Raw genomic sequence first — 92,202 nt, forward strand, 5'->3', positions numbered from 1 at the left:
ACGCGCGCGTTGCAGTTCGGCATGGTGGCGGTGAACCGCACCAAGGTCACCGGCGCGCCAATTCCCTTTGGCGGGGTCAAGCAATCGGGGCTCGGCCGTGAAGGGGCAAGGCGCGGTATGGAGGAGTTTATGGAGATCAAGTATGTCTGCCGCGATTGGGCGTGAGCCGATGAAATATTGAATAGATTTCGGCCCGGAATATTTTTGAAAATTCCGGTGCCCGTGAAAAACGAAAGGAACAAAAAATGCTGCGTAACGACCAACTCGATCAATGGGATCGCGAAAACTTCTTCCACCCTTCGACGCATCTGGCGCAATTCGCGCGAGGCGAGACCCCGAACCGGATCATCACCGGCGGCACCGGCAGCCATATCGAGGACCGCGAGGGCAACAAGCTGCTCGACGCCTTCGCCGGGCTTTATTGTGTCAATGTCGGCTATGGCCGTCAGGACATCGCCGACGCCATCGCCGATCAGGCCAAGGAACTTGCCTATTACCACGCCTATGTGGGCCACGGCACCGAGGCGTCGATCACGCTCGCCAAGATGGTCCTCGACCGCGCACCGGATCACATGTCCAAGGTCTATTTCGGCCTCTCGGGGTCGGACGCCAACGAGACCAACATCAAGCTGATCTGGTATTACAACAACATCCTCGGCCGCCCCGAGAAGAAGAAGATCATCTCGCGCTGGCGCGGCTATCACGGCTCTGGCCTGATGACCGGCTCGCTCACGGGGCTGCATCTCTTCCATCAGAAATTCGACCTGCCGCTGGCGCAGGTGCTCCACACCGAGGCCCCCTATTATTATCGCCGCGACGATGTGAACATGACCGAGGAACAGTTCGTCGCCCATTGCGCGGCAGAGTTGGAAGGGCTGATCGCGCGCGAGGGGGCCGACACCATCGCCGCCTTCATCGGCGAGCCGGTTCTGGGCACCGGGGGCATCGTGCCACCGCCCACCGGGTATTGGGAGGCGATCCAGCCGATTTTGGAGAAGCACGACATCCTGCTGGTTGCCGACGAGGTCGTCACCGGCTTTGGCCGTCTCGGCACGATGTTCGGCTCCGAGCATTACGGGCTCAAGCCCGATCTCATCACCATCGCCAAGGGCCTGACCTCGGCCTATGCGCCGCTTTCGGGCAGCATTGTCAGCGACAAGATGTGGAAGGTGCTGGAGCAGGGCACCGACGAGAATGGGCCGATCGGCCACGGCTGGACCTATTCGGCCCATCCCATCGGGGCAGCGGCGGGGGTAGCCAACCTCAAGCTGCTGGATGAGTTGGACCTGATCGCCAATAACCGCGAGGTGGGCGGCTATCTCAACAAGACCATGACCGAGGCCCTCGGGCATCACCCGAATGTGGGCGAGATCCGCGGCGAGGGGATGCTCTGCGCGGTGGAGTTCGTCAAGGACCGTGACAGCCGCACCTTCTTTGACGCGGCTGACAAGGTGGGGCCGCAGATTTCCGCCGCGCTCGCCGCCGATCACGTCATTGCGCGCGCCATGCCACAGGGTGATATCCTGGGATTCGCCCCGCCCTTCTGTCTGACCAAGGCCGAGGCCGACGAGGTGGTGGAGAAAACTGCAAAAGCGGTGAAAACCATCCTCGGATAAAATACAATCCGCGCGAAAGGGCCGGCAGAGATCACTCTGACGGCCCTTTTTTATGCATGAGATTGAAGGACATTCGACTGAATCTGACGATCCTGCAGTCAATTTGACCTGCGACGCCGGGAATCTTGCAAAAAGGGTCGCTGTTCACTTGCATCACTGGAAATTTGGCGTTTTAGTCTTTGCCGAACGTGGAAAAATTCACGACACATAAACAACAGGGAGCCTGCATTGGCCGAGACCGGACACAACGACGCGTTCGTTGCATTTGAACGCGTGCAGAAGAGTTACGACGGCGAAACGCTTGTCGTAAAAGACCTCAACCTCTCGTTGCCCAAGGGCGAGTTTCTGACCATGCTCGGGCCCTCGGGCTCCGGCAAGACCACCTGCCTGATGATGCTCGCGGGCTTTGAGACTGCGACCCATGGCGAGATCAAGCTCGACGGGGTCAGCATCAACAACATCCCCCCGCACAAACGCGGCATCGGCATGGTGTTTCAGAACTATGCCCTGTTCCCCCACATGACCATTGCCGAGAACCTCAGCTTTCCGCTCGAGGTGCGCAAGATCGGCAAGTCGGACCGCGAGGCCAAGGTCAAGCGCGCGCTGGAGATGGTCGAGATGGGCGCATTCGGCGGACGCCGCCCGGCGCAGCTCTCGGGTGGTCAGCAGCAGCGCGTGGCACTGGCCCGCGCTCTGGTGTTCGAGCCGGAACTGGTGCTGATGGACGAACCGCTCGGCGCGCTCGACAAGCAGCTGCGCGAGAAGATGCAGTTCGAGATCACGCATCTCGCGCATGAGTTGGGGATCACCACAGTCTATGTGACCCACGACCAGACTGAGGCGCTAACCATGTCGGACCGGGTCGCGGTGTTTAACGATGGCAAAATCCAACAGATCGCGCCGCCGGATGAGCTTTATGAAAGCCCGCAGAACAGTTTCGTCGCGCAGTTCATCGGCGAGAACAACACGCTCGAAGGCACCGTCAAGGAAATCAACAATGGGCTTGCGCTTGTACAACTCGACGATGGCGGGCTGATCGACGCCAAGCCGGTGAACGTGGAAAAGCCGGGTGACCGCACGCTGATCTCGATCCGCCCCGAGCGGGTGGAATTCAACCGCGAGCGCCTGAGCCCGGATGCCCATACGCTCAAGGCCGAAGTGGTCGAGTTCATCTACATGGGCGACATCTTCCGCACCCGACTGCGTGTCGCCGGAACCGATGAATTCATCATCAAGACACGCAACGCCCCCGACCAACGCCGCCTGCAACCCGGCGAGCAGATCGAGATCGGCTGGCTGCCCGAGGATTGCCGCGCGCTCGACGCGACATAGATTCGATCACGTCCGCAATGGCACTCACGTCGGCGCGGATTGAAAGAGACCTCGGATGTTTCCACCCGTAACCCGGGGTCCATTCACCAAAAAACGGGAAATGAAATTGGGAGACTATTCATGAGACTCACGAAAACCCTGCTTGCGACAACGGCACTGACCGTTGCAGCAGGCGCGTCCGCCACCGCGCAGGACATGGCTGACAGCATGACGCTCGTTTCCTGGGGCGGAGCCTATCAGGACAGCCAGCAGAAAGCCTATGTCGAGCCCTATCTTGCCGCCAATCCCGGCGTCAGCGTTACCTGGGACGAAAGCTCGGCCGAGGCCGTGGCCAAGCTGCGCGCCATGACCGAGGCCGGCAACGTCACTTGGGATCTGGTCGATGCGGTGGCCTCTGATGCGATGCGCCTGTGTGACGAGGGCCTCGCGATGGAGCTCGATCACGACGAGGTTCTGGCCGCCGCGCCCGATGGCACCGACGCCAGCGACGACTTTGGCGACCTGATCGTCAGCGATTGCTTCGTGCCGCAGATCGTCTATTCGACCACCTTCGGCTATCGCACCGACATGGTGCCCGAAGGCGTCGATGCGCCCGACAGCATCTGTGACGTGTTCGACCTGGAAACCTATCCCGGCAAGCGGTCACTGCAAAAACGTCCGATCGACAACATGGAGTGGGCGCTCTACTGCGACGGTGTCGCCAAGGACGAGCTCTACGACGTCCTGAGCACCGACGAAGGCGTGGATCGCGCGCTCGCCAAGCTGGACACGATCAAGGATCAGGTTGTCTGGTGGTCCGCTGGTGCGGAAACCCCGCAGCTTCTGGCCGATGGCGAGGTCTTCATTGGCTCGACTTATAACGGGCGTCTGTTCTCGGCCATCGCCGAGCAGGATCAGCCGATCGGCATGATGTGGGACCTGCAGTCATTCGATCTCGACGGCTGGATCGTTCCCGCCGGTCTGCCCGAAGATCGTCTGGCCCGCGTCTTGGACTTCTTGAAGTTTGCGACCGACACGCAGCGTCTGGCCGATCAGGCCGCCTACATCTCCTACGGTCCGGCGCGCGACTCGTCCGCACCGCTGGTGGGCAAGCATGCGGAGCTGGGCATCGACATGGCCCCGCATATGCCGACCGATCCGGCCAACGCGACCAACGTCCACATCTACGACTACGAGTGGTGGGCGGATAACCGCGATGATCTGGACGCCAAGTTCCAGGCGTGGCTGGCGCAATAAGCGCGGCGATACGATCCGAAGGGGGCCCGCGCGGCCCCCTTCGACACCTGACCACCGGGCGCAAGACCCAGGGTTCAATAATCAAATTTGTTCGACGGGAATGACATGAGCGATACCACCGACACCGGCCCGGTGCTTGCCGCAGACGGCACACCGCTAAAGCGTAGCCTGAGACGCGCCCTGCGCGCGCAGAAGATACGGGCGCTCGCATTGATCGCGCCATTGCTGATCTTCGTGCTGGTCGCGTTCATCGCACCCATTGCGGACATGCTGTTCCGTTCCGTCGAGAACCAGATCGTCGGCAATACGGTACCCATGACGGTCGAGGAGTTGCGCGACTGGGACGGCGAAGCGGTGCCGGATGAGCAGGTCTTTCGCGCCATGTATTTCGATCTCTTCCTCGCCGCCGAGGCCAAGGAGCACACCAAGCTGGGCAGCCGCCTGAACTATGAGGAAAGCGGCGTGTCGTCGCTCTTTCGAACCACGGGCCGCGACGTGGACGACATGGGCGAGGTCTTTCAGGACGCATTTGAAGAGATCAGCTCCGACTTCGAAGAGGCGCAGGTCTGGTATGACATGATGTCGGGCGGCGATGGGGTCGAGGGTAACGAGCGCCTGCTGTCCAATCAGGTCGGTCGCCTGGAGCAACTCGAAACCGAGACCTATAGCGGCGATGTGGGCTTTGTCCCCGGCTCCGCGATCTCCGATATCCTGCCCAACACCGCGCGGGCCTATTCCGCCTTTGCCGCCTTCACTCATTTCGTCGATGAGGATGTCGTCGCCGAAGAAGAGCCGTGGGAGGCGGTCTATGCCGCGCTTGCGCTCGATCTCGAGGATCCCGGCACCGCGGCGGCATTGGCCAACTACGACGGCCCCGGCGCCGATTTGCTACGGCAGGCCGCAGCAACGGACATGCCAAAGGTCGATATGAAATCGGCCTTCATCGAGTCCAACAAGGACTGGAACCGTATCGAATATTGGAAGGTGATCAAGACCTACTCACCGCCCTACACCACTGGCTATTTCCTCAATGCCGTGGACATGGAAAAGACCGCCGAGGGCATCGCCCTGCGCGACGAGGACGAGCGCATCTATGGCATCCTCTTCAAGCGGACGATGTTCATGTCGATGGTCATCACCTGCAGCTGCATCGCACTGGGCTATCCGGTCGCGTGGATTCTCGCGAACCTGCCCGCCCGCACCGCGAATCTGCTGATGATCCTCGTGCTGTTGCCATTCTGGACCTCGCTTCTGGTTCGTACCAGCGCGTGGAAAATCATGCTGCAACAACAGGGGGTAATCAACGACACGCTGGTCTGGCTGGGCCTCGTCGCGGATGAAAGCCGTCTGGTGATGATCAACAACCAGTTCGGTACCATCGTGGCGATGACGCATATCCTGCTGCCCTTCATGATCCTGCCGATGTATTCGGTGATGCAGACCATCCCGCCCAGCTATCTGCGCGCGGCGAAATCCCTGGGGGCCACCAACTGGACGGCGTTCTGGCGGGTCTATTTCCCGCAATCGGTGCCGGGCATCGGGGCGGGGTCGATCCTCGTATTCATCCTTGCCATCGGTTACTATATCACGCCCGAGATCGTCGGCGGCACCACCGGCACCTTCATCTCGAACCGGATCGCCTATCACATCTCGACCTCGCTCAACTGGGGTCTGGCGGCGGCGCTCGGCTCGATCCTGCTGGCCGTGGTTCTGATCCTCTACTGGGCCTATGACAAGATTGTCGGCATCGACAACGTGAAGCTGGGGGGCTGAGCCATGAGCGCTATGACACTCACACCGATCGAAAAGAAACCGCTCTCCTTCGCTTTGCCGGTAATCGGTGCGGCGGGCGGCTTTGCCGGGCTTTTTGTCGGCACCGCGCATGGCTCGGGCCTTATGGGCATCGTGATCGGCGCGGTGGCGCTGATGGCGCTTGGCTTCGTCGCCTTGCAGATCCTCGGGCTGAACAAGGAAAAGCCTGTCCGCTGGGGCATCATCGTCCTCTTTACCGTTGTCGGTGTCCTGCTGGCGGGCTTGCCGGGCTTTGTGCTCGGGGTCCTGTCTGGGTGGTTCTTTTCTTGGTTCATCTACTGGATCGGCGAGGGGCGGTATCGCGCCAATCTCGCCCCCTACCTGACCGGCGGTCAGGTGCTGTGGCATTATGCCTTTCGCGTGCTCTGCGGCGCGATCTTCATCTTCCTGATCACGCCCATCCTCGTGGTCATGCCGCTCAGCTTCAACGCGCAGAACTTCTTTACCTTCACGCCGGAAATGCTGCGTTTTGATCCGGCGGGCTACAGTCTCAAGCATTACCATGATTTCTTCACCTCCAGCGGCTGGCAGCAGGCGCTGCGCAACTCGCTGGCCATCGCTCCGGTGGCGACGCTTATGTCAGTCAGTTTCGGCACGCTGGCCGCCATCGGCCTCAGTTCCGAGCATGTGCCGTTCCGCCGCGCGATCATGGCGATCCTGATTTCGCCGATGATCGTGCCGCTGATCATCTCGGCGGCGGGGATGTATTTCTTCTATAGCCGGATCGGATTGCAAGGCACCTATTTCGGCGTGGTGCTGGCGCATGCCGCGCTTGGCATCCCCTTTGTGATCATCACCGTGACGGCCACGCTGGTGGGCTTTGACCGTTCGCTCACCCGCGCGGCGGCCAATATGGGCGCTGACCCGGTGACGACGTTCTTCCGGGTGCAGATGCCGCTCATCCTGCCCGGCGTGATCTCGGGCGGCCTCTTCGCCTTCATCACCTCGTTCGACGAGGTTGTGGTGGTGCTCTTCGTCGGCTCGGCCAATCAGCAGACCCTGCCGTGGCGCATGTTCACCGGATTGCGCGAGCAGATTAGTCCGACCATTCTGGCGGTGGCAACAATCCTCGTGGTAATCTCGATCATCCTTCTCGCCACGCTTGAAATGCTGCGCCGCCGGTCCGAGCGTTTGCGCGGGATGAGCCCGGGCTAAGACGCCCTGCGATACACACAGCCAAGGCCCGGCGCATGACGTTGCGTCGGGCTTTTGCGTTCGCGGGCTTTCGGCATAGGCTCTGCCGCAGGAGGATGGGCGCATGCGCTATGATTACATCATCGTCGGCGGCGGCTCTGCCGGCTGCGTTCTGGCGGCACGGCTGAGCGAAGACCCCGCGGTCACGGTTTGCCTGATCGAGGCGGGCGGCTCTGGCCGCGACATCCTGATCCGCGCCCCCGCGCTGATGGCGGCGATGGTGTCCGGGCGGCCCCGCATCAACAACTGGGCGCTCAAGACGGTGCCACAGCCAGGCCTCAATGGGCGGCGCGGCTATCAGCCGCGCGGTCGCGCGCTTGGCGGGTCGAGCGCGATCAACGCCATGCTCTATGTGCGCGGGCATGCGCGCGACTATGACGAATGGGCCGATCTGGGCTGTGACGGCTGGGACTGGGATAGCGTGCTGCCGTGGTTCCGCCGGGCCGAGCGCAACGCCCGCCTGTCGGATGATCTGCACGGGCAGGACGGCCCGTTGCAGGTGACGGACCAGAACGCGCCGCGCGCCGTTTCGCAGGCCTTCATCGACGCGTGCGAAAGCCTGCAAATCCCCCGCAACACCGATTTCAACGGTGCCCGGCAGGAAGGCGCGGGTCTTTTTCAGGTGACGCAGTATTTCGATGGCCCCCACCGGGGCGAACGCTGCTCGGTCGCGGCGGCCTATCTCTTTCCCGCACGCGGGCGCACAAACCTGACCGTGATCCGCAATGCCATGGCCGAGCGTGTGCTCCTCGACGGCAAGCGCGCCACCGGCCTGCGCTATCGCCACAAAGGTCGCGTGCAACAGATGCAGGCCACGCGCGAGGTGATCCTCAGCAGCGGCGCCTTCGGCTCGCCGCATCTGTTGAAACTCTCAGGGATCGGTCCGGCAGAGGAATTGCAGGCCCATGGGATCACGCCCCTCCATGACCTGCCCGGCGTGGGCGAGAACCTTCAGGATCATCTCGATTACACCCTGCTGGAACAGTCGATCAACGATGATGTGATCAGCCTAGACCCAAAGGGGCTGTGGCGGATGGCGCGCGCAGGCCTCGACTGGCGCAAGACAGGGCAGGGCCATTTCACCACCCCCTATGGCGAGGCGGGGGCGTTCCTGCGCTCGAAACCGGGCCTTGACCGGCCCGATCTGCAATTGCATTTCGTGATTGGCGTGGTGGATGATCACATGCGCAAGCTGCATGTCCGGCCCGGCTATTCCTGCCATGTCTGCGTGCTGCGGCCCCATAGCCGGGGGCGCGTCACTCTGCGCTCGGCGCGCGCCGTAGACATGCCGCTGATCGACCCCGCCTTTCTCAGCGATCCGCGCGATCTCGACCTGCTCAAGCGCGGCGCGCGGCGGATGGACGAGATCCTGCGCGCCCCGCCGCTCGATACGTGGCGCAAGCAACGGCTCTATCCGCATGACGGGAGCGCGGCGGCATTGGAGGCTGACATCCGCGCGCGTGCCGACACGATCTATCACCCGGTGGGCACCTGCGCGATGGGACGGGACGCGATGGCGGTGGCCGACCACCAGGGGCGCGTGCACGGTATCGCGGGACTCCGCGTCGTGGATGCCTCGATCATGCCGCGCCTTGTCGGCGGCAACACCAACGCACCCACCGTCATGATCGCCGAAAAAATCGCCGGGGACATGACCGGGCGCAGGCCCGAAGGTCAGGCCCGGTAACGCGCCAGGAACATCTCGACCGTGCCATTGACCACCCGCTCGATATCGGCCTCGCGCACCTCGCCGCACATGCCGCAAAGCGAGCGGGTGAAGAGATCACCCTTGCACAGTTCACTGAACTGGTTGGCGGCCATATCCATGTCCTCGATCCGCAGCACCCCCGCCTCGACATAGGGTGTCAGAACCTTGCTCATGCGTTCGCGCACCAGCGCCGGGCCCGAGGCATAGAATCGCTTGCCCAACTCTGGAAAGCGGTGCGATTCCGACACGCAGATGCGAAACACCTGCTGGCCGAAATCCGACATGAAGAACCGCACGATCCGGTTTGCCGCCTCGTGCAGCACATGCTCGATCGGGGCACCCTTGCCGATCACTTGCAGCGCCTCTTCGGCCTGCCGGTTGCATTCGATCCGGGCCACTTCGGAAAACAGCAGCCGCTTGTCCGGGAAATAGCTGTAGAGCGTCGCCTTCGAGACCTGCGCCTCACGCGCGATCTCGTCGACGCTGGCCCCCTCGAACCCATCCCGCATGAAGATGCGCCGCGCCCCGTCAAGCACTTGATCGAACTTGCGCCCCTTCTTGATCTCCGCCACCGGTGCCGACATTCCACCCCTCCAGACAGGTCCGGACAGTGTAGTCGGGCCGGGCGGAGGTTCGCAAGCAGATCCGCGTTCGCGCTGGATGTGCGGGCCGCCAGACCGGCAGCCCGGCAGGGTTTACTTGGCGATCCCGCCCTGATCCTTGGTGACCGGCTGCGGTGCGGGGTCGGGATAGGTCAATGTCGGGGTGAGCGTGCTGGTGTTCACGCTGAAGGCCAACGCGGGGGCCGCGACAAGCGACAGCGACAGGGCGACGACGGCTAGGGTCTTTTTCATGGTCAACTCCACAATTGAACTAATCTGTTCAGTTTCTATCTAAACAGTTTAGTTCACTTATCAAGATGCAACTAAACACTTCCGTTCACTTTTTTCGCATGGCAAATCCCGGTTGAATATCATCCTCCATGGCGTAAGTTAGAATTATTCTAATTAGAGGCCAAACATGATTCCCGGTTTCTCTTCCCGCCGCCGCTTCAGGGACCTGTCCGAGCAGGAAATCCTCGCCCTCGCGATCTCGTCCGAGGAAGACGACGCGCGCATCTACCGCTCCTATGCCGAGATGCTGCGCGCCGACTATCCCGACAGCGCCGCCATGTTCGACGGCATGGCGCGCGAGGAAGACGGCCACCGCCAACGCCTGATCGAGTTGCACCGCTCTCGCTTTGGTGAGGTAATTCCGCTGATCCGCCGCGAACATGTGGCTGGCTTCTATGCCCGCCGCCCGATCTGGCTGGTGGAAAATCTCGGGATAGAGCGTATCCGCGACGAGGCCGAGGCGATGGAGCGCGACGCCGAAGCCTTCTACCTCAAGGCAGCGCAGCACAGCAGCGACGCCGCCACCCGCAAGCTGTTGGGCGATCTTGCCGCCGCCGAGGCGGGCCACCAGACCCGCGCCGAGGAGTTACAGCACCAGCATCTGGGCGACGACGCCCGCGATGCCGAGGATCGCACCGCCAAACGGCAATTCGTGTTGACATGGGTGCAACCGGGCCTTGCCGGTCTGATGGACGGCTCAGTTTCGACGCTGGCCCCTATCTTTGCCACCGCCTTTGCCACGCAGGACACCTGGACCACCTTTCTCGTCGGTCTGGCAGCCAGCATCGGGGCGGGGATCTCGATGGGCTTCACCGAGGCTGCCAGCGATGACGGAGAGCTTTCGGGCCGCGGTAGCCCGTTCAAGCGGGGGCTCTCCTCGGGCGTGATGACCACCGTGGGCGGGTTGGGCCATGCCCTGCCCTATCTCATCCCCGATTTTTGGACCGCCACGATCATCGCCTTTGTCGTCGTGTTCATAGAGCTTTGGGCGATTGCCTGGATCCAGAACAAGTACATGGAAACCCCGTTCTTTCGCGCCGCGTTCCAGGTCGTTCTCGGGGGGGCACTTGTCTTTGCCGCAGGCGTGTTAATCGGCAACGGCTAGCGGTGGTGTGGCGCCTGCCCTAGCGGCTGTACTTGATGAACGGCGTCAGCGTGCCCACCCGGTCGTAAAGCTGGCGTGCCTGCGCGTTGAAGTCCTGCGTCAGCCAATAGACCGACGGGCAACCATCGACATCCGCGCGCGCATAGACCGCCTCGATCAACGCCCGCCCCACGCCCAGGCCGCGTGCCTCCGGGGCGACAAAGAGATCCTGCAGGTAACAGACCTTCTCGACCCGCCAGTTATGCGGATGATAGATGGTATGCACCAGCCCCACCGCGCCCCCATCCTGCACGGCGATCAACCCGTTCTGATCGGGATGCGCCGCCGATGTCAGCCGGTCGAAGGTGACGTCATAGATGGCATCGGGCAAGGAGGTCTCGTAGAATGCCAGATAGGCCCGCCAGAGCGGGGCCCATGCGGGCTTGTCGCCGGTCTCGATTGGGCGGACGGTCAACGCCATGGTCTCTCTCCTCAGTGATCGACGCGCGCCATCTTGCGCGACCCGGGCTGGCAAGACCAGAGCCGATCCGCACGCCTTCCCGGCATTTTTTCGCCGATCGGGTTGTCACCCTCGCCCCGCTCCCCCACGTTGCTGCAGGCGTCCCGCGCTCGCCGCAGGACATCAGACCACTCAACAGGAGACCGATTTGACCTTCAAGACCAAGCTTGCCACGCTGCTCGGCGCCGCCGCCCTCGCCTTCACAACCCCACTCGCCGCGCAACAGGCGCAATCGACAGATGTGCCGGAAATCGCGGCCGAAGACGTCTCCGACACCCAGGTCGAGGCCTTTGTCGAAGCGATCCTCGCGGTCGAGCAGGTGCGCGACGAATACACCCCGCAGATCGAGGCCGCCGCAGACGAGGCCGCGCAAAAGGACCTCGTGGAAGAGGCGAACGAGGCCGCCTTCTCCGCTGTGGGCGAGGTCGAGAATATGGATATCGACAGCTATATCGCCATTGCCAACGCCGCCGGTGAAGACGAGACGCTCAATCAGCGCATCATCGCCCGCATCACCGAACTGCGCGAAGAGTGACGCGCGCGGTGGCGGCGGATCACTCCGCCGCCACCGCGCGCGGATCGGCCAGCGCCACGATATCCATCATGATGGTGTTGAGCTCGAAATCCTTGGGCGTATAGACCCGCGCCACGCCCATTTCGCGCAACCGGCGGGCATCGTCCTCGGGGATGATACCGCCGACGATCACCGGCACATGGGCAAGCCCCGCGTTGCGCATCCGCTCCATCAGGTCTTCCATCAGCGGGATGTGCGATCCCGACAGGATCGACAGCCCGACCACATGCGCGCCCTCGTCCTGCGCGGCGCTGACGACCTGTTCGGGCGTCAGGCGGATGCCCTCATAGCCGATATCCATCCCGCAATCCCGCGCACGGAAGGCGATCTGCTCGGCCCCGTTGGAATGGCCGTCGAGCCCCGGCTTGCCAACAAGGAATTTCAGGCGCCGCCCGAGGCTGTCGCTCACCGCGTCCACGGCATCGCGGATCTCATCCAGCCCCTCGGTCATGTTCGACGGGCTGCGCGAGACGCCGGTGGGCCCGCGATACTCGCCGTGAATGGCGCGCATCTGCTCGGCCCATTCCCCCGTCGTCACGCCCGCCTTCGCCGCCGCGATGGAGGCGGGCATGATGTTCTCCCCGGCCTCTGCCGCCGCCCGCAAATCCGCAAGCGCCGCCCTGACCGCGCCTGTGTCGCGTGCCTGCCGCCACTCCTCCAGCCGTCCGATCTGCTCGGCCTCGACGGCCGGATCGACCACCATGATCCCGCCATCCTCGGTCTGCAATGGCGAGGGCTCGCCCTCCTGCCACTTGTTCACGCCGACAACCACCGTCTCGTTGCGCTCGATCCGGCCAAGCCGCTCGGCATTGCTGTCCACGAGCCGCGATTTCATGTACTCGATGGCCGAGACCGCGCCGCCCATGCTGTCGAGACCCGCCAATTCATGCCGCGCGCCGTCTTTCAGCGCCTCGACCTTGGCATCCACCGCCAGGTTCCCCTCGAAAAGGTCGTCGAATTCCAGAAGGTCCGTCTCATAGGCCAGGATCTGCTGCATCCGCATCGACCATTGCTGATCCCAGGGGCGCGGCAGGCCGAGCGCCTCGTTCCATGCCGGTAGCTGCACCGCCCGCGCACGTGCCTTTTTTGACAGCGTCACCGCCAGCATCTCGATCAGGATGCGGTAGACGTTGTTCTCGGGTTGCTGTTCGGTCAGGCCAAGCGAGTTGACCTGCACGCCGTAGCGGAAGCGGCGGAACTTGGGGTCCTCGACGCCGTAGCGCTCTTGCAAAATCTCGTCCCACAGATCGACAAAGGCGCGCATCTTGCACATTTCGGTGACGAACCGGATGCCCGCGTTGACAAAGAACGAAATCCGCCCGGCGAGGATCGGGAAATCTTCTTCCGGCACGCGCGGCTGCAACTCGTCCAGCACCGCCACGGCGGTAGCGAGCGCAAAGGCCAGCTCCTGCTCGGGCGTGGCCCCGGCCTCTTGCAGGTGGTAGGAACAGACATTCATCGGGTTCCATTTGGGCACATGCTTGTAGCAGTATTCGGCCACGTCGCCGATCATCTTCAGGCTGGGTTTCGGCGGGCAGATATATGTGCCGCGGGACAGGTATTCCTTGATCAGGTCGTTCTGCACCGTGCCTTGCAGGGCGGTGGTGTCGGCGCCCTGCTCCTCGGCCACGGCAATATAGAGCGACAGCAGCCACGGCGCCGTGGCATTGATCGTCATCGAGGTGTTCATCTGATCAAGCGGAATCTGATCGAAGAGCGCGCGCATGTCGCCCAGATGACAGACCGGCACGCCGACCTTGCCGACCTCGCCCCGCGCCAGCACGTGATCGCTGTCATAGCCCGTTTGCGTCGGCAGATCGAAGGCCACCGACAGCCCGGTCTGCCCGCGCGCGAGGTTCGAGCGGTAAAGCGCGTTCGAGGCCTGCGCCGTCGAATGGCCCGCATAGGTACGGATGAGCCATGGACGATCGGCTTGGCGATCGGACTTACCGAACTGCGTGTCTTTCTGCATCTGCGTCATGTACGAGCCTCGTGAATCAGGTTGCGCAATTTTCTTACGTTAGTCGCAATTTAACGGCAACAAACTGGCGCTGTCAATTCGCTGCATCGCGGCATATGCGCCGGGCTATCCCCTCGTTCATTCACCCCTCACCCTCTGACTTGATCCGAGGGTCTCCTCGCCCAGAGATCCTCGGATCAAGTCAGAGAATGACGAAGAGGGGCCATTTACCGTGCCTGCGTTCCCTGCTTATCTGGCGCAATGACACAAACGGTGGACATGCCCCTCTGGGCGCTACTCTTGTTGATCGCCTTCGCGGGCGTGACATTTGCGTCGCATTTCCTCTTCCCCTCCGTCCGCTGGTTCTTTCGCCGCCGGATGGAGCGCGCCGTTGCTCGGCTCAACGAGCGGCTGGAGAGACCCATCGAGCCGTTCAAGCTGGCGCGCCGCTATGACATGATCCAGCGCCTGATCTATGACCCCGAGATCAGCCGCGCCATCGCCGAGCATGCCCGCAAGGAAGGCATCCCCGAGAACGTGGCGTTCGAGCAGGCCAAAGGCTATGCGCGCGAGATCGTGCCGAGTTTTTCGGCTACAGCCTATTTCGGCATCGCAATCAAGCTTGCCAAATGGCTCAGCCGCGCGCTCTACCGCGTGCGGCTCGGGCATTTCGACAAGACGCTGACCGGCATCGACCGCGACGCGACGGTGGTCTTCGTGATGAACCATCGCTCCAACATGGATTACGTTCTGGTCACGTGGCTCGCCGCCGAACGCTCGGCGCTCTCTTACGCTGTGGGGGAATGGGCGCGGGTGTGGCCGCTCAGCCGACTGATCAAGGCTATGGGGGCCTACTTTATCCGCCGCAAATCGCGCGGCGCGCTCTATCGCCGGGTGCTGGCGCGCTATGTAGGCATGGCCACCGATGGCGGCGTCACTCAGGCGTTGTTCCCCGAGGGCGGGCTGAGCCTGAATGGCGGCTTGCAGGAACCGCGCTTGGGGCTGCTGAAATATCTTGTCGAGGAGCGCGAACCTGACGCGCGCGATGTGGTCTTTGTCCCCGTGGCGCTCAATTACGACCGGGTGTTCGAGGATCGGCTGCTGGTCGCCGCAGATCAGGCGGGCGGGCGGCGCTTTCCGGCACGGATCAGCGTGATCGCGCGGTTCATTCTGCATCAGGGCTGGCTCAAGCTGCGGGGCAAATACCACCGACACGGATATGCCGCCGTCAGTTTTGGCGCGCCGATGTCGCTGCGGGCCTATCAGGCGGATCACCCGGCGGGCGGGGTCGAGGGGCTGGCGCAGGCGCTGATGACGCGGATCGGGGCCGAGGTGCCGGTGCTGCCGGTGCCGCTGGTGGCGCGCGCGCTGTTGCTGGCCAAAGAGCCGCTGAGCCGCGCGGCGCTAGATGCCCGCGTGGCGGAGATGCTGGCGGCGGCACCGCGCGCCCATCTGCACCTGCCGCGCGACGATCTGGAATACGCGATCCGGTTCGGGCTCACGGTGCTGCGCAAGCGGGGGATGATCAGGGAGCATCACGGAGCGTTCGTTGTCAACGAGACCGAGCGCCCACTGCTGACGTATTATGCGTCCTCAATCGCCCATCTTTTTCGCGGGTGCAGCGCGGATTGAGCGATTTTTCTGCACTCGCTCGGTCATAAAATTACAAAAATCGAACCACAGCTATTGCAATATTACTTATTCCTCAGTACCCCAAGGTCAGAGCGCCGCGATTCTGCGCTGCGGCAGAGATCACAGGAGGCTAGCATGGCTTTGGATAACGAAACGGGCATCGCGCCCTATGACGCACCGGAAAAGGACCTTTACGAGGTCGGTGAAATGCCCCCGCTCGGCTATGTGCCCAAGCATATGTATGCCTGGGCGATCCGCCGCGAACGGCATGGCGAGCCGGAAACCTCATTCCAGCAAGAGGTGGTCGATACATGGGAGATCGACAGCCACGAGGTGCTGGTTCTGGTGATGGCGGCGGGCGTCAACTATAACGGCGTCTGGGCTGGTCTCGGGCAGCCGATCAGCCCGTTTGACGGCCACGGCGCGGACTATCACATCGCCGGATCCGACGCGGCGGGCATCGTCTGGAAAGTGGGCGAGAAGGTCAAGCGCTGGAAGGTCGGCGACGAGGTAGTGATCCATTGCAATCAAGACGATGGCGACGACGAAGAGTGCAACGGCGGCGACCCGATGTTCTCGCCCACGCAGCGGATCTGGGGTTACGAGACGCCGGACGGCTCGTTCTCGCAATTCACCCGCGTGCAGGCGCAGCAGTTGATGCCGCGCCCCAAGCACCTGACATGGGAGGAAAGTGCCTGCTACACGCTGACGCTCGCCACCGCCTACCGGATGCTCTTCGGTCACGCGCCGCATGACCTCAAGCCGGGGCAGAACGTGCTCGTGTGGGGTGCCTCGGGTGGCCTCGGCTCCTATGCGATCCAACTTGCCAATACCGCCGGGGCAAATGCCATCGGCGTCATCTCGGACGAGAGCAAGCGGCAGTTCGTTCTGGACCAGGGTGCCAAGGGCGTCATCAATCGCAAGGAGTTCAACTGCTGGGGTCAGCTGCCCAAGGTGAACACGCCGGAATACAATGAATGGCTCAAGGAAGCGCGGAAATTCGGCAAGGCAATCTGGGACATCACCGGCAAGGGCGTCAGCGTCGACATGGTGTTCGAGCATCCCGGCGAGGCGACCTTTCCAGTTTCGTCGCTCGTGTGCAAGAAGGGCGGCATGGTGGTGATCTGTGCGGGCACCAGCGGGTTCAACTGCACCTTCGACGTGCGCTACATGTGGATGCACCAGAAGCGCCTGCAAGGCAGCCACTTCGCCCATCTCAAGCAGGCGGCGGCGGCCAACAAGCTGATGGTCGAGCGGCGGCTCGATCCCTGCATGTCCGAGGTGTTCCCTTGGAACGAGATTCCGCAGGCGCATACCAAGATGCTGAACAACGAACACAAGCCCGGAAATATGGCGGTGCTGGTTCAGGCCCCGCGCACCGGGCTGCGCACGGTCGAGGACGTGATCGAGGCCGGTCGGGGCTAAGCATCCCCACCGCCAATGAAAAGGCCCGCGGGAGGTGTCCACCGCGGGCCTTTTTTGTGGGTCGTTCTGACCTCAGAGCGCGAGATTGGGGATGATCTGCTTTTTGCGGGACATCACGCCGGGCAGCACCACGGCATCGCCCGCCACGCTCGCGCCAAAGCTTTTCTCGGCCAAGGTCTTGACCAGATCGTTCGGCACCAGCAGCGTCGCCTCTTCATTCAGGATATCCACCACGAACAAGAGCACCTGATCGACGCCATCCTCGGCAGCGACGGTGGTCATGCTGTCCATCAGGCTCGTCTTGCGGTCGAGCACAGTGGCGGGGGCGGTCGTCTCAAGCACGCTGACGCGGAATTTCTTGCCGCCGACCGCGTATTCCTTGGAATCCATTCGCAGCAGTTCGGCGTCGGAAAAGGCCGACACGTCGGATTTCGCGGCAAACATCTCGGCGGCATAATCGGGGATTGAAATCCCGAGATCGGCGGCGAGGCGCTCGGCCACGGCGCGGTCATGGTCGGTCGTGGTGGGCGAGCGGAATTCCAGCGTGTCGCTGAGGATGCAGGTCAGTGCCGCGCCCTTGGCCCAGTCGGGCATCTTCGCGGCATCGTCGCCCATCAGGTCGACCATGATCGTCGCGGTGCACGCGAGCGGGCGGATGGTGATGTCGATCGGACCCTTGGTTTCCAGGCCGCCGACCAGCTTGTGATGGTCGATGATCGCCTGCACGTCGGCGCCGTTGATATTGGCGGGCAGTTCAGCCGGGTTGTTGGTGTCCACCACGACGCAAGCCTGACCGTCCTCGACATTCGAGATGATGCGCGGCTTGGGCAGGTCCCATTTGGTCAGCAGGAAGGCGGCTTCGGTGTTCGGCTCGCCCAGCAGGACGGCCTCGGCGTCGCCGCCTTTCAACTCGTTGAGATACCACGCCCAGAGGATGGGCGATCCGGTGGAATCGGTGTCGGGGGATTTGTGGCCGAAAACAAGGGTGGTCATGATGCGTGTCCTTAATGATCGTGAAAGGCTTCGGCGCGCCTTATAGGCGTGCGCGCGAGGTTTGTCACCCATTGATGCTGCACTGCGGCAATCGAGGCGCTCCGCCGTCACCCTCGGATTTGATCCGAGGGTCTCTGGCGGCGGAGATCCACTGGTCAAGCCAGAGGATGACGGGCAGAGAGGCACAGGCGAGTCGATCACAGCAGGTAGGGCGGGTCATGCCACAGGCATGCCTCGGGCATGACCACTGCGCGGCGGTGCCTGCGGCACCTCGATTCCGCGCATTGGTGCCAGATGCGAAAGTCCGCTTCCAGACCAGATCCCGACCTTGGATTACAGCTCGGGCACGGGCGAAATTGAACGCCTTGATCCGATGGTGAGGATTTTCGCGCCCATGGGTGTTGACTCGGCTATGCGCGATCCCTACCTATGCGCCGTTAGCACTGACCCAAGGGGAGTGCTAACGATCCCCGAGTAGGGATCAATAGGGAGTAACTTTGAGCCAAGGAGCCTCAGAGATGGCATTTAAACCGCTGCATGACCGCGTGCTTGTCCGCCGCGTTGAAAGCGAAGAGAAAACCGCCGGGGGCCTGATCATCCCCGAGACCGCCAAGGAAAAGCCCCAGCAGGGCCAGGTGGTTTCCGTCGGTGACGGCGCGCGCAAGGACAATGGCGAGCTGATCGAGATGGCCGTGAAGGCTGGCGACACCATTCTGTTCGGCAAATGGTCCGGGACCGAAGTCACGATCGACGGCGAAGAGCTGCTGATCATGAAAGAAAGCGACATTCTGGGCATCATCGACGCTGATCAGGCCGCCAAGGCCGCCTGAACGCCGCGATTCGTCTGACCCGGAACAACAAGATATCAGGAGTATCCGAACATGGCTGCTAAAGACGTACGATTTGATACCGACGCCCGCAACCGCATGCTGCGCGGCGTCAACACCCTGGCCGACGCGGTCAAGGTAACGCTCGGCCCCAAGGGCCGCAACGTGGTGCTGGAAAAGAGCTTCGGCTCGCCGCGCATCACCAAGGACGGTGTGTCTGTCGCCAAAGAAATCGAGCTGGAAGACAAGTTCGAGAACATGGGCGCGCAGATGGTGAAAGAAGTCGCCAGCCGCACCAATGACGAGGCCGGCGACGGCACCACCACCGCCACCGTGCTGGCCCAGGCCATCGTGAAAGAGGGCGTCAAGGCCGTATCCGCTGGCATGAACCCGATGGATCTCAAGCGCGGCATCGATCTCGCGACCACCAAGGTCGTCGAGCACATCAAGGCTGCGGCTCGCAAGGTCGAAAACTCCGACGAAGTTGCTCAGGTCGGCACGATCTCGGCCAATGGCGAAGTCGAAATCGGCCGTCAGATCGCGGATGCGATGCAGAAGGTCGGCAACGAGGGTGTGATCACCGTCGAAGAGAACAAGGGCCTCGAGACCGAGACCGACGTGGTCGAGGGCATGCAGTTCGACCGCGGCTATCTGAGCCCCTATTTCGTGACCAACTCCGACAAGATGATCGCCGAGCTTGATGACTGCCTCATCCTGCTGCACGAGAAGAAACTCTCGAGCCTCCAGCCGATGGTGCCGCTGCTCGAGCAGGTGATCCAGAGCCAGAAGCCGCTGCTGATCATTGCCGAAGACGTCGAAGGCGAAGCCCTCGCAACTCTCGTGGTGAACAAGCTGCGCGGCGGCCTCAAGATCGCGGCTGTCAAGGCACCGGGCTTTGGCGACCGTCGCAAGGCCATGCTGCAGGATATCGCGATCCTGACCGGTGGTCAGGTGATCTCGGAAGATCTGGGCATGAAGCTTGAATCCGTGACCATGGATATGCTGGGCAGCGCCAAGACCGTCAACATCACCAAGGACGAAACCACCATCGTGGACGGCCATGGCGAGAAGGCGGAAATCGAAGCACGTGTCGCGCAGATCCGTCAGCAGATCGAGGACACCACCTCGGATTACGACCGCGAAAAGCTGCAGGAACGTGTGGCCAAGCTGGCCGGTGGTGTGGCCGTGATCCGCGTTGGCGGCATGACCGAAACCGAGGTGAAAGAGCGCAAGGACCGCGTCGATGACGCGCTGAACGCCACCCGGGCTGCCGTGCAGGAAGGTATCGTCGTCGGCGGCGGTGTCAGCCTCGTGCAGGGTGCCAAGTCGCTCGAAGGTCTGACCGGCGACAACAGCGACCAGAACGCGGGCATCATGATCGTGCGTCGCGCGCTCGAAGCGCCGCTGCGCCAGATCGCCGAGAATGCCGGTGTCGATGGTTCGGTCGTTGCGGGCAAGATCCGCGAGAGCGAAGATCTCAAGTTCGGCTACAACGCGCAGACCGACGAATATGGCGACATGTTCAAGTTCGGCGTGATCGACCCGGCCAAGGTTGTCCGCACCGCGCTCGAGGATGCCTCCTCGATCGCTGGCCTGCTGATCACCACCGAGGCGATGGTGGCTGACAAGCCCCAGAAAGAAGGCGCCGCTAGCGGCGGCGGCATGCCCGACATGGGCGGCATGGGCGGCATGATGTAAATCATCCCCCCGGCCTTTACAGCCAAGGAAAGGGTCGCGCGGTGCGCGGCCCTTTTGCGTTGAAGGTCGTGGTTTTGAGTATTTCTGGAAAGATGAAGAGGTGGCGTCAGCCTTCTTCGGCCAGAAGTGCGCGCAACCCGTGGCGATAATCGGGATGGATCAGGCGTAGGCCCAGATCCTCCTTGATCCGTCGGTTCGAGACACGTTTCGATTCCGCGTAAAAGGAGCGCGCCATCGGGCTCATTTCGGCATCCTCGAAGGGGATCGCTTCGGGCACGGCCACGCCCAGCAATTCGGCAGCATGGGCGATGACGTCCTGCGGCGGGGCCGGGTCGTCATCGCAGATGTTGTAGGCGCTGCCGGGAGACGGCGAGGTGAACGAAGCCTCCAGCGCCTGCGCGATATCGTCGACATGGATGCGGCTGAACACCTGCCCCGACTTTATGATGCGCCGCGCGTTGCCCTGCCGCACCTTTTCAAACGGGCCGCGCCCGGGGCCGTAAATGCCCGCAAGGCGAAAGATATGCAGCGGCAGGCCGGGGATCGCCTGCCATTCGGCCTCGGCCTTGACGCGCAGTTGGCCGCGCTTGGTGGAGGGGGTGAGGGGCGTGTCCTCATTCACCCATCCCCCCTGATGATCGCCATAGACCCCGGTGGTCGAGAGGTATCCGGCCCATGTGAGGTGCTGCGCGATGGCGGCGATCTCCTCGCGCCAGCGCGCCAGAACCGGGTCACCCGCCTCGGACGGGCCTGCGGAACTCAGCAGATGGGTGGCCTCGTGCAGGGCGGCTGTCAGATCGTCCCCATCCCACAGAACCGGGATGACCCCCTCAGCGCGCAAGACCTCTGCCTTGTCGGCATCGCGGGTGGTGCCATAGATGCGCCAGCCCTGCGGCAAGAGCCGCGCAGCGAGGGCGCGGGCGCAATAGCCGTGGCCGAAGGAGAAAAGAACCTTGTTCATGCCCATTACATGGCGCGCGCCATCCGGAATGGCAAGGTTTCGCCGGTGTCGGGTGAAGCCTCTGGTATGGCGCGGCGCGCGCAGGCATTGTTCTCGCAAACCCATACCGGAGCCGCCATGCCCCCTCCCACGCGCCGCCTTGTCCTCGGCCTCCTCCTCGCAGCCCCGCTCGCCGCCTGCGCCACACCGCAGGAGGTCAGCCGCAGCGCCCCCTCCGAGCTGCCGCTTCATCCCAACGAGACACCGGAGCTGCGCCACCTGATCAACCGCTACGCCGATCACTACGAGCTGCCGCGCCGCCTCGTGCACCGGCTTGCGATCCGCGAGAGCTCGCACCGCCCCTGGGCGCGCAACGGGCCGTATTACGGCCTCTTGCAAATCCTGCCACAGACCGCGCACACCATGGGCCATCGCGGCCCGCCCGAGGCGTTGCTGGATGCTGAAACCAACCTGAAATACGGCCTCAAATACCTGCGCGGCGCCTATCTGGTGGCCGACGGTGACCCGGATGAGGCCATCGGCTGGTACGCGCGCGGCTATTACTACGAGGCCAAGCGCAAGGGGCTGCTGGTCGAGACCGGTCTGCGCCCGGCCTGACGCCTCACCAATCCATCACCACCTTGCCGGAATTGCCCGAGATCATCGCGGCAAACCCGGCCTCGAAATCGTCGATCCCGATCCGGTGGGTGATCAGCCCGCGCACATCGAGACCGGACTGCACAAGTGCTATCATCTTGTACCAGGTCTCGAACATCTCGCGGCCGTAGATACCCTTGATATGCAGCATCTTGAAGATCACCGCGTTCCAATCCACCGCGAATTCCGTAGGGGCAATGCCCAAGAGCGCGACCTTCCCGCCATTGTTCATCCGCGCGATCATCTGCTGCATCGCCGCCGAGGCCCCCGACATCTCCAGCCCTACGTCGAACCCCTCGGTCATACCGATCTCGTCCATCACGTCGCGCAACTGCCGATTGCCCACATCGACCACATGCTGCACCCCCATCCGGCGCGCCAGATCGAGCCGGTAAGGGTTGATATCGGTGATCACCACCTTGCGCGCCCCCGCCTTCTGCGCCACCAGCGCGCCCATGATCCCGATCGGTCCGGCACCTGTTACCAGCACATCCTCCCCCACCAGATCGAAACTCAGCGCGGTATGCACCGCATTGCCGAAGGGATCAAAAATCGCCGCGACCTCGTCGGGGATGTCCTCGGGAATAGGCACCACGTTCATTTCGGGAATACAGACATATTCGGCAAAACTTCCGGGCCGGTTCACCCCCACACCCTTGGTATTGCGGCACAGATGCCCCCGCCCCGCGCGGCAGTTGCGGCACGCCCCACAGACGATATGCCCCTCGCCCGAAACGCGCTGCCCGATCTGGTATTTCACCGCCGCAGCCCCGCAATCGACGATCTCGCCGACGAATTCATGCCCAACCACCATCGGCACCGGCACCGTCTTGGCGCTGAATTCATCCCATTTCCAGATATGCACATCGGTGCCGCAAATCGCAGATTTCTTCACCTTGATCAGCACATCCGTCGGCCCCGGCTCGGGCACCGGGACGTATTCCATCCACAGCCCCGGCTCGGGGCGCGCCTTGACCAGCGCCTTCATCTCATTCCGCATTGCCCTGCCTCCACAAATCGGTGCTCAGATATTTCAAACCACTGTCGCAAACCACGAAGGTGACACAGCCACCCCGCTCCGGCCCCCGCAACAGCCCGATCGCCGCCGCCAGATTGGCCCCGGCAGAGTAACCGCCAAAAATTCCCTCGGTCCGGGCCAGCAGCCGCGCATGCTCCGCCGCCTCGGCTCCCGTGATCGTCACATCCCCCGCCAGATCGACCCCGCGCAGGTGCGTGAGGTCCGGCATCGAGTATCCACCGCCCTGTATCGGATGATCCGCCCGATCAGGATGCACCGCGTAACAGCGCACGCCAAGCGGCGCAAAGAACCGCGCCGCGCCGCCGATAGTGCCGCCAGAGCCGACGAAATCGCAGAACGCCGTCACCGTATGGCCCGACTGCTCCCAGATTTCGGGCGCGGTGCCGCGCGCGTGCGCTTCGGGGTTGCCCTCTCGCGCGAACTGATCCGCCCGAAACGCGGCACGGTCCGTCGTGATCCGCCGCGCCGCCTCCTCGACCAGCGCCAGATCCGCCCCCGACACCTCGCCGGGCTTTGCGCCCTCGGCTTGGCGAACCAGCACCACCTCCGCGCCAAGGCCGCGCATCATCCGCGCCCGCTCCTCGGAATTGCCAACGCTCATCACCGCGACAAAGGGATGCCCCAGCACCGCACAGACAATCGCCAGCCCGGTGCCCATGTTGCCCGAGGTCAGTTCGACCACCACCTGCCCGTCGCTCAACTCGCCGCTCGCGCGCGCCGCCTCGATGATCGCCCGCGCCGCACGGTCCTTCTTGGAAAACCCGGGGGTAAGATAATCGAGCTTGGCCAGCAGACAGCCGTCCAGACCCAAAGCGGCACTGATCCGGCGTAACTCGACCAGCGGCGTGTCGCCAATCGCCTCGATCACCGACGGCAGCGGCGTCATGCAATGACCCCCAACTCGCGCCCGACCGACTCAAAAGCATCAATCGCTCGGTCCAGCATGTCGCGGTTCAGCGCGGCACTCATCTGCGTGCGGATCCGGTCCTGTCCCTTCGGCACCACCGGGAAGGAAAACGCCGTCACGTAGACGCCCCGCGCGTTCAGCTTGGCTGCCATCGCCTGCGCCAGTTTCGGGTCGCGCAGCATCACCGGGATGATCGCGTGCTCACCGGGCAGCAACTCAAACCCCAGCGCGCCCATCCGCTCCCGAAAATACGCCGCATTCTCCCACAGTCGCGCCCGCAGCACCGCGCCGTCCTCCAGCATATCAAAGACCTTGAGCGACGCGCCTGCAATCACCGGTGCCAGCGTGTTGGAAAAGAGATAAGGCCGCGAGCGTTGCCTCAACCAGTCCACAACCCGCGCCGAGGCCGCCGTATACCCGCCCGAGGCCCCGCCCAGCGCCTTGCCCAGCGTGCCGGTCAGGATATCCACCCGGTCCATCACCCCGAAATGCTCAGGCGTGCCACGCCCTGTTGCACCCACGAACCCCGTGGCATGGCAATCATCCACCATCACCATGGCGTCATACCGCTCCGCCAGGTCACAGATCTCATCCAGGGGCGCGTAATACCCATCCATCGAGAACACGCCGTCAGTGGCGATCAGTCGATGTCGCGCCCCCGTCGCCTCCTGCAAACACCGCTCCAGATCCGCCATGTCGCGATTGCCGTAGCGATACCGCTGCGCCTTGCATAGCCGCACCCCGTCGATGATGCTCGCATGGTTGAGCGCATCCGAGATAATCGCATCCTCCGGCCCCAATATCGTCTCGAACAAACCGGTATTGGCATCAAACGCGGCAGCATAGAGGATCGCATCCTCTTGCCCCAAAAACCCGGCAATCCGCGCCTCCAGCGCCTTATGCTCTTCCTGCGTGCCGCAGATGAACCGGACGCTCGCCATGCCGAACCCGTAGCGGTCGAGCGCGTCATGCGCCGCCGCGATCACTTGGCGGTCATCCGCCAGCCCAAGGTAATTGTTGGCGCAAAGGTTCACCACCTCAGCCCCACCCGCAAGCCGCACCTCGCCGGATTGCATCGAGGCGATCACCCGCTCAGTCTTGTAAAGCCCGTCCTCCCGCAGCCCATCCAGCCGCCCGGCCATATCCGCATCAAACCGATCCCGTGCCGTCATGATCCCCTCCAATTCACCGTTCCCGAAATCCTCCGGGGCGTGCGCCGCCTCTTTCAGACGGCAATCCGTGGCCGTCCACTTGCCTCTACCACAATCTCCGCTTCCAGAAACACCCGCCGTGCCTCGGCCTGCGCCTCTTTGACGTGGCGCGCGGCGGTGACATGGATATCCACCGCCCCCGCCGCCTCGGCCTCGGCGCGCGCCTCCACGCGCAGTGCCGCCTCCAGCGCCGCCATCGCCGCGTCAGAGGCCGCATAATCCTCCGGCCCACTCTCCAGATGCACACGGTATTTACCCTCGGATGGCGAGGTGACCGTGCCGCCGCGCCGGATCGTCACCCGCCCCACGACAGCACCGATGGCATTGGCAACCCCGGCATGCTCGGGCAGGATCATCCCGCAGCCCAGCCGCTCCCCCACCGCCGGGTAATAGCACGCCGCCGAGGCCCCCAGCCCAACCACCGGCACGCCCAACCCGGCATCAAGCCGCACCAGCCCGTGATGCCGGTCCAGCCCCTTCTGCATCAGCACATGCCCCGCCAAAACCTCGGGCGGCAGACCGAATTCCATGTCATCCTCGGCAAAAGCAGTCTCTAACAAGGCCAAGCTCGTCTGATGCGTCAGCCGGTCCACGATCATCCGCGCCAGCACCTCCGGCCCTTCCGCCAGTCGGTTGCCTGATCCCGTCCGCTTGCGTGCCACCAGGTCCAGCGCCATGCGCGCCGCCTCGCTGTCCCAGCCCGCCTGCCGCCCCAGAACATGGCTTGCATCCGACGGCGTGACCCCCGCCACCTGCACCAGCCCGCGCCGCACCAGCCGCGCCAGCGCCGCATTGTCCATCCGCGAGTGCAGCACCTTACCCACAGGCAGAACATCGTCCCTGATCCGGCCCAAAAGTACCATTTCGCGCTCGCCCAGCCCCCCGGCCTCGATCCCCGGCACCGCTCTCACGAACCGCGCGTCATGCTCGCCGGGCGCGCTCGCGCGCAACTGATCCTCCAGCGCGGTATGCACCGCCGCGCCCGCCTCCATCGCAATCAGGCTCACCGGCACAACCCGGCGCGGGCCCAGGATCACACCGCCCTGCAGCCCGGCATCGCTCACATGCACCTCGCTGTCACCGCCAAGGCCGAAGGTGCGCATCGCCACTGCCTCGACCATGGTGCGCCACGGCCCCACCCGCGCGCCTTGCGGATCAATCGCAGGCCGCCCGTCGGTCAACACCGCCACATCGGTCGTCGTACCGCCGATATCCGACACCAGCGCATGATCCGCCCCGGTCATCCAGCGCGCCCCCACGATGCTCGCCGCAGGACCGCTCAGGATCGTCTCGATCGGCCGTTCGCGCGCCTGATCGGCACTGATCAGGGCCCCGTCGCCGCGCACCACCATCAACGGCGCGGAGATGCCCAGATCGCGCAACTTGCCCTCTGCCCGATCAATCAACCGCGCGATCATCGCGATCAACCGCGCGTTCAAGAGCGCCGTCAGCGCCCGCTTCGGCCCATTGAGCTTGGCCGACAGATGATGCGACAGGCTCACCGGCTTGCCGGTGAGCTCGCGGATCATCTCCGCCGCCTCCAGCTCATGCGCAGGGTTGCGGGTGGCGAACAGCGACGCCACCGCATAGGCAGACGCGCCGGGATCAGTCTCCAACCACGCCAAAAGCGCATCTCGATCCAGTGCTGCAGCCTCGCCCCCGGCATGGTTATGCCCCCCCGCGATCACCAGGGCCGGATCACCGCCCAGCGCTTCGGCCAGCCCATGCGCCTGCAAATCCGCCGCGCGAAACCCGATATAGACCAGCCCGGCGCGCCCGCCCTGCCCCTCGACCAGCGCATTGGTGGCCAGCGTCGTCGACAGTGACGCCAGCCCGATCTCGGCCACATCCAAATCGCTCTCGGCCAGCACCGCCTCCACCGCAGCACCAATCCCCACCGCCAGATCCTGCCGCGTGGTCAGCGCCTTGGCACCAGCCACCACCTCGCGCTCATCCCGGATGAGCACGGCATCCGTATAGGTGCCGCCCGTGTCCACGCCCAGTGCTACTGCCATGCGTCCGCACTCCCGTTCCGCCTTGCCAACGGTGTAGCGGCTTTCGCGCGCTATGCCATCCCGTTTGCGTCACGATCCAGTCGTTTGACCGCCCAACGCGCCGCATCCGCCACCGTCGAATCGGTATCCTCGCAATGCCCGCGCGCCACCGCGCGCAACGACATATCCCCCGAATTGCCAATCGCATAGAGCACGTTGCGCAACAACCGCTCGTGCCCGATCCGCTTGATCGGACTGCCCGAAAACCGCGCCCGAAAACCGGAATCGTCCAGGCTTGCCAACTCCGCCAGCTTTGGCACCACCAGATCCGCGCGCGCGTGATACTTCACCTCCCGCGCCTCCGCCGCGAACTTGTTCCACGGACAGACCGCCAGACAATCGTCACAGCCATAGATCCGATTACCCAACATGGGCCGCAGCGCCTCATCGACCGGCCCTTTATGCTCGATCGTGAGATAGGAAATGCAACGCCGCGCATCCAGTTGATAGGGGGCTGGAAAGGCATCGGTCGGACAAATATCCAGACAGGCCCGGCAAGACCCGCAATGATCCACTTCCGCCGTATCAGTCTCTAAGTCCAGCGTTGTGAACACCGACCCGATAAAGAACCAGCTGCCCAGGTCCCGGCTCACCAGGTTGGTATGCTTGCCTTGCCAGCCGAGCCCGGCCGCTTCGCCCAGCGGCTTTTCGGGCACGGGGGCGGTATCGACAAACACCTTAACCTCGCCACCGCCCTCGGCAATCAGCCAACGCGCCAGCCGCTTCAGCCGCTTCTTGACCGTATCGTGATAATCCCTGTTTCGCGCATAAACCGAGACATTGCCACACTCCCGCCGCGCCAGCCCCGCCAGCGGATCCTCTTCGGGCGTATAACTCTCGCCCAGTACGATCACCGTGCGCGCCTCGGGCCAGAGCAGCTGCGGCGCACCCCGCCAATGGGCGCGCGCCTCCAGCCAGCCCATCTGCCCGTGATAGCCCCGCTCCAAAAACGCCGCCAGCCGCTCCGGCACGTGGCCCACATCCCACGGACGACACAGCCGACAGGCGTCGAACCCCTCGGCCCGTGCCTGCGCCATCAGTCTCTGTTTCAGCTGATCTTTCATTGTTCCGGCAAATACTCCCGGGTGAATTGGCCAAAGGCCAAGAGGGGCAGCGCCCCTGAACTAGAAGTCCAGATCGGCATAATGCGCCGGCGGCGGAAATCCCGAAACCTGATCCGCCAGAATCCCCCGGAACGCCGGGCGCGACTTGATCTTGGCATACCAGTCCTTGACCGCCTCGCTGCGATGCCAGTCCACATCACTGATATAATCCAGCGCCGACAGATGCGCGGCCGCCGCGAAATCCGCCAGCGTCATCACATCCCCCGCCAGCCAGCGCCGGTGATCCAGCAGCCACGCCATGTAATCGAGGTGATACTTGATCGCCCGCGCCCCGTCCTTGACGTTCCGACTGTCGGGAAAGCCCTGCTTCATCACCTTCTTGTTGACCCGCTCGTAAAGCAGTTTCGAGGTCACCTCGTGATGAAACTTGTCATCGAACCACGCCACCAGCCGCCGCACCTCGTAACGCGACTCGGCGCCTTTCGGCATCAGCGCCGGTTCGGGATATTTCTCTTCCAGATATTCGCAGATCGCCGCGCTTTCGGCCATGGTCCTGCCATCGATCTTCAGCACCGGCACCTTGCCCGCCGGATTACGGCGCAGGAAATCCGGGTCCTGTTCCCAATAGCGTTCCTCGGCCAGTTCGCATTCGATTTTCTTCTCCGCAAGGCTCAGCCGGACCTTGCGACAGAACGGGGAAAGCGGGACGTGATAGAGCTTGGCCATCGTCAGACTACCTCGGGAAACGGGAACCGCCCCTCCATGCCCCCTTTGCGGGTGATTTTCAATCCTCGAAACAGGCCGCACGCCCGTCCCGGTCAATCGTCGCCGCCCCGTCCATGATGCTGGCGGCGCGATTGCGCAACGCGGCACTCGGCGATTTTGCGGAACGATCCTTGGGGTTGGGCAGCACAGCAGCCAGCCTTGCGGCCTGCACCGCGCTCAGATCGGCAGCGCTCACGTCGAAATAGCGCCGCGCCGCGGCCTCTACACCGAACACGCCCTCGTCGAACTCGGCCACGTTGAGATAGACCTCGACGATCCGCCGCTTCGGCCACAGCGTCTCGACCACCGGGGTCATCACCGCCTCCAGTGCCTTGCGCGCCCAGTTGCGCCCGTGCCAGAGATAGACATTCTTCACCACCTGCTGGCTCAGCGTCGAGGCTCCGCGCCCGGATCCTTCGGCAATCGCGGTGCGAATCGCCCCCATGTCAAAGCCCCAGTGCTGGCAGAAATTGGCATCCTCCGCCGCCACCAGCGAGCGTGCCATCACCGGCGCGATCCGCGCCATCGGCACCCAGTCACGGCGGATCTGCCCCAGCCGCCGCTCTTCCTGCCCCATGAAATAGGTGCGCGGCGGCTCCAGCACCCGATGGGCCGCGATCAAACCGACCACGATCAGCGCCGATAGCAGCACGTAATACGCCACCCACCGCCGCAGCCAGCGCAGCGGTCGGATGCGTGCCCGCTTTGAGGAGCGAGAGGATGTGCGCGCCCGTGCCATGGCCCAGCTATAGCCGTCCAATCCATGCGGCAAAACAGGTTTGACACACACACGCCCGTTTTCTTGAAAAGAAAACGAACCGAACCCTTTGCAAGGATTCGGTCTTGTCAGAGCCTATTCCGCCGGAACAGCCTCGGGCCGCGTGCCCACCGGATGCTCCAGCTTGTCGAGCATTTCCTTCGGGCAGAACTGCACGAAGCGGTCCTTCTCGATATCCCAGTATTGCAGGATATCCTGCCCGCGCTGCGATCCGGTCTCGGCCACATGCCGCTCGATCATACCCTTGAGTTCGGTCTCCCAATGCGGCTCTGATACAGGGCAACTCACCAATGTCTCACCGTTGACCAGCGTTTCCGCCCGGTTGTCGGGGTCATAGACATAGGCCATGCCGCCGGTCATGCCTGCGCCGAAATTGGCCCCGATCTCGCCCAGAATCACCGCCGCACCGCCGGTCATGTATTCACACCCGTTGGAACCGCAGCCCTCGATCACCACCTTGGCCCCCGAATTGCGCACAGCAAAACGTTCACCGGCACGCCCGGCGGCAAAGAGATAACCATCGGTCGCGCCATAAAGCACCGTGTTGCCGATGATCGTGTTCTCGGCCGCCACCAGCGGGCTCGCCATCGGCGGACGCACCACGATGGTGCCACCCGACAGGCCCTTGCCGACATAGTCATTGGCGTCACCGCTGACCTCGATCTTCAGCCCCGGCGCGGCAAACGCGCCCAGCGACTGCCCGGCACTGCCGGTCAGTTTCACCGTCAGGTGATCGGGTTGCAGGCTGTTGCGCATCCCGAACTTCCGCACGATATGGCTTGAGACCCGCGCGCCCACCGTCCGGTCGGTGTTTTGCACCGCGTAATGCAACTGCATCTTCTCGCCGTCATTCAGGAACCGCTGCGCGTCGCGCACGATTTCCGCATCCAGCGTGTCGGGCACCTCGTTGCGCGGGCGGTTGCGGTCATAGCGAATGTCCTTTGCCCCATCCACGGTGATCAGCATCGGGTTGAGGTCGAGATCATCCAGATGCGCCGATCCACGGCTGACCTGCGTCAAGAGATCCGCTCGCCCGATCACCTCGTCGAGGCTGCGCGCGCCAATGCTCGCCAGCAACTCCCGCACCTCCTGTGCGTAGAAGGTGATGAGGTTTACCACCTTCTCGGCATTGCCGGTGAACTTGGCGCGCAAGTCCTCGTCCTGCGTGCAGACCCCGACGGGGCAGGTGTTGCTCTGACACTGCCGCACCATGATGCAGCCCATCGAGATCAGCGCCGCCGTGCCGATGCCGTATTCCTCGGCCCCCATCATCGCCGCCATGACGATATCGCGCCCGGTGCGCAAACCCCCGTCAGTGCGCAGCGTGATCCGCTCGCGCAGGTTGTTCATGCTCAGCACCTGATGCGCCTCCGTGAGGCCCATCTCCCAGGGCAGCCCGGCATATTTGATCGACGTCGCCGGGCTCGCCCCGGTGCCGCCATTATGCCCGGAAATCAGGATCACATCCGCCTTGGCCTTGGCCACACCGGCGGCGATCGTGCCGACTCCCGACTGCGCCACCAGCTTGACCGTCACCTTCACGGTCGGGTTGATCTGCTTGAGGTCATAGATCAGCTGCGCCAGATCCTCGATGGAATAGATATCGTGATGCGGCGGCGGCGAAATCAGTGTCACACCCTCGGTGGAATGCCGCAACCGCGCGATCAGCTTGGTCACCTTCATCCCCGGCAACTGCCCGCCCTCACCGGGCTTGGCGCCTTGCGCGACCTTGATCTCCAACTCCTCGCAATGGTTGAGGTATTCCGCCGTCACGCCAAACCGGCCAGAGGCGACCTGCTTGATCTTGGCACTCGGGTTGTCGCCATTGGCCTCCGGCGTGAAATGCGCCGGGTCCTCGCCGCCCTCGCCACTGTCCGAGCGCGCGCCAATCCGGTTCATCGCCACGTTCAGCGTCTTGTGCGCCTCGGGGCTCAGCGCCCCCAGCGACATGCCCGGCGTGACAAACCGCTTGCGGATCGCGGTCACGCTCTCCACCTCCTCCAGCGGGATCGCCTCGCCCATCGGCTTGATCGCCATCAGGTCGCGCAGATGCGTCGGCGGGTTGTTCTGCATCGCCGCCGAATAGCGCTTCCACAGCTCGTAACTCGCCTTGTTGCAGGCCATCTGCATCATATGCATGGTTTGCGCGCCCCAGGCATGGGTCTCACCCGATTTGCGCGCCTTGTAAAACCCGCCGATCGGCAGGATATCCTGCCCCCCCTTGAAGGCCCGGCCATGCACCTCTTCCAGCTTGGCCTGTATGCCCGACACACCGATTCCGCTGATCCGGCTCGTCAGCCCCGGGAAATACTCCGCGCACATGGCACGGGACAGCCCCACCGCCTCGAAGTTCAGACCTCCGCGATAGGACGAAACCACCGAGATCCCCATCTTCGACATGATCTTCAACAGACCCTGATCAATCGCCAAACGATACCGCGCCACCGCCTCGGTCAGGCTGCCCTCGATCAAGCCCCGGTCGATCCGGTCGGCAATGCTGTCCTCGGCCAGATAGGCGTTGACCACGGTCGCCCCCGCGCCAATCAGCACGGCGAAATAATGCGGGTCGATACATTCAGCCGAGCGCACGTTGAGGCTGGAGAAAGTCCGCAACCCCTTTTGCGTCAGATGGCTGTGCACCGCCGAGGTGGCCAGAATCATCGGCATGCCGACGCGGGTCTCGCCAAGATTTTGATCAGTCAGGATCAGATGCCCGGTGCCCGAGCGCACGGCATCCTCCGCCTCGGCCCGGATCCGCTCCAACCCCTGTTGCAGGGCGTTCTTGCCCGCGCCAAAGGTGCAGTCGATCACCGCCACATCGGCATTGAACTGCCGGATCATCTCATCCCATTGCGCATTGCCGACAAACGGGCTTTCCAGCACCAGGATCTCGGTCTGCGCGCTCGACTCATCCAGCACGTTCTTGAGGTTGCCGAACCGCGTCTTGAGACTCATCACCCGGTATTCGCGCAAACTGTCAATCGGTGGGTTCGTCACCTGGCTGAAATTCTGCCGGAAATAATGGCTCAGCGGGCGGTACTGCTTGGACAGCACAGCACTCGGCGTGTCGTCGCCCATGCTGGCAATCGCTTCCTTGCCGTCCTCGGCCATCGGCGCAAGGATCTGCTCCAGCTCCTCCAGGGTATACCCGGCCGCGATCTGCCGCTTGCGCAACTCGCCCGCCTTGTAGATCGGCACCTCGGTCACGGCGGCCAGCTTGTCATCCAGCTCGTTGATCTTGCCGACCCACTCGCCAAAGGGCTGCGCATTGGCCAGCTTATCCTTCATATCGGCATCGTGATAGAGCTTGCCTTCGACCATATCCACGGCCAGCAACTGACCGGGGCCAAGCGCACCCTTTTCATTCACCTTGGCCTCGTCAATCGGCACCATCCCGGCCTCGGAACCCGCAATCAGCAGCCCGTCACCCGTCACCACATAGCGCATCGGGCGCAGCCCGTTGCGGTCCAGCCCGGCGCAGACCCAACGGCCATCGGTCATCGCAAGTGCTGCGGGCCCGTCCCACGGCTCCATCACCGAGTTGCAATAGGAATACATGTCGCGCCACGCCTGCGGCAGCTCCTCGCGCTGCTTCGACCAGGATTCCGGCACCAGCATGGTTTTCGCCATCGGCGCATTGCGCCCCGCCCGCACCAGCACCTCGAACACCGCATCGAGTGCCGCACTGTCCGAGGAACCTTGCGGGATGATCGGCTTGATATCCTCGGCCCGCTCGCCAAACGCCGAAGATGCCATGCGGATTTCGTGGCTCTTCATCCAGTTGGTGTTGCCCTTGAGCGTGTTGATTTCGCCGTTATGCGCCAGCATGCGGAACGGCTGCGCCAGCCACCATTGCGGAAAGGTGTTGGTCGAATAGCGCTGGTGATAGATCGCAAACGCGCTCTTGAACCGTTCGTCCATCAGGTCGGGATAGAACACCGCCACCTGCTCGGCCAGCATCATGCCCTTGTAGATGATGCTCCGGCAGGACAGGCTCGCGATATAAAGACCGTTGATCCCGGCAGCCGCCACCGCCTTTTCGATCCGGCGGCGGATCACGTACAGTTCGCGCTCAAACTCTTCTTCCTCCAGCCCCTTGGCATCGGAAATCAGGATCTGCTCGATCTCGGGCCGGGTCGCATTGGCCTTTTCACCCAGACAGGTAATATCGACCGGCACATGCCGCCAGCCATAGATCGTATGGCCCATGCGCAGCACTTCGGTTTCCACGATGGTCCGGCACTGCTCCTGCGCGCCGAAATTGGTGCGCGGCAGAAACACCTGACCGACAGCGACCAGACTGCTTTCATCCGGCTCATGCCCGGTGCGGCGAATCTGGTCATAGATGAACGACACCGGGATCTGCACATGGATGCCCGCGCCGTCGCCGGTCTTGCCATCGGCATCGACAGCACCCCGGTGCCAGATCGCCTTGAGCGCATTGATCCCCGCCTCGACCACCCGGCGCGACGGTTTTCCATCCACCGACACGACTAGGCCGACACCGCAAGAGGAGTGCTCCTCTGCGTGGGTATACATGCCGTTCTCGGCCATCCAGTTGCGCTTGGCCTCTTCCTTGGCCATCCAGTCCTGATCGAATTTCGTCATTGGTCTTCACCCTTCCTTTACCCGGTGGGTCAGATTGTCTGTCTTATCGCCTCAAAGCGCTCTTCCGGGGGACCGCCGCAATACCGACGTAATACCGACGCTTTACCGCTATTCCGCCGCGACAGCCTGCGCTTCCCCAAGATAGTCGAGAATCGCTGCTGCCGAGTCGCGCCCGTCACGGATCGCCCACACCACAAGGGACGCCCCCCGCACGATGTCACCGACGGCGTAAACGCCCTCCATCGCGGTCTGCCCGGTGGTGAACTCTGCCTTGACAGTGCCCCAGCGGGTGACCTCCAATTCCTCTTGATTCCAAAGGGTTGGCAGGTTTTCGGCCTCAAACCCTAGCGCCTTGATCACCAGATCGGCAGGCGCGTCATGCTCGGCACCCTCGATGGGTTCCGGGATTTGACGGCCCGTCGCATCCGGCGCGCCAAGGCGCATTTTCTGCACTTTTACGCTCGTCACCGGATCACCGGCAAAGCCAATCGGCGCGCTAAGCCATTCAAACTTAACGCCTTCTTCCTCGGCATTGGTCACCTCACGTTGGCTGCCGGGCATGTTCTCACGGTCGCGGCGGTAAAGGCAGGTCACCGATTTGGCCCCTTGACGAATGGCGGTGCGCACACAATCCATTGCGGTATCACCACCGCCGACCACAACAATTCGCTTGCCCGAGGCATTCAACTCGCCGCTGTCATAGTCCGGCACGCTGTCGCCAAAGCCCACACGATTGCTCGCCGTCAGGTAATCAATCGCCCGCACGATGCCTTGGGCACCCGATCCCGGCCCTTGCAGGTCGCGGCTCTTGTAGACCCCGGTGGCGATCATTACCGCGTTGTGTTTGTTACGAATTTCCTCGAACGTGATATCCGTGCCAACGTCACAGTTCAGCACGAATTCGACGCCCCCCTGCTCCAGCTGCTCGACCCGGCGCATAACCACGTCCTTCTCCAGCTTGAAGCCCGGAATGCCATAGGTCATCAGCCCGCCACCCCGGTCATAACGGTCATAGACCGTCACCTGAACACCCGCCCGCCGCAGCACGTCAGCGGCGGCAAGACCTCCGGGGCCGGCACCGATTATCCCAACGGATTCAATGCGTTCCGCCGCAGGCTTGATCGGCTCGACCCAGCCTTCTTCCCAGGCGGTATCAGTGATGTATTTCTCCACCGCGCCGATGGTGACTGTGCCATGCCCCGATTGCTCGATCACGCAATTGCCCTCGCACAGCCGGTCCTGCGGGCAGATGCGCCCGCAAATCTCGGGGAAGGTATTGGTCAACTGACTGATTTCATAGGCTTCCTTTAGCCGCCCTTCGGCGGTGAGGCGCAACCAGTCAGGAATATTGTTGTGCAGCGGGCAATGCGTCTGGCAATAGGGCACGCCACACTGACTGCACCGCCCGGCCTGTTCCTTGGCCTTGGCATCGGCATACTCCGCATAGATCTCATGGAAATCCTGCCTGCGTGCCTCTGCCGTCCGTTTCTCAGGCATGTCCCGCCCGACCGTCACGAATTTCAGCATGGGTTGCTTAGCCACTACGTGCCCTCCCGAAATCTTTGCACCGCACGTCTTTACTCCAACGGCCTTTGGATTAAAAGTCAGAAGGTTTGACCTATATGCAGAAATTTTTCGTATCGGCTGCGGTAGAATTAGAAATCTCATGAATATTACGTCCGATTCGGACCCACATTGCCGATTGCACCGAAAACACAAAGGTTTATAGCTGAAAATGTCGTAAACAGGACTCCAGTAATGACGTTGTTTCACATCTTACTCGTCGCCGTCATTCAGGGAATCACCGAGTTTCTGCCGATCTCCTCCTCCGGACATCTCATCCTCCTGCCGAAACTCACCGGTATGGCCGATCAGGGTCTGGTCATCGATGTGGCCGTGCATGTCGGCACGCTCTTCGCCGTGACCCTGTATTTCTGGTCCGACGTGCGCGGTGCCGTGATCGGCCTGCCAGACGCGATCGCCGGACGAGCCGACACGCCCGGCGCACGGCTGGCGCAGCTCTTGCTCATCGCCTCGATCCCGGTAATCGCCTTTGGTGCCCTGCTCAAGCTCTCCGGTTATGATGAAAGCCTGCGCTCGATCGAGGTGATCGGCTGGGCCACGATCATCTTCGGGCTGGTGCTCTACTGGGCAGACAAGATCGGTCGACGCAAGAAAACCACCGAGGACTGGAATATCACCGATGCGATGGTGATCGGAGTCTGGCAGGCCATCGCCCTCATCCCGGGCACGTCGCGCTCTGGCATCACCATCACCGGGGCGCGTTTCCTCGGCTATCGGCGACAGGAAGCAGCGCGCATCTCGATGCTGATGTCTATTCCGACCATTGTTGCAAGCGCCGTTCTGCTCGGGACCGAAGCTGCAATAGAGGCCGATCCGTCTGTCCTGATCAGCGCCGCGACCGCCGCCGCCTTCGCCTTTGTCGCGGCGCTCGCGGCGCTCGGCCTGATGATGCGGCTCTTGCAGAGTGTCAGCTTCACACCCTACGTGATCTATCGGCTCGTGCTTGGCGTTTTCCTGCTGGGAATAGCCTATAGCTGACGGTCAGAGACTGCGCAGGTTCCGGGCCGATTCCTTGATCGCCTCATATTGCCCCGCTGGCCGGAAGCGCCAGAGATAATCAGGCAGCACGGCCTCAATCGCCACAGGCGTGATACCCAGATCGGCAAAGCCCCTGGCACCCTCGCTCACCACGTTATCCGCTTTCAGGCTGCGCACCTGGTCGCGGGTGATCTGAGGCGGAATCAGACCGAATGTCACCGTCTGCACGAGTTCCATCGCCCAGGCCATAACTGCGGCAATGCCAAACGGAATATTCACGATCATCCGCCGCCGGCGGACGATCCTCAGCATCACGCGCATTAGATCGCGAAACGTCGCCACCTCCGGCCCGCCAAGCTCGTAGATGCCAGGCGCGGCGCGGTCCTCGGCCCCCAGGGCTGCAGCATGCGCCACGTCATCGGCATAGACCGGCTGAAACTTCGTGTCGCCGCCCACCACAGGCAGGACAGGCCCGAATCGCGTCATGGCGGCGAAGCGGTTGAAAAACTGGTCTTCGGGGCCAAACACGACGGACGGGCGCAGGATCATGGCCTGCGGGAAATGCGCGAGAATCCCGGCCTCTCCGGCGGCCTTGCTCTGGGCATATTCGCTGTCGGACTGCGGATCGGCACCGATGGCCGACAGATGCACGAGATGGCTCACACCTTCTTCGGCGGCGAGCCGCGCGATGCGCGTTGCCCCCTCGGCCTGAACGGCCTGAAAATTGTTACGCCCCTTGCGGTCGAACGTGCCCACGCAATTCACCACCGCATCCGCCCCGTGCATCACCGCGCGCACGCTGTCATCGTCGCGGATGTTGCAGAAAACCGGCTCGACCTGGCCGACATTGCCATAGGGCTTGACATGCATCGCTTCATTCGGGCGCCTCACCGCGACCCGCACCCGCCATCCCGCCTGCGCCATGCGGCGCGCGATGTAACGGCCGACGAAACCTGATCCGCCATATATGGTGACGAGCTTGGACATGAGAAGCCTCCAGAATGCGCGCGTTCAAACCCTTTCCTATCTCCCAACACCGCGTTGAACAAGATGATAAGGCGATTGCGACGGATCGCGCAAAAACGCCGTTGACATGGGATCGGTCGGCGTCTAAACGCCTGCCTCACGACACCTGCCCAGGTGGCGGAATGGTAGACGCGCTGGCTTCAGGTGCCAGTGGCCGCAAGGCCGTGGAGGTTCGAGTCCTCTCCTGGGCACCACTCGTCAACGGTATTGCCAAGTTGTTGACTGGGTTTGCTAAAGGTATGTGGACCCAATGAATATTCCAATTGATTTGCCACGTCTGAAGGGGTTTCGTTATCCTCGTGAGATTATTGGTTACGCTGTTTGGGCGTACCATCGGTTAGCTCTGAGCACGGCTGATGTTGAAGACCGGTTGGCCGCGCGGGGCGTGATTGTCAGCCGAGAAGCGATCCGGCTTTGGGTCAATCGCTTTGGTCAAAACTTTGCAAATTGCATTCGCCGGGATCGACCACGGCCGAACGATAAGTGGCACATGGATGAAGTCGTGATCACGATCCGTGGCAAGAAACACTGGCTGTGGCGTGCGATCGACGCGGATGGAGACGTCCTCGAAATTCTCGTGCAAACACGCCGCAATGCCAAAGCAGCAAAGCGCTTTTTCCAAAGATTGGTTTCACAGTTTGGCGAGCCGAGGGTGGTCATTACTGACAAATTGCGCAGCTATATCAAGCCGGTCAAAGCACTGGCCCCGAACGCTGACCATCGCGCGTACAAGGGCTTGAATAACGCGATCGAAGTGTCGCACCGGCCGACACGTAAACGAGAGAAGATCTTCGGCAAATTCAAATCCCACCGGTAGGCACAGAGGTTTTTGGCCGCACATGACCAGATCAACTTGCTCTTCCGTCCCCGCCGATATCAAATGAACGCAACTTCATACCGCCACGCCCGCTCCGATGCTTTCAGCCTCTGGGCAGATTACACCGCGGAAATGGTGGCATGATCCTGCCTTTGCCAAGCTTCGCAAGCTGATGCCAACAACTTGGCAATACCCGAAGTATTCCTGTCGGGGTAGTGCGAGTCCTGGGGGGGGGGGGCTATGACAGAAACCAAGACACAAACGCTGGATCCGCAAACCTTTGGCTCGACCATGGGTAATGCCGTTTGGCTGATGACGATGGACAAGCGCTATCGCGATCGCCCCATCCGCGAGATCGAGGCGCTGGTCGCCACGCCCATCCTGTTGCGGAGTTTCAAGCTTTATTCCAAGGACAAACAGCCTGTCGCGTTTCTGACTTGGGCCAGCGTCTCGGACGTGGTCAAGGCCAAGGTCGAGGCCGGTGAGCCGCTGGCGCTGGAGGACTGGCGGTCGGGGGAGAATTTGGTGGTGGTGGATGTGGTGTCGCCGTTTGCAGAGGCGGAGGGGGTGCGGGACCGTTTCCTAGATGGGGCGAATGCTGCGCGAGAAGAAACCACACAAGCTCGCGAACCATGACTGCGGTGAAGATGAAAAACCTCTTGCCAGATTTGCTGTTAGTTTTGGTTTCAGGCTTTTTCAGTGCGATCCATCTATTTCGTCTTTTCCGGGGTGAATACCCAGACACGTTCGAACGCGTAATTGTAGGATTGATCGTTTTATATACTGCCTACGTGATTTGGAAATTCTTCAAGAAAATAGGGTAATAGTGATGTCGCCAGAAGACTTAATGACGCATATCCTCGACAATAAAACGGTTATTGGTAATCCAAACCTTCTGGATGAATTAAACCTCGTCGACAACCGCGCTTTCGACCCTGTTTTGTGGTTTGAAAATAGTTACCAACCCGGACATGGTGGGGAATATCGGGGGCCAACCACCGTTGAGGATCTGAAAGCATTCGCAGAATACCTGGAAGCGCAAGTTCCGGGCATGGAAAAAATTGCGACTTTCGATATTTTTTCCGGCGGAGACCCGTTGGAGAACCCTGCGCTTGCAGCCACTTTGTTGGCGATTGCTCACGATCTTATCAAAAAAGAAGTTGGACCTGCTTCAGTCATTCTGCCCATTCTAGGTGTAGTTGGCACGGGGCGTTTGGAAGAACTAAAGGCGCAGATATCGTCGATAAAATCGATGCTCGATTTCTTGCGAGAAGGAGGCATCGAGTGCTTCCCCGCCGGCACTCCCATCGCCCTCGAAAACGGAACCGAGAAACCGATTGAGGACGTCCAGATCGGTGATGCCGTCCTTGCGCACACGCCCGATGGCTCCTCCGTCCCCGGCGAGGTGACCAAGCTTTTCCGTAACACGACGGAAGAGTTCATCCGGTATTGCCAAGTTGTTGGCATCAGCTTGCGAAGCTTGGCAAAGGCAGGATCATGCCACCATTTCCGCGGTGTAATCTGCCCAGAGGCTGAAAGCATCGGAGCGGGCGTGGCGGTTTGAAGTTGCGTTCAGTTGATATCGGCGGGGACGGAAGAGCAAGTTGATCTGGTCATGTGCGGCCAAAAACCTCTGTGCCTGCCGGTGGGATTTGAATTTGCCGAAGATCTTCTCTCGTTTACGTGTCGGCCGGTGCGACACTTCGATCGCGTTATTCAAGCCCTTGTGCGCGCGATGGTCAGCGTTCGGGGCCAGTGCTTTGACCGGCTTGATATAGCTGCGCAATTTGTCAGTAATGACCACCCTCGGCTCGCCAAACTGTGAAACCAATCTTTGGAAAAAGCGCTTTGCTGCTTTGGCATTGCGGCGTGTTTGCACGAGAATTTCGAGGACGTCTCCATCCGCGTCGATCGCACGCCACAGCCAGTGTTTCTTGCCACGGATCGTGATCACGACTTCATCCATGTGCCACTTATCGTTCGGCCGTGGTCGATCCCGGCGAATGCAATTTGCAAAGTGTTGACCAAAGCGATTGACCCAAAGCCGGATCGCTTCTCGGCTGACAATCACGCCCCGCGCGGCCAACAGGTCTTCAACATCAGCCGTGCTCAGTGCGAAACGGTGGTACGCCCAAACCGCGTAGGCGATGATCTCTCGGGGATAGCAGAAGCCCTTCAGGCGCGGCATTTGGGTCGGACTGTTCATGATGCTGACATAGATTGATCAGATCCGGTCATCAATTTGGCAATACCTACGTCACCATTCTGGCACAATGCGATGCCGTTGAGTGGGGGTATCCACACCATCACGGTCCGATTACTGTTCTTGACATAAACATATTTCTAATATATCAGACATCGAGAAATGGTATATCGGAGGCTGACCATGGAACTTCAAGACACCAACATGACCGAACGCCAGCGCCAGTACCGGGCCAACTACCGGCAGCGAGTGGCGGGTTGGTACAATGGTTTCCTGCATATCGTGATCATCTACACGATCGGGCTGACCGCGCTTTATATCTATACCGCAAACCTCAACCAGGTGACGCCGCTGGAATGGCTGACGGTGCCGCTGGTCTTCCTGTTCTGCAACTTCTTCGAGTGGTGGCTGCACCGCTACGTAATGCACCGGCCTTCGAAGAACCCTGTCGCCCGCGCAGTCTACAACCGGCACACACTGCAGCATCACCAGTTTTTCACCGAGGTGGAGATGCGCTTCGCGGATCAGAAAGATTACCGCGTGACGTTTTTCCCGCCTTATGCGCTGGCGGCTTTCACTCTGATGTCGATCCCAGGTGCGATCGTGATGGGTTGGCTGTTTACGCCCAATGTGGGCTGGCTGTTCATCGCCACCACGACCTCAATCTACATGATCTACGAGTTCATGCATTTCTGTTGCCACGTCGAGGATAACTGGTTCGTGCGCAACATGCCCTTCATCAACACCAATCGCCGTCACCACACAGCGCATCACGACCAGTCGCTGATGATGGAGCGCAACATGAATCTCACGTTCCCGATCATGGACTGGCTGTTCGGAACGTCGGACTTGAATCGCGGCCTGATCGGACACCTGTTCAACGGCTATGACACCAAGCACCTCCGCAAGGATATGCGCAAGGTGTCCCGCACACCGGTCCGCGGCCCGGACGAGACGACGAACGCCACTCCCGCCGAGTAAGTGACTTCTGCCCGGCCCCGCATGACAGGGCCGGGCACTACCAAGACATCCCGGAAAAGACGGAGCCACCTCATGGCCAATATCGAGCCGAATATCACCGCTGCCTTCATCTTTGCGCTGTTCGCCTGTGTGGCCAGCCTGGCCGCCATCGTGTTGACCGGCGTCTTCCCGCTGTCGACGCGGCCCGAACTGAAGCGGCCGTTGGGCTTTGCCCTGGTGGTGGCGAACTGCGTCCTTCTGGGCGCGGTGCTGTACATGAGCTTTGGCTTCGGCCTGGCCGAGCTGCGTTGGACCAGCGTGGTCATCATCACTGGGTTCGCCCTGCTGTTCATGCCGGGCCTGTTCAACGTGTGGCCGAGCCGCTGGCGCGACGGGACCGTGGGCCTGACGGTGGTCATGGCCGGCCTGGGCGTCTCGGTATGGGCGCTGGCAGGTATGGCCTGAGCCAAGATCGCGGGTCCGATTGACCCGGCAAACACTATCAGAAGGAGGAGGCTGAGATGCCCGTCATTATCAAAATCGCGCTGTCCACGCTGGTGGCGCTCGCGGCCATCGGGGGATGGTTTTACATGGGACACCTGGGACAGACCGGACCGCAATGGGCCATTGCCTTTCTTGGACCGTTCAGCGTCGGGTCGCTGTGGATCTTCCCCGAAGTGATGCGGTCCAAGGCCGATGCGCGGAGGACATCATGAAGACGTATCTTGGAGACAGGACGATCGACGGCGTTATCGTGACCGTCGACGGAAAGGACCTGCCGGACTATGCGGAGGTCTGCAAGTTCACCAACGCGGGCTTCGAATGGAGCTTCGAGGGGGTGGCGGCGACGCAGCTGGCCTTTGCGCTGATCTATGACGTGACCGGCGATGCGGGCCTTGCCAAGCGCCTGGCCGAGCCGTTCATGCGCGAGGTCACCGCGAATTTCGGCAACGACTGGGAAATGACCGAGGCGGATGTACGCGCTGCCGTGGCCCAGGTTCAGCCGGAGCAGGCATGATGGCCCCACTGGACGACTCGAAGACGGTGCACGCGGCGGATGACCCCGGGATACCGAAGACCTTCCGGGCCGCCGTGCTGCGCTCTCCGGGCGAGGCGATGACGATCGAGGATGTCGAACCCGGCGCGCTTAGGACGCGCGATGTGATGGTCAAGATCCGCGCCGCGGGGCTTTGTCATACGGACTTGGAAGTGATCGACGGCTCGCTGCGGCTGGGAATGCCCGCCGTGCTGGGCCACGAGGCAGCCGGTGTGGTCACGGCCTGCGGCCCCGAAGCGAAGGGCGTCGCGGTGGGAGATCATGTTATCCTGTCGTGGAACCCCAAGTGCGGTGACTGTTTCTACTGCGACCAGAGCCTGCCGATCCTTTGCGAGACCTTCCTGGCCAACGGCCCTGCGGGGTTCGCCTTTGACGGGCAACCGAGGGCGCGGCTGGCTGGTGGACAGGACCTGCACCAGCTGATGTATCTCGGGACTTTTGGGGAATATTGCGTGGTCGAGGACCAGCAGGCGATTCCGATACCCAAGGAAATGCCATTCGACCGGGCCGCGTTGATCGGGTGCGGGGTGATGACCGGCGTCGGTGCTGCGCTGAATGTGGCGGATATCCGCCCTGGAAGCACCGCGATGGTGATAGGCTGTGGCGCGGTGGGCCTTGCGGCTGTGCAGGGCGCGGTGATTGGCGGGGCGCAGAACGTCATTGCCGTCGACTTGAACGAGGCGAGGCTGGATGCGGCCTGCGGGATGGGGGCGACGCACCGGATCAACCCGAAGACGGATAGCGTGGAAGAACTCGTCCGGTCCCTGACAGACGGCCGGGGCGCGGACGTCGTGTTGGAAAGCGCCGGAAACGAGCCGGCCTTTCGCCTGAGCGTCGAAGCGGTGCGCCCGGGCGGCGAGGTGATCTGGCTGGGCAAGGTGGATGTCGAGAAGGATGTCGGTTTCCGCTGGGGCTCGCTTATGCAGGAGAAGCGTATCCGCCGGTCGAGCTATGGTGACACGCGGCCCCGGAGGGATTTCCCGATGCTATGCCGGAAATACCTGGAAGGTAAACTGGACCTCGACGGGCTGATCACCGACCGGATCACCCTTGACGAGATCAATGCCGGTTTCGAGAAGCTGCGCCGGGGCCAGAGCATCCGCAGCGTGATCGAATTCGGACCATGAGCGGCATTCGAAAGGTGTGGGTCGAGACGCCGCAGGGTCCGATCGAGGCGGCTGTCGCGGGACGCGTTGTCGCCGACCGGCCCACACTGGTACTGGTGCACGGGATACAGGGCACGCAGGCAGTGTGGGATGCCGTGATCCCGGTGCTTGCACAGGACTGGCACGTGATTGCGCCGAACCTGCGGGGCCGGGGCGGGTCTTTCGTGGTAAACAATGCCGAGCACTATCGCATGACGGATTTCGCAGACGACTTGGCCGAAGTGATGGACGGTATCGCGGGCAACGTTGTGCTCGTTGGCTGGAGCATGGGCGGGCTCGTCGCGCTGGAACATTTGCAGAGGCGCGGGTCGGACCGGATGGCAGGGCTTGCGCTGCTCAGCACCAGCGCCTGCTTGCACGCCGAGGGGCTTGAACCGGCGGTCTGGTTCCACGGGAACACGCCCGATACACTCGTCGAGGAGGCGCGGGTCCGGGCGCGCCGATTGAAGCTGACGGACACGGCGGCGGATATCGCGGTGGCCGGGGCGTGGTTGAGCGCAGCGCAGGTCGATTATCGCCCGGCTCTGGACAGCATCGACGTGCCGGTGCTGGTTTTGCACGGCACCGCCGACCCCGAGTGCCCGCCGGATCATGGCAACGCGCTTGCGGCTGGTCTGGCCACTTCGAGGCTGGAGTTATGGCAGGGGTGCGGGCATGTGCCGATGGCAGAGCAGCCCGGAGCCCTTGCCGAGACGCTGGCCGCTTTCGCCTCGGGATGCTGCGCCGCCGTGGCGTCGTGACCCGCCGGGAACGCGCCCAAGTCTTGCAGCACGGGCCGAAGCACCGTAGATTTTGACATGGCAACAAAGTATCCACCTCGGACGGTCGCAGTTAAGGTCACAGACAGGCAAATTATGAACAATGACTCAGAGAACGTGTTAGATAATGCTTCTGCGCGCGCCCGAAGGATCGACAATGTGACGCTGACCGACCGGGCCTACGAGATGATCGAGATGCGGATTGTGGTGCTGGATCTGGAGCCGGGGCAGGTGCTGTCTGAATCGCAACTTGTCGAGGAACTGGGCATAGGCCGCACCCCTGTGCGCGAGGCGTTGCAGCGGCTGGCGGCCGAGGGTCTGGTTGTGGTGATGCCACGACGCGGGGTCATGGTGTCCGAGATCAACATAGCCAAGCAATTGCTGCTGCTGGAACTGCGGCGCGAAGTGGAACGGTTATGTGCCTGCAAGGCAGCGCAGCGAGCCACCGAGGCAGAGCGAGAGCATTTCACGGAACTGGCCGCCAAGCTGGCCGCCTCGGCGGACGCAATAGATTACGACGCGTTCATGCAACTTGACCTTGAGTTCAACCGGGCTGTCCTGGCCGCTTGCCGCAACGAGTTTATTGAACGGTCGATGCGTCGTATGCAGGGACTGTCGCGACGGTTCTGGTTCCAGAATTACCGCGTGGCGCTCGACCTGGAACGCTGTGCAAACCTTCACGCCGATGTTGCGCGCAAGATCGCCGAGGGTGACCGGGCGGCAGCGGGCGAGGCATCGGATAAGCTGATGGACTATATCTACGAGTTCACCCGCGCGACCCTTTGAAGCGCTGCGCGCCGAGCAGCCGGCGGTATTTTCCCACAAAGAGGTCGCGGCCTTTTGTAAGGCGTGTCAGCGTGTCGCCGGGGCCGCGCATGGTACCGGCCAAAGCCAATAGGCCCGGCAGGGGCAGGTGGGTGGCGCCGAGGCGTGGGCCGACAGGCACGAGCATGGGGGCATCGCGCCAGGGCCGATAGGGCGTCTGGGTGTCGATCGGCTTGCCCTTGGCGGCCGCGCGGAGGGTTTTCGTCAGGTAAGGGGTTTGGCGGAGCGTGCCGACGATGGTCATTGCGTCGCCGGTGGCGGCCATGTCGCCGCCCGCGAGCAGCCCCGGCAGAGCGCCCGGTGCGGGTCGCAACCATGCGTCTGTCACCACGCGCCCCGCGCCGTCGAGGCGCACTGAGGGCAGCGCGGAGAGAAGGTCGGTGCAGGGAATCGCGCCGAGCGCGGGGAGCACGAGGTCTGCCGCGACGTCTTGCCCATCCGAAAGACCCAGAGGGCCGTCCTGCGCATCCATGCCGGCAGCAATGCCGGGCGCGGTGCGATGCGTGATGACTTTGACCCCCAGCCTGTGCAGCCGGTTCATGAGTGCGCGGCCCAGCCGCTCCGGCTGGTCAGGCATCGGATTCGGGCCGGCGGCGATCAGGGTGATCTGCACGTCGGGCCGGGCCGTCGCGATTTCGCCCGCGAGTTCGGTGCCGACCGGACCCGCACCGACAATGGCGATATGTCGGGCCTGCGCGATGCGGTCCGAGAGTGTTCTGTGCGCGTCGAGGAAAACTTCAATGTCTTCCGCTGAGGATTTGAAGGGCAGGTTATAGGAGGAGCCAGTGGCAACAAGGGTGAAGTCGCTCGCTATCTCCGTGCCATCCTCAAGGGTTACGCCTTTGGAATGAAGGGCGTCGACACGGCCCCGAACAAACCGGCCTTCGCGCAGCAGGCCGTCATAGGGGATCGTCGCGGCCGTCAGCAGGTCGGGTTCGACCAATGCGCGGATCATGGCGGGAGCGTGGAGGAAGGCCGGTTTCGGCTCGACCAGGGTGACGTCCATCACCCGGTCGAGCCGGCGGGCCACGTCGCAGCCGACATACCCGCCGCCGACGACAAGGAGCTTTTGTCTAGAAGCCAAGGACTTTCTCCGGCAGCCAGAGAACCATCTGCGGGAAGGCCATCACCAGCGCCAGCGTGAAGAGTTGAAGGATGATGAAGGGCACGACCCCCTTGAACATGTCGGGCATGGTGATCTCCGGCGGTGCGATGCCGCGCAGGTAGAAGATGGCCGGGGCCATCGGCGGCGATAGGTAGCTGGTTTGTATCACGATCAGGAAGAGGATGCAGAACCAAACCGGGTCGAAGCCGAGCTGCGTGACGATCGGAATGAAGACCGGCAGGAAGATCAGAAGGATCGAGATCCATTCCAGTGCGAAGCCAGCGATGAAGACGATGATCAGGAACACCGCCAGCGTGGCCCAGGGGCTGAGATCGGAGGCGGCGATCAGTTCGGTCGTGACACGGGTGCCGCCCGCACCGACGAAGACGCCCGAAAACATCGAGCCTGCCAGCAGGATCATGAGGATCATCGACGTGACCTTGACCGTGTTCAGCAAGGCAAGGCGCAGTGTCGTCCAGGTAAGCGTGCGGTAGACCGCCGCCAGGATCACGGCCCCGAAGGCGCCCATCGCCGCCGCCTCTGTCGGAGAGGCGAGACCCATCATGATCGAACCCAGCACCGCGAAGATCATCAGCGCCGCCGGCAGGAAGGCCGTCACCGTGATCCAGAGCCGCTCGCCCAGCGTTGGCAGATACTCGTCATCCGAGACGAGCGAGCCGTCCTGCGGGCGCAGGTAGCAGCGGCCTATGATGTAGATGACGTAAAGCGTTGCCATGGTCAGGCCGGGGATGATCATGCCGATGAAGAGATCGCCGACCGATACGTCCGCGATCGGCCCCATGATGATGACCACAACCGAGGGCGGGATTATGGTGCCCAGCGAGCCGCCGGCGCAGATCGTGCCCGAGATGAGTCCCTTGTTGTAGTTGTGTTTCATCATGACCGGGATAGCCAGAAGCCCCACCACGGTTTCTGTCGCGCCGATCACGCCTGTGGAAGCGGCGAAGATGACGCACATGAAGATCGTACCGACCCCCAGCCCGCCAGGCAGGCGGCGGGTCCAGATATGGACCGCGTCGAAGAGGCGTTCCGCGATGCCGGATTTTTCCAGCATGGTGCCCATGAAGACGAAGAGCGGCACGGCGGCGAGCACGAAGTTGCCCGCGACCTCGTCGATCTTGTCGATGAACTGGTAGATGACGGTGTCGCCGAAGGTGATGTAGCCGAAGATCGTGGCGACGCCCATCAGCGAGAAGGCGATCGGAAAGCCGGTCAGAAGGATCAGCAGCAAGACCGGGAACATCCAGAGTGCGAGATATTCCATGGCTCAGACCTCCTTCGCGTCGGGGGCAAACAGGACCTGGAGGCAGCCGAGCGCTTCGGCGATGGCCTGGAGCACCATCGCCACGAAGGCCGTGAAGAATACGAGGTGATAGGGCCAGACGACAGGGTTCCAGGCGCTTTCACCGGAGCGTTCGCCCCATTCATAGGCCTCGATCATGTAGTGATAGAGCGCGAAGGTCAGCCAGATGCCGATCGGCAGGAACAGAAGCAGGTATCCCGCGAGATCCAGAATGGCCTTGAGACGCGGCGAGAAGCGGCAGGCGAGGACGTCGATGCGCACATGCTGGCCGTCGCGCAGGGCGTAGGCGGAGCCCAGCAGGAAGGAGGCGCCCATTGCCATGTAGCCGATTTCGTAGGCCCAGATGGTCGGCTGGTTGAAGACGTAGCGAGAGATGACCTCGTAGACCGAGGCGAGGATCAGAGGGACGAGGATCAGGGCCGAGAAATAGCCCAGGACACCACTGATCGCTCCGATGAAGCGGCGAATGGATGTAATCATGTCAGAGTTTCCTATGAACGGCGAAGCAGCCCCGGCCCCTCAGCGGGTCGGGGCTGCGCCTGTCCGGTTGGGCGTTCAGTTGGACGAGCTGTCCTGCGGCGGCAGGGCCATCTTGCGATAGCTGTCGGCCTCCGACCATGCGGACTCGAACTCACGCTGGGAGGCGAGCACGCGCTCGAACCATTCGTTGCCCTCGGCCTGGCGGTCGGCCCATTCCATGCCGAGGCGCTTGGCGGCGTCCTTTACCTCGTCCTCCAGGACGATGATCTCGTTGCCGTTCTCGCGGTAGAATTCCAACGCCTTGGCGTCCTCGTTTCCGAGGCGCATCCAGCTTTCGAACGTCACCAGCATGGCGGCGAGCTTAACCATTTCCTTGTCATGGCCCGACAGGGCCTCGAAGGCGGCGTCGTTAATGATCAGCTCATACGGCCCGACGGGCTGGTGCACGCCAGGGATAACCACGTATTTGGCGATCTGGTAAAAGCCGGGCGAAACGTTTTCATAGAGCGAGCCCCATTCGGTCGCGTCGATGGTGCCGCGTTCGAGTGAGGTGTAGACCTCGCCACCGGCCATGGTGACGGGCGAGGCACCCAGCTCGTTGGAAATCTCCAGCCACGCCCCGGCGGTGCGCATCTTGAGACCTTGCAGGTCCTCGAGCGTCGAGACGGGTTTCTTGGAATGCAGGAAAACCTCGGCGGGGCGCATAAAGAGCGGCATGGAGACGATGCCGAAGCGATCCCGGCGGAATTCGGTCCAGAGTTCCTGGCCGCCGCCCTGATAGAGCCAGTGCAGCATGCGCTCGCTGTCCATCGAGCCGGCGAAACCGCCGAAGAGCACGGTGGTCTTGTCCCTACCCCAGTCGTACCCCATCCATGTGTGGCCGACCTCGGCCACGCCCCGTTTCACAGTGGTGGAGACGTCGAGCGCCTTGCCCAGCGTACCGGCGGGAAACACCTCGATCTCGACACGGCCTTCGGTCATTTGCGACACGCGCTCAGCGAAGGCTTCGGCGCCCAGTTCCATCAGCGGACCGCCGGTGACGGTAGTGGCCATTTTCCATTCGTGTTCGGCGGCGAGCGCCGCGCTGCTCAACAGAGCGCCGGTCATGCTGGCGGCCAGCGCAACGGTCGCGATGCCTTTCTTCCACGGTGACATAAGATTTCCTCCCTATTCGGTTTCTTGCAGGCTCTTCCCTTCCAAACCGTCATTCTTCTTAGGTATCGTCGACGGAGACGGACGTTTGTCGGCGCCGGAGAGCTGCATCGGAGACTCGTAAACGACTTTTGATCGACGGTCAATATGCAAGTAATACGTAACTAATATGTCATACTGAAGTGGTCGAAAAGCTTTATGAAATTGGCCTCGGAGAAGCAGAGTGATCCGGCCCTTGTTTCACGGGACACCTAAGCGATTTCGGTTTTGGCCTTTCTGAACTCGCGCGGGCTTTGTCAGGTTGTTTTACCGCGACGTGACCAAGACCGGCACCATCATTATGCGGTCATTTCAGCCGCATAATCGTTCCACAGGCTGAACGCATCAGCCCGAGATTGGCGATAGGATACTGCGGAGAGGCAATGGCGCTTCGGACGGAACAAGGTTGCGGTCTGATCGTGAACGGAAAGAAATCTCTCCACTTGGCGCGAAGATTTGAAGCGGCCCATGATCTTTTCTCGTCGCCTTGTGTGTCGATGCGAAGCCTCTGACCGGTTGTTCAACCCCTTGTGCGAGCGGTGCTCGACGCTTGGGCAAAGCCCCCGGACGGCGACGCCACAGCTGCGGAGCTTGTCGGTCACAATGACCCGCGGTACGCCCCATCGCCGCACCAGTTTTCGAAGAAATCGCTTGGCAGCATGGGCATTCCTACGACTTTGGACCAGGATCTCCAGCACGTCGCCATTCGTATCGTCCGCCCGCCAAAGCCAGTGCTTCTGGCCTCGGATCGAGATCACGACCTCGTCGAGGTGCCATTTGTCGGTCGGGGCCGGGCGGTCGCGACGGATACTCGCGGCGACCTGCGCACCGAACCGTTGGCACCAAACACGGATGCTTTCGTAGGAGACGATCACACCTCGCTCGGCCAGCAGATCTTTCGACATCGCGCAGGCTCAGTGCAAAGCGGTGATACGCCCAGACGGCGTAAGAGATGACGGAACGGGGGAAGCGGAAGCCCTTCAGGCGAGGCTGTGAAACTTTGCTGATCATGACAGAGGGCTATGCATGCAGCTGGGTCGGGTCAACAACCTGACAAAGCCGGCAGGGGGCCTGAAGGCGGCGCTATGTCGTGCATTGCGTGGGGAGTTCGAACAGGTCGACGAACCTGTGACACAGGCCCGCAACTCCAGTGATCTCAACGCCAACCGTTTCGGGGGCCATGTTACCATAAAACACCGCAGCTAATGGCGGGGCGGCGGGAGCCGTGAAGTGCAGGTCGGAGGCGTTAGTTTCCCCGCGTGTCACAGGCATGGCACCGTCTTCAAGGCGGGCCGTAAAGCGCGCCTTGCCGATGGTAAACTGAACAACAACCTTCATCCCTTGCGCGGCGTCGGTTTTGAGCATCGTTCTCAGCGATAGCATAAAAGACACCGGCGACAGGGGCAACGTCGGGTCATGCAATGGCGAGGCGGCGGCCCAACGTCCGAGCTCGCTTATGATCGGTTCAGCCGCATAGCCCCAGTCCGTCAGACCATAAAGTTGCGCGGGCGCGGGGTCCGGCGCAGTTGAACGCACGATCACGCCATTCGCCTCAAGCCCGGCGAGCCGTTCGGTCAATACTTTGGCGCTTAAGCCGGGAAGGCTGGTGCGAATATCACTGAAACGGCGCGGCCCGAACATCAGCTCGCGCACGATTAACATGGACCAGCGCTCGCCCAGCAGCTCCAACCCAAATGCCGCGCCGCAGGCATCTGCGTACCAGCGCCCATGGGGGGATTCTGCCGATGTGGTATCTTTTTGTAACTTCATGGTTGCCTTTAATAACCGATACCCATTAGCTTGTCCATATCGGCCATACGAATCGCGAGAAATCCCATGTCACAGCACATGCAATATCCAAGTTCGTAAATGGCGCTGCCGAGGGGCCATAGTCAAAGACGATAGGCCGCCCTGTCGTGATCAATGATTGGCGCATGCCAAGACGCTAAGAGGAGACAATTGATGACCTATGTTGCCGGGATCCTGACCCCCGTCCCGAATGAAAACAAAGAGGCCTATATCGCAAGCGTCCGCAAGGCTTGGCCATTGTTCAAGGACTATGGAGCCTTGCAGATGGTGGAGGCCTGGGGCGATTATATCCCCGAAGGCGAACACACCGATTTCAAAAGCGCCGTGGCGCTGAAGGATGGTGAAACCGTCTGTTTTTCCTGGATCATCTGGCCCGACAAGGAATCCCACGACAAATGCGGCGCAAGTATGGAGAGCGATCCGCGCTGGCAGGACATGGATATGCCTTTTGATGGCAAGCGGATGATGTGGGGCGGGTTTACCCCGATCGTTGAGGAAAAGGCTTAAACTATGAATGACGGTACTCGATCAGAACTTACTATCTGGACCTTTGATTGGGTGCCCGATGGCCCTCGCGGTTATGTGCGGGACTTGCGACTGCGGTGGGCTTGTGAAGAGGCGGGGTTGGACTATCAGGTTCGCTCCGTCCCCTTCGACGACCGCAACGCCGACCACCTGAAACAGCAACCGTTCGGGCAAGTGCCGTTTCTGACGGATGGCGACCTGCGCCTTTTCGAAAGCGGCGCATGCCTGTTGCATCTTGCTGAGAAGAGCGAGGTCTTGATGCCACAGGACGCAGTGACAAAAGCAGAAACGCTCTCGTGGGTCATTTCTGCGTTGAACTCGGTCGAGATGGTCAGCCTGCCGTGGTGGTTTGTCGGCCTATCGAACCCGCCAGAGAACCAGCTTGACGGCTGGCTCCGCTCGCGTCTTGACGTGCTGGAGGGTGTGTTTGCCGCGCGCGCCTGGCTGGTCGATGAGCGGTTCACCGCCGCCGATCTGATCATGGCGGACGTTCTGCGCCTGCCTTGGGTTCGTGGGCTTGGCAGCTATCCAGCAACAGATGCCTATGTGGCCCGGATCTGTGCCCGCCCCGCCTTTGAAAAGGCTCTTGCCGACCAAATGGCGCATTTCGCCGCGGCAGACGCAATGCGCGCCGCTGAAACGTAAAACTCTTTGAAAGACCTGTTATGAATACCCAAACCAGCACCAAATCCCTCAATACCCTTTTGCCCGCCGTTGCACTTTTCTCTGCAATGGCGCTGCCCGCTACCGCGGAGCACGCTTCGGGTCGGGTCATGTCCGGCGATCTTGGTGTCTACTATGAGGTTTACGGTGACCTTGCATCGGACGTGACACCATTTCTCGTCCTGCATGGCGGTATGGGGACAATCAGCAGCGACTTTGGCGATTTACTGCCCGTTCTGGCCGAACAACGCCCCGTAATCGGGATCGAACAGCAGGGCCACGGGCACACTGGGGGCCGCGATGCACAGGTCTCTTTGGAAGTCATGCGCGACGACACGCTGGCGGTACTTGATGCACTAGAGGTGGATCGTGTGCATGTGGTGGGCTTTTCCATGGGTGGCATGCTGGCGATGGAGTTGGGCGTGACAGCGCCGGAGCGGCTTGAAACCCTCTCTGCGATCTCGGTTAGCCAGAACCATGAGTGTATGCACCCGGCCATTGTGGAAATGAACCTCAACCCCGGCGCGGCCCCATCACCTGAGGCGTTGGAACTGATGCCGACAGAAGAGGACTTTGCCGGGATGAAGGACGAGTATGCAGACAATCCGGACGGCCCCGAGCAATTCGAGCGCACGATGCAACAGCTTCACACACTGATCGTCAGTGATTGGGGCTGGTCCGATGAAGAACTAGCGGCGATCGGGGTGCCCACGCTGTTGTTGCTGGGGGACAACGATTTCACGCCTGTTGACCATGCCGCGCAGATGGCCGGGAAGATCAGAGCGCAGTTGGCCGTACTGCCCGATACGACACATATGTCGATCATGTCACGCCCGGATTGGCTGGCACCCTTGATTGCAAACCGGATCGCGACCGCTGAAGAATGATAGCGCGAACCTGATGCTGGATGAAGAGATGGCAGAGATCATTGGTAGTCCCGATTGCGGCAACTCGCCCAGGAACAAATTTGCCCAGGACATCGCGATTGCTCTGGAAGTCGGCGCGGATAAGCCCGAACAATTTGACGCCAAAGCTGTTTGGACGCGTTCCTCAGAAGAGCACATCAGGGGGCGTGACGCCCTAATTGCGGCGATTAACGCGAAAAGAAATCCGGACAAAATCATTGTCGAACACGCAATCTCACACGGCAAGACCAGCGCTGTCAGCGGCGAGGTGATTTTGGCAACCGGCGAAAGTTATCGCTTTTGCCACGTGATTGCATTCACCACTGCCAAAGCCAACTGCGTGGCCGCTGTTGTAAGCTATGGGTGAGCCTCTCTCATAGGGGATTCAGCAGGGGTCCTGTTCCTCGAAATCATGATCAAGAAAAACCGACGCTTCTGGTTCTGCGTTTCGAACTGTTCTGATCTCCTCATGTCGCGTTGCCCGAGCAGTTGTACTGACTGAGGGAATTGCTTCTGATAGTCTCAGAATATGAGCAATGCATACAAACCTGCACATCAGAAGCTCTCGTTTGTCACAGCACACGACGGGGTCCGAATTGCAGTGGCAAGAATGGGTAAGGGCCCGACCATTCTTAAGGCTGGCAATTGGCTAAGCCATGCGACCCATGATGAAGAAAGCCCTATCTGGCGGCACTGGCTGCAAGAGCTTTCCCGGGACCACCAGTTCATCAGATATGATTTACGCGGTTGCGGGCTATCGGATCGTGACGTCGAAGACATTAGTTTTGATGCTTGGTTGTTCGATCTGAAAGCGGTGGCAGACGCCATTGACGGACCAGTTACGCTTCTGGGCCTGTCACAGGGGTGTGCACTGTCGATAGCATTCGCCTTGCGGCATCCCGAAAAGGTGGAACGGCTCATTCTGGTTGGATCATATGCTCAGGGCATGCTGGCTCGTAGCGACACTCCAAATGCACGACTTGAGGCGGATACCCTCGCAAACTTGGTCCAACTTGGATGGGGCAAAGAGGTCCCGGCCTTCAATCAGGTGTTTACCCACCTCTTTGTTCCATCTGGTACGCCGGAACAGCATAGTTGGTGGCGACGTCTTGAACGGGAGAGTGCATCGCCAGAAATCGCGCTCCGCACATTGGAGGTCCTGCATAAGATTGATGTCTTGGCAGATGCAGCGAAGCTCGATGTGCCTACCCTCATTTTTCATGCAAACGACGATGCGCGCATTCCCTTTGATGAAGGCCGCAAGCTGGCCGCCGTCATTGCTGGCGCTCAGTTTGTTGCGCTGGACACCTCAAACCATATCTTGCTCGAAAATGAACCCGCCTGGGAGGTGTTCCTCAAAACGCTCCGTGCGTTCTTGCCTGAGACAAAGACACTTCGTTCTGTCCGCGCCACTTACCATCTGACCAATGCCGAAGAAGATGTTGTTGCACTGGTGGCCAAAGGAATGGGGAACCACGAAATTGCCAATGTTCTAGGGAAATCCGAAAAAACGGTGCGTAATCAGATCACTGTGGCACTCGATAAAGTCGGTGTGCGCAGCAGATCAGAATTGATCGTCAAGCTTCTTTCTGACGGATAGGACGTTGGCCCCAAGGATTTGCGCATCAATGGCGCGCTACAGGGACATTCGCCTCATGCGGAATTTTTATCTGGGTGGTTGATTGCTTCCATCAATCACAGATGGGAACGGCACATGTACAGGGATATCGAATTTACGTCGGAGGGCGCGACTTTACAAGGCAGGCAGTACCGCTCAGCAGGGAGCGCAAGACCCACAATTGTCATGACACACGGCACCAGCGCCACGATTACGATGGCAATCGATTGTTACGCTGAAGCTATCTTTAAGGCTGGGTTTGATGTTCTCCTATATGATCACAGGAATTTCGGTCTAAGCGGTGGTGAACCAAGACAAGAGATAAACCCTTGGGTGCAGGCGCGCGGATATCGTGACGCCGTGGCGTTTGCGAGGGAGCACCTGCAGACGGACCGTGTTGCTCTTTGGGGGGATAGCTATACTGGTGGTCTTGTACTGGTTGCAGGCGCTCTCATTGAAAATGTTTCGGCCATCGTGGCTCAAATACCCGTTTGCGGCGCAACATGGCCTGAGGGTCCGACAGATGGCCCGGCCTTTGATACCCTTCGCGACCTGTTTTACAGCGCAGATTTGCGCGGTGAACCAGAGGATGTAGTTGGTCCTATGCCTGTTGTCTCGCTCGACCAGATTAACGCCCCTTCCTTGCTTGCGCCGCCACAAGCGTTTCGATGGTTTCTGGAGTATGGCGGTCGGCATGGCAGCGGTTGGGAGAACAAGGCGACGCGGGTTATCCCCAAGACGCCAGTTCCTTTTTCCCCGTTGGTGACGGCTCCTCACCTCAAAATGCCAGTCCTGATGATGAACGGGAAGAACGATGAAATGGTCCATTGCAACTCAGAGCTACAAGACGCGGTGTTCGATAGGATTGGGGGACCGAAAGAGAAAGTCATTATCGACGGCGGACACTTTGGTCTTTTGTGGGAGGATAGTCCGAACTTCTTGAAAGCCGTAAGCACGCAAATCGAATTTCTTAATCGGGTACTTTAGCGCATAATTCGAACAGCGGACCTTGGCGCAAGAGAACAGATCGCAACCGATATCAGCTCGGGGGCGATCCCTGCAACAACGCCCAGCTTCACCGAGAACGTCCACGGTCCTGAGAGCACAACGGGAGTGAGTAAGGGTTCTGGTTGCTTCCGACGGGAACAACATCGTGCTCATCGAATTGCACTCCTGTTGCGCTGTGCTCGATGCAAGCCCGGTTCACTGACATCCTCATTTAGCCGGATGGTGTTCCCAATCCTCGGGCTTTGGCAGCTCCTCAAACGTGTGTTCCGGCACCGGCGAAGGCAGCGTCCACTCCAAAGTATCGGCGTATTCGTTCCAGTAACTTGCGCGGGTCTCGCGCCTACCGGCCAGCAGCGTGTAGAAGATGATCCCGATGAACAGAAGGAACGACGCGAAGGAGAGGAGCGCACCCCAGCTTGATACCGCGTTCCAGAAACCGAATGCCTCGGGATAGTCGATGTATCGGCGCGGCATGCCCTGGCGACCTAGGAAGTGTTGCGGGAAGAATGTCAGGTTGGCGCCGACGAAGAACATCCAGAAATGCAGTTGGCCTGCCCTTTCCGGGTATTGCCGACCAGACATTTTTGCGAGCCAGTAGTAGATACCGGCAAAGAGAGCAAAGATTGCGCCGACGCTCATCACATAGTGGAAATGCGCGACTATGTAGTAGGTGTCGTGATAGATCCGATCCACGCCCGCCTGTGCTACAACAACGCCCGTAACGCCGCCGATCGTGAAAAGGAAGATGAAGCCGATCGCGAACAGCATGGGCGTCCTGAACTGGATCGATCCCTGCCACATTGTCGCGAGCCAGGAAAACACCTTGATACCGGTCGGCACGGCGATGGTCATTGAGGCGATCTGAAAGTAGCTCTGCTGCGTGATCGACATACCGACGGTGAACATGTGGTGCGCCCAGACGAGAAACCCCAGCGTGCCGATCGCGATTAATGCCCAGACCATCGGCAAGTAACCGAAGATCGGTTTTCTCGAGAATGTCGCGATGACATGGCTGACAATACCGAACCCCGGCAAGATTACGATGTAAACCTCGGGATGCCCGAAGAACCAGAAAAGGTGCTGATAAAGGTTCGGATCCCCGCCGCCAGAAGGATCGAAAAAGGTCGTTGCGAAGTTGCGATCAGTCAGCAGCATAGTGACCGCGCCTGCCAGCACCGGCACCGCCATGAGCAGCATCCAGGCGGTTATGAAGATCGACCAGGCGAAGAGCGGCACCTTGAACAGCGTCATACCCGGTGCGCGCATGTTCAGAAACGTTGTAATCATGTTGATCGCACCCAGGATCGAGCTGGCACCCGAGACGTGGATCGCGAAGATCGCCAGATCCATCGACATGCCGCCATCGCGCACCGAAAGCGGCGCATAAAACGTCCAGCCCACGCCGGCCCCGTGCGACCCATCCCCGCCCGGTGCAAAGAAAGACGCGGAGGCAAGGGCGGTCCCAGCAACGAAGAGCCAATAACTGAGATTGTTGAGCCTCGGAAACGCCATGTCGGGCGCACCGATCATCAGCGGCATGAAGTAGTTTCCGAACCCACCGAAAAGGGCCGGGATCACTACGAAGAACATCATCAGCACGCCATGATACGTGACGAGGATGTTCCACATGTGCCCGTTGGGCGTACATTCCGCGGCTGAGGGCCAGAAACGTAGGCCCTCCAGGCACATGTACTGTACCCCAGGCTCCATAAGCTCTAGCCGCATGAAGACCGAGAACAGCACCGCGACCAGACCGACGGCGGCGGAGGTGAACAGGTAGAGGAGGCCGATATCCTTGTGATTGGTCGACATGAACCAGCGCGTGAAAAAGCTGCGGCGGCCGTGGTCCTGGTTCAGCATCGCTTCGCTCATGGCAGCCTCTTTCGGTAGGTTTCAAAATTAGCCGTGAGCGGCAGTTCAACGCCAACTGCGACCCCGTCACATATTTGGTATTTGCATGGCCAAATATTCTCTGGCATATTTCGTATTGTCAATACCAATTAAAGGAACACGCATGCGCCTTGCCTCTTTCACCGATTATGGGTTGCGGGTTTTGATGCGTCTGGCCGGAACACCTGACGAGGCTGTTTCAACCGGTCAGATCGCTGACGAATTCGAGATTTCGCAGCATCATCTGGCCAAGGTCGTCCGGGATCTAGGTCGTGGCGGCTTCGTCAGCAGTCGACGCGGCCGAAGCGGCGGGTTGCAGCTCACCAGGCCGGCGCAAACCATCACGCTGGGTGAAGTCGTGCGCCACCTCGAACAGCGCTTCGCCATCGTAGAGTGTTTCCGGGAGGATGGCGGCTCGTGCGTGTTGCGGCCACGATGCCAATTGAAGCCCCGGCTGGCCGCCGCGCGCAATGCATTCATGTCCGAGCTTGATCGATCAACAGTCGCCGATTGCGCTTGGCATGGCGGCGGGTCTGACGGTCCAGAGATCGCGGCAGAATGAGGCGCGAAAAAATGGAAAAGACCGATGACAAAGATCGAACTTGTCGGGGCATCGTCAACTTATCGGATCTTGCCGAAAAGGAGCCCCACAGCCCTGGTCAAACGGCCTTCAACTCACATGTGATGTCGTCCCAAATGCTGTGAGCTGTCAATGTGCATTCAAAACTGACCCGGTTTGATCATTTGAAAATGACCCGCCCCTGAGGTGGCAAAGCCCGCAGACGAGCGGCCCCCACATAGCAGGCTCGTCTATGGGCTTTGCGTTGGCCGGTTCAGGTTTTCTGGCGTGATTTGCTTTGGGCGAAGCGGTAATACGTATTGCCCGTCTCGATGATGCTGCAGTGGTGCGTGACGCGATCAAGCAGGGCAGTCGTCATCTTGGCGTCATCGAATACAGACACCCACTCGCCGAACTCAAGGTTGGTCGTGATGATGACACTGGTGGTTTCATACAGTTTGCTGATCAGATGAAACAGCAGCGACCCGCCGGATTTTGGAAACGGAATATAGCCAAGCTCGTCGATGATCACGCAATCCAGCGCTGTCAGTTGCTTGATGATCTTTCCGGTGTTTCCCTCAGCCTGCTCCGCGATCAGGGCATTGATCAGATCGACGGCGTTATAGGAGACCGTTCAATTGTCTGGCGTGCAATTCTCATTGGGCCATGGGAGGCTTCGACTTTTGATGTAAAGTGGAGGGAACCGCTCTTCGCGTTCGAGGGCACGCGATTGGCTGAACTGGACGCGACCGCTTCACTGGCTTTGATGAATCAGGGTTTTGTCGGTTGGGGGGACATTACGGTGATCTCCGACGGCGAAGAATGCCTCAAGCGCTTGGCGGGCATGTTGCCGCAGCCAGCGACCCACATTCTAGATTGGTTTCACATTTCGATGAAACTTCAGCCGCTTGCCCAGATGGCGCTGACCGCGCCCCAAGGTTACGGGCTGTTTGAACAAGATATTGATCGCATCAAGTGGAGACTTTGGAACGGGCAGTCGAGGCGAGCGTTGGATCTAATTGCGCTCGTAAGAAAGCCGCTCTCCTCCAAGACAGGCCACTGTCTCTGGGCGCGCCGCGCAGACAAGCTCCTTGAGAAGCTCAACACATATAGCAGTCGAAATGGCCGATCAGTGATCAACTATGGCGAGCGCCATCAAGCAGGACAACGCCTTGCGACATCGCCGACAGAAGCAAGCGTGAATTCTCTCGTCGCCAAGCGGTTCGTCAAGAAACAGCAGATGCGATGGTCGCGAACCGGAGCGCAGTATCTGCTGAAAGTGCGCGCGGCTATACTGAACGGTGACCTCTCGGAGCGAACCCGCTATGACCCGCCCGAGACTGAGGGATCGCCTTATGTGGCAAGTCTGCTAAACCCAACGCCACCGCTCCTCAAAGCGGCATGACCCCAGACAATTGAACGGTCTCCATGCGTTCCAGCCAGGACCCTTTGGGTATGGATTTGCGGCCTAACCTGCTCAAGCGTGACATCGCGCCGATGATCAGAAGGCGCCGGATGTCAGACTGTCCTGCCTTCGACATGCGCCCCAGACGGGGTTTGCCGCCTGATGAATGCTGTCGCGGCACGAGGCCCAACCAAGCCGCAAAGTCGCGGCCCCGGGCGAATGTCTCCAGTGGTGGAGCAAACGCCTCAATGGCGAGGGCGCTTAGAGGGCCAACCCCCGGCATCGTCTGAAGACGTTTGGCCGTTTCCGTCTCCGTGGACAACGCTTTGATCCGCTTTAACTTGGCCGCGATCCGTACCGTGGTCTCTTCGATCAGTTCCAAAAGGTCTCGACATTCCTGGCGAACCAGGTCCGGAAGATCGCAATTTGGATCCTCAAGGATCTCATACCCGCGGCTCACATTCCCGATGCCCTGCGGGATAGTGTGTCCGAACTCGTAGAGGATTGATCGCAGGCCTTTTACCAGCTCGGTGCGCTGGTTCACTAAACGCTCCCGGTTCCGGAACAGGATCGCACGGGCCTGTTGGTCCTTGGTCTTGGGCGGAACAAACCTCATCTCCGACCGCTGCGCGGCGATGACGATAGCTTCAGCATCCGCAGCATCATTCTTCTGGCGTTTCACAAATGGTTTCACATACTGCGGCGCGATCAGTTTCACCTCGTGACCCACCCCGGACAACACTCGCGCCCAGTAGCTGGCACTGCCGCAGGCCTCCATGACGATCACGGCAGGCGGTTGCGTAGAAAGAAACGCGCGAAACTGTGGCCGGGACAGCTTCTTGCGAAATTTCAACTGCCCGGTCATGCTGGCCCCATGAAGATGGAAAACATTCTTCGCCAGGTCCACTCCGATCATTGTATCTATCATTCGCCGTCCTTTCCTTCTTGTGGCTTTGAACACCACGACCTTGGCACATTGCGATGCCGTTTGGGGAGGACGGCAACCACCCCATCTGAACAACCGGTCAGAAGCTTCGCATCGACACACAAGGCGACGAGAAAAGATCATGGGCCGCTTCAAATCGCCCGGCCAAGTGCAGCTCTTTTTGTCTGTCCACGATCAAGTCCAAACCGTATTTCGCCCTCGCCGCCACAAACTATCCGCCCCTGCCTATCGACAATCTCGCTCAGATGCTCACAGCATTTGGGGCGACATCACATGTGAGTTGAAGGCCGCTTGACCAGGGCTGTGGGGCTCCTTTTCGGCAAAATCCGATAAGTTGACGATGCCTGGAGCCGACAAGATCTACAAAAACTGCTTTCACATTCCTGTGGACTGGAAAATCGGCAAGCAATTGGTCAAGGCTCGGTTTGGATAACTTGGGTGAAGTGCATCCTGGATATCGTCGCAACTTCAGATATCTGGGCCTTGTCGTGACTTATGTCTTTTACTGGCACAGTCAGGGATCACGAGAAGGAAGAATTTGCCGACGAAACCACTTTTTCGCAGTTCAGAAACCCTTGCTTCCCATCGTAGATGACGGTTTTGCGCGGACCAGGAGCATCAATTTCCAGATGTTTTTCCAGCGATCATGCGCAGCGCACCACGCAGTGCTCGGGCTTCTAATTCCTCGCCCAGATAGGGGTCGGCGGTATAGCCCATGCGCTTCATCGCCTCGCCTTCCCGGTCATGTCGTGGAAGTGCAAGCGATGACCAGAACAGCCTCAGTCTTCCCTGCCAGCTTTGCGAATTGTTCTTCAGGATTGCCAGTGCAGGCAACAGTTGCCGTTCGATATCGTCGAAATCGGTTCCGAGGGGGAAATCGGGCAAGAGATCACGATGCGGTCGAAGCCAGCCGGACAGCGTATGAGGGCTGTTTCTGCGATGGGCGGCGCGAATCTCGTAATTGGCAGGAATTTTTCCGGCGGATTTGGCTTGATCAAGTAACTCCTCCTGAAAGCGGCTGTCGGCGATGGCAATCATTCGCGCCACCACTTCGGCATCGGGCTGCCCCCGCAGATCGGCGATCCCATATTCGGTGACCACGATATCGCGCATATGGCGCGGAACGGTCACGGCGGGCAGGTGCCAGAGAATGTTCGATTCCGCTTTGCCACCGCTCATCCGGGTTGCGGGCAGGGTGATGACTGACCGCGCGCCCTCCAGCGCAAAGGCCTGAGACACGAAATCAAACTGGCCGCCAACGCCGCTTACAACCTGGCCGTCCTTCACCATGTCCGACATCACGTCGCCCAGAATGCCGGCCTTCATCGCACCGTTGACAAAGCGCGCGCCAACGCGCGCGGTGCGCTTGGCACCTTCATCTCCGTAAAGCGCGTTGGTAAAGCTGACCGGCATCATCTGGATCTTTGCCCGCCGTTCAGCTGGCATTTCACGCAAGCGACGATAGAAATCTGTCGTTTCGACAAAGAACCCGGCATGGATCGCCGCACCGTTGACCTCGCGGCGGATTACGCCCTTTTCAAAAAGCGCCAGCAACCCACCCACCAGCATCTCGGTCGCGGCATAAAGCCCTTGGGTGAATGGTGCCGTTTCGTCACCCAGAGCGAGAAACGGGCTGTCGTCGATGAGCGGCGCTATCTTGCCGCGATGGCGCAGCAAAAGCGCATGGGAGACCGCATCGCCGATTGAGCCGATTCCCACCTGTAGCGTCCCGCCATCGGGCACCAGCGGGGCCACATGCAGGCCAATGGCGTGATCAACCTCTGACACGGGCCGTCTGACGGCCGAGAAAAGCTCGAACTGTGGATGACCGTCCAGAACCAGCGCAACCTCGCTAGGGACCACCTCGGCCGGGCCAGGCATGAAGGGCAATTCGCCCGACACTTCGCCGACGAACAGAAAATCCAAACTTCCCTCGGCCCTGAAGCGCAGGAGATCGGCGGAAATATCGGTATTTGACGACAGGCTGAAGCGGCCTTTGTCTTTGGCCAGAAGCTGCATCATTACATTCGGCGATTGCCCGACCAACACATCGCGGGCATGGGTGTAATTGGCCGAAATATAAGATTGCTGCGCCGCATCGACGCCCAGCCAGCGACCGGCAAGGAAGAAAAACTCGTTCACGGTGATATTGGGCGGCAGCGTTCCCTCATGCAGCATCCGTGCATACCCGATCTTTGGATAGCGCCCAAAGAGGCGGTCCATTGCAGGCTCAAGAAAACAACGTTCCATATCGGATGATGGGACGGGCCGCTCCAGCGTCAGTGCGGTGAAAATCGACAGGCTGACCGACGGATCATCCACCGCCGCCTGGGTTAGCGCGTTCAGGATCGTCACCGGCTTACCCAAGCCGAGTGGCAGCGCCAGCCGAATGTCGCCGCCCGTGTAATCTATGATCCGATTGACTATGTCGGTCGGATCATCGGTTCGTATGTGCGGTCTCTCAACCAAGATCATCCCAGCCACGATCAGGGGTAAAGCGGGGGCCGAGTGTGTCGGCCAATTCCGTCAGGCGGCCTTTGATCTCGCCGATGCCCCGCGTTCGGGCATAGTGCATAGGACCACCCCGGAAAGGCGGAAATCCGGTGGCAAAGATCATCGCGCCGTCGATTTCGTTTTCAGTCCGCGCCACATCGCGGCGCAGGCATTCAACACAGGCATCCAGCATCGGCAGGATCAGTCGGTCGGTCAAATCGGCGGGGCCAGTGCCTTCGGTGTCAGGCTCCGGCGTGCCGTCTTTCCACTCATAAAAGCCGGAGCCGGATTTCCTGCCCGTCTGCCCCGCCTCGACTTTCTCGCGCAGGCTATCCGAAATATCGGCCATCGGCTTTTCCAGCTTGCCACGCAGACTTTCGGCCACGTCCAGGCAGATATCGAGGCCTACCTGATCGGCCAGCGCCACCGGACCCATCGGCATTCCAAACTCCGTGGCAGCGCTGTCGATCACCTCTTTCGTCACGCCTTCGTCCATCAGGACCATTGCTTCCATCAGAAACGGGGTCAGCGCACGGTTCACCAGAAAGCCCGGATAATCCTGCACCAGCGCCGGGAGCCGGTTGATCGACCCGCAAAACGCCGCGAGGCGGTCGACGACTACCTTTGAGGTCTTGGGATGCGCCACGACCTCGACCAGTTGCATCTTCGAGACCGGGTTGAAGAAATGCAGGCCCGCAAAGCGGGTTGGCGCGCGCACCTTTCCTGCAAGTTCGGTCAGCTCCAGACTGGAAGTGTTGCTTGCCAGGATCGCGCCCGCCTTCATCCGCTTACCGAGATCGGCATAGATATCGCCCTTGAGATCGGGGCTTTCCGGCACCGCCTCGATCACCAGATCGGCCTGTGCCACGCCATAGCCTTCGGGGTCGGGGATTAAACGGTCCAGCGCATTGCGGGTCTCGATCCCGCTCAGGTGCTGCGCCTCGCAGATCGTCTTTGCCTGTTTCACGGCCTGCGCCAGTGGGCCCAGTTCAAGATCGCCAAGCGTCACCTTTTTGCCTTTGATTGCAACCCAGGCGGCAATCTCGCGGCCCATCGCGCCAGCACCCACAACATGGACATGGGTGATCTCGTCCTCGCCTTTGGCATTGTCTTTCAGCCCCTGGCGCAGGAAAAATACGCGGCGCAGGTTTTTGGAGGTTTCGGTGTCAAGCAGTCTGGCAAAAGATGCGATCTCGGCCTCCTGCATGGCCTCGCGGTCATCGCCATGGTCTTCCCAAAGCGCAATCAGCGCGTGAGGGGCGGGATAGTGTTTCTCGGGCGCGTTCTCGGCGGCTTTTGAACGCATCTGTCGCGCGGCAAAGCTGCGGGCCGCTCTCAACCGATAAGAGTTCGAAATCAGGCCCTGTTCATGCTTCTCGACCTTGCCCGCAACAACCGCACGCACGGCAGCAGGCACATGGCGTTCCGGGCAGATCAGATCGACAATGCCCAGTTCTTTCGCCTTTTTGGTATGGGCAGTCTTGCCGGTCAGCATCAGGGTCATCGCCTCGACCGGATCAATCAGCCCGGTCAACCGTAAAGTGCCGCCCAGCCCCGGGTGCAGACCCAGCATGACCTCGGGAAAAGCGAACGACGCACCCTCGACCGCAATCCGGTAATCGCAGGCCAGCGCGATCTCGAACCCGGCACCAAGGGCCGCACCATGGACCACGCAGATCGTCGGGCAGGTAAGCGCCGCGATCCGATCCAAAACCCCGTGCCCTTGCTGCAGCAACTTTGCTGCGCCGTCGTCGGATATCTCGTCAAACCCAGATATATCGGCCCCGGCCGCAAAGCCGACCCGCTTGGCCGACCGGATAACCAGCGCCTCAGGCACGTCCTTCTCAAGCGTGGCCACGTGGCGGTCGAGCTCGTGGATCACCTCCTGCGATACGGTGTTGGTGGTGCTGTCCTTGCGGTCGAAAACCAGCCAGGCAATTCCGTCTTCGCCCCGCGCCAGACGCCAATGGCCTTGTCCGGCCTGTGTTGCGGGGCCGAACTCCATTTCGGTAGCTTCCAGATGTTTCAACACTTTGCCTGGCATCACACAGCCTCCAGCATCATCGCGCCGCCCAGTCCGCCACCGATGCATTCTGTGGCGATACCGGTTTTGGCACCGTTGCGTTTCATAGCGTTTGCCAGATGCAGGACGATCCGGTTGCCGCTGGTGCCCACCGGGTGGCCCAGCGAAATCGCGCCGCCATCAACGTTCAGCCGACCGCGGTCAATCCGCCCGAACGCGCCGTTTAGCCCCAGAACCGTCTTGCAGAACGCCTCGTCCCCCCAGGCGGCGAGACAGGCCAGAACCTGCGCGGCAAACGCCTCATTGATTTCCCAAAGGCCCACATCCTCAACACTCAGTCCCTGACGTTTGGTGATCGGCGTCGCGGCCATGACCGGCCCCAGCCCCATGATCGAGGGATCAAGCGCTGCCCATTCGCTGTCGACGATCCGGGCCAGCGGCGTCAGCCCATGTTCTTCCACCGCTGCTTCCGAGGCCAGGATCACCCAGCTTGCGCCATCGGTGATCTGGCTGGAATTGCCAGCGGTCAATTTGCCATAGGGCCTCTCGAACACAGGATCGAGCTTGGCGAGGCTGTCCATGTCGCTATCGGGGCGCACCCCGTCATCTTGATCGTAAGCGTTGCCGTCGCGATCAAACACGGGCAAAACCTCGCCCTTCAAGTGGCCTTGCCCTTGCGCTTCTGCCAGTCGGTGATGGCTATCCATCGCATAGGCATCGGCGGTTTTGCGGTCGATATCGAAACGATGTGCCAGCACTTCGGCTGTCTGGCCCATGTTCAACTCGGTAATCGGGTCAGTCAGGCCACGTTCGAGCCCGATAATCGGTTTGAAAAATTCCGGCCTGAGACCGGCCATCGCCCGGGCGGTGGCCAGAGGGTCTTTCGCTTTTGCCATGTTGCCGAACCATTCGACGGCGCTCTGACGCAACACAAGCGGCGCATGGCTCAGCGCCTCGGCCCCGCCTGCCAGGATCATCTGGTGGCTGCCATCGCGGATGTAGCGATAGGCAGTGTCGATGGATTGCATCCCCGACCCACAGTTGATCTGCATGGTGAAGGCCACCATTTCCTCGCCCAGCCCAAGGCGAAGCGCGGCGACACGGGCGGGGTTCATCTCATCCTGAATGACATTCACGCAGCCCAAGATCACCAGATCAATCGCCTGCGGACCAAAAGGCTGGCGCAAAAGCAGCGGCCGACCGGCCTGCACCGCCAGATCGACGGGCGTGAACGGGCCGGGCTTGCCGCGGGCTTTCAGAAACGGTGTGCGGGCGCCATCTACCAAATAGACAGGTCGGTCGGATTTTGCGGTCTTCATTCAGCGGCCTCCTTACGAGTATCAGAGCTGTCGGCCAGGCTTGGAAAATAGCGCCTCAGGTCTTTGGGGCTAAACTCATCCACCGCGACCACTTCGCTCACGATCTTTTCCATCGCGCGTATCGCGTCGACCTCGGCATCGCTCAACACACCGGCCTCGCGCGCCTCTTGCGGTGTTTTCTTCAGCTCGCGGAGCCGCTTCATCAGTGGCTCGGTTCGGATGACGCTGTCATAGGCATCGTTCAGCACGCGGATACCATCCCGCTCGCACCCGCCGTAAATCCGTCCCAGTATCCGGTCTCTTGCTGCGGAGCGCTCATAGATCAGATCACTACAGGCTTTGACCAGATCATCATCCGGTCCCCGTGTGGCAACACGCGGCAGGGTCACGGCGCGGGCAAACCAAGCGGCCCACCAAGTTGGAAGATTGGTCAGCACCCCGTCCAGCGCGTCCGAGATCCGAGCCTCGGCCCGGTCAATCGTATAGCGCAAGACCGGAAGGTCAGCCTTTTGCCGACCTTCGTCACCCCAGCGTTTCAGCGTGGCAGAGGCGATGTAAAGCTCTGACAGGACATCGCCCATCCGGGCCGAGATCATCTCGCGCCGCTTTAGCGCACCGCCCAGCGTCAGGAAACACAGATCAGCAATCAGCGCATAGGCCGCCGACCAGCGCGCCAGCCGCCGGTAAAGCGGCTTTGCCTCGCCGACATCGGGCATCGGCCCAAAACGCCCGCCCGACCAGGCCCGGCCAAGCGCGCGGAAGGCCAGACCCGAGGTGTGGCGGACATGCGCCCAGAGGCTTTTGTCGAATTTCTCCAGCGACGTCTCACCGTCCTCTTCCTGAAGCGCCATCATGTGGTCGAGCATATGAGGGTGGGCGCGGATTGACCCCTGGCCAAAGATGATCAGGTTGCGGGTGACGATATTGGCGCCCTCGACCGTGATGCCGATGGGCACGGCGCGGTAGAGGTTCAACAGGTAATTCGACGGCCCGTCAATCACCGCTTTGCCGGAATGCACATCCATCGCATCATTCAGCGCCTCGCGCATCCGGAAGGTGGCATGCGCCTTCATGATTGCCGAGATTACGGAAAGGGCGCGGCCCTCATCAAGCCCGGCACAGGTGAATCGACGCGCGGCATCCATCGAATATATATCTGCGGCCAGCCGGCCCACCCGAGCCTGCACCCCGCCGAACTTTCCGATTGGCAGGCCGAATTGCTGGCGGATGCGGGAATAGGCCCCGGTCGTATGGGCCGAAAGCGCAATGGCGGCACAACTCATTGACGGCAGGGATATGCCGCGCCCTGCGGCCAGCGCGCTCATCAGCATCATCCAGCCGCGCCCGGCATAGTCCTTGCCGCCAATGATGTGATCGAGCGGAATAAATACGTCCTTGCCGGTTGTCGGTCCGTTCATGAACATCGTCGAGGACGGGATGTGACGACGCCCGGTTTCCACGCCCTTAAGGTCAGTCGGCACCAGGGCGCAGGTGATGCCGATATCCTCTTCGCCGCCCAGATGGCCATCGGGATCGCGGAGCTTGAACGCTAGGCCCAGCACCGTGCAGACAGGGGCCAGCGTGATATAGCGCTTGGCCCAGTTGAGCCGGATGCCCAACACCTCATTGCCTTTCCATTTCCCCTTGCAAACCACGCCTTCGTCGAGCATCGCCGAGGCGTCCGAACCCGCGTCGGCGCTGGTCAGCCCGAAGGCCGGCAATTCGCGCCCGTCAGCCAAGCGGGGCAGCCAGTGATCGCGCTGCGCCTCGGTGCCGAATTGCATCAACAACTCGCCGGGCCCCAGTGAATTGGGAACCATCACCGTAACGGCGGCGGCGATGGATCGCGTGGCAACATACCGCACAATCTCGGAATGCGCGTAGGCGGAAAATTCCAGACCCCCATAGGATTTTGGGATGATGATGCCGAAAAAACCCTTGTCGCGCAGATGCTGCCAGACCGCTGGCGAAAGGTCGGCATCTTGCTGATTGATCTGCCAGTCGTCGATCATTTCGCACAACTCGCGACATGGCCCATCAATGAATGCCTGTTCGGCATCACTCAGTTTCGGTGCTTTGATTTCAAGCATGCGGGACCAATCAGGATTACCCGAGAAAAGATCCTTCTCCCACCATACCTCACCGGCGTTCAGTGCTTCAGATTCGGTGTCGGACAGGGCTGGCAGCGCATCTTTGGCCCAACGATAAATTGGTTTGGTAAGATAGTCGCGGCGAAAATCTGACATGGCATACCTCCACATCATGTAACCCGCGAGCCCCTGTTTAGTTCCAAAAGGCCGCTAGAAGACATCACGATTTTAACAGATCATGCGCACTGTCAGTGATCACCGAGGGCTGGTTTTCATGGCTTCCAACGCCAATTTAGCCGCTGTTCCGGTCGCGTCCCGGGTCAGCGTCGGGTCGACCTTCAGCCCGATCCGCGTGCCGGGTTTCATCTCGTCCTCGGTGATGTGATCGCCAATCAGCCGTTCTGACAGTGTCTTGCTCTTCTTTCGCCAGCCTTTCTATTGTCAGAGACATACAGTGACGGGCCCCATCCACGGCGGCCATGAACGCGGCCCGCTGTTCGTGCCGCGTCAGGCACCGGGGCCGCAGTCGATGCTGCGCGGAGAGTTTTCGCAGCTGTGGCCCAGGTTCAGGCTGAGATCGCGCAAGGCGGTGCGCAGGCCCTCCTCGATCACCGGGTGGTAGAAGGGCATGGCCAGCGCGGTTTCCACATCCATTCCGGCCTGCACCGCCCAGGCCAGCAGATGCGCCAGATGCTCTCCTCTCGGGGCTGCCATCTCGGCGCCAAGCAGACGGCCGGTGCTTCGCTCGGCGTAAACCCGTAGCCGCCCGCGATTCTGACGCAACACGCGGGCACGGCCCTGATCGGAGAAATCCACCTCGCCGATGGCAAAATCGCAGGAGGTATCCGATAATTCGGCAAACGATGCGCCAACAGTGGCAATGTTGGGTTCTGTGAACGCAATGGCCAACGGCGTGCGCCGCGGATGGGTTTCGACCTCGGGGAACCTTCCGGCGTTATCGCCCGCGATACGCCCGTCGTCTGCTGCCTCGTGCAGCAACGGAATACGGGCGGCGACATCGCCTGCGAAAAAGATATGCCCCGCCTCGGCCTGCATCGTCAGCGGATCAACCTCTGGCATTCCGCGATCATCGAGCGTCAGGGCCGATGCGCCGAGGTTCAGCCCGTCGAGCGCGGGCTTGCGCCCTGTTGCGGCCAAAAGCCAGTCGAACCGCTCTTCGCGACTTTCGCCATCTTCGCTGAACCGCACAATCACGCCGTCACCCTCGCGCGCGATGTCCTGCACGTCTGCATCCGGATCAAACGGCAGACCCGCGCCGATCACGGCGGCGGCAGCCTTGCGCATCGCGGGATCGCTCAACTGGCCCACGCCGCCACCCTTACCGAACAGGCGGACGCGCACGCCAAGCCGGTGCAGCGCCTGTGCCATCTCCAGTCCCAACACACCACCGCCGAATACCGCGACAGACTTTGGCAGATCGGTCCAGTCGAACACGTCATCATTGACGATCAGCCGGTCGCCCGCCGCGTCGAACGCCTTCGGCCGCACCGGAACCGAACCAGTGGCGACGACGATGCGTGCAGCGCGCAGGGAGTCGCCGGTATCAAGCCGCAAGATGTGCGGATCCTCAAACCGAGCACACCCCTTCAGGCGGTGGGCTGGGTCGATGGCTTCGACGGCTTCCAGCACAAAGCCCACGAACCGATCACGCTCGCGCCTGACCCTTGCCATGACTTCGGTGCCGTCTACGCGAGGTGCAGCCGCGTGAACACCGAATCCGGCGGCCTCGCGCACAGTCTCGGCGGCCTCGGACGCCGCGATCAACAGTTTGGACGGCATGCAACCAACCCGTGCGCAGGTGGTGCCGTAAGGCCCGCCTTCAATCAGGACCAGATTGTCGGTGTGCTTGCACGCGGCGCGATACGCCCCCATGCCCGCCGTGCCGGCCCCGATAATGGCAACATCAACCTCGCGCATGGGCATCAATCCATCCTCCAGCCGTGGCCGACCACGATGCTTTGGCCGGTCAGCGCGTTGCTTGGGACGCTGGCAAGAAACAGCGCGGTGTGCGGCACATCCTCGATTGTGGTGAATTCCTTGTCGACCGTCTCACCCAGCATGACCTTGTTCACGACATCCTCCTCGGAGATGCCAAGATCCTTCGCCTGTTCGGGGATCTGCTTTTCCACCAGTGGCGTCTTCACAAAGCCCGGACAGATCACGTTGGTGCGGACGCCTTTTTCACCGCCTTCCTTGGCAATGGTCTGCGCGAGCCCGAGGATGGCGGTCTTCAAGCCGATGCCGTTCGCGCCGCCGGTGACGATGCAGATCTTGCCGTTGAGTTCCATTCGTCTTTCACCCTTATTGCTCGTGTTCCGTGTCAGCCCCCGGCGCGCATCGGCTTGCGGTGGCACCCTTCAGGCCGCCAGTCGGCCGCGGATCGGATAGTCGTTGTCACGGATGAACTTCAGCCCCTTGGCGAGGCCCGCGAGGTCCGGCCGGGCGAAGGGCGCGTTCGAGATGTCGAGGATATGCAGCAGGCCATCGGCGTTGATGACGAACACTCCGGGCTCTGCGAAGGGCCGGTCGGTTTCCTTCTCCGAGCGTGGCTCCGAGACATAAAGACCGAGGTCCTGCATCTGATCCACAGTCAGGCCGTAACCGACGGGAAATGTCACGCCGATCTCTTCAGTGAAGCTGCGGGCCCGATCTTCGGGATCCCCGGACACTGCGATGATACCGACGCCCGCCTTGGCGAAATCGGGTGCGCTGCGCTCAAGCTCTGCAAGGTAGGTCTTGCAAAGCGGGCAGTGCTTGCCGCGATAGACCACCACCATCTGCCAGTCATGATCATCCACCGGCTCGCCGAGCCGCAAAGTGCCGCCGCCGAGGCGCGACACGATAACTTCAGGAAGGCGTTCGCCGGATTTGATTTTGTCAGTCATCGTCATCTCCTTGTCTTATTTGCGGTAAGCGATGCGTTAATTCTTCGTCAGCGCGTCGCTGTTTAGAGTGTCGGGCCGGATATGCCTGCTGTTCGCAAGCTAGAGACGGGCCATTGGAGCTTCCGCATCTCAGGTGTTTGGGGCATTGCGACAGGAGCGCACCTTATCCGACCATATCGTGAAATGCTTCGTTGCGCGTCATGCCTTCTGCAGGGAACCGCGATGCAACAACTTGCCATAAACAGTACCAAGAACGGCACCAAATACGAGATGCATCACCAGCGTCATCACGGGTGCCATCATGCCGAGCTGCATGCCGAAAAATCCGGCCCCCGCCATCGGCATCATCGCCACCATCATGATGAGCCAGGCACCAACGCCGAAGACGACGCCCTTGCCCCAGTAAGTCTCTCCTGGCAGGCGCGGTTCCAGAATCGCAAAGCCACCGCCCCAGATCACCGTGCCGATCATGAAGTGAACGCCCCATGCGATCATTGTAGCCACCCCCATCATCCCCGCGATCATAGCGACCGGGTCTAGCGCGGGCATCAGACCCATTGCGCCCTTCGCAAACATCATCAGTGTAAGTACAACAGTTGCCACAAGACCGGCGATTATGCCTTTCAGAATATTAGTCATGGTCATAGCCCTCCTAAATGTCGCCGAAGTCGCGACTTCAGCAATGTAACGCGTCGATTTGGTTTTCGTTCCGTTTCCTGAATTCGGAAGGCGAACGGCATCGTCAACTTATCGGATTTTGCCGAAAAGGAGCCCCACAGCCCTGGTCAAGCGGCCTTCAACTCACATGTGAGGGGTAGATTCCGGTAGGGGGCAGGATCGTATCACAAGGCCCAGGCATTCCCTTCTTTCCTCCATTTTGAACTTTGTGGTCGCTTTCGTTGCGGCGATGAGCGTGGTGCGTTCGTTTGGTGGCTGTGACGGCGGCAAGAAATAGGGCTGATTATTTCACAGGCTGGCCCTGGTTTGCCGCCGCCACTTGTATTCGCCAGTGAACAGGATGTGGGCCCATCCGAGCGGCGAGATATGCGCGAGCAGATCGGGCGCACAGTTCAGACTGGCCCGCTGCCGCGCGGCGACAGCCTGACCGAGGTGCTTGGTATTCCATGTGTGGATACCTCGTTTGATGCAAGAGCTTTCTTGATCGGTTCGGGCATGTGATCGGGTACGGTCATGTGTCAGGCCTCTGAAGTTCGGCGTTTCACATGCCGAGGGCCGGTATGGCGATGCGAAGGCCGGGTCCAAATCAATAAAACGAGCGCGAAGCTCTCTGGAACACCCTGGTTTTCCCAACCTCGATCTGGCCGATCAATTTGTCCTTACTGTCTCAGGGTCCTTCTCACATCGTTACCCTTTGCCGCCAATTATGCTGCGCAGGGATCTCGGTAATCTTCGTTTCGGCTCACCATGGCCCAGATGACCCGTGCAGTTTTGTTTGCCAGAGCGATGGCGACCAGCATGCGAGGCTTGCGTTCAAGCATCTTCGCCAACCAGGACCCTTTGGGGGCCCCGTTTTTCAAAGCCCAACGGACCCGCCCCATGGCACCGATAATCAATAGTCGTCGGATATCGCGTTGCCCCATTTTGGAGGTTCGGCCAAGGACCTGCTTGCCTCCGGTCGAGTATTGAACGGGAACCAATCCGAGCCAGGCCGCGAAGTCTCTGCCGCGTTTGAAGCCTCCAAAATCGGGTGCATAGGCTTTGATTGCCATAGCAGTGATCGGCCCGATCCCCGGTGCCGTTTGCATACGGATGCTGTCCGGGTCGCTCTTTGCGGCCTCCCGCAGGTGTTTTTCAATCTCAGTGATTTTCTTCGTCAAAGTTTCGAGTTGATCAAGGTGGACTTGACAGCATTCGACCACGAGCGGCGGCAGCCCATGATCTGGCGCTTCGATATTGGCAACCAACTTCTTGACGTTGAGACGGCCTGCAGGGGCAACAATCCCATATTCCATAAGGTGACCACGCAACGCATTGATGGTCGCGTTACGTTGGCGCACAAGGAGATCACGCGTCTTAAAGACCATCGAGCGAGATTGTTGCTCAGCTGTTTTCACCGGCACAAACCGCATGGTTGGGCGCATCGCAGCCTCTGTGATCGCCTCCGCATCATTCGCGTCGTTCTTTTGCCGTTTGACAAATGGCTTTACATAGATTGGCGGGATCAGGCGTATCTCATGGCCCAATTTTGAAATCTCACGACCCCAATAGTGCGACGAAGCGCAAGCTTCCAATGCAACGAGGCAGGGGGTGAAGCTTCCAGAAATTTCAAAACCTGAGCACGCGACAGTTTCTTACGAAACACCGGCTCGCCCGACGCCGTCGCTCCGTGAAGATGAAAAGCTGTTTTTGCCAAATCAATGCCGATGATTGTAACCTCGTTCATGGAGACCTCCTCCATTCTGGTGCTTTGAACGTCACCATATTGGCACATCGCGATGCCGTTGCGGGGTGAGGTATCCACACCATCAGTAAATGATGATGGTGGTGAGCAGATTGAGGCCCGGCCATCCTGAAATGTTGGGGAGTGGGCAAAACTTGGGGGTTATGCGGCTGCTCTTTGGTAGGCGCCGGTTAGCCGACCGTCGAGAACGGCGGCGCGGACAACAGCCACGCGGTGGGCTCCATTGGGCGACCATCTCATGCGGCGGCGCTTGCCCATGCGGGTGTTCCCGATGTCGTCCACGCAGCCCTCTGCTCGGGATGAAGAGACCGGAAGACCTCTTCGATGTCGTTGGCCGTAGTTCGTCAGGTTGTCCATATTGTTCGCAAGGTATGAATAGAGATCTCGGCAGCGAGCTTGCACTCGCCGAGCCGCTTCAGTCACCACGCGGTCATCTGTAACCAGCCGCGCGCAATCGACCATCAACCATTGCAGACTGGTCGTGGCCGTCAGAACTTTTCCATGCCAAAGGTACCATCGCAGCGTTTCAGCCGGACGTTTGAACAGCACTGGAATGCCGGAGAAGCCCCTGCTCTGCAGCAGGCCTTTTACGGCGTTCTCGACGTGCTGAATACGCATCGAGATATGCCACCAGTCGAGGATGTGGCGGACCTTTCCATCGACGGCATTGCGGACGAGGTTTGGCAGGGCTGGTTCCCCGTCCGAAATTACCGTGACAGTTTGTTCGTAATCCCAACCGAGAGCCCTCAAGTCCTGGCGAAGTTGACTGGCAGGTGACAGGACCGCCTGTTGTACTAGGCCGAAGCGGCGGCACCTATCGTGGCTTTCGATCTTGCCGACCACAACATCGAGGTCTCGCTTCTGGTATTCCGGCCTGCATCGGATATGCGCGCCATCCAGGAAAACCGTCAACGCAGGCGGATCTTCGACGGCCGTCGCACCTAACGGTTCAGTCTGCTCCATGCCGTCGATGTCTCTGGCGACTTTGCCAAGACGGTTCCGGACCGATGTATTCACCTGTTTCGCGCAAGGCAGGAAGGTTTCCAGGATACGCGCCGCTTCCCGGAAGGAATGACGCGCCCCAAGTTCGGCCCGAAGGCGTCGTAGTTCCGGGGTCGACCGATCTGGAAAAAAGTGAGCGAGAGGCGAAAGCGGTCCGCCCAAGACAACATCGGATTTTGCATTGCAGGCGCAACGGCGAATGCGCGGCGCTTTGACCTCGAACTTGCCGAAAAGTGTGTCGAGCACCCGCGACCGATAATCATGTATAGCCCGGATCCCGTCACAGTCCGGACAGATCCGGCTGGCTTCGGAAGTTTCCTCGATCTGGTCGCGCAGGATCACATTCTGCAATTGCCCCAGGATCGTCTTCGCATTTTCGAGCAACAACCCAAACCCCTCAGGCTGCGCGCGCCGAGATGGGCGGGATAGACGGCCGAGACGATGCCTCTTTGTGGTTCCATTCTCGAAGGTCGTCTCGACAATAATCCGCACGTCCATGGTAGTTCCCCCCTCAATGAACCACTAGCATACACAGACACCCCCAAGTTTTGCCCGCTCCCATCTGCGAGGCGATGCGTGATGCGGCAATCGATCTGGGATTATCTGCAGAGGCGGCGCACAGCCTGTCTGTGGGTACGCTCATCTCGGCGGGTCGCCTCTTGGTCGAAACCCCCGCGCCCGAAGATTTGCGCCGCAGGGTGACAAGCCCCAACGGAACCACGGCTGCTGGGTTGGCGGCGCTGGCGTCAGAGGATCGCCTTGGTGCCCTGGTGCGTGCAACCCTAAAGGCGGCGCAAGAGCGATCTGTCGAGCTGTCGGGCAGCTGACCCTTGGCAGAACACCTGCCCTGCCCAAGCCTGCCCTGAGCGGCGACGCATGAACTTCGTGGGATGCATCCGTCGCACAGGCTGTGAGCTCCACTTCCAAGCACACGAAACCCTATCCAATTGGCCTCTTTCGTTGCAAAACGTTCACCATAGGCCACCGGGCGACGAATTTTGCACAGCCCTGTGTGTAATCAATAGCCGTCGAAACGGCCTGACCTGTGCAACGCTTTTTAAATGAAAGCCATCTGCCCGGCCTGAACCCCGCAGTTTGGTGGACCAATACAGATCAAAATAATCCAGTGAGGGAAAAAATATGTCAAACCTGTCCTATTCTCCCGGGGCTGCCGGGGTCGGTGACCCTGATCGCTATCCAACACTCGGGATCATCCCCAAAAGCAACCTGGGTAGGTTGTTTTTCGGCTGGGCGATCGTGAATATTGTTCTGGCGCTGCTGCCTGTCTTCGACATTCTGGGAAACGGCGCCGAACCCGGCCCCCTGGCCATGCCGCTGACTGTTTTCTATTGCTACGCCGTCTTTTCGCTGAACTGCATTCTGGGTGCGGTGTATTACGCCCTCCGCGGCCGCGCTTGGGTTGACATTGAAAAGTCACTTGAAGAGAGGGCCGCGCAATGACCACAATCGTAACCCTACTTGGCATCGCGCTTTATCTTGTTTTAATGTTCTACATTGCCTATCGGGCCTTCCAGACCAACAAGCATGACGACCCTGAAGACTGGTTTCTGATGGGGCGCAGCGCGAACACCCTGATGCTTGTGGGCACAATGTTTGCCACCTGGTTTTCGACCTTTGCCTTCCTTGGCGGTCCCGGATTTTTTTACAAGACCGGGGTGAACTGGCTGCTTTTTGGCTTCTTTAATGCCATGGGGCCGGTGGTGGTGTTGATCCTTGGGCCGCGCATCTGGGCGCTTGGGAAGAAATATAATTTCATCACCCCTGGTGATCTTCTGTCCACCTTTTACAACAGCAGCAGACGCATCCGCATCCTGACAGGCCTGATCTGCATCGCGGTGTTGTTTCCCTATTCCGCCATCCAGATCACTGGCATTGCCATTGCGCTCAACTCGATTTCAGGCGGATTGATCGCCTTTAACGCCGGTGTGCTGCTGATCGCGATTTGTGTGGGGGTCTATTCCTTCGTCGGGGGCAGCCGCGCGGTGGTCTGGACAGATGTCGTGCAGGGATTGATCTTTGCCGCGCTGTTGATTGCCACCATGTTGCTGGTGATCCGTTGGGCAGGCGGTTGGACGGAAGGCTGGACTTCGGCCACTGCGGCTCGTCCTGAACTTTTCGCCTTTGATGGAGGCGGGGGGCGTTACATCACGCTGATGACGCTCTGGACCTTTGGCTGGGTGCTGACACCGCACCTTTGGCAACGGCTCTATATGGCGGATAGCCCGCAGACATTGGTAAAGGGGGCCGCTATAACATCCTTCCTTGCTCTGTTTGTCGTCACCTTCACCGGCGCAGTCATCGGAATGATGTCACTGGGCATGGATGTGACCCTCGCCGAAGGCCAGACCTCTGACGCGCTGGTGCCCGAATTCTATGCCCAATATCTGCCCGCCATGGGGGTTGTGCTGGTCATTGCCGTCTTTGCGGCGGGGATGTCGACTCTCGACAGCCAGATGATTTCGGCAACATCCAGTTTTACGCAGGATCTTGTTCCCAGCGTGAGCAAAGTCGACGATCGACAAAGGATGCGCCTGGCGCGGTATTTTGAAATCGCCTTTGTGCTGGCACTTGTGGCCTTTTCCTTCTCCCCGCAGGGGCGGTCTCTGATCGCACCCCTCGCGTCAATCGGGGTTGGGATGGCCCTGTCCTTCCTATTGCCGCTGATCGGCGCCTTGTTTTGGAACAAAGCCTCTGAGCCCGCCGCTTTCTGGGGCATGTTGCTGGGCTGGGGCCTGATGGTGGCCATGCAATTCGGCCTTCTGCCCAACCCCGGCGTTCTGGGGCCACCGCTCTGGGGCCTTCTGGTCAGCGCGGTTGTCTTTTTTGGCGGGTCTTTGCTGCGGGACGATCCGGTTGATCCGGCACGCCGGAGCGAGTTTCAAGACGACATGGCCGAAAGGTTCCCCGAAACCCGGCGGCAGCCCCATACTGCCTGACGCCGACCTGCGACAGGCACCCAAGCGAACCGCGGGGCAACCCGCGGTTCGTCTGTGCATATTTCACGCGATATTGCCCCCTGCCAAGAGATCATCTAGATTTTCCCGAAAGGAAAAAGATCATGGCGGATCCTCTTGCAAAGCTGGACTGGGACGATCTGAAGGTTTTTCTTGTGTCTGCGCGATGTCAGAGCGTCAGCGCGGCGTCCCGCGAATTATCTATCAGCCATTCCACTGTTTCGCGCAGGTTGTCACGCCTAGAATACACGCTGGACGCTGCGCTGTTTGAACGCAACCGTGATGGGCTTGTGCTGACCACCTTCGGGCATATGGTCTTTCGCAGGGCAGAAGAAATGGCCGGCGGTGTCAACAACTTGCGCGGCGATCTTTTGGGCGATGACGGCACCAACGGCATCATCCGCTTTGCCACGATGGAGGGGATAGCCTCACTATATCTGTCGTCTCGGCTGATCCGCTTTCAGTCGACTTTTCCAGGCGTCCGACTGGAGCTTTTGACCACATCGCGGCAGGTTCAGATCAGTCATCGCGAAGCGGATATGTTTCTGAGCTTTTTCAAGCCACAGGGCGATAAAATGGCGACTCAGAAGATCGGCACGTTCGGGATTGGGCTCTATGCCGCCGATCCCTATCTAGAGGCGCATGGAACACCGCAGACCAAGGCCGACCTCAGCCAGCATCACTATGTTGGATATCTCGATCAATTTGTCGAACTGGATGCCGTCCGATGGCTCGAAGAGATGGTCAACCACCCCCAGATCGTGTTTTGGAGCAACAGCATGATCGCGCAGCGCAATGCCGCGCGAGGCGGGTTGGGGATCGTTGCCTTGCCCCACTTCGCCCTGGCCGAGCATGACAATCTGACAAGGATCATGCCTGAATTGTCAGTGCAGCGCACCCTGTGGCTCACGGTTCACCAAGATTTGCGACAATTGCCGCATATCATTGCCCTGAAAAAATTCCTCGCAAATCTGTTTGAAGAAGACGCCAGTTACCTGATCGGCGTCTCGTGACCTGACGGACGCCAAAAACAGCACAGTGGCGTTCGTAAATGGCAATTGGGTTCAGCCTCACTTTCCCTGAAGATTGTACCAACACAGGGAGAGTGAGAATGTTCGAAACACATCGTTTCAAAGTGGCAGCTGCCCATGTCGCGCCGGTCTATCAAGATCCAGCCGCCAGTGCGCAGAAAGCTGTCTCTGTCATCGAAGAGGCGGCCCGAAACGGTGCCGCCATCGTGGCCTTCGCCGAAGCGTTCCTTCCAGGCTTCCCGATCTGGGCAGCTTTGCACACCCCAATCCAGTCGCATGGTCATTTTGTCGAGTATGTGTCGGCTTCGGTCTATGCTGATGGCCCTGAGGTGGGCCTGATCAGGCAGGCCGCGAAACGGCACAACATAATGGTGTCCCTCGGAATATCTGAACGCAACCCCGTGTCCATCGGCGGGCTTTGGAACTCAAACCTGTTGATCGGCGAGACCGGGAAGGTTGTGAATCATCACAGAAAACTGGTGCCTACCTTCTTCGAAAAACTGGTCTGGGATCCGGGCGACGGTGCCGGTTTAAAAGTCAGCGATTCAAGTTGCGGCCGCGTTGGCATGTTGATCTGCGGCGAGAACACCAACCCTTTGTCGCGCTATAGCCTGATCGCTCAAGGGGAGCAGGTGCATATTTCATCCTATCCTCCAATCTGGCCAACGCGCCCACCCGAAGACGTTGCAAATTATGACAATCGCGCAGCCAACCATATTCGTGCAGCCGGGCATTGTTTCGAAGCCAAATGCTTTGGCATCGTCGTGGCCTCGCCCTTTGACACGCGTGCGACGGAACTTGCCGCCGGCAACGACCCTGCCTTGATCGAACTGATCGATAAATGCAGCCGCGCGCCAAGCTTTTTTGTCGATCCGACTGGCCAGCTCATCGGAGGGACCACAAAGGACGAGGGTTTGATCTATGCTGAGTTCAACTTGTCAGATGGTATTGAGCCAAAGCGGTTCCACGATCTTGCAGCAGGCTATAATCGCTTTGACATATTCGAGATGGGTGTGACCCGCTGCCGTACAGCACCGGTGAGCTTCACCGATATGCCTGCGCCCTCCCCTCAACCCGAGACGCTCAGCCAGCCAGAACAGGCTGAGGCCGCAACTCCCCCGGTGGCTTAAGATTTGCACCGCCATTTTACCGCTCGACCACTATCCAACAGGAGCACAGAGACGAGCATGTTCGCCCAACTTCTTGCCAATGCGTTCGATCGGCGACAGCCAATGCCAAACCCCCAGCCCGATGATCGCTCAATCGCCCACCTAATCTCTGATCTGGTAGGGACGCGCGGCGAAATCTCGGGGCGGACCCTCGGGCAGGAAATTCTCAACAGATACATCAATCGCTTCGAAGACTCTGAGAAGCGTGACTTTTTCGAGTATTTGGCGTGCGAAATGGATGTGGATGCCGGGAAGGTCCGGCAGGGGCTTGAGGCCTATGAAAAAACCAAATCGAAATCCAGCTATCTCGCATTCCAGACCGCGAGCGAACCGCCTCGGCAGGAGTTGATCCGGCGGCTCAATCAAGTGCCGGACGCCACCAATTCTCTTGTGCGTATGCGAGAGGACCTGTTGCGCTTTGGGCGCGAGAATGAGGCCCTTCTAGCGCTGGACTTGGATTTCAAACATCTTTTTGCCAGTTGGTTCAACCGCGGCTTTCTTGTGTTGCGGCGGATCAGTTGGGAAAGCCCCGCCCATATTCTTGAAAAGGTCATTGCCTATGAGGCGGTGCACGCCATTGATAGCTGGGATGCGCTGCGCCGCAGGCTGCAACCGGGTGATCGGCGCTGTTATGCCTTTTTCCATCCGGCCATGCCAGACGAGCCGCTTATTTTTGTCGAAGTCGCCCTGACCAAAGGTATACCGGGTTCGGTTCAGAACCTATTGGATGACAGCGCGGAAGCACTAGATCAAACTCAGGCGGACACGGCCGTGTTTTATTCCATTTCCAATTGCCAGCCGGGGCTATCAGGCATTTCCTTTGGCCAATCCCTTATCAAACAGGTTGCCGAAGACCTAAGCCACGAGTTGCCGACGCTAAAGACCTTTGTCACCTTGTCGCCTCTCCCCGGGTTTGCGCGCTGGCTTCACTCTACTGAAACAAAGCCGGACGGCTCGGTTGTGACGCTGGCAGCTTATTACCTGACAATGGCCAAACGCAGCGACGGCCTGCCGCTTGACCCTGTGTCGCGGTTTCATCTGGGCAACGGGGCTCAAATCTACGCCCTTCACGAAAACGCAGATACTTCGGCCAAGGGACAGTCGCAGTCCCATGGTTTCATGGTGAACTATCTCTATGACCTCAGTCAGGTCTCGGCAAACCACGAAGCATTTGCGACCGCAGGCCAAATCGCGGCCACCCGAAACATACTTGATCAGGCAGCCCAAGCCAAAGCCGTATTCGAGAAGGAAGCCGCACAATGAACCCGCTCTATGATCGTTTCTTTGCCCCTCACCGCGACAACAAGAGCGTGTTCCTCAAACTCGCGGACGGCACTGCGCTCACCTATGCGGAATTTCGTGATCGGGTTGGGCAGATCGCAAACACCCTGCTGGCATGGGGGCTTCATCCCGGCGACCGGGTTGCCGTTCAGATCGAGAAATCGCCAGATGCACTGGCACTTTATGGTGCCTGCGCCCAGACGGGTACGGTCTTTTTGCCGCTCAACACTGGCTACACCGCTGATGAGCTCAGCTATTTCGTCAAAGACAGCGGCGCCAAACTCTTTATCTGTGATCCCGCGAATGCAGAAGCACTTGACCCGGTAGCGCGCCGTCACCGGGCGAAGCTGGAAACCCTCGGGGTGGACGGCGCAGGCTCACTCAGCCGCGCCGCCAATTCGCAATCGCCCATCGCGCCCACTGCAGAGGTTCAAGGCAATGATCTTGCCGCCTTACTGTACACGTCTGGCACGACAGGGCGTTCAAAGGGGGCCATGCTGACGCACGACAACCTCGTGTCCAATGCCGAAACCCTTGCGGAATATTGGCGATTTACCTCTGACGATGTGCTGCTGCACGCCTTGCCGATCTTTCACACACACGGGTTGTTCGTTGCAATCAATGTCACGCTCGCGGCCGGCAGCTCAATGATTTTCATGCCAAAGTTCGATATAGATGTATTGCTTGCCGAAATGCCCGGAGCCTCCGTGCTCATGGGTGTGCCCACTTTCTATACCCGGCTTCTGGACGACGTGCGCCTAAACAAGGATGTGTCGGCCGAAATGCGTTTGTTCATTTCAGGGTCGGCGCCATTGCTGGCCGAAACCCATATCGCATTCCAACAGCGTACAGGGCACCGGATATTGGAGCGCTATGGTATGACGGAAACGAATATGAACGCCTCTAACCCATATGATGGCGACCGTCGTGCCGGAACGGTGGGTAGACCCCTACCCGGCATCGCGATCAAGATTATGGACACCGACACTGACACCGAATTGCCCCAAGGCGAAATCGGCCAGATCGTGGTACGGGGGCCCAATGTGTTCTGTGGTTACTGGAACATGCCGGAAAAAACAGCCGAAGAACTTTGGCCTGACGGGTTTTTCATCACAGGCGACCTGGGACAATTTGACGAGGATGGTTATCTTCAGATCGTTGGGCGTCAAAAAGATCTTATCATTTCCGGGGGCTATAACATTTACCCTAAGGAGATCGAACTGTTGTTAGATGAAAACCCGAACGTCGTAGAAAGCGCCGTTGTGGGTGTTCCACATGCCGATTTCGGAGAAGCGGTGGTGGCTTATGTTGTTCCCACCGCAGACAGCCCGCCGGATCCAGCCTTGCTGCAAGAGTTATGCCGCCGCAAGCTGGCGCGGTTCAAACATCCGCAGGATATACTGCTGATCACAGATTTGCCGCGAAACACGATGGGCAAAGTACAAAAGAATGTACTGAGAGACCGTTACATTCACGCAAAGCAATCATCTGTCGAAGCCTGAAATCTGATGGTTCTGTCGCAAAGTTTCGTACTGCATAAATGTGTGTAGGCGCTGGACACATTTATCCTGCGAGGGCGGCGAAGTCTCCGACAAACTCGGGGCGATTCATATTGCATGATCGTACCCTCGGAAAAATGAGCCTCCGACCCGGCTGCGGCTCATTTTTCCGAGGGTACGATCATAACACGATTCTCTCACGCTGAAGCGGGTCCGACTGGAAGTCGGAGGGTTTGCTCCAGGGCGTGGATATTAAACAGGAACCGTCCACACATGGTAATGTCCCTCGCGCAGTTATCCCGCGAGCGCAACGAACTGCGAAAATGCGCTCTGCCTTTGGCAGGAAACTGACCTTTGAAGATCCTTTCCACTCCCCAAGTCATCATTGATTTTGCATGATTAATTTATGTCAGATACTGGCTAAGTAGGGGACGGTGACTGACGCCGCAAGATCAACATTCCTGCGAGGAAACTCGTTGCCGAAAGCGTGATCGAAATTGACAGGGCAACTTCGTAGCCACCGTAGAGGTCTCGAGTAACGCCACCTATCCAGCTTCCCACGGCGGCAGCCAGAAATGCGAAGAAGAACATGACCGAGATTGATGTCCCAGCGACCGCGCCTGAAAAGGCTTTCCGGACCAGATGCACGTAGGCCGGAAAGACGCCACCGTAGCCGAGACCAATGGTCACGCAGCCGCCCGCTATCAACAGTGCCGAGGAGCCGCTTCCGAACAGCAATAACGCGCCGCCGAGCGGAATGAGGAAAGTGCAGGCCAGCAGCGACGGGATAGCGTTTCCCCGATCGGCCCATCCACCGCTCATTAACCGCGAAATCAATGAAGAGCCCAATAACACCGTCAGCAGGCCAGATGCGAGGCTCGGCGAAAAACCCTGTTCCTCCGCAAGAGCAACCAAATGAGCGATTATGATGAACGTACCGCTATTGACTAGTACCAGCATGAATACCAATCCCCAGAAGATCCTCAATTGATCCTGCGCGTCTTTCGGGGACTCCGCCGCTATACGTTTCTCCATTTCCAACACGCCGGGTCTACGGCAAAAAACCAGTGACGCCAGACCGATCGTCACTAGACAAAACAGACCGTAAGCGATCACCGCGTCGCGCCAGCCCCACCAGACAGCGAGGTTACGCAAGGCAACAGGCACCACCAAGCCGCCGACGCTCTGGCCGGACAGGACAATCGCCATGGCCACGCCACGGTTACGGTCGAACCAGTGGCTGACAATAGCGGTGATTGGACCAAAAAAAGTTGCCTGGCCAACGGCACCGACGAGCAGTGCATAACCGGCATAGAGTTCGAACGGAGTCGTTGCTTGCGCACACAAAAGAAGGCCTCCGCTGATCGCCAGCGCTGCGACTACACAGAGAATCGTGAAGTTGACCCGATCCGAGAGATAGCCAATTGCGAGGCCACCCGTTCCCGCAGCGACCATTGCCAACGAGTGGCCAAGCGAAAGTGTCGCACGGTCCCAGCCGAGATCTTCGCCCATGGGGCGCATAAGTATCGGCACGAAGGTGGCCGCGCCGAAACTGAGTGACGTCATGGCCAAGCTGGCTCCCACGACCACCCAACCATACGGGGTCTCGATGCTCGGTCCTGCATACCTATAGTTCATCGGAGGGGTTCTGCCATAGTTTGAGATTGGAGGTACTGTTCGGGGAACACGCGAACCGTCCCGTCGCGTCAACTTTGGCGTCGAGACTGAGGTTTTCGGCGAACCCGTTCAGCTAGATTGGCACCGGGTGAAAGCGGGGGCGGCGACTGCCAGACATCGTAGCAACGCGCCGCATGACGCGTCCACTGGCCACCCTGGAGTTATTTCCAAATCCTTGTGTGCCAAGCAAAACCTCCTCCTGAAGCCAATGCTTGCTAATATTACAAAAAAATTTGTAACAAAAGGAGATATTTTTGTATTTACACTGGGAGTCCTTGGGAACCCAAATTTTGATGTGTTGACGTGCGGCCGAAGAGAGATGCATAGTCCATGTGCGCCGAAAATTTATCGACAAGGTCGAGCGCACCGGTTTTTCCATTGTCCAACAGGCGATCAAGCAGATCGCAGAGCTTTACGCGGTGGAGAAGGAGGCGCGGGAGAAATCCCCGGACGAGCGCGTCACCCTGCGGCAGGCCAAGGCAGCCGATCTTCGACGCGTTGGAACTCTGGCTGCAGGCGCAGCTATGCAAGATCTTCGGTAAAACCGAACTGGTCGAAGCCATCCGCTATGCGCTGAACCGCATGCCGAAAGCCGAAAGCCCGTGGCTATCTCGACGACGGGCATCTCGAGCTGGACACAGATGTGTTTGAACACATCTGGGAATTTACACCATCTTGACGGACGTGACCGCAGCGGCTCACGCGACTTCGTCGCGTTAATGGAGCAAAATAACGCCAGGACCATCACCACGAAGTTGGCTTTAACCTGGGCGACATTGCCAGTCGATCGCCACGCTTCTTGGGCCTTGCGGCTGACTGACGTACGCGGTTTCGCGCGTCACCTCGCGAACATCAACCCAGAGACGGAGGTGCTGCCCCCAAGAATGTTACCGCCACTGACGTGCGCCAGACCCTATGTCAACACCGAATGGAACCGGAACCGCATCCGCCAAAGGAACCGCAGGTGCACGCAAACCGGGGTTTGCTTCCACGCCCATTCGGCATAGTTAGGCGATCAGCATAAACCGCCAAGACGAACGACGTTGATCCCGAAGCGTGGCTCACACGGGTCCTCCAGCGCCTGCCTGATCACAAGATCAATCGCATGGACGAACTCATGCCGTGGAACTGGCGGCCCCAAAAGCCCTGAAACCGCGGTTCAACCGAACGGTTACGGTTCTGTGAGGCCTGCGGGCGCAACGCTGATGCTGCCGCTCGGGTGCGCAGCCGACCTCATTGAAGCCGGATTAAACAATCCTGCAAGGCCTTTGGAGCTATGGCGATTGTGGTTTTGGCGCGGGACCGGGGTGGAGGGCGCGAGGGCGGATATGCAGATCGATTGTGCCGTCTGGACGGCCGCCGACTTCGCTCTGGGGATCGGTGCAGCGGTCCGGTCTGGCGTTTTAGTATCCACGCCCTGGAGCAAACCCTCCGACTTCCAGTCGGACCCGCTTCAGCGTGAAAGAATCGTGTTATGATCGTACCCTCGGAAAAATGAGCCGCAGCCGGGTCGGAGGCTCATTTTTCCGAGGGTACGATCATGCAATATGACACTGGCAAACACTGCATTTACTATCACCGCTACCACATCGTCTGGTCGACCAAGTACCGCTACAAGGTGCTGACCGGGGCGCTGCGCCTGCGGGTGCGCGACATCTGCCGTCAGGTCTGCCGCGAGAACGAGGTCGACATCTTGCGCGGGGTATTGTCGAGCGATCACGTCCACATGTTCGTGTCGGTGCCGCCGAAGCTCGCCATTTCCGATCTGGTGCGCAAGATGAAGGGCCGTTCGTCTTACCGGGCGCAGCGGGAATTCCCGCATATCCGTAAACGCTACTGGGGCTGCCGGTTTTGGGGTAGGGGGTATTTTTCAACCACCAACGGTGCCATCACGGAAGACATCGTACTTCAGTACCTGGAAAATCACATCGCTGATCCTACCGGCGTCAGATGGAGTGGTTGCCGCCCTCCCATGACGGCATCAATTTGTGCCAAGGTTGTGGTGTTAAAAGCCACACAACGAGGAGGACGGCGAGATGAAGGATATGATGATTGGGGTGGATCTGGCAAAGAATGTTTTTCAGGTCCACGGTGCCCTGCGGACAGGAGAGGTACAGTTTCGCAAAAAGCTCACGCGAAAGCAGTTCCCCGCAGTCATGGCCCGGCAGGCCCCCTGCCTGATCATCTTTGAAGCCTGCGGCAGCGCACACTATTGGGCGCGTGAGATGGAAGCGCTTGGGCACGAGGTGAAGCTGATCGCACCGCAATACGTGCACCCGTTCGTCAAGCGTCAAAAAAATGATGCCGCAGATGCCGAGGCGATCGTTATTGCGGCCCGCCAGCCCGAGATGCGCTTCGTGGAGCCCAAGACGGTCGAGCAACAGTCCCGCGCGGCCGTGTTTCGCGGCCGGGAGCGACTGGTTCATCAGCGCACCGCGGATGTGAACGCCTTACGGGCGCTGCTGTATGAGCATGGCCACGTGTTTCCCGTGGGAATACGCTACCTCGATCGCATGACGGTACTTGTTGAGGATGAGACCTCCGAATTGCCCGTATTGATCCGGGAGGAGTGCCAGGACATGCTGGCGCAGATTGCAGAGAACGCGGCGCGTATTGCCGAGCGCACCACGAAACTCAAGGCGCTGGCCTCCCAGTCGGACAGGGCGCGCCGGCTCCAGACTATGCCGGGTGTTGGACCGCTGACGGCCATCGCGGTGGAAGCGTTCGGACCTGACATGGCGCAGTTCAAGACCGGGCGTGACTTTGCGGCTTGGTTGGGTTTGGTACCGAGACAGCATTCCTCTGGCGGCAAGGAGCGCTTGGGTCGCATGACCAAGGCCGGTCAGGCCGATATCCGACGTCTCCTGATCATTGGGGCAATGTCGCGGCTGGGCTGGCTTGGGCAGCGGACAATTGTAGAGGGCAGTTGGCTGTCACGCATGTTGGCGCGCAAGCCCAAGATGCTGGTCGCGATCGCGCTGGCCAACAAGATGGCCCGGCAGATCTGGGCGATGCTGACGAAGAACGAAAATTATAGAGATCCGGCGCTGGCAGTCGCGGCATGATGTTCATGTCGAACCGTTAGCGACGGTGCCAAGGGGGTGTGAGAAGACGACGGCCTGAATGGGCAAAACGATCGAACAGATCCGGATTGGGAAAACCAGTACTACCGGCAGAGCAAAAAGCTCGCGCGTCAGATTTGGACCCGATCCGCTGATCACCATCTCGGCCCGCGGCTTCTGGAAGTGCCGCACAGCGAGGCCTGAAAGAAGTTCGCACATGGGGTAATCGCGGGAGCGAGTCACCCTAACGACCGGTCAGACTTGGAGGATGGCTGTTCCCCGATAAGATTGAAATACGGGCTCACGACTGGACGCCGGGCCCAAGCATCTGATGGAGAACAGTCATGGAAGAATATATCGGTCTTGACGTGTCGATGATAGAGACTTCAGTTTCGATCCGACGCGATGGGCAGCGTATCTGGCGCGGGAAATGCGTCTCGGATCCGGCGGTCATTGCCCAGCTGGTGCGCAAGCGTGCGCCGTTCGCCAAACGCGTTGTGTTCGAAACCGGCCCCTTGTCAGTGTGGTTCTACCATGCGCTTTGCTCGGAAGGCTTGCCTGCGATCTGCATCGATGCGCGCCACGCCAAGGCCGCGCTCGACATGGCGCCAAACAAGACTGATGCGAATGACGCTGATGGCTTGGCCCATCTTGCGGAAGTCGGTTTTTTCCGCGAGGTGCGAGTGAAAGGCTTCGACAACATGTTGACCCGGACGCTGGTGGCGGCTCGGCGCCAGCTGGTCCGGATCACGACCGCACTCTCCAACCAGATCAGGGGTTTGATGAAGACTTTCGGATTGGTTGTTCCTGCCGGTAAGGGCAGCAACTTCGAAAGAAATGTCTGTCGGCTGCTTGCTGATCATCCCGGGCTTTCCGAAATCATGCTACCGCTTTTGGAGGCTTGGCGCACAACGCGCCTTCAGTCCGTCGAGCTTGGCCGGCAGCTCGTCGCGCAGGCGCGCCAGGAGAAAGCATGCCAGCTTCTTATGTCGATCCCTGGCGTTGGAGCGATCACGGCAACCGCATTCGTAACGGCCATCGAAAACCCTGACAACTTCCGAAGGTCCCGCTCTGTCGGGGCTTGGCTGGGCCTGACCACCCGGCGATACCAATCCGGGGAAGTCGACTACGATGGTCACATATCCCGGCGCGGCGACCGCCATGTGAGAAGCCTTCTCTATGAGGCGGCAACGGTCATTCTGACCCGCAGCCTTGCCGACAGCGATCTGCGGACATGGGGGCTGAAACTCAAGGGGCGCATCGGCTTCAAACGCGCTGCCGTCGCGGTGGCCCGAAAACTTGCAGTCATAATGCATGCAATGCTCTGGGATGACACCCCGTTCGCGCGGGTTGCAAAGGCCGCAACCTGACACTTCACCAATAGCGCTCAAGTCGCGAGCGCGCGAAGGCGTCCCTGCCGGGACGTAGGTCGAGCCATTCCGCTGATCGAGTTGCACCAGCTAAAACAGCCGAGTGCGTTTCGCACATTGGAAGGCTCCTCCGCGAAGACCCATCATGCGGCGACCGAAGTGTCGACCGCGAAGACGACCCTGACCCGGCAAACGTTTCGACGACGCGCACTCGGAGCCTCAGACGCATTGGTCTCGCGCATGCCCTGAAGACCGACCTCCCGCCGTCCAACGCCCGGTGGTGCAAAGAAAATGCTTGCAATTCTGGCTGCGATTAGACGACCCGATCACACGCCCACAAGGTCAAAAGGTTCTTGCATCACGGGCGGCAACCAAAGAAGCCCGTAGTTGTTCAGTGCCTAGTGACTGCTCGAACCGATCATGATACTTGAACGAGCGACCGCAAACCCTCATTGTCAGACGAGGGTCTCATGGGCGGATCATCGAAAAATAACGTCGGGTTTTTTAGGCAGTATGGCACCAAGTCAATCTTCGAAATCGAACAGCTCCAACACTCTGAACCGCGCCTTGCGTTTGATGCGGATGTTGTGCGAAGCCCCAACCCCGCTATCGCTCACGAAGATTGCCAAGACACTGGAGGTGGATGCCGGCAATCTTCATCGCCTTTTGCAATCGCTACAGGACGACGGTTGGGTCTCTCGCGTCTATGACGGGGCTGAGTATACCGTCGGACCCCTCTTGATGAACAATTTCGACCCCTGGCACCCGGTTCACAATTTCCGCAGGGAAAGCTATCCATTTCTCAAACAGCTTCACGAACAGACCCGTGAAACCTCCGCCCTGATCCTGTTTCTGGGCACGCAGCGTGTCGTCATGGATGCCATTCATGGCCAGCTGACCCTGAGTTCGTATTACGATGTGCAACTTTCATCTCCCGTGCATGGGTCCGCGTCAGGGAAAATTCTTCTGGCCAGCTTGCCTGCGGGCATAGTTGACGAAGTCCTTGGAGGCGAGCCGCTCCCTAAATACACCGAATTCACACCCACAACGCGGGATGACCTTGACCGCCATCTGATCGAAATACGCGAGACCAGATATTGCATTTCGCGCGAGGAGGCATTCAACGGCATTGTGGCGTATGGGGCCCCCATTCAGTATCGCGGTCGTGTGCTTGGCTGCCTTGTTTCCACGGCCGCCAGCGCGGATATCGCAACAAGAGACGATGCGTCTTTTGCTACGAAACTGCGGGATGTCGCGAATTTGCTATCCGCCTCAGTGCCCTCTATCCATCAGATGAAGTTCTTCCTCACTGGATGAAATACGGTGTCAGTTTGAGCGCCGCCATCACGAACACAAGAAGCACCAGAGTTGTTCCAGTTACGATCGTGGCGGCGCGCGGACCGACCTTCCGAAAGTTTTCGAGACGGGTGCTCATGCCGAGTGCCCCGATGGCGATGATCAAACACCAGCGTGATGCTTCCACCAGCGCGAGGCGCAGATCCTCGGGAACGAGATTGAAGGAATTCGCCAGCACGAGCGCAGCAAAAACGAAGGCAAAGATCGGCAGCGGCCTCTTGTGACCAGCCTCGCCGTCCCGGCTTCGCATGAAGAATGCAAGGCTCAGGACAACCGGCATCAGCATCATGACACGCATAAGCTTGATAACTGTGGCCGTGTCTCCGGCTTCATCGGACACCAAATAGCCCGCACCCACGACCTGCGCGACATCATGGATCGTCGCGCCGAGAAAAATCCCCGTAAGACGATCATCGAGGCCAAATTTTCCAGCAATCACGGGATATAGCACCATTGCGATCGTGGAGAGTAATGTCACCGACACAACTGTAAAAATCGTATCCGTTTCCCTGTCCTTGCCTTGCTGCAGAACGGACGAGATCGCAAGAGCCGCAGACGCGCCACAAATCCCGACGGCACCACCGGCAAGAATTCCGAAAATCGAATCGCGCCCGGTCATCCGAGCCAGGATGACACCGGTACCGATGGACAGACCGATGGCCGCGACAATCAAAACAAAGCTGGCAAGGCCGAGATCGGTCACGTCACTGAGCGAAATCCGAAGGCCGAGCAGAGCAACACCGGCCCTGAGAATGCGTTTTGAGGCGAACTTGATCCCCGGCGCGGTTCGCGCACCCTCATCGCTCAGGGACACAAGCGCCATGCCCAACAAGAGCGTAATGAGCATGAGCGGTCCGCCGTAATGATCGGTGATATAACCAGCCGCCGCCGCGACAACCATGGCCAAAAGGATACCGGGCGCAAGCTCGGACACGACCGAGCCGCGCGACAAAAGCGCGATGGATTTCATGGGAGTTTACTTCAAGTTCAAAGAGGCCTTGGGTCCTCGTTGTCTATGGCAGCGAGGTCGTTTGAAAGGGCGACCTCGCCAATGGTTTACGCTACAGCTTTAGTAGTGTCCGCATTTTGTGTTGGTAAGCTCACAGAGCCCGCAGAACATCCTCTGGCTGCACTTTACTGACCCGCGCCACGAACCAATCGAGATACCCCTCGAGATATTTCGAGGCAGGCCCTCGAA

General features: G+C 60.3%; 77 protein-coding genes, 1 tRNA gene and 10 pseudogenes (1 of these 88 only partly in view). 49 read left to right on the forward strand and 39 right to left on the reverse strand.

Translation table 11 applies throughout. The features are described 5' to 3' along the window. The 7 genes from BHD06_RS12060 to BHD06_RS12090 all read left to right on the forward strand — a co-directional run. On the forward strand, nt 1-165 hold the 3' portion of the coding sequence (locus BHD06_RS12060) for an NAD-dependent succinate-semialdehyde dehydrogenase (RefSeq protein WP_080457258.1). The gene continues 1,311 nt to the left of window position 1, outside the view; 165 of the gene's 1,476 nt are visible here — the last part of the coding sequence; its start codon lies beyond the left edge, outside the window; its stop codon occupies nt 163-165. An 80-nt stretch (nt 166-245) separates the two neighbouring features. Continuing rightward, nucleotides 246-1,616, forward strand: a complete 1,371-nt coding sequence (locus tag BHD06_RS12065) for an aspartate aminotransferase family protein (protein ID WP_080457259.1) — start codon at nt 246-248, stop codon at nt 1,614-1,616. Between the two features lie 228 nt (nt 1,617-1,844). Further along, on the forward strand, nt 1,845-2,948 hold the full coding sequence (locus BHD06_RS12070; protein WP_080457260.1) for an ABC transporter ATP-binding protein: 1,104 nt from the start codon (nt 1,845-1,847) through the stop codon (nt 2,946-2,948). A 120-nt stretch (nt 2,949-3,068) separates the two neighbouring features. Then, nucleotides 3,069-4,184: an extracellular solute-binding protein gene (locus tag BHD06_RS12075; protein WP_080457261.1), complete on the forward strand. Its 1,116-nt coding sequence runs from the start codon at nt 3,069-3,071 to the stop codon at nt 4,182-4,184. A 105-nt stretch (nt 4,185-4,289) separates the two neighbouring features. Beyond that, entirely contained in the window at nt 4,290-5,957 is a 1,668-nt protein-coding gene (locus BHD06_RS12080) for an ABC transporter permease (RefSeq protein ID WP_080457262.1), read from the forward strand. A 3-nt stretch (nt 5,958-5,960) separates the two neighbouring features. Beyond that, nucleotides 5,961-7,151, forward strand: a complete 1,191-nt coding sequence (locus BHD06_RS12085; RefSeq protein WP_376764850.1) for an ABC transporter permease — start codon at nt 5,961-5,963, stop codon at nt 7,149-7,151. 103 nt (nt 7,152-7,254) lie between these two features. Next, nucleotides 7,255-8,877 (forward strand): GMC family oxidoreductase, encoded by a 1,623-nt coding sequence (locus tag BHD06_RS12090; protein ID WP_080457264.1) that lies wholly within the window; start codon nt 7,255-7,257, stop codon nt 8,875-8,877. On the opposite strand, the gene BHD06_RS12095 is transcribed toward BHD06_RS12090, so the two are convergent. Together BHD06_RS12095 and BHD06_RS23755 are read right to left on the reverse strand one after the other, a co-directional pair. Continuing rightward, nucleotides 8,865-9,482, reverse strand: a complete 618-nt coding sequence (locus tag BHD06_RS12095; RefSeq protein WP_080457265.1) for a TetR/AcrR family transcriptional regulator — start codon at nt 9,480-9,482, stop codon at nt 8,865-8,867. The two genes, BHD06_RS12090 and BHD06_RS12095, sit on opposite strands and share 13 nt — an antisense overlap. A gap of 111 nt (nt 9,483-9,593) precedes the next feature. Next, nucleotides 9,594-9,752, reverse strand: coding sequence for a hypothetical protein (locus BHD06_RS23755; RefSeq protein ID WP_176214338.1), 159 nt, complete (start codon nt 9,750-9,752; stop codon nt 9,594-9,596). Between the two features lie 166 nt (nt 9,753-9,918). On the opposite strand from BHD06_RS23755, the gene mbfA reads away from it, so the two are divergent. After that, on the forward strand, nt 9,919-10,896 hold the full coding sequence (gene mbfA, locus BHD06_RS12100; protein WP_080457266.1) for an iron exporter MbfA: 978 nt from the start codon (nt 9,919-9,921) through the stop codon (nt 10,894-10,896). Nucleotides 10,897-10,915: 19 nt separating this feature from the next. Here the strand turns inward: mbfA and BHD06_RS12105 are convergent, their stop codons facing one another. Next, entirely contained in the window at nt 10,916-11,356 is a 441-nt protein-coding gene (locus tag BHD06_RS12105) for a GNAT family N-acetyltransferase (RefSeq protein WP_080457267.1), read from the reverse strand. Between the two features lie 187 nt (nt 11,357-11,543). Here BHD06_RS12105 and BHD06_RS23760 point away from each other — a divergent pair, with 187 nt between their 5' ends. Next, complete coding sequence (locus BHD06_RS23760) at nt 11,544-11,930, forward strand: DUF4168 domain-containing protein (RefSeq protein ID WP_176214341.1); 387 nt, start codon at nt 11,544-11,546, stop codon at nt 11,928-11,930. A 19-nt stretch (nt 11,931-11,949) separates the two neighbouring features. Here the strand turns inward: BHD06_RS23760 and BHD06_RS12115 are convergent, their stop codons facing one another. Next, the gene (locus BHD06_RS12115; protein WP_080457269.1) at nt 11,950-13,950 is read right to left on the reverse strand and encodes a protein meaA; all 2,001 of its coding nucleotides are present in this window, start codon (nt 13,948-13,950) and stop codon (nt 11,950-11,952) included. A gap of 240 nt (nt 13,951-14,190) precedes the next feature. Between BHD06_RS12115 and BHD06_RS12120 the strand changes: the two genes are divergently transcribed. Together BHD06_RS12120 and ccrA are read left to right on the forward strand one after the other, a co-directional pair. Beyond that, complete coding sequence (locus BHD06_RS12120; RefSeq protein ID WP_080457270.1) at nt 14,191-15,561, forward strand: 1-acyl-sn-glycerol-3-phosphate acyltransferase; 1,371 nt, start codon at nt 14,191-14,193, stop codon at nt 15,559-15,561. A 135-nt stretch (nt 15,562-15,696) separates the two neighbouring features. After that, complete coding sequence (ccrA, locus tag BHD06_RS12125; RefSeq protein WP_080457271.1) at nt 15,697-16,986, forward strand: crotonyl-CoA carboxylase/reductase; 1,290 nt, start codon at nt 15,697-15,699, stop codon at nt 16,984-16,986. 72 nt (nt 16,987-17,058) lie between these two features. On the opposite strand, the gene BHD06_RS12130 is transcribed toward ccrA, so the two are convergent. Further along, entirely contained in the window at nt 17,059-17,979 is a 921-nt protein-coding gene (locus BHD06_RS12130) for a manganese-dependent inorganic pyrophosphatase (protein ID WP_080457272.1), read from the reverse strand. 518 nt (nt 17,980-18,497) lie between these two features. On the opposite strand from BHD06_RS12130, the gene groES reads away from it, so the two are divergent. Both groES and groL read left to right on the forward strand, forming a co-directional pair. Then, on the forward strand, nt 18,498-18,809 hold the full coding sequence (groES, locus tag BHD06_RS12135; protein WP_050660995.1) for a co-chaperone GroES: 312 nt from the start codon (nt 18,498-18,500) through the stop codon (nt 18,807-18,809). Nucleotides 18,810-18,860: 51 nt separating this feature from the next. Further along, nucleotides 18,861-20,504, forward strand: coding sequence for a chaperonin GroEL (groL, locus tag BHD06_RS12140; protein WP_080457273.1), 1,644 nt, complete (start codon nt 18,861-18,863; stop codon nt 20,502-20,504). A 106-nt stretch (nt 20,505-20,610) separates the two neighbouring features. Here the strand turns inward: groL and BHD06_RS12145 are convergent, their stop codons facing one another. Further along, complete coding sequence (locus BHD06_RS12145) at nt 20,611-21,465, reverse strand: SDR family oxidoreductase (protein WP_080457337.1); 855 nt, start codon at nt 21,463-21,465, stop codon at nt 20,611-20,613. Between BHD06_RS12145 and BHD06_RS12150 the strand changes: the two genes are divergently transcribed. Beyond that, entirely contained in the window at nt 21,436-22,062 is a 627-nt protein-coding gene (locus BHD06_RS12150) for a transglycosylase SLT domain-containing protein (protein WP_376764851.1), read from the forward strand. The two genes, BHD06_RS12145 and BHD06_RS12150, sit on opposite strands and share 30 nt — an antisense overlap. 4 nt (nt 22,063-22,066) lie before the next feature. On the opposite strand, the gene tdh is transcribed toward BHD06_RS12150, so the two are convergent. The 9 genes from tdh to BHD06_RS12195 all read right to left on the reverse strand — a co-directional run bounded on the left by tdh (nt 22,067) and on the right by BHD06_RS12195 (nt 36,069). Next, the gene (gene tdh, locus BHD06_RS12155; protein ID WP_217805668.1) at nt 22,067-23,089 is read right to left on the reverse strand and encodes an L-threonine 3-dehydrogenase; all 1,023 of its coding nucleotides are present in this window, start codon (nt 23,087-23,089) and stop codon (nt 22,067-22,069) included. Nucleotide 23,090: 1 nt separating this feature from the next. Further along, complete coding sequence (locus BHD06_RS12160) at nt 23,091-24,026, reverse strand: PLP-dependent cysteine synthase family protein (protein ID WP_080457275.1); 936 nt, start codon at nt 24,024-24,026, stop codon at nt 23,091-23,093. After that, a complete protein-coding gene (locus BHD06_RS12165) occupies nt 24,023-25,219 on the reverse strand; it encodes a glycine C-acetyltransferase (RefSeq protein WP_080457276.1) in 1,197 nt (398 codons plus the stop codon). The genes BHD06_RS12160 and BHD06_RS12165 overlap by 4 nt, the downstream gene beginning before the upstream one ends. Before the next feature lie 53 nt (nt 25,220-25,272). Beyond that, a complete protein-coding gene (locus tag BHD06_RS12170; RefSeq protein WP_080457277.1) occupies nt 25,273-27,273 on the reverse strand; it encodes a hydantoinase/oxoprolinase N-terminal domain-containing protein in 2,001 nt (666 codons plus the stop codon). 50 nt (nt 27,274-27,323) lie between these two features. Further along, the gene (gene queG, locus BHD06_RS12175) at nt 27,324-28,376 is read right to left on the reverse strand and encodes a tRNA epoxyqueuosine(34) reductase QueG (RefSeq protein ID WP_080457278.1); all 1,053 of its coding nucleotides are present in this window, start codon (nt 28,374-28,376) and stop codon (nt 27,324-27,326) included. A gap of 60 nt (nt 28,377-28,436) precedes the next feature. Beyond that, nucleotides 28,437-29,102 (reverse strand): glutathione S-transferase family protein, encoded by a 666-nt coding sequence (locus BHD06_RS12180; protein ID WP_080457279.1) that lies wholly within the window; start codon nt 29,100-29,102, stop codon nt 28,437-28,439. 58 nt (nt 29,103-29,160) lie between these two features. Next, nucleotides 29,161-29,880, reverse strand: a complete 720-nt coding sequence (mtgA, locus tag BHD06_RS12185; RefSeq protein WP_080457280.1) for a monofunctional biosynthetic peptidoglycan transglycosylase — start codon at nt 29,878-29,880, stop codon at nt 29,161-29,163. A 114-nt stretch (nt 29,881-29,994) separates the two neighbouring features. Continuing rightward, nucleotides 29,995-34,527 (reverse strand): glutamate synthase large subunit, encoded by a 4,533-nt coding sequence (gltB, locus tag BHD06_RS12190; RefSeq protein WP_080457281.1) that lies wholly within the window; start codon nt 34,525-34,527, stop codon nt 29,995-29,997. A 108-nt stretch (nt 34,528-34,635) separates the two neighbouring features. Next, the gene (locus BHD06_RS12195) at nt 34,636-36,069 is read right to left on the reverse strand and encodes an NAD(P)-dependent oxidoreductase (protein WP_176214342.1); all 1,434 of its coding nucleotides are present in this window, start codon (nt 36,067-36,069) and stop codon (nt 34,636-34,638) included. Nucleotides 36,070-36,285: 216 nt separating this feature from the next. Between BHD06_RS12195 and BHD06_RS12200 the strand changes: the two genes are divergently transcribed. Beyond that, nucleotides 36,286-37,089 carry an undecaprenyl-diphosphate phosphatase gene (locus BHD06_RS12200; protein ID WP_080457283.1) on the forward strand — a complete coding sequence of 268 codons (804 nt, stop codon included), beginning with the start codon at nt 36,286-36,288 and terminating at the stop codon, nt 37,087-37,089. 3 nt (nt 37,090-37,092) lie between these two features. Here the strand turns inward: BHD06_RS12200 and BHD06_RS12205 are convergent, their stop codons facing one another. Next, on the reverse strand, nt 37,093-38,076 hold the full coding sequence (locus tag BHD06_RS12205; protein ID WP_080457284.1) for a complex I NDUFA9 subunit family protein: 984 nt from the start codon (nt 38,074-38,076) through the stop codon (nt 37,093-37,095). Between the two features lie 147 nt (nt 38,077-38,223). Here BHD06_RS12205 and BHD06_RS12210 point away from each other — a divergent pair. The 4 genes and pseudogenes from BHD06_RS12210 (at nt 38,224) to BHD06_RS12230 (ending at nt 40,496) form a co-directional block, all read left to right on the forward strand. Further along, a tRNA-Leu gene (locus tag BHD06_RS12210) sits at nt 38,224-38,309 on the forward strand. A 56-nt stretch (nt 38,310-38,365) separates the two neighbouring features. Next, nucleotides 38,366-39,076 (forward strand): annotated as a pseudogene (locus BHD06_RS12215) (IS6 family transposase). A gap of 96 nt (nt 39,077-39,172) precedes the next feature. Further along, a complete protein-coding gene (locus BHD06_RS12220) occupies nt 39,173-39,568 on the forward strand; it encodes a toxin-activating lysine-acyltransferase (protein ID WP_080457285.1) in 396 nt (131 codons plus the stop codon). A gap of 193 nt (nt 39,569-39,761) precedes the next feature. Then, nucleotides 39,762-40,496 (forward strand): Hint domain-containing protein, encoded by a 735-nt coding sequence (locus BHD06_RS12230; RefSeq protein WP_080457287.1) that lies wholly within the window; start codon nt 39,762-39,764, stop codon nt 40,494-40,496. Here BHD06_RS12230 and BHD06_RS12235 read toward each other — a convergent pair. Then, nucleotides 40,428-41,138 (reverse strand): IS6 family transposase, encoded by a 711-nt coding sequence (locus BHD06_RS12235; RefSeq protein WP_080457288.1) that lies wholly within the window; start codon nt 41,136-41,138, stop codon nt 40,428-40,430. The genes BHD06_RS12230 and BHD06_RS12235 overlap by 69 nt on opposite strands. Nucleotides 41,139-41,318: 180 nt before the next feature. Between BHD06_RS12235 and BHD06_RS12240 the strand changes: the two genes are divergently transcribed. The 7 genes from BHD06_RS12240 (at nt 41,319) to BHD06_RS12270 (ending at nt 45,862) form a co-directional block, all read left to right on the forward strand. Next, entirely contained in the window at nt 41,319-42,116 is a 798-nt protein-coding gene (locus BHD06_RS12240) for a sterol desaturase family protein (protein ID WP_080457289.1), read from the forward strand. A 72-nt stretch (nt 42,117-42,188) separates the two neighbouring features. Further along, nucleotides 42,189-42,560: a hypothetical protein gene (locus tag BHD06_RS12245; protein ID WP_080457290.1), complete on the forward strand. Its 372-nt coding sequence runs from the start codon at nt 42,189-42,191 to the stop codon at nt 42,558-42,560. A gap of 56 nt (nt 42,561-42,616) precedes the next feature. Then, entirely contained in the window at nt 42,617-42,811 is a 195-nt protein-coding gene (locus tag BHD06_RS12250) for a hypothetical protein (RefSeq protein WP_080457291.1), read from the forward strand. Next, complete coding sequence (locus BHD06_RS12255; RefSeq protein ID WP_080457292.1) at nt 42,808-43,113, forward strand: DUF6166 domain-containing protein; 306 nt, start codon at nt 42,808-42,810, stop codon at nt 43,111-43,113. The genes BHD06_RS12250 and BHD06_RS12255 overlap by 4 nt, the downstream gene beginning before the upstream one ends. Continuing rightward, nucleotides 43,110-44,279, forward strand: a complete 1,170-nt coding sequence (locus BHD06_RS12260) for a Zn-dependent alcohol dehydrogenase (RefSeq protein WP_217805662.1) — start codon at nt 43,110-43,112, stop codon at nt 44,277-44,279. Before BHD06_RS12255 ends, BHD06_RS12260 begins: the two co-directional genes overlap by 4 nt. Continuing rightward, the gene (locus tag BHD06_RS12265) at nt 44,276-45,058 is read left to right on the forward strand and encodes an alpha/beta fold hydrolase (protein ID WP_080457293.1); all 783 of its coding nucleotides are present in this window, start codon (nt 44,276-44,278) and stop codon (nt 45,056-45,058) included. Before BHD06_RS12260 ends, BHD06_RS12265 begins: the two co-directional genes overlap by 4 nt. Before the next feature lie 177 nt (nt 45,059-45,235). Next, nucleotides 45,236-45,862 (forward strand): GntR family transcriptional regulator, encoded by a 627-nt coding sequence (locus tag BHD06_RS12270; protein WP_217805663.1) that lies wholly within the window; start codon nt 45,236-45,238, stop codon nt 45,860-45,862. Here BHD06_RS12270 and BHD06_RS12275 read toward each other — a convergent pair. The 6 genes and pseudogenes from BHD06_RS12275 to BHD06_RS12300 all read right to left on the reverse strand — a co-directional run bounded on the left by BHD06_RS12275 (nt 45,843) and on the right by BHD06_RS12300 (nt 51,771). Then, nucleotides 45,843-46,985 (reverse strand): NAD(P)/FAD-dependent oxidoreductase, encoded by a 1,143-nt coding sequence (locus BHD06_RS12275; protein ID WP_139784711.1) that lies wholly within the window; start codon nt 46,983-46,985, stop codon nt 45,843-45,845. The genes BHD06_RS12270 and BHD06_RS12275 overlap by 20 nt on opposite strands. Beyond that, nucleotides 46,975-48,291 (reverse strand): TRAP transporter large permease subunit, encoded by a 1,317-nt coding sequence (locus BHD06_RS12280; protein ID WP_080457296.1) that lies wholly within the window; start codon nt 48,289-48,291, stop codon nt 46,975-46,977. Before BHD06_RS12280 ends, BHD06_RS12275 begins: the two co-directional genes overlap by 11 nt. Nucleotides 48,292-48,294: 3 nt before the next feature. Next, nucleotides 48,295-48,810: a TRAP transporter small permease subunit gene (locus BHD06_RS12285; protein ID WP_080457297.1), complete on the reverse strand. Its 516-nt coding sequence runs from the start codon at nt 48,808-48,810 to the stop codon at nt 48,295-48,297. Nucleotides 48,811-48,885: 75 nt separating this feature from the next. Next, nucleotides 48,886-49,965: a TRAP transporter substrate-binding protein DctP gene (gene dctP / locus BHD06_RS12290; RefSeq protein WP_080457298.1), complete on the reverse strand. Its 1,080-nt coding sequence runs from the start codon at nt 49,963-49,965 to the stop codon at nt 48,886-48,888. A 335-nt stretch (nt 49,966-50,300) separates the two neighbouring features. Beyond that, nucleotides 50,301-51,012 (reverse strand): annotated as a pseudogene (locus BHD06_RS12295) (IS6 family transposase). Nucleotides 51,013-51,084: 72 nt separating this feature from the next. Then, the gene (locus BHD06_RS12300; protein ID WP_080457299.1) at nt 51,085-51,771 is read right to left on the reverse strand and encodes a helix-turn-helix domain-containing protein; all 687 of its coding nucleotides are present in this window, start codon (nt 51,769-51,771) and stop codon (nt 51,085-51,087) included. Nucleotides 51,772-51,963: 192 nt separating this feature from the next. Between BHD06_RS12300 and BHD06_RS12305 the strand changes: the two genes are divergently transcribed. The 6 genes from BHD06_RS12305 to BHD06_RS12330 all read left to right on the forward strand — a co-directional run bounded on the left by BHD06_RS12305 (nt 51,964) and on the right by BHD06_RS12330 (nt 56,508). Continuing rightward, entirely contained in the window at nt 51,964-52,317 is a 354-nt protein-coding gene (locus BHD06_RS12305) for a DUF1428 domain-containing protein (protein WP_080457300.1), read from the forward strand. Nucleotides 52,318-52,320: 3 nt separating this feature from the next. After that, complete coding sequence (locus tag BHD06_RS12310; RefSeq protein ID WP_080457301.1) at nt 52,321-52,980, forward strand: glutathione S-transferase family protein; 660 nt, start codon at nt 52,321-52,323, stop codon at nt 52,978-52,980. A 20-nt stretch (nt 52,981-53,000) separates the two neighbouring features. Next, nucleotides 53,001-53,885, forward strand: a complete 885-nt coding sequence (locus BHD06_RS12315; RefSeq protein WP_080457302.1) for an alpha/beta fold hydrolase — start codon at nt 53,001-53,003, stop codon at nt 53,883-53,885. A gap of 28 nt (nt 53,886-53,913) precedes the next feature. Next, entirely contained in the window at nt 53,914-54,270 is a 357-nt protein-coding gene (locus BHD06_RS12320; protein ID WP_080457339.1) for a hypothetical protein, read from the forward strand. A gap of 162 nt (nt 54,271-54,432) precedes the next feature. Further along, the gene (locus BHD06_RS12325; RefSeq protein ID WP_080457303.1) at nt 54,433-55,503 is read left to right on the forward strand and encodes an alpha/beta fold hydrolase; all 1,071 of its coding nucleotides are present in this window, start codon (nt 54,433-54,435) and stop codon (nt 55,501-55,503) included. A gap of 114 nt (nt 55,504-55,617) precedes the next feature. Beyond that, the gene (locus BHD06_RS12330) at nt 55,618-56,508 is read left to right on the forward strand and encodes an alpha/beta hydrolase (RefSeq protein WP_080457304.1); all 891 of its coding nucleotides are present in this window, start codon (nt 55,618-55,620) and stop codon (nt 56,506-56,508) included. 228 nt (nt 56,509-56,736) lie between these two features. Here BHD06_RS12330 and ctaD read toward each other — a convergent pair whose 3' ends face one another. Next, entirely contained in the window at nt 56,737-58,401 is a 1,665-nt protein-coding gene (gene ctaD / locus BHD06_RS12335) for a cytochrome c oxidase subunit I (protein WP_080457305.1), read from the reverse strand. A 142-nt stretch (nt 58,402-58,543) separates the two neighbouring features. Here ctaD and BHD06_RS12340 point away from each other — a divergent pair, with 142 nt between their 5' ends. After that, complete coding sequence (locus BHD06_RS12340; RefSeq protein WP_080457306.1) at nt 58,544-58,981, forward strand: Rrf2 family transcriptional regulator; 438 nt, start codon at nt 58,544-58,546, stop codon at nt 58,979-58,981. 271 nt (nt 58,982-59,252) lie between these two features. Here the strand turns inward: BHD06_RS12340 and BHD06_RS12345 are convergent. Together BHD06_RS12345 and BHD06_RS12355 are read right to left on the reverse strand one after the other, a co-directional pair. Next, nucleotides 59,253-59,603, reverse strand: a pseudogene (locus tag BHD06_RS12345) (ATP-binding protein); the annotation flags it as partial. A 766-nt stretch (nt 59,604-60,369) separates the two neighbouring features. After that, a complete protein-coding gene (locus BHD06_RS12355; protein ID WP_217805664.1) occupies nt 60,370-61,299 on the reverse strand; it encodes an IS110 family transposase in 930 nt (309 codons plus the stop codon). Nucleotides 61,300-61,396: 97 nt separating this feature from the next. On the opposite strand from BHD06_RS12355, the pseudogene BHD06_RS12360 reads away from it, so the two are divergent. Then, nucleotides 61,397-61,624: pseudogene (locus BHD06_RS12360) on the forward strand (IS6 family transposase); the annotation flags it as partial. Nucleotides 61,625-61,947: 323 nt separating this feature from the next. Here BHD06_RS12360 and BHD06_RS12365 read toward each other — a convergent pair. From BHD06_RS12365 to BHD06_RS12415, 11 genes and pseudogenes are all read right to left on the reverse strand, one after another. Beyond that, nucleotides 61,948-63,798, reverse strand: coding sequence for an acetyl-CoA hydrolase/transferase C-terminal domain-containing protein (locus tag BHD06_RS12365; RefSeq protein WP_254892395.1), 1,851 nt, complete (start codon nt 63,796-63,798; stop codon nt 61,948-61,950). Then, nucleotides 63,791-65,866: a 3-hydroxyacyl-CoA dehydrogenase NAD-binding domain-containing protein gene (locus BHD06_RS12370; RefSeq protein WP_080457310.1), complete on the reverse strand. Its 2,076-nt coding sequence runs from the start codon at nt 65,864-65,866 to the stop codon at nt 63,791-63,793. Before BHD06_RS12370 ends, BHD06_RS12365 begins: the two co-directional genes overlap by 8 nt. After that, nucleotides 65,866-67,164 (reverse strand): acetyl-CoA C-acetyltransferase, encoded by a 1,299-nt coding sequence (locus BHD06_RS12375; RefSeq protein ID WP_080457311.1) that lies wholly within the window; start codon nt 67,162-67,164, stop codon nt 65,866-65,868. The genes BHD06_RS12370 and BHD06_RS12375 overlap by 1 nt, the downstream gene beginning before the upstream one ends. Further along, nucleotides 67,161-69,428, reverse strand: a complete 2,268-nt coding sequence (locus tag BHD06_RS12380) for an acyl-CoA dehydrogenase (protein ID WP_307718129.1) — start codon at nt 69,426-69,428, stop codon at nt 67,161-67,163. The genes BHD06_RS12375 and BHD06_RS12380 overlap by 4 nt, the downstream gene beginning before the upstream one ends. Nucleotides 69,429-69,761: 333 nt before the next feature. Beyond that, complete coding sequence (locus BHD06_RS12385; RefSeq protein ID WP_080457313.1) at nt 69,762-71,198, reverse strand: dihydrolipoyl dehydrogenase; 1,437 nt, start codon at nt 71,196-71,198, stop codon at nt 69,762-69,764. Further along, nucleotides 71,198-71,563, reverse strand: a complete 366-nt coding sequence (locus tag BHD06_RS12390) for an SDR family oxidoreductase (RefSeq protein WP_080457314.1) — start codon at nt 71,561-71,563, stop codon at nt 71,198-71,200. Before BHD06_RS12390 ends, BHD06_RS12385 begins: the two co-directional genes overlap by 1 nt. A gap of 69 nt (nt 71,564-71,632) precedes the next feature. Then, nucleotides 71,633-72,160 carry a peroxiredoxin-like family protein gene (locus tag BHD06_RS12395; protein WP_217805665.1) on the reverse strand — a complete coding sequence of 176 codons (528 nt, stop codon included), beginning with the start codon at nt 72,158-72,160 and terminating at the stop codon, nt 71,633-71,635. Nucleotides 72,161-72,358: 198 nt separating this feature from the next. Next, entirely contained in the window at nt 72,359-72,799 is a 441-nt protein-coding gene (locus BHD06_RS12400; protein WP_080457340.1) for a DUF6789 family protein, read from the reverse strand. Between the two features lie 327 nt (nt 72,800-73,126). After that, a pseudogene (locus BHD06_RS24745) lies at nt 73,127-73,285 on the reverse strand (Tn3 family transposase); the annotation flags it as partial. Nucleotides 73,286-73,542: 257 nt separating this feature from the next. Further along, a pseudogene (locus BHD06_RS12410) lies at nt 73,543-74,564 on the reverse strand (IS110 family transposase). A 159-nt stretch (nt 74,565-74,723) separates the two neighbouring features. Further along, a complete protein-coding gene (locus tag BHD06_RS12415; protein ID WP_080457317.1) occupies nt 74,724-76,082 on the reverse strand; it encodes an ISKra4 family transposase in 1,359 nt (452 codons plus the stop codon). A gap of 74 nt (nt 76,083-76,156) precedes the next feature. Between BHD06_RS12415 and BHD06_RS12420 the strand changes: the two genes are divergently transcribed. The 8 genes and pseudogenes from BHD06_RS12420 to BHD06_RS12450 all read left to right on the forward strand — a co-directional run bounded on the left by BHD06_RS12420 (nt 76,157) and on the right by BHD06_RS12450 (nt 83,542). After that, complete coding sequence (locus BHD06_RS12420) at nt 76,157-76,411, forward strand: pyrroline-5-carboxylate reductase dimerization domain-containing protein (RefSeq protein ID WP_139784713.1); 255 nt, start codon at nt 76,157-76,159, stop codon at nt 76,409-76,411. Between the two features lie 313 nt (nt 76,412-76,724). Continuing rightward, nucleotides 76,725-77,045 carry a hypothetical protein gene (locus BHD06_RS12425; RefSeq protein WP_080457319.1) on the forward strand — a complete coding sequence of 107 codons (321 nt, stop codon included), beginning with the start codon at nt 76,725-76,727 and terminating at the stop codon, nt 77,043-77,045. After that, a complete protein-coding gene (locus BHD06_RS12430) occupies nt 77,042-78,541 on the forward strand; it encodes a sodium:solute symporter (RefSeq protein ID WP_080457320.1) in 1,500 nt (499 codons plus the stop codon). Before BHD06_RS12425 ends, BHD06_RS12430 begins: the two co-directional genes overlap by 4 nt. Before the next feature lie 122 nt (nt 78,542-78,663). Further along, a pseudogene (locus BHD06_RS24750) lies at nt 78,664-78,855 on the forward strand (LysR family transcriptional regulator); the annotation flags it as partial. 75 nt (nt 78,856-78,930) lie between these two features. Beyond that, nucleotides 78,931-79,572 (forward strand): LysR substrate-binding domain-containing protein, encoded by a 642-nt coding sequence (locus BHD06_RS12435; protein ID WP_254892396.1) that lies wholly within the window; start codon nt 78,931-78,933, stop codon nt 79,570-79,572. Nucleotides 79,573-79,670: 98 nt separating this feature from the next. Further along, the gene (locus BHD06_RS12440; protein WP_080457322.1) at nt 79,671-80,720 is read left to right on the forward strand and encodes a carbon-nitrogen hydrolase family protein; all 1,050 of its coding nucleotides are present in this window, start codon (nt 79,671-79,673) and stop codon (nt 80,718-80,720) included. 57 nt (nt 80,721-80,777) lie between these two features. Further along, nucleotides 80,778-82,022, forward strand: coding sequence for a malonyl-CoA decarboxylase (locus BHD06_RS12445; RefSeq protein WP_080457323.1), 1,245 nt, complete (start codon nt 80,778-80,780; stop codon nt 82,020-82,022). Continuing rightward, complete coding sequence (locus tag BHD06_RS12450; protein WP_080457324.1) at nt 82,019-83,542, forward strand: malonyl-CoA synthase; 1,524 nt, start codon at nt 82,019-82,021, stop codon at nt 83,540-83,542. The genes BHD06_RS12445 and BHD06_RS12450 overlap by 4 nt, the downstream gene beginning before the upstream one ends. Before the next feature lie 417 nt (nt 83,543-83,959). On the opposite strand, the gene BHD06_RS12455 is transcribed toward BHD06_RS12450, so the two are convergent. Continuing rightward, complete coding sequence (locus tag BHD06_RS12455; RefSeq protein ID WP_176214344.1) at nt 83,960-85,105, reverse strand: MFS transporter; 1,146 nt, start codon at nt 85,103-85,105, stop codon at nt 83,960-83,962. A 443-nt stretch (nt 85,106-85,548) separates the two neighbouring features. Between BHD06_RS12455 and BHD06_RS24315 the strand changes: the two genes are divergently transcribed. From BHD06_RS24315 to BHD06_RS12490, 7 genes and pseudogenes are all read left to right on the forward strand, one after another. Next, complete coding sequence (locus BHD06_RS24315) at nt 85,549-85,758, forward strand: transposase (RefSeq protein WP_254892397.1); 210 nt, start codon at nt 85,549-85,551, stop codon at nt 85,756-85,758. A gap of 482 nt (nt 85,759-86,240) precedes the next feature. Beyond that, nucleotides 86,241-86,366: pseudogene (locus tag BHD06_RS12465) on the forward strand (transposase domain-containing protein); the annotation flags it as partial. Nucleotides 86,367-86,756: 390 nt separating this feature from the next. Next, nucleotides 86,757-87,143 (forward strand): annotated as a pseudogene (gene tnpA, locus BHD06_RS12475) (IS200/IS605 family transposase); the annotation flags it as partial. A 109-nt stretch (nt 87,144-87,252) separates the two neighbouring features. Continuing rightward, a complete protein-coding gene (locus tag BHD06_RS12480; RefSeq protein WP_080457327.1) occupies nt 87,253-88,281 on the forward strand; it encodes an IS110 family transposase in 1,029 nt (342 codons plus the stop codon). Nucleotides 88,282-88,622: 341 nt separating this feature from the next. Further along, complete coding sequence (locus tag BHD06_RS12485; RefSeq protein WP_080457328.1) at nt 88,623-89,648, forward strand: IS110 family transposase; 1,026 nt, start codon at nt 88,623-88,625, stop codon at nt 89,646-89,648. A gap of 513 nt (nt 89,649-90,161) precedes the next feature. Next, a pseudogene (locus tag BHD06_RS24755) lies at nt 90,162-90,338 on the forward strand (helix-turn-helix domain-containing protein); the annotation flags it as partial. A 51-nt stretch (nt 90,339-90,389) separates the two neighbouring features. Continuing rightward, nucleotides 90,390-90,965: an IclR family transcriptional regulator gene (locus BHD06_RS12490; protein WP_254892398.1), complete on the forward strand. Its 576-nt coding sequence runs from the start codon at nt 90,390-90,392 to the stop codon at nt 90,963-90,965. On the opposite strand, the gene BHD06_RS12495 is transcribed toward BHD06_RS12490, so the two are convergent. After that, nucleotides 90,955-91,938, reverse strand: coding sequence for a YeiH family protein (locus BHD06_RS12495; protein ID WP_217805667.1), 984 nt, complete (start codon nt 91,936-91,938; stop codon nt 90,955-90,957). The genes BHD06_RS12490 and BHD06_RS12495 overlap by 11 nt on opposite strands. Nucleotides 91,939-92,202 lie beyond the last annotated feature (264 nt).

The sequence above is a fragment of the Roseovarius sp. A-2 genome, assembly GCF_002072155.1.
Taxonomy (GTDB): Bacteria; Pseudomonadota; Alphaproteobacteria; order Rhodobacterales; family Rhodobacteraceae; genus Roseovarius.

Excerpts from the sequence above, each read along its gene's own strand:
- BHD06_RS12065 (WP_080457259.1), top strand. The coding sequence starts at position 246 with ATGCTGCGTAACGACCAACTCGATCAATGGGATCGCGAAAACTTCTTC.
- BHD06_RS12075 (WP_080457261.1), top strand. The coding sequence starts at position 3,069 with ATGAGACTCACGAAAACCCTGCTTGCGACAACGGCACTGACCGTTGCA.
- BHD06_RS12080 (WP_080457262.1), top strand. The coding sequence starts at position 4,290 with ATGAGCGATACCACCGACACCGGCCCGGTGCTTGCCGCAGACGGCACA.
- BHD06_RS12085 (WP_376764850.1), top strand. The coding sequence starts at position 5,961 with ATGAGCGCTATGACACTCACACCGATCGAAAAGAAACCGCTCTCCTTC.
- BHD06_RS12090 (WP_080457264.1), top strand. The coding sequence starts at position 7,255 with ATGCGCTATGATTACATCATCGTCGGCGGCGGCTCTGCCGGCTGCGTT.
- BHD06_RS12095 (WP_080457265.1), bottom strand. The coding sequence starts at position 9,482 with ATGTCGGCACCGGTGGCGGAGATCAAGAAGGGGCGCAAGTTCGATCAA.
- BHD06_RS23755 (WP_176214338.1), bottom strand. The coding sequence starts at position 9,752 with ATGAAAAAGACCCTAGCCGTCGTCGCCCTGTCGCTGTCGCTTGTCGCG.
- mbfA (WP_080457266.1), top strand. The coding sequence starts at position 9,919 with ATGATTCCCGGTTTCTCTTCCCGCCGCCGCTTCAGGGACCTGTCCGAG.
- BHD06_RS12105 (WP_080457267.1), bottom strand. The coding sequence starts at position 11,356 with ATGGCGTTGACCGTCCGCCCAATCGAGACCGGCGACAAGCCCGCATGG.
- BHD06_RS12115 (WP_080457269.1), bottom strand. The coding sequence starts at position 13,950 with ATGACGCAGATGCAGAAAGACACGCAGTTCGGTAAGTCCGATCGCCAA.
- BHD06_RS12120 (WP_080457270.1), top strand. The coding sequence starts at position 14,191 with ATGACACAAACGGTGGACATGCCCCTCTGGGCGCTACTCTTGTTGATC.
- ccrA (WP_080457271.1), top strand. The coding sequence starts at position 15,697 with ATGGCTTTGGATAACGAAACGGGCATCGCGCCCTATGACGCACCGGAA.
- BHD06_RS12130 (WP_080457272.1), bottom strand. The coding sequence starts at position 17,979 with ATGACCACCCTTGTTTTCGGCCACAAATCCCCCGACACCGATTCCACC.
- groES (WP_050660995.1), top strand. The coding sequence starts at position 18,498 with ATGGCATTTAAACCGCTGCATGACCGCGTGCTTGTCCGCCGCGTTGAA.
- groL (WP_080457273.1), top strand. The coding sequence starts at position 18,861 with ATGGCTGCTAAAGACGTACGATTTGATACCGACGCCCGCAACCGCATG.
- BHD06_RS12145 (WP_080457337.1), bottom strand. The coding sequence starts at position 21,465 with ATGAACAAGGTTCTTTTCTCCTTCGGCCACGGCTATTGCGCCCGCGCC.
- tdh (WP_217805668.1), bottom strand. The coding sequence starts at position 23,089 with ATGAAGGCGCTGGTCAAGGCGCGCCCCGAGCCGGGGCTGTGGATGGAA.
- BHD06_RS12160 (WP_080457275.1), bottom strand. The coding sequence starts at position 24,026 with ATGACGCCGCTGCCGTCGGTGATCGAGGCGATTGGCGACACGCCGCTG.
- BHD06_RS12165 (WP_080457276.1), bottom strand. The coding sequence starts at position 25,219 with ATGACGGCACGGGATCGGTTTGATGCGGATATGGCCGGGCGGCTGGAT.
- BHD06_RS12170 (WP_080457277.1), bottom strand. The coding sequence starts at position 27,273 with ATGGCAGTAGCACTGGGCGTGGACACGGGCGGCACCTATACGGATGCC.
- queG (WP_080457278.1), bottom strand. The coding sequence starts at position 28,376 with ATGAAAGATCAGCTGAAACAGAGACTGATGGCGCAGGCACGGGCCGAG.
- BHD06_RS12180 (WP_080457279.1), bottom strand. The coding sequence starts at position 29,102 with ATGGCCAAGCTCTATCACGTCCCGCTTTCCCCGTTCTGTCGCAAGGTC.
- mtgA (WP_080457280.1), bottom strand. The coding sequence starts at position 29,880 with ATGGCACGGGCGCGCACATCCTCTCGCTCCTCAAAGCGGGCACGCATC.
- gltB (WP_080457281.1), bottom strand. The coding sequence starts at position 34,527 with ATGACGAAATTCGATCAGGACTGGATGGCCAAGGAAGAGGCCAAGCGC.
- BHD06_RS12200 (WP_080457283.1), top strand. The coding sequence starts at position 36,286 with ATGACGTTGTTTCACATCTTACTCGTCGCCGTCATTCAGGGAATCACC.
- BHD06_RS12205 (WP_080457284.1), bottom strand. The coding sequence starts at position 38,076 with ATGTCCAAGCTCGTCACCATATATGGCGGATCAGGTTTCGTCGGCCGT.
- BHD06_RS12220 (WP_080457285.1), top strand. The coding sequence starts at position 39,173 with ATGACAGAAACCAAGACACAAACGCTGGATCCGCAAACCTTTGGCTCG.
- BHD06_RS12230 (WP_080457287.1), top strand. The coding sequence starts at position 39,762 with ATGTCGCCAGAAGACTTAATGACGCATATCCTCGACAATAAAACGGTT.
- BHD06_RS12235 (WP_080457288.1), bottom strand. The coding sequence starts at position 41,138 with ATGAACAGTCCGACCCAAATGCCGCGCCTGAAGGGCTTCTGCTATCCC.
- BHD06_RS12240 (WP_080457289.1), top strand. The coding sequence starts at position 41,319 with ATGGAACTTCAAGACACCAACATGACCGAACGCCAGCGCCAGTACCGG.
- BHD06_RS12245 (WP_080457290.1), top strand. The coding sequence starts at position 42,189 with ATGGCCAATATCGAGCCGAATATCACCGCTGCCTTCATCTTTGCGCTG.
- BHD06_RS12250 (WP_080457291.1), top strand. The coding sequence starts at position 42,617 with ATGCCCGTCATTATCAAAATCGCGCTGTCCACGCTGGTGGCGCTCGCG.
- BHD06_RS12255 (WP_080457292.1), top strand. The coding sequence starts at position 42,808 with ATGAAGACGTATCTTGGAGACAGGACGATCGACGGCGTTATCGTGACC.
- BHD06_RS12260 (WP_217805662.1), top strand. The coding sequence starts at position 43,110 with ATGATGGCCCCACTGGACGACTCGAAGACGGTGCACGCGGCGGATGAC.
- BHD06_RS12265 (WP_080457293.1), top strand. The coding sequence starts at position 44,276 with ATGAGCGGCATTCGAAAGGTGTGGGTCGAGACGCCGCAGGGTCCGATC.
- BHD06_RS12280 (WP_080457296.1), bottom strand. The coding sequence starts at position 48,291 with ATGGAATATCTCGCACTCTGGATGTTCCCGGTCTTGCTGCTGATCCTT.
- BHD06_RS12285 (WP_080457297.1), bottom strand. The coding sequence starts at position 48,810 with ATGATTACATCCATTCGCCGCTTCATCGGAGCGATCAGTGGTGTCCTG.
- dctP (WP_080457298.1), bottom strand. The coding sequence starts at position 49,965 with ATGTCACCGTGGAAGAAAGGCATCGCGACCGTTGCGCTGGCCGCCAGC.
- BHD06_RS12300 (WP_080457299.1), bottom strand. The coding sequence starts at position 51,771 with ATGAAGTTACAAAAAGATACCACATCGGCAGAATCCCCCCATGGGCGC.
- BHD06_RS12305 (WP_080457300.1), top strand. The coding sequence starts at position 51,964 with ATGACCTATGTTGCCGGGATCCTGACCCCCGTCCCGAATGAAAACAAA.
- BHD06_RS12310 (WP_080457301.1), top strand. The coding sequence starts at position 52,321 with ATGAATGACGGTACTCGATCAGAACTTACTATCTGGACCTTTGATTGG.
- BHD06_RS12315 (WP_080457302.1), top strand. The coding sequence starts at position 53,001 with ATGAATACCCAAACCAGCACCAAATCCCTCAATACCCTTTTGCCCGCC.
- BHD06_RS12320 (WP_080457339.1), top strand. The coding sequence starts at position 53,914 with ATGGCAGAGATCATTGGTAGTCCCGATTGCGGCAACTCGCCCAGGAAC.
- BHD06_RS12325 (WP_080457303.1), top strand. The coding sequence starts at position 54,433 with ATGAGCAATGCATACAAACCTGCACATCAGAAGCTCTCGTTTGTCACA.
- BHD06_RS12330 (WP_080457304.1), top strand. The coding sequence starts at position 55,618 with ATGTACAGGGATATCGAATTTACGTCGGAGGGCGCGACTTTACAAGGC.
- ctaD (WP_080457305.1), bottom strand. The coding sequence starts at position 58,401 with ATGAGCGAAGCGATGCTGAACCAGGACCACGGCCGCCGCAGCTTTTTC.
- BHD06_RS12340 (WP_080457306.1), top strand. The coding sequence starts at position 58,544 with ATGCGCCTTGCCTCTTTCACCGATTATGGGTTGCGGGTTTTGATGCGT.
- BHD06_RS12355 (WP_217805664.1), bottom strand. The coding sequence starts at position 61,299 with ATGATCGGAGTGGACCTGGCGAAGAATGTTTTCCATCTTCATGGGGCC.
- BHD06_RS12370 (WP_080457310.1), bottom strand. The coding sequence starts at position 65,866 with ATGCCAGGCAAAGTGTTGAAACATCTGGAAGCTACCGAAATGGAGTTC.
- BHD06_RS12375 (WP_080457311.1), bottom strand. The coding sequence starts at position 67,164 with ATGAAGACCGCAAAATCCGACCGACCTGTCTATTTGGTAGATGGCGCC.
- BHD06_RS12380 (WP_307718129.1), bottom strand. The coding sequence starts at position 69,428 with ATGATGTGGAGGTATGCCATGTCAGATTTTCGCCGCGACTATCTTACC.
- BHD06_RS12385 (WP_080457313.1), bottom strand. The coding sequence starts at position 71,198 with ATGCCCATGCGCGAGGTTGATGTTGCCATTATCGGGGCCGGCACGGCG.
- BHD06_RS12390 (WP_080457314.1), bottom strand. The coding sequence starts at position 71,563 with ATGGAACTCAACGGCAAGATCTGCATCGTCACCGGCGGCGCGAACGGC.
- BHD06_RS12395 (WP_217805665.1), bottom strand. The coding sequence starts at position 72,160 with ATGACTGACAAAATCAAATCCGGCGAACGCCTTCCTGAAGTTATCGTG.
- BHD06_RS12400 (WP_080457340.1), bottom strand. The coding sequence starts at position 72,799 with ATGACTAATATTCTGAAAGGCATAATCGCCGGTCTTGTGGCAACTGTT.
- BHD06_RS12415 (WP_080457317.1), bottom strand. The coding sequence starts at position 76,082 with ATGGACGTGCGGATTATTGTCGAGACGACCTTCGAGAATGGAACCACA.
- BHD06_RS12420 (WP_139784713.1), top strand. The coding sequence starts at position 76,157 with ATGCGTGATGCGGCAATCGATCTGGGATTATCTGCAGAGGCGGCGCAC.
- BHD06_RS12425 (WP_080457319.1), top strand. The coding sequence starts at position 76,725 with ATGTCAAACCTGTCCTATTCTCCCGGGGCTGCCGGGGTCGGTGACCCT.
- BHD06_RS12430 (WP_080457320.1), top strand. The coding sequence starts at position 77,042 with ATGACCACAATCGTAACCCTACTTGGCATCGCGCTTTATCTTGTTTTA.
- BHD06_RS12440 (WP_080457322.1), top strand. The coding sequence starts at position 79,671 with ATGTTCGAAACACATCGTTTCAAAGTGGCAGCTGCCCATGTCGCGCCG.
- BHD06_RS12445 (WP_080457323.1), top strand. The coding sequence starts at position 80,778 with ATGTTCGCCCAACTTCTTGCCAATGCGTTCGATCGGCGACAGCCAATG.
- BHD06_RS12450 (WP_080457324.1), top strand. The coding sequence starts at position 82,019 with ATGAACCCGCTCTATGATCGTTTCTTTGCCCCTCACCGCGACAACAAG.
- BHD06_RS12455 (WP_176214344.1), bottom strand. The coding sequence starts at position 85,105 with ATGACGTCACTCAGTTTCGGCGCGGCCACCTTCGTGCCGATACTTATG.
- BHD06_RS12480 (WP_080457327.1), top strand. The coding sequence starts at position 87,253 with ATGAAGGATATGATGATTGGGGTGGATCTGGCAAAGAATGTTTTTCAG.
- BHD06_RS12485 (WP_080457328.1), top strand. The coding sequence starts at position 88,623 with ATGGAAGAATATATCGGTCTTGACGTGTCGATGATAGAGACTTCAGTT.
- BHD06_RS12490 (WP_254892398.1), top strand. The coding sequence starts at position 90,390 with ATGAACAATTTCGACCCCTGGCACCCGGTTCACAATTTCCGCAGGGAA.